The 115,343-nt window shown below is 42.0% G+C and carries 88 protein-coding genes, 1 tRNA gene, 1 other RNA gene, 2 pseudogenes and 1 riboswitch (1 of these 93 only partly in view); of the genes and pseudogenes, 33 read left to right on the forward strand and 59 right to left on the reverse strand.

Features of this window, described 5'->3' with window-relative positions; translation table 11 throughout:
- A partial coding sequence (locus D0T50_RS00245; RefSeq protein WP_163220786.1) for a porin family protein occupies positions 1-841 on the forward strand: 841 nt, incomplete at its 5' end.
- Here the strand turns inward: D0T50_RS00245 and D0T50_RS00250 are convergent.
- From D0T50_RS00250 to D0T50_RS00305, 12 genes are all read right to left on the reverse strand, one after another.
- Positions 838-1,545 (reverse strand): HesA/MoeB/ThiF family protein, encoded by a 708-nt coding sequence (locus tag D0T50_RS00250; protein WP_239058168.1) that lies wholly within the window; start codon positions 1,543-1,545, stop codon positions 838-840. The genes D0T50_RS00245 and D0T50_RS00250 overlap by 4 nt on opposite strands.
- A 4-nt stretch (positions 1,546-1,549) precedes the next feature.
- Complete coding sequence (gene thiH, locus D0T50_RS00255; RefSeq protein ID WP_163220788.1) at positions 1,550-2,665, reverse strand: 2-iminoacetate synthase ThiH; 1,116 nt, start codon at positions 2,663-2,665, stop codon at positions 1,550-1,552.
- 12 nt (positions 2,666-2,677) lie between these two features.
- Complete coding sequence (gene thiC / locus D0T50_RS00260; protein WP_163220796.1) at positions 2,678-4,333, reverse strand: phosphomethylpyrimidine synthase ThiC; 1,656 nt, start codon at positions 4,331-4,333, stop codon at positions 2,678-2,680.
- 9 nt (positions 4,334-4,342) lie between these two features.
- A complete protein-coding gene (locus D0T50_RS00265; RefSeq protein WP_163220798.1) occupies positions 4,343-5,113 on the reverse strand; it encodes a thiazole synthase in 771 nt (256 codons plus the stop codon).
- Positions 5,110-5,742, reverse strand: a complete 633-nt coding sequence (locus D0T50_RS00270) for a thiamine phosphate synthase (RefSeq protein WP_163220800.1) — start codon at positions 5,740-5,742, stop codon at positions 5,110-5,112. The genes D0T50_RS00265 and D0T50_RS00270 overlap by 4 nt, the downstream gene beginning before the upstream one ends.
- Positions 5,739-6,350, reverse strand: a complete 612-nt coding sequence (locus D0T50_RS00275; protein WP_163220802.1) for a thiamine phosphate synthase — start codon at positions 6,348-6,350, stop codon at positions 5,739-5,741. Before D0T50_RS00275 ends, D0T50_RS00270 begins: the two co-directional genes overlap by 4 nt.
- A gap of 1 nt (position 6,351) precedes the next feature.
- Positions 6,352-6,552, reverse strand: a complete 201-nt coding sequence (gene thiS / locus D0T50_RS00280; RefSeq protein WP_163220804.1) for a sulfur carrier protein ThiS — start codon at positions 6,550-6,552, stop codon at positions 6,352-6,354.
- Positions 6,549-7,367 (reverse strand): bifunctional hydroxymethylpyrimidine kinase/phosphomethylpyrimidine kinase, encoded by an 819-nt coding sequence (gene thiD / locus D0T50_RS00285; protein WP_163220806.1) that lies wholly within the window; start codon positions 7,365-7,367, stop codon positions 6,549-6,551. Before thiD ends, thiS begins: the two co-directional genes overlap by 4 nt.
- A gap of 67 nt (positions 7,368-7,434) precedes the next feature.
- Positions 7,435-7,526, reverse strand: a riboswitch (TPP riboswitch).
- A gap of 61 nt (positions 7,527-7,587) precedes the next feature.
- Complete coding sequence (locus D0T50_RS00290; RefSeq protein WP_163220808.1) at positions 7,588-8,919, reverse strand: ABC transporter substrate-binding protein; 1,332 nt, start codon at positions 8,917-8,919, stop codon at positions 7,588-7,590.
- On the reverse strand, positions 8,916-9,710 hold the full coding sequence (locus D0T50_RS00295) for an ABC transporter permease (protein ID WP_163220810.1): 795 nt from the start codon (positions 9,708-9,710) through the stop codon (positions 8,916-8,918). The genes D0T50_RS00290 and D0T50_RS00295 overlap by 4 nt, the downstream gene beginning before the upstream one ends.
- Positions 9,704-10,504, reverse strand: coding sequence for an ABC transporter permease (locus D0T50_RS00300; protein ID WP_370520838.1), 801 nt, complete (start codon positions 10,502-10,504; stop codon positions 9,704-9,706). The genes D0T50_RS00295 and D0T50_RS00300 overlap by 7 nt, the downstream gene beginning before the upstream one ends.
- Before the next feature lie 10 nt (positions 10,505-10,514).
- Entirely contained in the window at positions 10,515-11,906 is a 1,392-nt protein-coding gene (locus D0T50_RS00305; protein ID WP_163220812.1) for an ATP-binding cassette domain-containing protein, read from the reverse strand.
- Positions 11,907-12,061: 155 nt separating this feature from the next.
- On the opposite strand from D0T50_RS00305, the gene D0T50_RS00310 reads away from it, so the two are divergent.
- Positions 12,062-13,153: a TlpA disulfide reductase family protein gene (locus tag D0T50_RS00310; protein WP_163220814.1), complete on the forward strand. Its 1,092-nt coding sequence runs from the start codon at positions 12,062-12,064 to the stop codon at positions 13,151-13,153.
- Between the two features lie 8 nt (positions 13,154-13,161).
- On the opposite strand, the gene D0T50_RS00315 is transcribed toward D0T50_RS00310, so the two are convergent.
- From D0T50_RS00315 to D0T50_RS00335, 5 genes are all read right to left on the reverse strand, one after another.
- The gene (locus tag D0T50_RS00315; RefSeq protein ID WP_163220816.1) at positions 13,162-13,377 is read right to left on the reverse strand and encodes a (4Fe-4S)-binding protein; all 216 of its coding nucleotides are present in this window, start codon (positions 13,375-13,377) and stop codon (positions 13,162-13,164) included.
- A gap of 27 nt (positions 13,378-13,404) precedes the next feature.
- Positions 13,405-13,707: a GNAT family N-acetyltransferase gene (locus D0T50_RS00320; protein WP_163220818.1), complete on the reverse strand. Its 303-nt coding sequence runs from the start codon at positions 13,705-13,707 to the stop codon at positions 13,405-13,407.
- A 661-nt stretch (positions 13,708-14,368) separates the two neighbouring features.
- Positions 14,369-16,147 carry a cell wall metabolism sensor histidine kinase WalK gene (locus D0T50_RS00325; protein ID WP_163220820.1) on the reverse strand — a complete coding sequence of 593 codons (1,779 nt, stop codon included), beginning with the start codon at positions 16,145-16,147 and terminating at the stop codon, positions 14,369-14,371.
- A gap of 12 nt (positions 16,148-16,159) precedes the next feature.
- Positions 16,160-16,867: a response regulator transcription factor gene (locus D0T50_RS00330; protein ID WP_163220822.1), complete on the reverse strand. Its 708-nt coding sequence runs from the start codon at positions 16,865-16,867 to the stop codon at positions 16,160-16,162.
- Positions 16,868-16,899: 32 nt separating this feature from the next.
- On the reverse strand, positions 16,900-18,135 hold the full coding sequence (locus tag D0T50_RS00335) for a fucose isomerase (RefSeq protein ID WP_163220824.1): 1,236 nt from the start codon (positions 18,133-18,135) through the stop codon (positions 16,900-16,902).
- Between the two features lie 138 nt (positions 18,136-18,273).
- On the opposite strand from D0T50_RS00335, the gene D0T50_RS00340 reads away from it, so the two are divergent.
- Positions 18,274-19,473: a pyridoxal phosphate-dependent aminotransferase gene (locus D0T50_RS00340; protein ID WP_163220826.1), complete on the forward strand. Its 1,200-nt coding sequence runs from the start codon at positions 18,274-18,276 to the stop codon at positions 19,471-19,473.
- A gap of 39 nt (positions 19,474-19,512) precedes the next feature.
- Positions 19,513-20,730, forward strand: a complete 1,218-nt coding sequence (locus tag D0T50_RS00345; RefSeq protein ID WP_163221292.1) for an FtsX-like permease family protein — start codon at positions 19,513-19,515, stop codon at positions 20,728-20,730.
- Here the strand turns inward: D0T50_RS00345 and D0T50_RS00350 are convergent.
- The 6 genes from D0T50_RS00350 to D0T50_RS00375 all read right to left on the reverse strand — a co-directional run bounded on the left by D0T50_RS00350 (position 20,714) and on the right by D0T50_RS00375 (position 28,142).
- Positions 20,714-21,901, reverse strand: a complete 1,188-nt coding sequence (locus tag D0T50_RS00350; protein ID WP_163220828.1) for a glycosyltransferase — start codon at positions 21,899-21,901, stop codon at positions 20,714-20,716. The two genes, D0T50_RS00345 and D0T50_RS00350, sit on opposite strands and share 17 nt — an antisense overlap.
- A gap of 44 nt (positions 21,902-21,945) precedes the next feature.
- Complete coding sequence (locus tag D0T50_RS00355; protein WP_163220830.1) at positions 21,946-22,956, reverse strand: AI-2E family transporter; 1,011 nt, start codon at positions 22,954-22,956, stop codon at positions 21,946-21,948.
- A gap of 74 nt (positions 22,957-23,030) precedes the next feature.
- A complete protein-coding gene (locus tag D0T50_RS00360) occupies positions 23,031-24,515 on the reverse strand; it encodes a DUF3943 domain-containing protein (protein ID WP_163220832.1) in 1,485 nt (494 codons plus the stop codon).
- Positions 24,516-24,813: 298 nt separating this feature from the next.
- A complete protein-coding gene (locus D0T50_RS00365) occupies positions 24,814-25,884 on the reverse strand; it encodes a GDP-L-fucose synthase (protein WP_163221293.1) in 1,071 nt (356 codons plus the stop codon).
- The gene (gmd, locus tag D0T50_RS00370) at positions 25,881-26,951 is read right to left on the reverse strand and encodes a GDP-mannose 4,6-dehydratase (RefSeq protein WP_163220834.1); all 1,071 of its coding nucleotides are present in this window, start codon (positions 26,949-26,951) and stop codon (positions 25,881-25,883) included. The genes D0T50_RS00365 and gmd overlap by 4 nt, the downstream gene beginning before the upstream one ends.
- 27 nt (positions 26,952-26,978) lie before the next feature.
- Positions 26,979-28,142: a dicarboxylate/amino acid:cation symporter gene (locus D0T50_RS00375; RefSeq protein ID WP_163220836.1), complete on the reverse strand. Its 1,164-nt coding sequence runs from the start codon at positions 28,140-28,142 to the stop codon at positions 26,979-26,981.
- A gap of 124 nt (positions 28,143-28,266) precedes the next feature.
- Between D0T50_RS00375 and gnd the strand changes: the two genes are divergently transcribed.
- From gnd to D0T50_RS00400, 5 genes are all read left to right on the forward strand, one after another.
- Positions 28,267-29,742: a decarboxylating NADP(+)-dependent phosphogluconate dehydrogenase gene (gene gnd, locus D0T50_RS00380; RefSeq protein WP_163220838.1), complete on the forward strand. Its 1,476-nt coding sequence runs from the start codon at positions 28,267-28,269 to the stop codon at positions 29,740-29,742.
- 5 nt (positions 29,743-29,747) lie between these two features.
- On the forward strand, positions 29,748-31,256 hold the full coding sequence (gene zwf / locus D0T50_RS00385) for a glucose-6-phosphate dehydrogenase (protein ID WP_163220840.1): 1,509 nt from the start codon (positions 29,748-29,750) through the stop codon (positions 31,254-31,256).
- Positions 31,253-31,951 (forward strand): 6-phosphogluconolactonase, encoded by a 699-nt coding sequence (gene pgl, locus D0T50_RS00390; protein WP_163220842.1) that lies wholly within the window; start codon positions 31,253-31,255, stop codon positions 31,949-31,951. Before zwf ends, pgl begins: the two co-directional genes overlap by 4 nt.
- A gap of 72 nt (positions 31,952-32,023) precedes the next feature.
- Positions 32,024-33,181, forward strand: a complete 1,158-nt coding sequence (locus tag D0T50_RS00395; RefSeq protein ID WP_163220844.1) for a peroxiredoxin — start codon at positions 32,024-32,026, stop codon at positions 33,179-33,181.
- 20 nt (positions 33,182-33,201) lie between these two features.
- The gene (locus tag D0T50_RS00400) at positions 33,202-33,897 is read left to right on the forward strand and encodes a peroxiredoxin (protein WP_163220846.1); all 696 of its coding nucleotides are present in this window, start codon (positions 33,202-33,204) and stop codon (positions 33,895-33,897) included.
- A gap of 1,033 nt (positions 33,898-34,930) precedes the next feature.
- Here the strand turns inward: D0T50_RS00400 and D0T50_RS00405 are convergent.
- Both D0T50_RS00405 and D0T50_RS00410 read right to left on the reverse strand, forming a co-directional pair.
- A complete protein-coding gene (locus D0T50_RS00405) occupies positions 34,931-35,305 on the reverse strand; it encodes a hypothetical protein (RefSeq protein WP_163220848.1) in 375 nt (124 codons plus the stop codon).
- A 17-nt stretch (positions 35,306-35,322) separates the two neighbouring features.
- Entirely contained in the window at positions 35,323-35,526 is a 204-nt protein-coding gene (locus D0T50_RS00410; RefSeq protein ID WP_163220850.1) for a hypothetical protein, read from the reverse strand.
- Positions 35,527-35,897: 371 nt separating this feature from the next.
- Here D0T50_RS00410 and D0T50_RS00415 point away from each other — a divergent pair, with 371 nt between their 5' ends.
- A complete protein-coding gene (locus tag D0T50_RS00415; protein ID WP_203558151.1) occupies positions 35,898-36,893 on the forward strand; it encodes a BF3164 family lipoprotein in 996 nt (331 codons plus the stop codon).
- A gap of 455 nt (positions 36,894-37,348) precedes the next feature.
- On the opposite strand, the gene D0T50_RS00420 is transcribed toward D0T50_RS00415, so the two are convergent.
- From D0T50_RS00420 to D0T50_RS00470, 11 genes are all read right to left on the reverse strand, one after another.
- Positions 37,349-39,559 (reverse strand): DUF3857 domain-containing protein, encoded by a 2,211-nt coding sequence (locus D0T50_RS00420; RefSeq protein WP_163220854.1) that lies wholly within the window; start codon positions 39,557-39,559, stop codon positions 37,349-37,351.
- Positions 39,560-39,565: 6 nt separating this feature from the next.
- Complete coding sequence (locus D0T50_RS00425; protein ID WP_163220856.1) at positions 39,566-41,338, reverse strand: transglutaminase domain-containing protein; 1,773 nt, start codon at positions 41,336-41,338, stop codon at positions 39,566-39,568.
- A 386-nt stretch (positions 41,339-41,724) separates the two neighbouring features.
- The gene (locus tag D0T50_RS00430; protein ID WP_163220857.1) at positions 41,725-43,734 is read right to left on the reverse strand and encodes a transketolase; all 2,010 of its coding nucleotides are present in this window, start codon (positions 43,732-43,734) and stop codon (positions 41,725-41,727) included.
- A 45-nt stretch (positions 43,735-43,779) separates the two neighbouring features.
- Positions 43,780-45,321: an alpha-N-arabinofuranosidase gene (locus D0T50_RS00435; RefSeq protein ID WP_163220859.1), complete on the reverse strand. Its 1,542-nt coding sequence runs from the start codon at positions 45,319-45,321 to the stop codon at positions 43,780-43,782.
- A 38-nt stretch (positions 45,322-45,359) separates the two neighbouring features.
- Positions 45,360-47,723, reverse strand: coding sequence for a glycoside hydrolase family 127 protein (locus D0T50_RS00440; RefSeq protein WP_163220861.1), 2,364 nt, complete (start codon positions 47,721-47,723; stop codon positions 45,360-45,362).
- A 138-nt stretch (positions 47,724-47,861) separates the two neighbouring features.
- On the reverse strand, positions 47,862-49,466 hold the full coding sequence (locus D0T50_RS00445) for a xylulokinase (protein ID WP_163221294.1): 1,605 nt from the start codon (positions 49,464-49,466) through the stop codon (positions 47,862-47,864).
- Between the two features lie 5 nt (positions 49,467-49,471).
- A complete protein-coding gene (gene araA / locus D0T50_RS00450) occupies positions 49,472-50,971 on the reverse strand; it encodes an L-arabinose isomerase (protein ID WP_163220863.1) in 1,500 nt (499 codons plus the stop codon).
- Positions 50,972-51,221: 250 nt separating this feature from the next.
- On the reverse strand, positions 51,222-51,908 hold the full coding sequence (locus D0T50_RS00455; protein WP_163220865.1) for an L-ribulose-5-phosphate 4-epimerase: 687 nt from the start codon (positions 51,906-51,908) through the stop codon (positions 51,222-51,224).
- A gap of 9 nt (positions 51,909-51,917) precedes the next feature.
- Positions 51,918-52,652 (reverse strand): NUDIX domain-containing protein, encoded by a 735-nt coding sequence (locus D0T50_RS00460; protein ID WP_370520839.1) that lies wholly within the window; start codon positions 52,650-52,652, stop codon positions 51,918-51,920.
- 91 nt (positions 52,653-52,743) lie between these two features.
- Positions 52,744-54,432 carry a sodium:solute symporter gene (locus tag D0T50_RS00465; protein WP_163220869.1) on the reverse strand — a complete coding sequence of 563 codons (1,689 nt, stop codon included), beginning with the start codon at positions 54,430-54,432 and terminating at the stop codon, positions 52,744-52,746.
- 31 nt (positions 54,433-54,463) lie between these two features.
- On the reverse strand, positions 54,464-55,606 hold the full coding sequence (locus D0T50_RS00470; protein WP_163220871.1) for an aldose epimerase family protein: 1,143 nt from the start codon (positions 55,604-55,606) through the stop codon (positions 54,464-54,466).
- 295 nt (positions 55,607-55,901) lie between these two features.
- Between D0T50_RS00470 and rlmB the strand changes: the two genes are divergently transcribed.
- Together rlmB and D0T50_RS00480 are read left to right on the forward strand one after the other, a co-directional pair.
- Positions 55,902-56,642 carry a 23S rRNA (guanosine(2251)-2'-O)-methyltransferase RlmB gene (gene rlmB / locus D0T50_RS00475; protein WP_163220873.1) on the forward strand — a complete coding sequence of 247 codons (741 nt, stop codon included), beginning with the start codon at positions 55,902-55,904 and terminating at the stop codon, positions 56,640-56,642.
- A 10-nt stretch (positions 56,643-56,652) separates the two neighbouring features.
- Positions 56,653-58,350: a trypsin-like peptidase domain-containing protein gene (locus tag D0T50_RS00480; protein WP_163220875.1), complete on the forward strand. Its 1,698-nt coding sequence runs from the start codon at positions 56,653-56,655 to the stop codon at positions 58,348-58,350.
- Between the two features lie 88 nt (positions 58,351-58,438).
- Here the strand turns inward: D0T50_RS00480 and D0T50_RS00485 are convergent, their stop codons facing one another.
- Positions 58,439-59,653, reverse strand: a complete 1,215-nt coding sequence (locus D0T50_RS00485; protein WP_203558152.1) for a serpin family protein — start codon at positions 59,651-59,653, stop codon at positions 58,439-58,441.
- Positions 59,654-59,940: 287 nt separating this feature from the next.
- On the opposite strand from D0T50_RS00485, the gene D0T50_RS13855 reads away from it, so the two are divergent.
- Both D0T50_RS13855 and D0T50_RS00490 read left to right on the forward strand, forming a co-directional pair.
- Complete coding sequence (locus D0T50_RS13855) at positions 59,941-60,072, forward strand: hypothetical protein (RefSeq protein ID WP_255489921.1); 132 nt, start codon at positions 59,941-59,943, stop codon at positions 60,070-60,072.
- A 336-nt stretch (positions 60,073-60,408) separates the two neighbouring features.
- Positions 60,409-60,783 (forward strand): RidA family protein, encoded by a 375-nt coding sequence (locus tag D0T50_RS00490; protein WP_163220877.1) that lies wholly within the window; start codon positions 60,409-60,411, stop codon positions 60,781-60,783.
- Here the strand turns inward: D0T50_RS00490 and D0T50_RS00495 are convergent.
- Positions 60,751-62,052, reverse strand: coding sequence for a folylpolyglutamate synthase/dihydrofolate synthase family protein (locus tag D0T50_RS00495; protein WP_163220879.1), 1,302 nt, complete (start codon positions 62,050-62,052; stop codon positions 60,751-60,753). The two genes, D0T50_RS00490 and D0T50_RS00495, sit on opposite strands and share 33 nt — an antisense overlap.
- Positions 62,053-62,184: 132 nt before the next feature.
- Between D0T50_RS00495 and D0T50_RS00500 the strand changes: the two genes are divergently transcribed.
- The 3 genes from D0T50_RS00500 to D0T50_RS00510 all read left to right on the forward strand — a co-directional run bounded on the left by D0T50_RS00500 (position 62,185) and on the right by D0T50_RS00510 (position 68,541).
- Entirely contained in the window at positions 62,185-63,510 is a 1,326-nt protein-coding gene (locus D0T50_RS00500) for a PhoH family protein (protein ID WP_163220881.1), read from the forward strand.
- 88 nt (positions 63,511-63,598) lie between these two features.
- Positions 63,599-65,761 (forward strand): hypothetical protein, encoded by a 2,163-nt coding sequence (locus D0T50_RS00505; RefSeq protein WP_163220883.1) that lies wholly within the window; start codon positions 63,599-63,601, stop codon positions 65,759-65,761.
- On the forward strand, positions 65,758-68,541 hold the full coding sequence (locus D0T50_RS00510; protein ID WP_163220885.1) for a sensor histidine kinase: 2,784 nt from the start codon (positions 65,758-65,760) through the stop codon (positions 68,539-68,541). Before D0T50_RS00505 ends, D0T50_RS00510 begins: the two co-directional genes overlap by 4 nt.
- A 20-nt stretch (positions 68,542-68,561) precedes the next feature.
- Here D0T50_RS00510 and D0T50_RS00515 read toward each other — a convergent pair whose 3' ends face one another.
- Genes D0T50_RS00515 through D0T50_RS00525 form a run of 3 tightly spaced genes read right to left on the reverse strand, consistent with a single transcriptional unit; the run spans position 68,562 to position 70,696 of the window.
- Positions 68,562-69,539, reverse strand: a complete 978-nt coding sequence (locus D0T50_RS00515) for a dihydroorotate dehydrogenase-like protein (RefSeq protein WP_163220887.1) — start codon at positions 69,537-69,539, stop codon at positions 68,562-68,564.
- 24 nt (positions 69,540-69,563) lie between these two features.
- Positions 69,564-70,232 (reverse strand): YggS family pyridoxal phosphate-dependent enzyme, encoded by a 669-nt coding sequence (locus D0T50_RS00520; protein ID WP_163220889.1) that lies wholly within the window; start codon positions 70,230-70,232, stop codon positions 69,564-69,566.
- A gap of 14 nt (positions 70,233-70,246) precedes the next feature.
- A complete protein-coding gene (locus D0T50_RS00525) occupies positions 70,247-70,696 on the reverse strand; it encodes a DUF4494 domain-containing protein (RefSeq protein ID WP_163221296.1) in 450 nt (149 codons plus the stop codon).
- A 122-nt stretch (positions 70,697-70,818) separates the two neighbouring features.
- Between D0T50_RS00525 and tpx the strand changes: the two genes are divergently transcribed.
- Positions 70,819-71,319, forward strand: a complete 501-nt coding sequence (gene tpx / locus D0T50_RS00530; RefSeq protein WP_163220891.1) for a thiol peroxidase — start codon at positions 70,819-70,821, stop codon at positions 71,317-71,319.
- 83 nt (positions 71,320-71,402) lie between these two features.
- Here the strand turns inward: tpx and D0T50_RS00535 are convergent, their stop codons facing one another.
- Genes D0T50_RS00535 through D0T50_RS00545 form a run of 3 tightly spaced genes read right to left on the reverse strand, consistent with a single transcriptional unit; the run spans position 71,403 to position 75,216 of the window.
- Positions 71,403-72,050, reverse strand: coding sequence for a DedA family protein (locus D0T50_RS00535; RefSeq protein ID WP_163220893.1), 648 nt, complete (start codon positions 72,048-72,050; stop codon positions 71,403-71,405).
- A 16-nt stretch (positions 72,051-72,066) separates the two neighbouring features.
- Positions 72,067-73,491: a lipopolysaccharide assembly protein LapB gene (locus D0T50_RS00540; protein WP_163220895.1), complete on the reverse strand. Its 1,425-nt coding sequence runs from the start codon at positions 73,489-73,491 to the stop codon at positions 72,067-72,069.
- 9 nt (positions 73,492-73,500) lie between these two features.
- A complete protein-coding gene (locus D0T50_RS00545; protein WP_163220897.1) occupies positions 73,501-75,216 on the reverse strand; it encodes a glutamine--tRNA ligase/YqeY domain fusion protein in 1,716 nt (571 codons plus the stop codon).
- 191 nt (positions 75,217-75,407) lie between these two features.
- Between D0T50_RS00545 and phoU the strand changes: the two genes are divergently transcribed.
- The 3 genes from phoU (at position 75,408) to D0T50_RS00560 (ending at position 77,591) form a co-directional block, all read left to right on the forward strand.
- Entirely contained in the window at positions 75,408-76,094 is a 687-nt protein-coding gene (gene phoU / locus D0T50_RS00550) for a phosphate signaling complex protein PhoU (RefSeq protein WP_163220900.1), read from the forward strand.
- A 337-nt stretch (positions 76,095-76,431) separates the two neighbouring features.
- Positions 76,432-77,037 (forward strand): riboflavin synthase, encoded by a 606-nt coding sequence (locus D0T50_RS00555; RefSeq protein ID WP_163220902.1) that lies wholly within the window; start codon positions 76,432-76,434, stop codon positions 77,035-77,037.
- A gap of 2 nt (positions 77,038-77,039) precedes the next feature.
- Positions 77,040-77,591, forward strand: coding sequence for a nitroreductase family protein (locus D0T50_RS00560; RefSeq protein ID WP_163220904.1), 552 nt, complete (start codon positions 77,040-77,042; stop codon positions 77,589-77,591).
- Between the two features lie 617 nt (positions 77,592-78,208).
- Here D0T50_RS00560 and D0T50_RS00565 read toward each other — a convergent pair.
- Together D0T50_RS00565 and rnpB are read right to left on the reverse strand one after the other, a co-directional pair.
- Positions 78,209-79,528 (reverse strand): YihY/virulence factor BrkB family protein, encoded by a 1,320-nt coding sequence (locus D0T50_RS00565; protein WP_163221297.1) that lies wholly within the window; start codon positions 79,526-79,528, stop codon positions 78,209-78,211.
- Positions 79,529-79,567: 39 nt separating this feature from the next.
- Positions 79,568-79,931, reverse strand: an RNA gene (gene rnpB, locus D0T50_RS00570) — RNase P RNA component class A.
- A gap of 120 nt (positions 79,932-80,051) precedes the next feature.
- On the opposite strand from rnpB, the gene bamE reads away from it, so the two are divergent.
- The 10 genes and pseudogenes from bamE to rplT all read left to right on the forward strand — a co-directional run bounded on the left by bamE (position 80,052) and on the right by rplT (position 89,557).
- Positions 80,052-80,390: an outer membrane protein assembly factor BamE gene (gene bamE, locus D0T50_RS00575; RefSeq protein ID WP_163220906.1), complete on the forward strand. Its 339-nt coding sequence runs from the start codon at positions 80,052-80,054 to the stop codon at positions 80,388-80,390.
- A gap of 83 nt (positions 80,391-80,473) precedes the next feature.
- Positions 80,474-80,696 (forward strand): annotated as a pseudogene (locus D0T50_RS13910) (ferrous iron transport protein A); the annotation flags it as partial.
- A gap of 80 nt (positions 80,697-80,776) precedes the next feature.
- A pseudogene (feoB, locus tag D0T50_RS00580) lies at positions 80,777-82,966 on the forward strand (ferrous iron transport protein B); the annotation flags it as partial.
- Positions 82,963-83,184 carry a hypothetical protein gene (locus tag D0T50_RS00585; protein ID WP_163220910.1) on the forward strand — a complete coding sequence of 74 codons (222 nt, stop codon included), beginning with the start codon at positions 82,963-82,965 and terminating at the stop codon, positions 83,182-83,184. The pseudogene feoB and the gene D0T50_RS00585, both read left to right, overlap by 4 nt.
- A 49-nt stretch (positions 83,185-83,233) precedes the next feature.
- Positions 83,234-83,304 (forward strand) — tRNA-Cys (locus tag D0T50_RS00590).
- Positions 83,305-84,100: 796 nt separating this feature from the next.
- Positions 84,101-86,158 (forward strand): tetratricopeptide repeat protein, encoded by a 2,058-nt coding sequence (locus D0T50_RS00595; RefSeq protein WP_163220912.1) that lies wholly within the window; start codon positions 84,101-84,103, stop codon positions 86,156-86,158.
- Between the two features lie 76 nt (positions 86,159-86,234).
- Complete coding sequence (thrS, locus tag D0T50_RS00600) at positions 86,235-88,175, forward strand: threonine--tRNA ligase (RefSeq protein WP_163220914.1); 1,941 nt, start codon at positions 86,235-86,237, stop codon at positions 88,173-88,175.
- An 88-nt stretch (positions 88,176-88,263) separates the two neighbouring features.
- Entirely contained in the window at positions 88,264-88,839 is a 576-nt protein-coding gene (gene infC, locus D0T50_RS00605; RefSeq protein WP_163220916.1) for a translation initiation factor IF-3, read from the forward strand.
- Between the two features lie 73 nt (positions 88,840-88,912).
- Positions 88,913-89,110 (forward strand): 50S ribosomal protein L35, encoded by a 198-nt coding sequence (gene rpmI / locus D0T50_RS00610; protein ID WP_163220918.1) that lies wholly within the window; start codon positions 88,913-88,915, stop codon positions 89,108-89,110.
- A gap of 96 nt (positions 89,111-89,206) precedes the next feature.
- Positions 89,207-89,557: a 50S ribosomal protein L20 gene (rplT, locus tag D0T50_RS00615; RefSeq protein WP_163220920.1), complete on the forward strand. Its 351-nt coding sequence runs from the start codon at positions 89,207-89,209 to the stop codon at positions 89,555-89,557.
- Positions 89,558-89,985: 428 nt separating this feature from the next.
- Here the strand turns inward: rplT and D0T50_RS00620 are convergent, their stop codons facing one another.
- Positions 89,986-90,441: a cupin domain-containing protein gene (locus D0T50_RS00620; RefSeq protein ID WP_370520843.1), complete on the reverse strand. Its 456-nt coding sequence runs from the start codon at positions 90,439-90,441 to the stop codon at positions 89,986-89,988.
- A gap of 269 nt (positions 90,442-90,710) precedes the next feature.
- Here D0T50_RS00620 and D0T50_RS00625 point away from each other — a divergent pair, with 269 nt between their 5' ends.
- Complete coding sequence (locus D0T50_RS00625; protein WP_163220922.1) at positions 90,711-92,297, forward strand: pectate lyase; 1,587 nt, start codon at positions 90,711-90,713, stop codon at positions 92,295-92,297.
- A 121-nt stretch (positions 92,298-92,418) separates the two neighbouring features.
- Here D0T50_RS00625 and D0T50_RS00630 read toward each other — a convergent pair whose 3' ends face one another.
- The 5 genes from D0T50_RS00630 to rhaB form a co-directional block, all read right to left on the reverse strand.
- Complete coding sequence (locus tag D0T50_RS00630) at positions 92,419-95,496, reverse strand: LamG-like jellyroll fold domain-containing protein (protein ID WP_163221299.1); 3,078 nt, start codon at positions 95,494-95,496, stop codon at positions 92,419-92,421.
- 489 nt (positions 95,497-95,985) lie between these two features.
- Positions 95,986-96,795: a rhamnulose-1-phosphate aldolase gene (gene rhaD / locus D0T50_RS00635; protein WP_163220924.1), complete on the reverse strand. Its 810-nt coding sequence runs from the start codon at positions 96,793-96,795 to the stop codon at positions 95,986-95,988.
- Between the two features lie 16 nt (positions 96,796-96,811).
- The gene (locus D0T50_RS00640) at positions 96,812-98,146 is read right to left on the reverse strand and encodes an MFS transporter (protein ID WP_163220926.1); all 1,335 of its coding nucleotides are present in this window, start codon (positions 98,144-98,146) and stop codon (positions 96,812-96,814) included.
- A 4-nt stretch (positions 98,147-98,150) separates the two neighbouring features.
- Positions 98,151-99,410 (reverse strand): L-rhamnose isomerase, encoded by a 1,260-nt coding sequence (locus tag D0T50_RS00645; protein ID WP_163220928.1) that lies wholly within the window; start codon positions 99,408-99,410, stop codon positions 98,151-98,153.
- Positions 99,411-99,427: 17 nt separating this feature from the next.
- Positions 99,428-100,906 carry a rhamnulokinase gene (rhaB, locus tag D0T50_RS00650; RefSeq protein WP_163220930.1) on the reverse strand — a complete coding sequence of 493 codons (1,479 nt, stop codon included), beginning with the start codon at positions 100,904-100,906 and terminating at the stop codon, positions 99,428-99,430.
- Positions 100,907-101,082: 176 nt separating this feature from the next.
- Between rhaB and D0T50_RS00655 the strand changes: the two genes are divergently transcribed.
- A complete protein-coding gene (locus D0T50_RS00655; RefSeq protein WP_163220932.1) occupies positions 101,083-101,979 on the forward strand; it encodes an AraC family transcriptional regulator in 897 nt (298 codons plus the stop codon).
- Here D0T50_RS00655 and D0T50_RS00660 read toward each other — a convergent pair.
- From D0T50_RS00660 to D0T50_RS00690, 7 genes are all read right to left on the reverse strand, one after another.
- Positions 101,976-104,330 (reverse strand): glycosyl hydrolase 115 family protein, encoded by a 2,355-nt coding sequence (locus tag D0T50_RS00660; protein WP_163220934.1) that lies wholly within the window; start codon positions 104,328-104,330, stop codon positions 101,976-101,978. The genes D0T50_RS00655 and D0T50_RS00660 overlap by 4 nt on opposite strands.
- Before the next feature lie 51 nt (positions 104,331-104,381).
- Complete coding sequence (locus D0T50_RS00665; RefSeq protein ID WP_163220936.1) at positions 104,382-106,796, reverse strand: sugar-binding domain-containing protein; 2,415 nt, start codon at positions 106,794-106,796, stop codon at positions 104,382-104,384.
- 804 nt (positions 106,797-107,600) lie between these two features.
- Positions 107,601-109,253 (reverse strand): polysaccharide deacetylase family protein, encoded by a 1,653-nt coding sequence (locus D0T50_RS00670; protein WP_163220938.1) that lies wholly within the window; start codon positions 109,251-109,253, stop codon positions 107,601-107,603.
- A gap of 4 nt (positions 109,254-109,257) precedes the next feature.
- Positions 109,258-111,039, reverse strand: coding sequence for an alpha-L-rhamnosidase C-terminal domain-containing protein (locus tag D0T50_RS00675; protein WP_163220942.1), 1,782 nt, complete (start codon positions 111,037-111,039; stop codon positions 109,258-109,260).
- Positions 111,040-111,078: 39 nt separating this feature from the next.
- A complete protein-coding gene (locus tag D0T50_RS00680; protein ID WP_163220945.1) occupies positions 111,079-112,659 on the reverse strand; it encodes a glycoside hydrolase family 31 protein in 1,581 nt (526 codons plus the stop codon).
- Entirely contained in the window at positions 112,652-114,103 is a 1,452-nt protein-coding gene (locus D0T50_RS00685; protein ID WP_163220948.1) for a glycoside hydrolase family 28 protein, read from the reverse strand. Before D0T50_RS00685 ends, D0T50_RS00680 begins: the two co-directional genes overlap by 8 nt.
- Positions 114,104-114,118: 15 nt before the next feature.
- Positions 114,119-115,343: the 3' portion of a rhamnogalacturonan acetylesterase gene (locus D0T50_RS00690; protein ID WP_163220951.1), read on the reverse strand. Its footprint extends 50 nt past the window's final position; only the last 1,225 of its 1,275 coding nucleotides appear in the window; its start codon lies beyond the right edge, outside the window; its stop codon occupies positions 114,119-114,121.

The raw sequence follows: 115,343 nt of genomic DNA on the forward strand, positions 1-115,343 counted from the left end.
AGAAGCTGATGGACGCTTAGTCGAAGTCTCTAAAGAAGATAAAATAGTTACCCTAAAAAACGGGAAAAGTGGCGTTCAGCGCGATACACGCTATGTTGGTTTACTTACTTATTTGTTTCGTGATAGTGAAGAAGTAAAGAAGAAAGTAAAAGGTATAGGGTTTAGTCAGGAAGAATTTGTAGAAATAACCAAGGAATACCATAGCGATGTGTGTAAAACAGGTGAAGATTGCATTATTTTTGAAACAAAGAAAGACAAGAAGTATTATCACTTCACCTTTACATTACTGGTAGGAATAAAGAAACATAGATCAAAGATAAATGGATTGAAGGAAGAATGGAATATTAAATATCTTGATTCTGCTTCGCCATCTATTGGCTTAGATGTAGGGATGCTTATTCCTCGTTTCTCTCGCGATTTTAGTTTTCATATTGGCTTAGAGGGTAGCTTGTTTCGAGGCGAGCATTATAGATCTAACGCGGAGTTTGGTTATTTGAAATTTAAGCAGCAGGCGTTTATACTCGATAACTATATTGGAGTACGCTATTCTCCCCTTCATAAACGGATACAGCCATTTATTGAGGGAGGATATACGCATAGCTTTTTGATAAACAGTAGCTTGAAAAAATGCCACGAAGAGTTTTTTGGTTCCAATATTAAAGAAGTATCGGAGAACTTGAATGCCAAACTAACCTCCTTTAGTGCAGGCTTCTATATCGGTGGTGGGGTAGCGTATAAGTTAGGGAAACACACAATCATGGCGAGAGCTATTTACCGTAAGAAAGAGTGGGTGTCGAGCAAGCTGAATACCCTGGAGGCTACGCTAGGTTTCACCTTCTAACAAGTTGGCTTGACCCGCATCACCCTGAACTCCATAGTTCGCCCATCTACAAGTAGTAGCTTATTAATTAGTAAATCATCCATACCTACAAGGTATTTGATTGTTTCTGTTGCTTGAATACTTCCTATAATTCCAGCCACAGCTCCAAGTATTCCTATTTCTGCGGCAATGGGGAGTTCTCCGTCTGCGGGTTGTGTGGGGAAAACCGATCGCAAGCAGGAATTACCGGGAATATGTGTCATAACCTCGCCATGCATGGCAACGACTGCACCGTGCGAATAGGGCTTTGAGAGTTTCACGCAGGTGTCGTTTATGAGGTATTTGGTGGCGAAGTTGTCGCTGCAATCCACAACAAAATCGTATTTACTGATAAAAGATTCCGCGTTATCTTCCGTAAATAGTTGGTGATGGGCTACGATATGACAATCATCGTTAATAGTTTTTAGCTTTTCGGCAGCAGTATGGGCTTTGCTTTTATCAAGGTCGGTACTCCCGTAGAGGACTTGGCGTTGTAGGTTGGTAACATTTACCGTGTCGTTGTCGATGATACCAATAGTACCTACGCCTGCAGCGACAAGGTATAGTAGTACAGGAGACCCTAAACCTCCTGCACCTATTACCAATACTTTACTTGCTTTTAACCTTGCTTGTCCCGTTTCGCCAATTCCGTCAATGAGAATGTTGCGGTTGTATCTTTCCATCATTATATTATTGCAAACTTAAATCCCAGTCTTTCCATACTACCTCGTAACCTTGTTTTTTGATGGCTTCGAGTACAGTGTCGGGGTCGCGGTCATCATTTATCACAAACTGCTCCAACTCATCTTTATAAACAGCATAGCCTCCCGGGTCTGTTTTGGAACCTGCGCTAAGTGAGGTGATGCCAAGCGTGGTCATACTATCGCGCAGGCGGTTCTCTTCACGGGTAGACATTGCTATTTCCAAATCATGATCGAAGATACGAAAGGCAAATATCAACTGTACATATTCTCTGTCGCTCATGATGACGTTTGGCTGAAAACCTTCACCAACATGTGGACGCATACGGGGGAAAGAAACCGAATACTTGGTTTGCCAATAGGTTCTTTGCAGATAGCGCAGGTGACTGGCCATAAAGATGGTATCTGTACGCCAATCTTCCAACCCAATGAGCACACCCAATCCAACTTTGTGTACACCTGCTTTACCCATGCGTTCGTAAGCATCGATACGCCAATCAAACTTAGATTTCATGCCTTTGGGGTGATAAATTTTGTAACGCTCTTTGTTGTAAGTTTCTTGGTAACAGTACACGGCATTCATACCTGCATCGGTTAGCTGTTTGTATTCACTCTCTTTCAGAGGTTGTACCTCGATAGATATAGACTGAAAGTGTGGCTTAACTAAATTAATCGCATTTTCAATATAGTCTGCACCTGCATCGCGTGGATTCTCTCCCGTAACGAGTAAGATGTGCTGAAAATTACCCAGCTTCTTAATAGCCTCTACTTCTTGCATTATTTGCTCGTCGGTGAGGATAATGCGCTTAATGTCGTTGGAGTGATTAAAACCACAGTACACGCAATGATTTATACACGAATTAGTGAGGTAGAGCGGTATGTAAAACTGAATTGTCTTGCCAAATCTTTGTTGGGTATACTTTCTACTGAGTATCGCCATTTGTTCAAGATAGGGTTGTGCCGCAGGAGAGATTAATGCCATAAAGTCTTCTATCGAACACTTTGGCTTACTTAGTGCTATCTCTACATCTTTGGCGGTCTTGTTGTAGATGGCGTGTTTGATGTCATCCCAATTATAGTTGTCTATTAACTCTTTGAATTCCATTTGCATCTTTTTTTATTGTTCACAATCATGCATTTCTTTAGTCAGTTTCATAGCACAGAAATTAGGTCCGCACATGGTGCAGTGTCCACTTTCATCATCCAATCTTCCCGACTTATAGTACTCCAATGCTCGTTCAGGATCGAGCGATAAGTTGAATTGATCTTTCCATCTGAAATCGAAACGAGCTTTGCTCAATGCATTATCCCTCACTTGCGCACCGGGATGTCCTTTAGCCAGGTCGGCAGCATGGGCGGCAATTTTGTAAGAAACCACACCTACACGCACATCTTCTTTGTCGGGCAGGGCAAGGTGTTCCTTAGGAGTAACATAACAGATCATAGCTGTACCGTAACGTGCTATTTGTGCGGCACCTATTGCAGAAGTAATGTGATCATACCCCGGAGCTATATCAGTAGTAAGTGGCCCTAAGGTGTAGAATGGCGCACCTGCACAATGTTTAATCTGTTCGTCCATATTGGCTTTAATTTTGTGCATGGGCACATGGCCGGGACCTTCAATCAGTACTTGTACATGGTGTTTCCATGCTATTTGTGTTAGTTCACCTAATACGGAAAGTTCGGCAAATTGTCCGGCATCGTTCGCGTCGGCGATACAGCCGGGACGCAGGCCATCGCCTAGAGAAACGGCAACATCGTACTGTTTTAGTATTTCGCAAATCTCTTCAAAGTGAGTGTAGAAAAGGTTTTCTTGCTGGTGCTGTGTCATCCAGTTGGCAATGATAGATCCGCCACGAGAAACAATGCCTGTGACGCGCTCCTTCAACAAAGGTAAATGACTTTTCAGTAAGCCGGCGTGTATGGTAAAATAATCAACACCTTGTTCACATTGCTCGATAAGCGTATCGCGATAAATCTCCCAGTTAAGGTCGGCTATTTTTCCATTTATCTTTTCCAAGGTTTGATACAATGGCACAGTACCTACGGGGACGGGGGTGTTGCGCACAATCCACTCGCGTGTTTCGTGAATATTCTCTCCTGTAGAAAGATCCATAAGTGTATCTCCTCCCCATTTGCAACTCCAAATTGCTTTTTCTACCTCTTCGTCAATGCCCGACATCAGGGAAGAATTACCAATATTAGTATTAATCTTAACCAAGAAGTTTGTTCCGATAATCATTGGCTCTGCTTCTGGGTGATTAACATTAGCGGGAATCATGGCTCTACCAGCAGCAATTTCGCTACGCACAAACTCTGGAGTAATATGGGTTGGAATACCTAATTCTTCATTTTGCATATTTTCGCGAATAGCCACATACTCCATTTCGGGTGTGATAATACCTTGTTGAGCATAATACATCTGCGTAATGGGAGTACCTGCCTTTGCTCTGCGTGGTAGGTTTACTTGCGGAAAACGAATACTATCCAACGACCTGTTTGCTAAACGTTCATTACAGTATATGGAAGAAAAAGCATCAAGTTGTTCGGTATCTTGACGGCTCTCAATCCATTCCTTGCGAATACGAGGAAGTCCTTTGGATATGTCAATTGTGGCTTGCTCGTCCGAGTAAGGTCCACTGGTATCGTAGAGAAGCACTTGTTCGCCAGTAACTAAAGTTACTGCACGCATAGCTACGGCTATATTATGGAGTTTTCCTTGTTTATATACCTTTCGTGAAGAAGGGTAGGTAATTCGTTGCTCTTTTTTCATATTCTTGTTTTAATCGTTAAGGAAAGATGTTAGCGGACTACTTGCTTCTGCTACATCAATACGCTCTGCCAAACCGGCTTCGTACGCCATGCGTCCCGATTCAACTGCCATTTGAAATGCTTTTGCCATAACAACCGGATCTTTGGCAATTGCAATCGCAGTATTTACCAAAACAGCGTCAGCTCCCAGCTCCATAGCCTCAGCAGCATGCGAGGGTGCACCGATACCGGCGTCTACTACTACCGGTACGTTACTTTGTTCTATGATGATTTCAAGGAAATCGCGTGTACGCAATCCTTTGTTTGTTCCTATAGGAGCGCCGAGTGGCATAACCGTAGCCGCACCTGCCGATTCCAATAGTTTGCAAAGCACCGGGTCGGCCTGAATATAAGGAAGTACTATAAAGCCAAGCTTCGCCAATTCTTCAGTTGCCTTGAGCGTTTCGATAGGATCAGGTAGGAGGTAACGTGGGTCTGGGTGTATTTCCAGTTTCAACCAATTGGTCTCAAAAGCTTCACGCGCCAGTTTGGCAGCAAAAACAGCTTCTTTAGCATTGCGTACACCCGAAGTATTAGGGAGCAACTGTATGCCTGGCTTCTTGATATGTACCAACATATCATCGTCTTTGTTCTCGAGGTCGAGTCGCTTCATGGCAACTGTTACCATTTCGGATTGCGAAACTGTGATAGCTTCTTCCATAGCGGTGTTGGAACTGAACTTGCCTGTTCCGAGGAAAAGACGCGAGTTGAACTCTTTTCCGGCAATTATTAACTTTTTCATCGTTTATATGTATCTATGAGTTTTATTAATTTCTTTGTTTCACTTACCGGGTCGGTTGCGGTAAGTATGCTCGAAGAGATGGCGATTGTAGAAACCCCTGTTTCCATAATAGCTGGTATATCTGCTTCGGTAATACCGCCAATGGCTATAATTGGCAGATTAATACCTGCTTCGCGACACGAGTGGATAATTGAGGCATAACCTGCTACGCCCAGCACCGGACTAAGGTTCTTCTTTGTTGTCGTAAAGCGGAAAGGTCCTAAACCTACATAATTTACACCTTGCTTGTACAGGTGTATGATGTCTTCAAAGGTATTGGTAGTTCCACCTATTATATAGTTGTCTCCTAGTAACTCGCGTGCCTGGCTTGGCGGCATATCGTTCTTCCCGAGATGAACACCGGTTGCATTGAGTTTCTTGCAGACTTCAGCATGGTCGTCAATATAAAGTTTGGCGTTGTAAGTGTCGCATAGCTGTTTGGCTTGCTTTCCTACAAATAGAAGTTCTTCGATACTTGCATCTTTCATGCGTAGTTGTACCTCTTTGCAACCTCCCTTTAATGCAAGTTCAATGGACTGCAGGTAACTGTATCTCTCTGTTTGGTGTGCTATAAAAAGTAATCCGTTCATAGGTCTTCTGTTATTTCTTTAATATGTGTAAATCTGGCAATGAGCGCATCGAGATTCTTATTTACTCGGTAATCTTTCCAAATAGTACCGATAGTGGCAATGCCCCCGAATCCATAGCTTGCCACTTCTCTGATATTGCTTGTTGCTATACCTCCCAAAGCTATGGTCGATGAATTGATAATACCTCTATTATGTGCGTTAGTAAGCTCTTCTTTCGTGAAGTTACTCGCATAACCCTCCTTTGAAATACTATTGTATATCGGACTAAGGAATACATAATTATACTTCTTGGCCTCTTTTTGACACTCTTTTAGCGAGTGGAAAGAGCAACTTACACTGATTGGTGTTTCCGAAATAGGCACCTCTTTGTTCCTACTGTTGAGGTGTACTCCTTTTAGATGGTATTTGTCGATAAGTTTGAAGCAATCGTGCAATACTATTCGTGGATGAAAAGCCGGGTCGATACGTTCTAACCATTCGGACAATTGCTTACTGTTTGCTCCCGGTTTACGCAGGTGCAAAGTAGCCAATCCATTGTTGAAGAGTGCATTAACTGCAATAGGTTCTTCCTCAAATATTTTATCTTCGGTGATAACGATAAATTGCATCTTATCCTCCCGAAACAGCATGAATAAGTATCAGGCTCATACCTTCTGTTAGAACAAATCCTTCCCATTCTTTTTTAGGAATAATTTCTTGATCGATAGCTACGGCAAGGCCTTTTTGCACGATGTTTAGACTTGCCATAAACGAAGCGAGTGTTGTTCCCTTTTCTATATTATGTACTTTATCGTTTACTTGTATAATCATTTGGTTGGTTTTAAGGGTTGGGGTGAAAAGAAATGGTTGAGCGGCCCGTTGCCGTTGAATTCTACTTCGGCACCGCAACGAATGGCTTCGGTAATGTATCTCTTAGCCAGTTGGATGGCATTAATAAGATCTTCTCCTTTTGCTAAATAAGCAGCGATAGCCGATCCTAAAGAGCATCCTGTACCATGAGTGTTGGGGGTGTTTATAAAGGTGGAGGCAAAGTGATGTGTCTCTCCCGAAGCGCAATAAAGCGTATCGATAGATTCATTGTTTCCCTTCAGATGTCCGCCTTTGATAAGCACAGCACTGCATCCTTGAGCTATGAGCATGGCACCAGCCTCATCCTTATCTGCTTCGGAATGGATGGTTAGTCCGGTAAGTGTTTCCGCTTCGGGAATGTTTGGAGTAAGCAGTGTGAGCTTATTATACAAATGTTCGTGATAAGCCTTGCGTAGGTCGGCTTTAGTGAGATTGGCACCTGTAGTAGCAACCATTACCGGGTCAATAACAATGTTCTTAACTCCGTAATGAGCAATGATATTGCCTACCAATTCGATAATCTCGGGGGTTACTAACATACCGGTTTTAATGGCATCAACGGTAAAATCATCAAGTACCGTCTCTAATTGCGCACGAATAATATGGGTAGATAAGGCCTCTACTTCTCGTACTTCCCGAGTGTTTTGTGCTGTAATGGCAGTGATAACCGACATGCCGAATGTGCCAAGTGCAGAAAATGCTTTTAAGTCGGCTTGTATGCCGGCTCCACCGCCGCTATCCGAGCCTGCGATTGTTAATGTTGTGGGATACCTCATAGCTATTCTTTATTATTAAATAAATGAATACAGCTAATCAAGGGGAGTTCTTTGGGGGGTGAGAAAAAGATGCTTCTCTTATCATCCCTACGTCGGCATTACCCGCGTCAGGTTATAAGGGTATAATCTCAGCCTTAAAAGGCACCCCTTGATTGTTGTTCTGTGCAAAGGTAAGAAAATTTATATTCAGCGGAACAGAAAAGTGTGTTAAGAACTAATATTATTTTCTTTTCATTCTTCTTTGATCTCCGTAGTGATATCTACGCGACCGCTTGTAGTGCTTGTAACGCTTGCGAATTACCCACCAAGTACTAGCAAAGAAGACAACAAAAATAACAATAGTTATTCCCAATCCTAAACTGTCTTCTTTTACACGCGCCCATATTTCAAGCATCTCTTCTGTTTGGTCGCCAAAGTCGCGCGTCAAAGCACAACGATTTACTACAGCTTTATCGGGGTATTGCACATTGTTTACCTGCACACTACCTGCATCTTCGCCAAAGAAGTAACGTAAATCAGAATAATACTCCAGTGTAGTGTCTATTTTTGCTGCCAGGATTTCGGGCGTGGCAATAGCACTTACGTATCCAATGGCTTCCATGTTGCGCAATGCTATATCCGGGCGGCATATAAAGTTAATGAAGTAGCTTGCTGCTTTGGGGTTTTTGGCATACTTGGGTATTACCCAACCGTCGAACCAAATATTGCCACCTTCAATCGGTACTACATAATCCAAGTCTACACCAATGGCGGCTGCTTCTTCAATTGCCCATACAGCATCGCCGCTCCATGTCATGTTGATGCAAACACGACCTTTGGCCATTTGCTCTTTCCCAAAGTCCGATTCCCAGCCGGCAATGTTTGGTCTCAGGTCTTTGAGAAGCTTCTCGGCCAAACGCATAGCTTTGGGCGAAAAATCGTTCATCAGCTCTTCTACCGTAACTTTTCCTTCTTCAATATTACGTTTGTTTGCATATATAATGGCGGTGCCATAGGCTTCGCGGTAGCTATCTTTCATGAGTATCTTTCCGGCATATTTGGGGTCCCATAAACAATCCCAGGTAATTGCTTCTTCTCTGGGTACGAGGGCTGTGTTGTAGAGAATTCCTGTTGTACCCCACATATAGCATACAGCGTAGTTAGAAGCAGAATGTTCGCCTCCTATAAACAAGTCAAGTTGTTCGCGCGTGTAAGGAGCTACGTTCCCAAGATAGTTCTTGGTGTTTTCAAACACAGTGTCAATAGGTAGCAACATCTCTTTCTTTAGCATACGCTCTATGATATAGTCTGATGGACAAACAAGATCGAAGTCTTCGTTTCCCTTTTCTATTCTAGTGTACATTACTTCGTTGATGTCGAAGGTTTGATAGATGATGCGTATATCTTCTCCGGTACAGGCTTTATAGTATTCCACGAACTCATCCAGTACGCTGCTGTCTATGTAGTCTGCCCAATTGTATATCTTCAGCACATTCTCTCGTTTCTCTAAATTGTAACACCCGGTGAGCAGGCAGAGGGAGAGTAGGAGGTATATTAAGTTCCTTTTCTTCATCTGTCCACGCTTTTTTTCTTGATTCGTTTGTTGAAGGCAAGAAGTAAGACCAGTATCACCAATAGCATAATAGTGGTAAGTGGGCGAAGCTCGGGGGGTAGTCCTCCCTTGCGTGCATCTATATATATATAGGTGGAAAGTGTTTCCAATCCTTCGTTACCGATGGTGAATATTGTTACTATAAAGTCATTAATGGAGATCATAACAGCCAAGATAAATCCGGTTATCATACCCGAACGGATTTCGGGAAAGATAACTTTACGCAATGCTTCCCAAGGTGTTGCACCCAAATCGAGTGCTGCTTCGTAGATGTTTGGATTCATCTGCCTTAGCTTGGGCAGCACACATAGTACAACAAAAGGCGTACAGAGTGTGATGTGCGCTAATACCACAGTGGTATATCCTTGCGAAACGCCGAGAAATAGGAATAAGAAAAACAATGAAACACCTGTAATGAGGTCTACATTCAAAATGGGAATATTGTTTATGAGTGTGATAATTCTCTTTTGGCGATGCCTCATATTGTAAATTCCCACTGCCGCCATACTGCCAAGAAGTGTAGCCACTATTGCCGAGATTAATGCAATGCTTAGTGTGTTTAATAGTGCCTTAGTCAAAGAGTGGTATGAACTTGGGGTGAAGAGTGATGAATATAGTTTGGTTGAGAAGCCTGTCCAGCTTCCCAGTACCTTTGCTTCAGTAAAGGAGAAGATAACGATAATTACTACCGGTGCATAAAGCAACAGCAACAGTATCCACAGGTAGGCTTTTGCTATGTGCTTCTTTACCATGCCGTGCCTCCTTCCAGTGTATTACCTTTTTCATCCACATTGAAGAGCGAGGTAACAATGATGAGCAACAACATGATTAATGAAAGTGCTGCTCCGTAGTTCCACATACTGTTACTAATGCTTTCCTGAATGGTAGTACCGAACAATTTAATGCTGTTTAGCGTCAACAGTTCGGCAATGGCAAAAGTAGAGACGACGGGCATAAAGACCATCATAATGCCACCCATTAAGCCGGGCGTGGAGAAAGGGAGTGTTATTTTGAAAAAGATTTGTACCGGGGTAGCTCCTAAATCTTGTGCAGCTTCAATGTAACTCCTATCTATCTTAGCAAGGCTATTGTAAATAGGATAGATCATAAACGGAATGAAGTTGTAGACCATGCCGAAGATCAATGCTTCTTCGCCCAAAGGGATGTGCAAAAAGTCGAACAAGGCAACCGAGGCAAGTGTGCGTATCAAAATGTTTACCCCCATAGGTAATAGAAAGAGCAGCACTATGGTGTGAGACTTGTTGTATTTTTTGTTGCTGAGTATCCATGCAGCAGGATAGCCCAATAGAATGCAGAAAAAGGTAGTGATAATGGCTACTCCCAGAGAATAAATAAAGGTATCGTTTGTTTCGGAGTTGATGGAAAAGTTTATAAAGTTACTCAACGATATCGTTCCGTTTTCATCGATAAAGGCGTATCCGGCAATAAGAAGTAACGGGATAATTACAAAGATTGCCGAAAAAATAATATAGGGCAGAGCAAAACTCTTGCGCGACGAGAAATATAACGTAAACTTTCTTTTCACTTCTCTTCCTTTATTTAGCCACCTCTTTTGGAAGTACCTTAATGTTTTCGGGAATGAAGGTAATACCAACACGGTCGCCATCACTCCATATATCGTTTGTATCTACATAGATGTCTTCGCCACAGTTGGAGAAAACAGTGAGATGATAATGGTTCCCTTTATAGGAAATAGATGCTATTTCGCCTTTCAAAAGAGCCTCTTCCCGGTAGTCTTGAAGAATGACTTTGTCGAAATCTACGCTAATGAGTACATCTTCTCCCGGAGCAAAGTCGCTTATCGGCGTACACTCAAACTTACATCCGAGGAACTCTACATGTGTCAAATCTATCTGTTTACCTTCGAAGATATTGCTTATTCGTTCTTTTTGCATCGTATGGATATGCCTTGGATTGATAGTTAATCCCACCTTGCTGTCTACATCAAAGTGCTGATGGGTTTGAACCAGTAACTCAAAGCCATTGCATACCACTATTATTTCGTAGTGCATACCCTTAAACACACAAGCATGTACTTCGCCAAACAGTTGAGTCTCGTCGCTGCTCTGGGAAATAGCGATTTCTTCAGGACGGATAACTACGTCAACCAAGGTGTTGTTTTCAATACCTTCGCTCATACATTCAAACTCGGCATCGCAGAAACGAATACGTCCGTCGGTTATTATTTCTCCGTTTAGAATATTGCTTTCTCCTATAAAGTCGGCAACAAAGGAATTAATGGGCTTTTGGTATATCTCTTTTGGGGGGCCTACTTGTTGTACGTATCCCTCTTTCATCACTACGATGGTGTCGCTAAGAGAGAGGGCTTCTTCCTGATCGCTGGTCGCATAGATAAAAGTAATACCCAGATTCTTTTGAAGTTCTTTGAGCTCTACTTGCATCTCCTTTCGCATCTTTACGTCTAGAGCAGCCAACGGTTCGTCAAGCAGTAATACTTCGGGCTCATTGATAATGGCTCTTGCTATAGCAATGCGCTGCTGTTGTACAATCGAGAGTGTGTCTATGTCACGATCTTCGTAGCCTGTCATTCCTACCATCCTGAGTGTTGTGCGCATTTTTCTTTCGATTTCTTGCTTAGACATTTTTTTAAGTTTTAGTCCAAAAGCAACGTTTTCGTATACATTGAGGAATGGAAACAGCGCGTATTGTTGAAATATTGTATTAACAGGTCGTAGATAGGGTGGTGTTTTAGTTACATCTTTATTGTTTATCCTGATTCTTCCGGATGATACTGCAAGGAATCCTCCAATGGTTCTCAGTAATGTACTTTTCCCACAACCCGACGGGCCAAGAATAGTTACAAATTCGCCTTTCTTGATGTCAAGCGTAATGTTTTCGAACGCAACTTTGTTTTCAAAGTACTTCGAAACATTTTTTACTTCGACGATGTTATCTGCTTTAAACATAATTAAGGCGTTTTGAAATGGCAAAGATAAAATTAAGTTCGCAAAAAGAACTATAAATGCGACTAAAAAGCAACAATAGTAAAGGTTTTTAGAAAATGAAAATGAAAAATAATTTATCTTTGTCTACTTGTAATAATGTAAAAAGTAAATGACTTATGAAGAAATGGTTGAGTTTGTTGGCGGGGATGGCTTTAGTAATAACCTCTTGTCAGGAAAAAACGTATAAAATAACAGGAACGGTTGAGGGCGGACTTTTTGGTGAAAAGGTCTATTTAATGGAACGCACTGAAGATGGTTTCCTCTCCTTGGACAGTACCGTAATTGATACACAAGAAGCATTTACTTTTGAAGGAGTGCAAGACTCGGCGGTAATGCTTTTCCTTACTTATACCGATGGTGAGCAAGATCCGTTCTTTGCCGATTTTGTGTTGGAAAATGGAAAGATAAAAGCAAGGCTAAGTCACGATGAAAAACGAACTTCAGTAACCGGAACTCCTTTGAATAATAGTTTTCAGACATTCAAACAGAAACGTCAGGAATATAGCCAGCAGTTAATGGAAATCTTTGCCGCCATGAGAGCATCGCAAGATAAAGAGAAAGAAAAGAAAGAAATGGAAGCGTTGGAAGAAATGATGACTGCCGAACTCTACACTACCATCCAGAGCAACACTCACAACGTATTGGGTGCTTATCTGCTAGGTTTCTTTAGAAATTATCTGGACTATGCACAAATAAAAGCAGCCTTAATCAATATCCCGGCTACATACAAAACCGACCCCATACTAGTAAAACTTCAACAGCGTGTTGATGCTGCCGATGTTACCGCTACGGGCAATAAGTTTGTTGACTTTGAAATGTTCAACGAACAAGGAGATGTTGTTTGCCTGTCGGATTTTGTAGGTAAGAGTAACTATGTACTTGTAGACTTTTGGGCATCGTGGTGCAATCCTTGTCTTCGCGAAATGCCCAAACTTGTAGAACTCTATGCCACCTATAAAAACAAAGGACTCCAAGTGGTTGGAGTCTCTTTGGATAATGATAAACAAGCGTGGCTCGCATGCATAAAGAAAATGTCTATGGCATGGGTGCAGATGAGCGACCTGAAGGGTTGGAGCTCCGAAGGAGCCGAACTCTATGGTATTCGCAGTATTCCCCATATGCTGATTATTGATCAGGAAGGAACAATCATTGCCCGCGACCTAACCGGAGAAAATCTGGCGAATAAACTGAAAGAGTTGTTCGACTAAGAAACTCTTTATTTGTTCTCGCGATAGCTCAATGCGCCCGTCGGGCATTTGTCTATTTGTGCTTTCAACTCTGCTGTTGTGGCGTTTTCAATCTTAACCCATGGTCTTTCCTTCACTCTGTATACCTTGGGAAGCATCCTTACGCACACACCAACATGAGTGCATTTGCTTGGTCTCCACACAATGGTAATTTCTCCGTTTGTGTATTCGGATGTTGTTTTCATTTGCTCTAAAGTTTTAATTGTTGTTTTCTATTTTATTGTTACATTCCTAGATACAATGCGTTTCCAGTCGGGGTTCTTTTTGATGTAACCCGCCACGAACGGACACAGCGGGATAACCTCCAGCTTTCTCTTTTCGATGTTTTTTAAGGCTGCTTCCACCAATTCTTTCCCAATACCCTTACCTCCCAATGCCGTAGGAACTTCGGTGTGGGTAAGGTAGATATCTCCTTTACTGTTAATGATGTACTCAATCTTGGCGATGTGTCTGTCAATATGAAACTCATATTGCTTTGCATCTTCATTGTTGATTAATTCATATTGCTGGTTCATACTTATTTGGTTTTTGGTTTGTTAGGTTAGTAAGTATAACATAGCGGGCGTGGAAAATGTTTTCTTTATAAGTATTTTTTGTTGTTTGGTACTTTTTGTTATCGCTCTGTTTGTGTCAATAAGATAGCAAACTGGGGTAGTGCAAGAGGTAATACGGGTGTTTTGCTTTCTTTTGCGATTATTCCAACTGTTCCGGTTGCGTATTTGAAGAAGAGGTAACCCCTCTCACAAGCCTTCTGGATACGATTGTTTGGAAAGAAATTTGCTTATGGACGAACGCTTGTTTGCCATAAGCTCACGACCCATCTTCCATAAGCATACGGAGCGTTTGCTTATGGCAAACAGTTGTTAATCCATAAGAAGATAAAAATAAATGGACTGGGTTTTAATACGAATTAGAGTGAGTTTTATATCGGTTTTCAGTGAGTTCTTAACAAGAATGCACTGAGAAAAAGAGGCGTTATAAGCCTTGTAGGGCATGTTTTGGGGAAATAGAGTGTTTGGGATGGCGTTTGTTTCACTTTCTTCTAAACTCCATTTCCTGCGATTTATTTGAAGCAGGGGGTAGTTTCCCTTAAAAAATCGCAAAGAAACAGGGTTTAGCAAAAAGATAGTTGGGGCTATCTTTCGGGTTGGCTGGTTGGTGGATTTTTTCTTTTTTCTATTTCTCTTTTGCCAGAGTAAAAATGAACTCCAGCCCTCCGTTCTTATATTTCTTTACAGATATCTGCCCGCCATGAATAAGAATGGCATTCTTGACAATGGCCAATCCTAGTCCTGTTCCGCCCATCTTTCGTGAGCGTCCTTTATCGATGCGGTAGAAACGTTCGAACAGTCGCTGCATATGTCCTGTTCCTACACCCATGCCGGTGTCGGCAAAGCTGATGTAATAGTGTGTTTCGTCTTCGCGAAAACAGGTAACAATGATTGAAATCTCTTGCCCGCCATAAGCAATAGCGTTGTCGGTAAGGTTGCGGAATATAGAGTACATCAACGCTTGATTGCCCATTATCTCGACCTCGTTGTTGAGCTGATTGATGGCTGTTATCTGTTTTTTCTCTAACTCTAACGCAGACTCTTCGAATATTTTGCCGACCAGTTCGGCGATGTTAATCGGTTCTTTCTCGAACATATCTGCTGCGTCACTCATACGGTTGAGCATCGAAATGTCCCGTAGCAAACGCGATAGGCGATTGCTCTGTTCGTAACACTTCTGCAAGAATTGTTGCATCTTCTCCTTCGGCATATCCTCCGTACTTACTATTGTTTCCAAATATGCCTGAATACTGCTGACGGGCGTTTTTAGCTCGTGGGCTATGTTTTGTGTAATCTGTCGTTTGAGTTCTATCTGCTCTTCCTCTCGTGTTACGTCATTAATGCTGACTTCAAAGCTTCTGTTTTGGAAAATAGTGCAGAACACCGTGAATATGCGTCCATTCTTATGGATGTTGTAGTTAATCTGTTTTCCATCTTTGCCGATTGGTTTCTTCTGCGAGGAGTCAATGAAATCGGTAACTGTTTGGAACTCTACTACGCTAAAAATACCTTCGGAGTTCTCTAAATTAGCATCGGATATCAGGTTGATGTATTGCATGAAGAGGTTGTTGGCAATCACCTCTTTCTTCTCTTTAGTAAAAGCGCCCAATCCTTCGTGTAGAGATTGCAGATGCTTAATGAGCTTATCTCGTTCTACAAAAAGTGTGTTTTTTACCTCCAGCAGTCGCTTGTACATTTCAATTACCTGCCGGGCTATCTCGCTTAATTCGTCATTGGCGGGGAGATCTGATTCAACAATATCGTCGAGTGGTTCATTGCGTTCAATGCGCGACACGAAGGTTTGCAACGCTGTTACCGATTCTCCAAGCCTTCGTGTGTATTGATAAAACACGGTGATGAGTATAATAATAATAATGAGTGTGACCCAAATTTGTGTTTCATCAATATCTAAAGACTCTTTAAGTTGAGGCGTGTAGGCAAGTGCGGAGCGAATGATAATGTCTTTGTAAGAGGTGGCAGAATAGAAATAGGCATATTCGCTATGCTTTGACTGGCGCTTCACGGTATAACCGTTCCTGCCTTTTATGGCGTCTTGCACTTCTTTGTGGCGCGCTTGATTCTCGAACACTGTCGAATCGTCCTGCAAACAGTCGTAAATAACATTGCCCTGAAAGTCCATAATGGTAACACGCAAGTAGTCAAAACTTGCTTCGCTTACATAGCGTGGCAGGTTTTCCATGTTGAAATCGGGCGAACGCATTTCAAGCCTTACCCCATTGTTGAAGTCTTGTAAGCGTGCACTAATCAGTTCTTCCTGATAGACTATTTCGCGGTAATACTGTGAGGTTACGAAATACGCGCAAAAGAGCAAAAAGAATAAAGCAACCGAGAAGAAAAGCCTTCGGCCATAGGAGAAGAACTGTTTGCTGGGCTTGGGTTGCATACGCTTGTTGTGTTAGCTATGGGCTGTTTGGTTGGTCTCAAAGCAATAACCGTAACCCAAGCGGGTAACAATACATTTGCCGTATTTATCTATTTTCTTACGTAGGCGGGTAATGTTTACGTCGATTGTGCGGTCGAGTACATATACTTCATCACTCCAAACAGACGAGAGTATCTCTTCGCGCGATAATACTCTTTCTTTGTTTTGCAGCAACAATACCAGTATCTCAAATTCTTTTTTGGTAAGCGCAATTGCTTTACCGTCAATGCTCACTCGCTTCTTCTCCGTATCAATAACCAGCGTTTTGTAAACAAGCTCGGTCGATACTACGTCTGCTTTTTTAGGAGTTGAGGTGCGACGAAGAACTGCTTTTATGCGTGCTATAACCTCGCGTAAGGAGAAAGGTTTGGAAATATAATCGTCTGCTCCCAGATTGAAACCGGTAATCGTATCGTTTTCGGTGTCTTTGGCGGTAATAAAGACAATGGGTATCTCTGCTGTTTTCTTCTCCTTCTTCAGCATTCTTGCCATACTGAAACCGGAAATTTCACCCATCATCACATCCAGCAAAATTAGTTTGTAGGTGGTTAAGTCGAGCTTTAATGCTTCTTCGGCCGAGTTTGCCGTATCTACAAAGAAACCTTCAATCTCCAGATTGTATTTAAGGATTTCACATAAATCCTCTTCATCATCTACTATTAGTATGCGGTAGTCATTCATACGTGGAGTGTTTTTTAGTGTTATTACTGTTGCTATTCTATTCGTTTACATCCGTTGATGTGCATAAACTCCTTTATAACTTCGGTATGCTCTCCACGGATTATGATGTGATGATTGCCCAGTGGATTTCTAAAGAAGTAATCCGTAGGACGATCGAGCTTCACGCGTATTTGTGTGCGACACATATTAGCATCGTCGGTATTCTCAATAATAGTGCCGGCAGAGAGGTAATACTCATCCAATGCTTCGCCTCCACAACGTATTACAGTAACTCTTCCGGCAGGGAGTATACCTTGTATGGCAATGCTACTCAATGATTCGAAATGATTGCGGATGATGTAGCTTTCTGTTTGCTTAATGCCTACCGTGCAATGCGCAAAGATTACTTCATTCTTTTCTCTATCTATCGATGACGGATTTGCCATGAATGTCGATTTCCCGGTAAGTGCTTTCATGGAGAGCATGGTAAAGATGGATTGCGCGTCGCCTTCGCAACCAGCCATGATGTCTTCGTCAGTAAGCAAGGAGAGTGCCAAACAGCCGGTGGGGGCGATGTGTTTAAGCATGTCAAAACAGCTCAAGGTGAGCGCATCCAGCTTATTTTCTTCGCACAACAACTTTAACGCGCGGTAAAGGCGCATGGCTTTAAGTAAATCTTCGGGTGTACCTTCTCTGCAAGCAATGGCTCTACCTGCAAACTCCGCGCTTAGTTCGCCTACCTCTTCGTCGTCTATACTGTTGTACTTCGCATATACTTTCTCCAGTGGGATGTCGATGTAGTCAATACCCCAACGGCGCTTTGCCAGAAAATAGTCCACATTACTCGAAATAAGCCATGATGAGGGCGAACCAAACACACCGATGCGACTACCAACCAGTTTCTTTGTTCCTTGTATAGCATCGTAGAGTATCTTCAAGCGGGCAATGATAGCTGATGGTTCGCCATGCAATATCTCACTTTTTATACCACGTCCACGAAGCCACGAAGATATTTCGAGTGAGGCGGCCAGAGAGTTCTGTAAACCGTCTGCCAGCATAATCACTGGTCGTGGAAGCTGTTCAAAGTCTTGTATAACCATTCGCTCCACACCACCGCTGGCAATGAAAAGAATGTTGAATTCATCCGGCGATATATTACGTTGTTCGGTATGCGGAATGATATTTACTTGGAAATGCTGATTGAGTTGGGTTAGGATATTGTCATGAACGTCTTCAAGAGCTGTAGCCTTGTTCATGGATGAGATGAATGTGATAAGGTTGATTGTCATTATGCTCCTAATTATATGTTGTATTAAACAAAAGTATTCTTTTTCTTTTTAATTGCTTGCTTCTTCGGATGAAAAGTTTGTTAAGTTGTGTCCAATATACTAACTTTGCGACCCATCAATATGTATTAAATCAACTTTATGCCTACTATATCGATTCGCGGGAATGAAATGCCTGCATCTCCTATTCGCAAACTGGCTCCTTTGGCGGATGCTGCCAAACAAAGAGGTACACATGTTTTTCATCTGAATATCGGTCAGCCCGATTTGCCCACACCGCAAGTTGCTATTGATGCTATACGCAGTATAGATCGTAGTGTGTTGGAATATAGTCCCAGTGCCGGTTACAAAAGCTATCGCGAAAAGCTAACCGGATATTATGCTAAATACAACATCAACCTCCATGCCGATGATATTATTATTACTACCGGTGGCTCGGAAGCGGTGCTGTTCGCATTCCTCTCTTGTCTTAACCCGGGTGATGAGATAATAGTTCCCGAACCAGCTTATGCCAATTACATGGCATTTGCAATTTCGGCAGGAGCAAAGATACGAACCATTACTACTACTATAGAAGAGGGTTTTTCGTTGCCCAAGGTAGAAAAGTTTGAAGAACTTATAAACGAACGTACCAAAGGCATACTTATTTGCAATCCAAACAACCCAACAGGTTATCTTTATTCGCGTCGCGAAATGAATCAGATACGCGACTTGGTGAAGAAGTACGATCTCTTCCTCTTTTCGGACGAAGTGTATAGGGAATTTATATATACAGGCTCTCCTTATATATCTGCTTGTCATCTGGAGGGAATCGAGGAGAATGTTGTGCTGATAGATTCTGTATCTAAACGTTACTCGGAGTGCGGTATCCGTATCGGGATGTTGATTACTAAGAATAAAGAAGTGCGTAATGCTGTGATGAAGTTCTGTCAGGCACGATTAAGTCCGCCCCTCATAGGACAAATTGCTGCTGAAGCTTCGCTCGATGCTTCTCAAGACTACATGCTCGAAATGTATGATGAATATGTAGAACGTCGCAAATGTTTAATCGACGGATTGAATCGTATCCCGGGTGTTTACTCACCAATTCCTATGGGAGCGTTTTATACGGTTGCTAAATTGCCGGTAGACAATGCGGATGCTTTCTGTGCTTGGTGCTTGTCCGACTTTGAATACGAAGGTCAAACCGTATTTATGGCACCGGCTTCGGGCTTTTATACTACACCGGGATTAGGTCACAACGAAGTGCGTATAGCCTACGTTCTGAAAAAAGAAGATCTTGCCCGTGCGCTTTTTGTACTGGAAAAAGCTTTGGAGGCTTATCCGGGAAGAACTTGCTAAGCCGTTATTGCCGTGCTCGAATTATTCATAGCCAAACGCATGTACCGTGCTAACGACGGAGAGAAGGAAGTCTCTCGTCCGGCAACGCTGATTGCAACAGCAGGTATTGCTATAGGACTGGCTGTGATGATTATTGCGGTAGCGGTAGTTATTGGATTCAAGAAAGAAGTAAAAGATAAGATTGTAGGCTTTGGGTCGGATATTCAAATAGCTAACCTTGATGCGGTGCGCTCCTACGAAACGCTTCCTGTTGCGGTAGACGAAGACTTTATGACTACATTGCTTGCCAAACCGGAAATAACACATGTACAGCGTTACTCTACCAAACCCGGCATTATCAAAACAGACGACGCCTTCCAAGGTATGGTACTGAAGGGGTTGGGAGCAGAGTTCGATCCTTCTTTTTTTACCAAACATCTGCAGGAAGGGGTATTACCAGCCTTTAGTGATACGGTTGCCTCTAATCAGGTGCTAATATCGCGTTCGTTTGCTACCAAACTGAAACTGAAACTCGATGATCGCATCTATACCTACTATTTTCAGGACAACAATGTTCGTGCTCGCCGATTAACTGTTTGTGGCATTTACGAAACAAACTTTTCGGAATATGATAACCTTTTTCTGCTGTCGGATATATATACTGTAAACCGTCTTAATGGTTGGAAAGGAGATCAGGTAAGTGGTCTGGAACTACGCGTTGCCAACTATAATCAATTAGAGGACATCACTTATGCACTGGGCGACGAGCTTAGCGGTAGGAGCGATGAGTTCGGCGAACTTTATTTCGTGCGAAATATTGAACAACTGAATCCTAATATCTTCGGTTGGCTGGCTGTACTCGATTTCAATATTTGGATTATACTCATACTGATGATAGGGGTTGCTGGCTTTACGATGATTTCAGGCTTACTCATTATTATAATAGAGCGTACAAATATGATTGGCACGCTGAAAGCTTTGGGAGCTAACAACTATACCATTCGCAAAATTTTCTTGTGGTTTGCTGTATTCTTAATAGGGAAGGGGATGTTGATAGGCAATGCTATCGGGTTGTTGTTCTATGTGGTGCAATCTCAGTTTGGTTTGTTTAAACTCGATCCTGCTAACTATTACATGGATACCGTCCCTGTTTATCTGAATGTATGGGTATTCCTTTTGTTGAATATCGGAACATTGCTTGTCTCTGTATTGATGTTGCTTGCTCCCTCTTACCTGATAACCCGTATCAATCCGGCTGCTTCTATGCGATATGAGTAGAGTTCTTTCTTAAGAATTCGTTCTTACGGAATGTGCGATACATCCGAAGAAGTAAGGCTTGTATTGGTTGATAAAAATCAGCGTACAGCAAATAAAAGTAATATCGGTTTTTATCTCCCAGCACTTTTGCCGTTTTGTTTATAACGAGCGCTTGCACTACAAAGCGAAGTAACCAGATAGCCGAAACGATTCCTACTGCAATCCAGTTCTGTGCAATGATACTTATGGTTAGTGTAGCTATTGCAAATAAGTGAAGCAATAAGCGCGAAGTCGTTTCAAATCCCAGTACGTATCGTTGGTTTCCTTTGTAATACTCAGATGTGGCGGCGTAGCTAAGTTTTTCTTCGCGCCATTCGCGGTAATACTCTAATGGCTTGATGCGTATCACTGACTCGGGTGATGTCTCTACACGGGTATTATTGCTATTTGCTATTTGATTGATAAACAGGTCGTCGTCTCCTCGTTGTAAGTTGAGGTGTGCCGAGTATCCTTTTTCTTTGAAGAACAACTCTTTACGATATGCCATGTTGCGACCTATACCCATATAAGGCTTCTTAGCTAAAGCAAGTCCAAGGTAACGCATGGAGGTAAAGAGGTTATCGAAAGCAGTACGTTTTTTTAGCCAACCTTTGCCATAATCATAACCACTGTATCCAAGTACAATCTCTGTTTCGGGCGTGAAGTTACGTGCCATAGTACGCAACCAATCTTTGCTTGCAGGGTGGCAGTTGGGCTCTGTAAATACCAACCAATCGTATTTACTAGCCTTTACGCCAAGTGTTAGAGCAAGCTTTTTATGGCTAATGTATCGGGAACTATCCGGTGTAAAGCTATGGTAAAGATGTGGATATTGTTCTTCCATATGGAAAAGGTATTCGTAGCTTTCATCTTTTGCCCCATTGCTGATTACAATCACTTCATAAAGCGGATAATCCTGTTCCAGGATGGAAGGAAGAAAAGCTTGCAAATTAGATAATTCGTTCTTTGCGCAAATAATAACGGATAGAGGTGGGTACTCTTCAGTGAAGGCAATTTTGTTGCTTTTTATAGCTTTTCCTCTCCGCATTATGCGGTTATAAAGTGTAAAGTAAAAAACTATCTGTATGATAAAGAAAAGACCGGTAACGACTAATAAATATATTTCGATCGGTAGGGAAACTAAAATATCCATAGTGTATTGTACTGTTTGGATGCCAAAGATACGAATTATATCATTCAAGAACTTGTATTAAGATATTCTTTCTTAAAAATATTTACGCAAAGTAGAAACATGGAAAGCAGTAACGGACCAAAGATAACCCCCATAAAACCAAATAACGGCAGCCCGATAAAAACACCGAAAATTGTGATAAGGGGATGGATATTCGCCATTTGTTTCTGCATAACGAAACGTATTAAATTATCAACCTGGGTAATGACAAGCATACCATAGGCTGCCAACCCAATGGCGTTGCCCCATTCTTGCTGAATAAGCAGGTATACAGCCAGTGGTATCCAGATGATCGCTGTTCCTACCAAAGGGATAATAGTTGCCACACAGGTTATCAGTCCAAAGAGAAACGCATTGGGAACATCGAAAATGTAGTACCCCAATAACGCGATACATCCTTGTATCACAGCTAGCAATGGTATACCTATGGCATTGGACTTCACGATAATGTTTGTTTCGCTCAGCACTGTTTTCTTGTTTTCGTCAGAGAAGGGGAGTAGCTCGTATATGTATTTCTCCATCGGTTCGCGCCCAACAAGCATAAAATAAAGAATGAACAGCATCACCATTACATTAAGGAAGAAACTACTCACACTATTGAGCAGGTATTGTCCTATTTCGGGCATTACTTTAACAAGCTCGGATAGGTTGTCGGGCTTCAATATATTGTAACCTGTTTTTGCTTTAATGGTGGTAGCGAAGCTTTCTATGGGTTGTATTAATATATTGACGTCGAAATGAAAGGTACTTAATTTGTTGATTAGTATGGTTAAGATAAAAACTGCCGGTAACAAGAAAAACAAAACCACCTCCACAATAAGCAGACAAGCAGCCAATGCTTTTTTAAGTTTCTTCTCTTCGGTTAGTTTTTTCATTTGTCCACGTAGCAGTACGTAGAATGTCATGGCACCAAGTATACCACTAATGAACGGTGTAGCCTTGATAAATATAGCTATGCCTACAATGAGGATAATAACAATTAAGAAGTATTTACGATACTGTTCGACGAAGTTCATGGGTATATGCTGTTTGGCTGTTAATTATGCTTGTATAATCAACAATCGAAGTAAGAAAAAGTTTATTCAATCAATTAGAACACCCAACTCAGCATCAGTTTACCTTCGGAAGTTCTGGAATAAACATCCTCAAAGTATTTATAGTTTGTATCGCGAATGTAGTTGGAAAAAGAAGTGGTGAGGTATAACTTATTCTTTAGTTTAATGTGCAAAGAAATGTTGGTTGCGTGTAGAATAGCTTTCGATACGTCTCCTTGCGCATTCAGATTCTTGGCATCTACATGCTCCCAGTCTATATCTTTAGGATAACCTTTCCATGTGTACATACGATACATTTCGTAGTTGGCGGTAAGTGCCAGGATGTCTTTTTTATAGATAACGTTCACTCCATTCTTGGTAGCGAAGCCGCTTGCCAGGTTATAGTTTCGTTCTTCTACGCGATAATGGTCACTCAATGAAGCACCAATAATCACTCCATTGATGTGATTGAAGGCATCAAGTTCCCAATTTTTGCTTAACTGTAGCTTATAGATTGCCCCGATTCCTACCGAAGCAGGTGTACAGAACTTATAAGGTATTTGTGCCGAAACACTGGAAATGGTATCCGAGTCATAGTAATCGAAGTGCTGAAACATACCAAGGTTGAGGCTACGCTTCTCGGTTTCGACAAGTTCCACACCAAGCAACCGACCCGTAACGTTGAGCTGTCCTAGTATAGGTTGTGAAGAGTGTATGTTCAGACTTGCCCGCACCGAGAAATAATCATAAGGTTGTTTCTTTTCCGCATCAAAACGATCGCCATACTCAATATCTATCTCGGTGGCAATACCGGTTCCTTTGTCGAATATTTCGTCTTTCAATTCCAAAGCACGCACACCGAGCGAAAGCATAACAGTAACATCGGGCACACCAAACTGCTTACCTGTAGTTTGTCTTTTCTTCCATGCATCTCCGGTAAGGATGCGTGTTAGTCCGCGTGTGGGTGAAATAATAAAGGATGCCAATTCTCTGCCGAAGCGCGCCTTTCCTGTTTTGGTGTCATTCAGTATTGCATCACTTACGCGGTAAAACATCTCGCCCAAAGCCATGCCGCCAATAGGTGTGGCAATTATATCATTGGTAGACGGACGCTCATTTTCCATAAACATTTCCCATACAAAACTTCCCCCCAACGAATAGAGCCCCGATTGCCAGAAGTTATACCCGTTTGAACGTGCCGCATTGTAATACAAGCTACCATGATAGGGATGTAGAAACATATTTGTTCCCATCTGGTCATTGTCGAATACAAAACCTTTTTTGAAGTTATGTTTGATGGTTTTCATATTGATGTAGGCGTAATCTGCCTCAAGGCAGTACCTGTCGAATGCCCATACTCCAAGGTTTAGCCCCAAATTAAGAGCTGTTGCACGGAGTGGGTGCTTCTTTTTGTAATAAGCCAAATCAATAGAATCGGGAGCAAGAGGTGGAAGCACAGAATGATGAAATGCTATTTGCGCTTGCGAAAACGTAGCGCAAATAACGAATAAAAAAAATATGAGACGTAGTTCTTTCTTCATAAGCTGTACTGGGTATCTTGCTTTGTTGTGTGTTGTACAAAGAACAAAGAAAATAAAAAAAAGTTTTAGAACCTACTGGTTCACTCTTTATACATCCTCCAAGTATAGTTTGACGAAATAGGTCTTCACATTCACAGAACGCTGTAACCTGATGAAGGTGAACAAGTTACTTGTGAAGACCCCCTCTTTTATCTTTCACAGGGATTTCACAAAAAAAACTCAGTGTTTTTTGATGAGAAAAACACTGAGAAATTGATCAAAAATCAGTCAGAAGTGAATCAAAAATCAGTCGATTTTTTTACTCTTGCAAGTACCATTCAAACAACCGCGCAACTCCTTCTTCTACCTCTACTTTGTGGTGCCATCCCAACCCGTGTAGTTTGCTTGGGTCGGTGAGTTTACGCATGGTACCGTCGGGCTTATCGCTGTTGAATTTAATTTCGCCCGCATACCCCACAGTTTTGGCAATAAGTGAAGAGAGCTCTTTAATGGTAATCTCTTTACCGGTGCCGATGTTGATGTGGCAGTTGCGCACTTCTTTATCTGTTCCTTTAAGGTCGTCAAAGTTTACATGCTCCATAATAAAGGTACAAGCGTCTGCCATTTCTTCACTCCAAAGAAACTCCCGAAGCGGTTTGCCTGTCCCCCAAAGCTCTACGGTGCTACCCGAAATACCATACTTAAGTAAGATGTTTGCAATGCACTTCTCTTCTGCTGTTCCGTCTACTCCTTCTACCGGACGTTTGTTGAGGTCGTTCCTCACGGCTTCCCAGTCATTATTCTTCAGGCAATGCGCTAAATAGACCTTGCGAATCATAGCAGGCAACACATGACTGCGCTCCAAATGAAAATTATCGTTAGGCCCGTAGAGGTTTGTTGGCATCACAGCAATGTAGTTTGTGCCATATTGCAGGTTGAAGCTCTCGCACATCTTTAATCCGGCTATCTTAGCAATAGCATACGGTTCGTTGGTGTACTCCAACGGGGCGGTCAGTAGCTCTGATTCGGCTATTGGTTGGTGTGCGTCGCGCGGATAGATGCAAGTACTACCCAAGAAGAGCAACTTCTTTACATTGTGCCTGAAACTTTCGCCAATTACATTCTGCTGTATTTGCAGATTATTGTAGATGAAGTCTGCGCGGTAGGTGTTATTTGCCATGATACCACCTACATGGGCGGCAGCAAGAAACACGTATTCGGGTTGTTCGGCATCGAAGAAAGCCTTGACTGCTGCACCGTCCAGCAAATCCAACTCTTTGTGTGTCTTCCCAATCAGATTGAGATAGCCTTTGGCTTTCAGATTTTTCCAGATAGCGGAGCCTACCAGCCCTCTGTGCCCCGCTACGAATATCTTCGCATCTTTATTCATTTTCTTCCTGCGATTAGCTTTTTTACCTTCTTGATGTCGTGCTGAACCATGATTTGAACTAATTCGTCGAAGCTTGTTTGCATAGGGTTCCATCCCAGCAAGGTTTTTGCTTTGGTGGGGTCGCCTAGTAGTTGTTCTACTTCGGCTGGACGGAAGTATTTGGGATCTACTTCTACCAGTACCTTTCTGGTGGCAGTGTCAATTCCTTTTTCGTTGATGCCCTCACCTTCCCAGCGTATATTGATTCCTGCTTCGGCAAAAGCTTTGGTACAGAACTCACGCACGGTATGGTATTCTCCGGTGGCAATGACAAAGTCTTCGGGAGTTTCGTGTTGTAACATAAGCCACATGCACTGTACGTAGTCTTTGGCATACCCCCAGTCGCGCAAGGCATCCAAGTTACCAAGATACAGTTTATCCTGATCTCCCAAACTAATGCGTGCCACGGCAAGAGTTATCTTGCGGGTAACGAATGTTTCGCCACGTCGCTCGCTTTCGTGGTTGAAGAGGATGCCATTTACTGCAAACATACCGTAGCTTTCGCGGTAGTTTTTGGTAATCCAGAAACCATATTGTTTGGCTACACCATACGGGGAACGTGGGTAGAATGGGGTTGTTTCACTTTGTGGAACTTCTTGTACCTTGCCGTAAAGCTCAGAGGTAGACGCTTGGTATATTCTCACTTTTTTTTCCATCCCCAAAATACGCACGGCTTCGAGCATACGCAAAGTTCCTACCGCATCTACGTCGGCAGTATATTCGGGAACATCAAAACTTACCTTCACATGACTTTGGGCGGCAAGGTTGTATATCTCATCGGGTTGTACTTCCTGAATAATGCGGATAAGCGAGCTACTGTCTGTAAGGTCTCCGTAATGCAAATTGATGGTACGTTTCTGTTTCATGTCGCGTACCCACTCGTCAAAGTACATGTGTTCTATTCTTCCGGTATTAAACGAGGAAGAGCGGCGAAGAATGCCGTGCACATTGTATCCTTTTTGCAATAATAATTCGGCAAGGAACGATCCGTCCTGACCTGTGATTCCTGAGATAAGAGCTGTTTTCATTCTTTATTTCTTTAGTTAGATTTTTTATTATTGTTTACTATTAGTTAGTTTATCTACAACAAGTGCAATGGAGCCGTCGCCCGTAACATTACAGGCCGTTCCGAAACTATCCATTGCAATATATAATGCAATCATCAGCGCTTGTGCCGATTCATCAAAACCAAGTACCGATTGCAGTACACCAAGTGCTGCCATGATAGCTCCGCCGGGAACACCCGGAGCGGCAACCATCGTAATACCTAGTAAGAAAATAAATCCCGCGAACATCGGGAAATCATACGGCATGCCTTGCATAATCATTAGTGCCAAGGCGCAGGCTACTATCTTTAGTGTGCTACCAGACAAGTGTATCGTAGCGCACAACGGAACAACAAACCCTGCGATGCGAGGTGAAACTCCGGCTTTAATAGCTTGTTCCAGTGTAACCGGTATGGTAGCTGCCGATGATTGTGTGCCGAGTGCCGTAAAGTATGCAGGCAACATCGTAGCCAATAATTTAAACGGATTTCGTTTTACCACCACTCCTGCTATACTGTACTGAAAAATAAGCAGAAAGATGTGCAGCGCAAATATCACCGCGATAATTTGCAGAAAGACCATGAGGATGGAATAAACCTTTCCCGAGTACGTCATCTCCAAAAAGATACCGAATATATATAAAGGTAATATGGGGATGATGGCTTTTTTTATAACTAAGGTTATTATTTCCTGAAAATCCGTAGCTGCATTCTTCAGTGTGTCATTCTTTAAACCTGCTAACCCTAAGCCCAGCATAAAAGAGAGTACCAGTGCTGTCATCACATTCATTAACGGTGGTATGCTGATGCTAAAATAGGGGAGTACAGCGGGTTGTTCGTCTACAAGTTGTAAAGAGGGGTCGGGTGTAATCATGGAAGGGAATAGTGCGGCGCCAGTAAAGTAGGAGAGAAACCCCGAAAAGAGCGTGGCTCCGTAGGCAATTGCCACAGTTATCAGAAGCATTTTGCCTGCCTGATGCCCTATGTCGGCAATAGCAACTGTTACCAATCCAAGAATAATAAGCGGAATAGAAAAACCTAAGAACTCACTAAAGAGCGCATTGAATGTGGTGAACAACCGGATAAGTGTGGAGGGGAAGAAGTTTCCTAACACGATGCCAAGTATAATTGCTATGATAATGCGGGGTAATAAACCCAAATGTAGCTGCCTCATAGTGGAGTTGTTATAGATTTTCAACTGCAAAAGTAGTAATTTATATTTTGAACAAACACAAACTCCTATTGTTATTCTATAAACAATTAGTAACTAACAACTCTAAAGAATAGGAGAACCTGACGTGAAGAATAATGCAAAAACACAGATTGGTGTGATTGGATTGGCGGTAATGGGCGAAAATCTTTCGCTGAACTTAGCCAATAATGGGTGGAATGTTTCTGTTTACAACCGTACAGTGCCCGGCATAGAAGAAGGTGTTGTAGAACGCTTTATCAATGGAAGAGGGCAAGGAAAGCCTATTCAGGGACATACAGAGATAATTGATTTCGTACACTCCATAGCTACACCCCGTAAGATATTAATGATGGTTAGGGCGGGTAGTCCCGTCGATGAACTGTTGGATCAGCTATTTCCATTATTGGAACCGGGTGATATATTAATTGACGGTGGTAATTCCAACTATGAAGACACCAATCGTCGTGTGGCATTGACCGAATCTAAAGGTTTCTTATATATAGGAGCCGGTGTTTCGGGTGGCGAAGAGGGAGCATTGCATGGTGCTTCCATCATGCCAGGTGGTTCGAAAGCCGCATGGGGAGAAGTTAAACCTATCCTGCAAAGCATTGCCGCTAAAGCCGAAGATGGTACGCCGTGTTGCGACTGGATTGGTCCGGCAGGATCAGGGCATTTCGTGAAAATGATTCACAATGGCATTGAGTATGGCGATATGCAAATCATAGCTGAGGCATACTGGACTTTGAAAAACTTGCTCAACATCAGCAATGATGAACTTTCTGATGTTTTTGCTCATTGGAATGAAGGAAAGTTACGTAGTTACCTGATACGAATCACAAGCGATATTCTTCAACACAAAGATCGTAAGGGTGGCTATTTGATAGACAACATTCTGGATGTAGCCGGACAAAAAGGTACCGGCAAATGGGCGGTGTATAATGCAATGGAATTGGGGATGCCCTTAGGCTTGATTGCGACTGCCGTTTTCGAACGCAACTTGTCAGGTAACAAAGAGTTGCGCGGAAAGATGGCGAAACTCTATCAAAGAAAGTCAGACCGCTCTGTCTACAATCGTAAAAACCTACTTGGAAATGTGCACGACGCACTGTATGCTTCCAAAATAATATCTTACGCACAAGGCTTTGCTGTCTTGGCTAAAGCTTCCAAAACATTTGGTTGGGATTTGGACCTGGCTTCCATTGCCCGTATGTGGCGTGCGGGATGTATTATTCGTAGTGCTTTCCTCGATGATATTGCAACGGCTTACGAAGCCGGACACAAACCTGAGCATTTGTTGCTCTCCGCTCATTTTTACAAAGAAATTACATCTGCAGTTCCGGGCTGGGAGCAGTTGGTTGCTATTGCCGTAAAAGAAAAACTTCCTGTTCCGGCATTCTCCTCAGCATTGAATTACTTCTATTCTTTGCGATCGGCAGATTTATCGGCTAATCTGATACAGGCACAGCGCGATTATTTCGGAGCACATCGTTTTGAACGAAAGGATAGAGAACGTGGTAAGTTCTTCCATGAAGACTGGACAGGTTTGGGTGGAAGTGCAGAGTCAAGTGTGTATAACGTATAAAGCTTATGAAAACAAAAGAACAACCTTTCATTATGGTCATATTTGGTGCGTCGGGCGATTTGACCAAGCGTAAGCTAATGCCTGCGTTATATTCTCTATATAAACGGCATAGGCTGACGGAGAACTTTACCATACTTGGTGTGGCACGAACAGCCTATGGCGACGTTCAGTTTCGTTCCTATATTCACAATCAACTGAACAAGTTCCTTGATCCGAAAGAATATCAAGCCGAAGAGGTGGGAGAGTTCTGTAAGCATCTTTATTATGTAGCAATGGATCCTTCCGAAGCGGATGATTACCTGTTACTAGCCAATCGGTTGCAAGAGCTAAGTGGCTCTGCCCAACCGAACAATATATTGTACTACCTCTCTACACCGCCCTCTCTCTATGGTGTTGTGCCGGTGCACCTTAAAGCATATAAGCTGAACAGTAGGGGGAGTCGAATTATCGTAGAGAAACCTTTTGGCTATGATTTGGAGTCGGCATTGAAACTGAATAATATCTACGCCTCGGTATTTGACGAAAAGCAAGTGTATCGTATTGACCACTTCTTAGGAAAGGAGACGGCACAAAACATTCTGGCATTTCGCTTTGCAAACGGCATCTTCGAACCGTTGTGGAATAGGAACTACATCGATTATGTGGAGATTACCGCTACCGAAAATATCGGTATAGAACAACGTGGGGGTTACTACGATGAGTCGGGGGCATTGCGCGATATGGTGCAGAACCACCTGATACAATTGTTAGCGCTAACCGCCATGGAGCCACCGGTAAACTTCAATGCAACTGAGTTTCGCAATGAAGTAATCAAGGTGTACAATTCGTTGGTGCCGCTTACCGAAACCGATTTCAAAGAACATGTCATTCGCGGACAATACACTGCTTCTGATGCCAAGAAAGGGTATCGCGAGGAACAGAATGTAAAACCCGATTCGCGTACAGATACATATATTGCCATGAGGTTGAATATCGGTAATTGGCGTTGGGCGGGCGTACCTTTTTATATTCGTACCGGCAAGCAACTTCCTACCAAGGTTACCGAGATTGTGGTGCACTTTAAGGAGACACCACACCACATGTTTCATCAGGTAGGCGAAGGAAGCGCGCAAAATAACACGCTTATTCTACGTATTCAACCCAACGAAGGTGTGCAACTGCGCGTGGCAATGAAGGTACCCGGTTCGGGCTTTGAAATAAAGCAAACAGCTATGGATTTTACGTACGATAAACTGGGTGGACTACCACCGGGCGACGCTTATGCACGGCTTATTGAAGACTGCATAGCTTCGGATCCTACGCTTTTTACACGCAACGATGCCATAGAAGCTTCGTGGAGATTCTTCGACCCGCTTATTAGCTACTGGAAACAACATCCTGACGCACCGCTTTATGGTTATCCTGCCGGTACATGGGGACCAAAAGAAAGTGAAGCCATGATGAATGAGCATGGTGCTACGTGGACTAACCCTTGCAAAAATTTAACCGATTCTGATCAATATTGCGAACTATGAAGTTAAACGTATTCTCCTCTGCTCCCGAAACGGCCTGTGCATTGATTCGCTATATCATTGCTATATTGAATGCCGAACCGAAGAAAATATTCAGTATCGCCTTTAGTGGCGGCACTACGCCTTCGGTTATGTACGATATCTGGGCGAACGAATACAGGGATGTCACCCCATGGGAACGTATCAGGTTCTTTTGGGTAGACGAACGCTGTGTTCGCCCTAACCATTCTGATAGCAATTTTGGCGTGATGAACTCATTGCTATTGAGCCAGGTACCTGTAATAAACGAACAGATTTATCGCATTCATGGTGAAGCCGACCCTCTGGGAGAAGCTAAACGTTACAGTAAGTTAGTGGGGAAACTTCTTCCTAAGACGAACAATCTTCCAACCTTCGACCTTGTATTGCTGGGGGTGGGCGAGGATGGACATACCTCTTCAATCTTTCCGGGGCAGGAGGCTTTGCTGGTTTCCCCTCATACATACGTAGTAAGTCGTAACCCTTACGATGGACAAAAGCGGGTAGCACTGACGGGGCAACCAATTATCAATGCGAAGCGTACTGTTTTCTTGGTCACCGGCGAGAAAAAGGTTAGTGCTGTAAAGGATATTTGTAATCCTGAAGGAAAATCACCGGCAGCGTATATTGCGCGAAATGCACAGAACGTGGAACTGTTTATGGACTTTCTTCATCAATAAATATTGTAAAGTATATATATATTGATATTTTATATTTAAGTTTGTGATTGAAATACTCAAACAAACTCAAATATGAAGAAACTTTTTCCTCTCTTGCTTGCTCTCATCAGCCTGAGTGCCTGTCAAAACCAATCCTCTCTAATACTTACCGGAACTGTAGACGGATTACTCCCCGGCGATACTTTATTCCTTGCAGAGTTCGAACTTCCTTTATGGAACGAATTATCGGTAGATACATTCTTTGTGACGCAAGCCAATGAGCTTCGAGTGGAGAAACCAATCTCGCATACTACTTTCTTTATCTTGAATCATGCACCCAAAGATGCTCCTCGCATGGATTTTCCGATACGTGGAGTTACTTTTCTGGCTTTACCCGGAGATGAAGTTGTATTCAATGGATCTGTCGAAACCTTTGTGGCAATGCAAAAGAAAGGTGGCTTTTATGATTATCCGCCCGTTGCACGTTTGGATGCTATGGAGTTCGAGCAAGACTTGAAAACTATCGGAATATGGAATAAAATAACTGAGGCAAAAGCAGCTAAAGATAGTGACAGCATTGCTAAATATAGCGAAATGTACAGCAATCGCCATCGACCGAAAGCAATTCGCAACTTAAGAGATTCCATCCGCAATGAGGAACACAACAATGAATATGCCGCTTTTCTTTATCTGCAATCTCTTCATGGTGTTACGGGTTCGCAACTCGAAGAGCGCTTCGCCAAATTTACACCCGAAGTGCAAATGTCTTATATCGGACAGCAACTGAACAGTATGCTTACCGTCTTGAAGAACATCGAACCGGGTAATACTCCTTCTGATTTTGAAGTAACCGACCGTAACGCTACTCCACTGAAATTATCCGACTATCGTGGCAAGTACACCCTCATTTACCATTGGGGTTTGTGTCCGGGTACTATTTGGGTGCATCCCCGACTGTTGAAACTTTACGAAGAGTATCACGAAAAAGGCTTCGAGGTAATCGGTTTTACACCCTACAATTTCTTTGAAACCCATCCGGATTTAGAAAAGGAAGAGAGTATAACACCTCTTTTTAACCAACCTTGGCGTACTGTCTTTACCGATACACCCGGCAATGAATTTATCACCGATAGTTATTACTTCTCTGGCGTTCCTATCATGATGCTGATCTCTCCGGAAGGGGTAACATTGGAGCGTGGCTACTCCGAGGTGTATAGTAAGTTGAAAAAGATATTGAAAGAGAATTTATAATAAATCAGAATACCATAAATATGAAATCAAAAGCAATTACCTTATTGGTTGTTATCTCGATCTTTTTTGGGTGTAATAATAACAAGCGAGAGTCTAAAGAGAGTAGAGTTAGAAAACACATTGCGTCTATTGAGGCTAACCTCGACAGTCTTTCGAGTGCTGAAACACTTGCGGTTATGTGTACTACATTTGGAAAAGAAAAAACCACCGAGTTATTTAATAAATTGGCTCCTGAAGTCAGAAATTCAGATAACGGTAAGATCGTTGAACAGTATCTACTATTGAACAAAGACTTAAAGGTAGGCGACAAATTTGTAGACTTTGAAATGCTGGATTCAAATGGACAGCCAAGAAAACTCTCTGAGTTTGAAGGAAAAATAATACTGCTCGAATTTTGGGCTTCTTGGTGTGGACCTTGTCTAAAGGAAATGCCTCACCTTAAAAAAACTTATGATAATTATCACAAACATGGATTTGAGGTCTTCGCTGTATCACTTGATGTTGATAAAGAAAATTGGCTAAAAGCTATAGAGGAGAAGCGTCTAAATTGGACTCATGTAACCGAATTAAAAAGTATTGCTAATACAGCAGGATTTATATATGGTGTGTCTAGCATTCCGAATAACTTTCTAATTGATGAAGAGGGAATAATCAGAGCCAGGGGGGTAAGAGGAGATAAGCTGGATAAGGCATTGAAAAAGATGATAAAGAAATAGTGCTTGGCTTTTTTCGAGAATAATTCAACACTTAGAAATTGTTCATAACCAGTTGTTTTATTTATAGAAGTGTATTTTGATATTCAAAAAAGAACATCAAAATACACTAAATAAGAATTAGTATCTTAAATCTTCAAATGGAATCTGAAAGAAGTCTTGGCAAAAGAACACGGTCTTAGAACCTGTTTGAGATTCTGAGACCTCAGAGTGACTAAGATCATAAATTACTCCTTTGTACTTTTTACAAATCTCATATAACTCGTGATCTGTTAGGAGAGATTTTTTTCCAGCTCTAACATAGAAACTAACATAGCTAATTACTCCTGTTTCATCATGGGTAACTTCGATGTAGGTTTTGTCTTCTCTTTCCAATTCTATCATTCTTTCTTTAGAGAAAACGGGTCAGTCTGAAAACTTGGTTGTACACCTGGTGGCAGGTAAGGTAAGATGCCCATCGGGCATTCATAACAATAGAAAATATACATCAGTCATTTTGTACTACTCCGTCAGGAGTTGCATAGATATGCTTAACTGCCCCATTATTTCCGCTAAAGTTCTACATTACCTCGACAGAGTACTACATTACGTCGCTAAAGTACTACATTATGAGCCTCCTGTTTTCAGCCTTTCCTACGCTTTATGGAACAGGAAAGTTGAGTTGTTTGCAACCAGGTTTTCGGACTGACCCGAGAAAACTCCACTGTCAATTAATTCCTGAAATGGTTTAACTCTTGCATCGTCGTGCCAAGGTAGTATATAGCCACTAGGGTGGCTAAGAATTGCTTGACCTTTACTTAAAACATGATTAACTTCCCCTTTAGGCAGTATAATTGTACCCCTCCCTCTGTTTTTTTATATTCAAAACGAAGGTCTGTCTGTTGTCCCCACAAATTTATCGCAGTGAGTAAAATTGTAATTAATAATAATTTTGTTTTCATTCTTAACTATTTAGTTAAATAATTCAACCTAGCTTTTGGCTTAAATGTATTTTTATTCTTTCCTATCTTATCCCGATTAAAAACCGTATAATTGGCTACCATTTAATTGTTTCAAGACTTGTAGAATGATAAATCCATCTTTTATTCTTTTTCCTGAATTTAGCTGTTACAATTACGGTCGGTTTATTGTTAATAGAAAAATGTCTGGCAGATAATATTGCTTTTTTCTTTTTTATTTGAAGTTCTGTAATTTCGAGAATAAACAAAACAGAAGAGCTTACGTTGCTCTTATCTATAAGTTGTATCTCATCACTATTTAACTCATTCGTAAAGTTATTGCTTATCAACTGCTTTATATGCAGTTCCTCTATAAAGCCTTGCACAATCATTGTTGTGTCGTTTGAGATACTCTGCGAAAAAGCACATGTATTCAACAAAATAAAACATATTGTTAATATATATAATTTCATGGTCTATTTTCTTATAATTATGTTTTTCCATTAGCAGAGAATTCAACAACTCCTCCATATAGCTCAAATTCAGTTCTCTCTGAATTTGACACATTCAATATTGCGCCCTGTTTCTCAGAGATAATACTTGCTAACTTATCAGCACTGTGTTTTGCGATACCACTCTTTATAGCCTCAGGCGCTTCTTGTTTTATTTTCTTTGCAAAGGAAATGATTCTCATTATTGCTCACAATAGCGTGAACAGATAGTGTAAGAAATAGGCCAAATACTGTAATACTTTTGATTATCTCCCATTCTTACTGGTTGGAAATTGAATATATGCGAATAGAATTTGTTAATTGAGTAAAGAGTACGTATTAAAATTGGCATTTAGATTAAAGGTTATTTTTCTATTTCTGAAATTGTTACGGAACAGGCTCTTAGGTGCTGTAGATACAATACGAATCTTTACTTGTTCCGTTATCAAAATTCAGTAGGAAAAGATGATAAAGAAATAGTACTTGTCAAAGTTGAGATCTTAATATGTAAATTAGGTCGTTTTGTAGGTAATTGCTATTTTTGTACTAAATGAAAAAATACATCTACTATATCATGCCCTTTCTTCTCCTTTATTCATGTAAGGAAGAAAGGGCAGTTGAAAGAATAAATCAAAATCCGGTTATTCTTTCCGAAGGGTTATTTACTTCATTGCCGGGTGAGATTGTAGTTCTGGAAGATTATTTAGTATGGTTAGATCATACTTCTTTAGAGGGATTTGTTCATATTGTTGAGCGAAAGACCGGAAAGGAAGTTAAGTCATTTGGTAAAATAGGCGAGGGACCAGATGAGTTTATAACTCCTCGAATTACCAAGTGCTTAACTAATTCTTTCATCCTTTCCGACTTGAATTATGCTAAACAATTTCTAATAATCATTGGTTCTGATAATTTTAGCGAAGACATATCGCCATCGTTTAGAGATTACGAAATAAAGCCGGAGAACAATTTTATATATTTGGCTCCAAACACTTATGTAAGTATTACTCCCGAAGCTTCAGTACCTTTCAACCTGTTGTCCGAGTCGCATAAATCTGGTTTTGGTAAGTTCCCTGTTACGAACGAAAAGATAACAAATGGCATAAATGTGTTTCAGGGGATAGTGCAATATAATCCTAACAATAATTATTTGCTCTATTCTATTGGGGCAATGTCTTATGTGGCTTTATATGAAAATAAGAATAACCAATTTAATCTAAAATGGGAGAAAACATTATCTGAGGTAAGTTGGGATATTAAAGAGGAGGGCAAACTGGTAATAAATGAAACGCCCAAGTATGCTCCTACAGCAATTGCTCTGACAAAAAACTACATCATCTCAATCGAAAGAGATAAAGAAAGAACTGCCGCATCAACCCCTCGTAAGTATAATGGTAGAGATTTTAGCCGGGTACCAACAACTCTTTTTGTGTATGACTACAACCTGAGTCTCATAAAGATTATAGATACTGGGTTACCTATAATCCGTATATCCTCAGACGGTAAGAGCGATGAACTGTTCTTTATCTGTTTAGACACAGAGTTTGCTATTGGCAAGCTTAGTGTACAATAAATACATCTTCACCGATATTTTTCACGTATTGTTATAAATTTCTCACCATGTTGAGAACAAATACTCGACTTGGCGAGAAACTATTCTCAACTTGGTGAGTATTTATTCTCATTATGCTGATTTGCTTTGAGAAAAATTAAGTGACTTATACTGAAATTGGTTGTCAGTTTTTTCTGCTTGTTACTAGAAACGTTGTCAAAATATCTCTTTCTATTCTAAAATAGAGATTCAGAATCAACGGGGTAGCGATCCATCCAGGAAAGTAAGAGCTTGCTACAACTCAAACCCCATTTGTGGACGGTAAAACGTAAAGACATACCACTGGAGTAGTGGTCACGTAAAACTTCTAACTTAAAAGGCTCACTGTAGGAACGATGTACTGATTTTTGCATAAATAATTAAATGTTATGCAGAAAAAAACGTGTAAACCTAATCCCGTATAAGACAAAATGAGCTTATTCCGTATACGTTAACATAATAGACTGCGAGTAAAAGTCATTTGTTGCATCTATCATATTCAAAAGAATACTCCAATCATCCTTTGGAATAAAGTTCTTCTTGTATGCTTTGGTGGTTGTAATTTTTAGTTTGTTTTCTTCGATGGTGACCGATGAAGTAAATGTGCCGTACTCATTATCAATCTCTTTATTCAGGTTCTCAACGCTTTCGACTGTATAATGTGCGGGGATTTCAATGGATATTTCATGTTCTATAAGTATGGCTGTCAGGTAAGCATCCCACTCTCTTACCCGTTCTTTTTCCGTAGGTATCCATTGGGAACCAATCAATTTGCCTGCATCAAGTATCAGGTTGTTTCCGGCTTTTTTTACTAAGCCGTCGATAGTATATTCCATTTCAAGCTCGAAGTTGGGCTCTTCTATAGTTGTGCCGATACTTTTTACCGAATATGATATCAGTTTTCCCGAATTGGTAGAATGATAACTCTTAAACTCTGCCTCTACAAGCTCCTCCTGCTCTTTTCTTTGATCTTCGAAATAAGTCTTATATTGGTCTATATACTTTCGGGAACTCTTATCATTTTCAGTGTCTTGCCAGAAATCGGTTTCAATTAGCAACCTCTTTCTCATTGCTTTGTCCCAATCTTCAAAAAGGGCAAGTGGTTCCAGGTAGTCGTCTTTCATTTCGCCCGAACTAACGACTGTCCGGCTGATTTTCAACTCCAATGGGTCTTGTTCGGCAAAAACAATCTCAGATTTCACCGTGCGTTTATTATCGTTAGAGGAAGAAACCGGTATTTCTATTTCACTGGTAACTCCTTTTATTCCCTCAGGAGAACTTGGCGCATATTTAGTTACTGATATAGCTGAGGCAATTTCTCCTTCGTAGACAGGAGGAATCTCTCCAGCATATTTATATCCATTGGGGAAGAAAAAAAGTTGATTGCCATGGTTGGCTGCTGCAAATATAACTAAGTCATCGGCTCTTACCACCTCGTTTTTTCTTGCTCCGTACCTGTTGGTTACAAAGCATATTCTACACTCAATGCCGTTTTCTTTCAACGTTTCTTCTAAAGCCAAAAAGAACTTTTGATACGGATAGTTAGAGTTATTGGGCCAATAAAAGCGAAGAGCATCATAGATATAAAGGGCAAGCTCGTCGGTCGAAGGATTCGTGTTTTTCAGTTTATAGTTTTCTATCGCGCTGTTTACTTTCTTATAGATGTCGCGCATCCATAACATATTGTTGGCCCAGCCGGCGAAGCCGCTTTTTTTGTCTTTCAGTATCTCTTCGTAATCCACATCTTTATAAACACCACTTTTTCTGGCGTTTCTTGATTTATAAACCAATTTAGATGAGTTGTTGAGAATCATCAAGCGTATTATAGGTAAACTTCTGTATGCGAGTAGCCAACGCGTCTCGGTGATATCATCAACCTTTTTCAGGTTATTTTGTGAGGCCCTGAGAATAGTATTCCCGTCTTCGTCTATCGATTGCTCAAAATCAGGAGCTCCATTGATTGACCTGTATTCGACCGTTAGTTTCTTTCCCAATACGCAATCAATAGAATACGATAACACAGGGTAGCTGGAGAAGAACGTAAATGTTTGAGGAGGAATGTTTAATGTTTCCAGCTCCATCTCTTCCGAATAGAAGTAATCGAGGATATCTCCTGTTTCCAAACCTTTTATGGCTATCTTTTTGAATGCTTCTTTGTCTTTCTTACCTTCCGTAATGGCTACGGCATCTTCATCGACGTTGACCTCCAGAATAGTCCCGTCGGGTTTAATGATGCGGGCTCCTACTACTGTTTTAAACTTATTTGAACGAAAATAACCCATTGATTTGGCTTCTTCTTTGAAAGACAATTCAGAATATTCGTTTAATGCTTTCTTATCATTTAGCTTTATCATTATACGGTCAATATTCGTATAGTATAACTCCCGGTTGACATCTCCAGCCAGTAATATATTCATCCTGAATCTATTTTTGCTTGTAGCCTCTATTTGTTGGTGGTGGGCTAAGATAACAGCCGATTCATTTGTATATTCTTCGGGAACCGTGTAGCTTTTGAATGCATCGATATCCCAGTTCCATACAGCATCTCTTACTGTTTTTGCATGTTCTTTATAGTCATTTGCATACAGGTTGCAGCTTAATAAGGATATTAATACTATTACCGATAGTCCAATTACCTCTCTTTTCATGATATATTATTTTTTGTTGTTACTCTTTTCTAGTACTATTAATTCACCATAAGCTTTTCTTAATGCGTCTATGTCTGAATTCCATTGCTCAAAATCACTTTTCTCTAAAATTGAATTAAAAACAAACATTTCTTTGTGGTAAATGATAGTATCTTTTTCCTTCTTGTAGGAGATGCTGAATGAATATTTTTCCCTACTGACCGTCTTGTTTTCAGGAAGTTGATTAACATCGTACCCCTCTGGAATCAATAATTGTGATACTACTACCACATAATCCTTGTGCGGGAGTTTCAGTGCTGTTTTCCTGTTTTTAATATCGACTTTGGCATTCTGGTAATCTTTGGTATCATCTAAGTTTATGAAGATTTGATTGCCAAAAATATTTATATTTGATTTCCTCTTGATTTCGTATTTTATATTTATCTCCGGCAGGAACGACTCTAATCCGTTCGTTTCAATATTGAAGATGGAGTCTTGCATTTCTCCGTTCTTCAGGATTTGTTCTGTTTTTTGCTTCTTTTCTGTTTCGGTCATACTGTTCATCCAGTACGAAAGGCTGTGTTTTGCCTCTCCCTCGAAACTCCTGTTTGCCTTGCCGGTCAATTTATTATCTGTGATTGAATATTGCACAAACAGACTATCCCTGTTATAATGTGCGCTGAATTGAGGTATTTGAGAGATTATGTAGTTTTCTCCGTCTTCAATTAAAGCCTTTTGTCCTTGCAACTGTTCCGGAATTTCTCCAAAGCTTAGAGATTTTACCGTTGGATCAAAGTAGTACAGACTATCGTCTTTGCATAATGCACAAATCATGTGGTTTGCAAAAGGACTTGGGTTCGCTATGTCCAGGTCTCTTTCAACATCTGCTGTTGCAACCCATACCAGTCGCACATCGAAACCTTTCGCAATCAATAATGACTTCAGAAGATTAGACATGCCCTTGCAGTCTCCGTATTTTTGGGTAATCACATCCTGCGCATTGTCTGGTTTGAATGCGGAAATTCCATCTTCAAAAGCAATATAGCGAATATTTCGCTGTACCCATTGGCACAATACGTTGATTTTTTCTTCATCCGACTTACAATTTGCCGTTAGCTCCGATGCCTTCTCTTTAATTAAATGCAGATTGTTGTCCATGAGCGATAAAGGCTCTTTGCTCCATTCATAAAGGTCGTCTATCGTTTTGAAGTATCTTGTATTTCCGGCTTTACCCAAAGACTCTCTGGGTATTATTATGATGTAAGGTTGCGAATGCATATAATGAGGGGAGTGTTCTTCTATGATGGCTGCTGGTTGATTTGTTATATGAATAGTTGTTATTGTAGCCTTCTGGACATCATCTTTTATTGAGTTTATCGTTATGTTCTCTGATAGATTCTGATTCAGGATATCTACATTCATCCAATCTGGTATAACAATCTTTATCGTTCTGGATTCTGTGTGGTGAGCTTCGGCAAGTGGTATGAAGGTAAACCTTCGGATATCTTTGTAGAGTTTATTAAATGTAACAATGGCTTCCGAATCTTTTTGAATGAAAGGTATATCAAAATAGCAGGCTTTACCGTCGCTAAAAAAGATATTTTCCCGCTTATACATGCCGTATTGGGGGTGTACTCTTTTTATTCCTTTTATTTTTACGTTCTTTATTTCACTGTAGTTGTCGTAGTATTCAAAAAAAGAGACTGTAGCAGGCTTTATACATTTATAGTTCACTAGATGCTCACTACTGATTTGTACTTCTCCTTTTTTATTCAATTCATACGCAAATGTCTCTTCCATATTGGATATAACCACCTTTTTATCCGGCTCTTGGGCAAAGGATGGAATAATCAAACTACCTGATAAGACATATATGAGTAAAGTAGTTATGAACCTGATCATATTTGTTGTTTGAAAAACAGTGTTATGCAAAGGTAATATTTCTTTGTAATAATCATATATATACAGTTTCTATTTCTGCCTATGGCTGAGTGGTTGCGCGCCTATGGCTGACGGTGTGTGTGCCTATGGCTGACGGGGCATGTGCCTATGGACGACGGAGCATGTACTTATGGCTGACGGAGCATGTGCCTATGGCTGACGGAACTCTTTGTGCCACAAGAACGAAAAAAGGGTGTACAATTTTTAGTTTTGTACACCCTCTTCCTATTAATTGAATATAGTTCTTAGAACATTTCCTTTACCTGTTTATATACATTCTCGGCAGTGAAACCAAGCTTTTGGTCGAGCACTTTGTAAGGTGCCGAGAAACCAAACGATTCCAAACCAAACACTTTACCGTTGCATCCTACCAAGCCTTCGAGGTTAACAGGCAAACCGGCTGTTAGACCGAATACTTTAGCACCGCAAGGAATGATTGATTGTTGATATTCTTTGCTTTGGCTGCGGAACAAACCTTCGGATGGTGCAGAAACGATGCGAATCTTCAAACCATCTTTGCGAAGCAACTCGGCACCAGCTACCAATGTAGCAACTTCCGATCCCGAGGCTACTAAGATAACATCCGGGTTTTCTTCCGAACCGGCTACAATGTAAGCACCTTTGGCAGCTTGCGTGTAGTCAGTACCTTCGGGCAACTTCGTAATGTCTTGACGAGAGAATATCAATCCGGTAGGAGTAGCAGTGTTCTCCATAGCCAGTTTCCATGCAGCTGTTGTTTCGTCAGCATCGGCAGGGCGAAGCACTAACATAGAGTTCTTTCCTTTGTGGTTCTTGAGTTTCTCCATCAGGCGGATTTGTGCTTCTTGCTCTACAGGCTCGTGAGTAGGACCGTCTTCGCCTACGCGGAATGCATCGTGCGTCCAGATAAACTTAACAGGTTGTTCCATCAAGGCAGCCATACGCACAGCAGGTTTCATATAGTCAGAGAATACAAAGAAGGTTCCACAAGCGGCAATTACCCCACCGTGAAGCGACATACCGATACAGATACACGCCATGGTAAGTTCGGATACGCCTGCCTGGAAGAAGGCTCCGCTGAAATCATCTTTCGTAAAAGCATGTGTTTTCTTTAAGAAACCGTCGGTCTTGTCGGAGTTCGACAAGTCGGCAGATGCTACAATCATATTTTCTACCTGTTCTGCCAAAGCACCAAGTACTGTTGCCGAAGCATTGCGGGTAGCTGCACCCGGCTTTTGTTGGATAGCATCCCAGTTTACTTTTGGAGCTTTACCAGCGAAGAATGATTCGAGCTTAGCAGCCAATTCTGGATTAGCTTTTGCCCAAGCGGCTTTCTCTGCATATTTGTCGGCTACGATTTCTTCCAGTCGGGCAGCACGTTCGGCGTACATTTCTGCAACTTCGGGGAATATAACGAATGGGTTTTCGGCATCACCTCCCAATTGTTTTATAGAGTTTTTGTAGGCATCGCCTCCCAGTGGAGCACCGTGGGTAGCACAGTTGCGTTCGTAACTCGAACCATCAGCTTTAAGAGCTCCTTTTCCCATAATGGTTTTACCGATGATAAGGGTAGGACGACCGGTTACGCCTTTGGCTTCGTTCAAAGCATCGCGGATGGACTGCGCGTCGTTACCATCGATAACAATGATGTGCCATCCCCAAGCGCGGTACTTCATTTCTACATCTTCGTTGGTTACTTCTTGTGTAGTTGTAGAAAGTTGGATGTCGTTAGAGTCATAGAACATAACCAGATTATCCAGACCGAGTGTACCGGCAATACGTCCTGATCCTTGCGAAATCTCTTCCTGAACACCACCATCGGAGATATAAGCGTAGATAGTTTGGTTCATTACTTGGCCGAAACGCGCTTGCAAGAACTTCGCTGCGATAGCAGCTCCCACGGCAAAAGTATGTCCTTGTCCAAGCGGGCCGGAAGTGTTTTCTACGCCACGCATAATATCTACTTCGGGGTGTCCCGGCGTAGGGCTTTCCCATTGACGGAACTGTGAGAGCTCATTCATGGTGTATTTGCCGGTTAAGGCAAGTACCGAATAAAGCATGGGCGACATATGACCCGGGTCGAGGAAGAAGCGGTCGCGTCCTTCCCATTTTGGGTTTTTAGGATCGTATATTAAGAATTCAGAGAAGAGTACGTTTACAAAGTCAGCTCCCCCCATTGCTCCTCCGGGATGTCCCGAGTTTGCTTTTTCAACCATTGAAGCGGCAAGGATTCGGATATTATCCGCCGCGCGGTTCATCAATTTAATGTCGTTCATTTCAAAAATGTTTTTAATGATTCTGCAAAGATAGCAGATTGTAACTTATTTTACCTCTATTGTAACAATTGATTTAGCGGGAAGTTTCACTGTTAATACATCCTTGCTTAGTTTAACTCCTTTGAAGTCTTGCACTTTCACTACATTTGGTTGCTCAAAAGTGTTGTGGTCGGTGATGTTTTTGGATGTTATTATTTGTCCGCTTGCCTCTTTTACTTTTGCACCCGCTAGGTTGATGGTAACTTCGTGCGTGTTATCGAGGTCAATGTTTGACAACGAAATGTGTATCTTTCCATCTTTATCTTTTGACGCGGTTGCGCTTATCATAGGCACGACGCGATCTCCACGAACAATCATCTTCTCGCTTTTTAACTCTATCGGCAAGTGCATAGCGTCTTGATGTACTTTATACATGTTGAATACATGATAAGTAGGTGTTAATACCATGCCTTTATCGTTTGTTAATATCATGGATTGCAATACGTTTACAATTTGTGCTATGTTTGCCATGGTTAAGCGGTCGGTGTACTTGTGGAAGATATCGAACGATAGAGAGGCGACAAAAGCGTCGCGTAAGCTATTCTGTTGATACAAGTGTCCGCGGATAGTACCCGGTTCTTCGTCCCACCATGTTCCCCACTCATCGAGTAATAGGTTTACACGTTTGGCAGGGTCGTATTTATCCATAATGGCGATGTGTTTTTTCAATACATCTTCTACTTCGCGACATTTACCCATAGTCCAGTAGTAGTCCTCGTCTGTGAAGTTGATAGCAGATCCTTTGCTACCTGTCCATCCGCTTACTGTGTAATAGTGCAGGGAGAGTCCATGCATTTGTCTGCCCACGCGTTCCATCAAAGTTTCTGTCCATTTGTAGTCATAATCGCTTGCTCCACTTGCCACTTTGTAGAGGTGATTGCCATCATAATTGCGACAGTAAGTAGCGTAACGGCGATATAGATCCGAGTAATATTCGGGACGCATATTTCCACCACATCCCCAACTTTCGTTGCCTACACCAAGGTATTTTACATTCCATGCTTTGTCTCTGCCGTTCTTACGACGAAGGTTTGCCATGGGTGAGTCGCCTTCGGATGTCATATATTCCACCCACTTGGCTAACTCTTCTACTGTTCCGCTTCCTACATTGGCACTGATATAGGGTTCGCACTCCAATAATTCGCACAGGTTCAGGAATTCGTGTGTACCAAAGCTATTGTCTTCGATGGTTCCTCCCCAGTTGGTGTTAACCATCTTAGGACGATTTTCTTTGGGCCCGATACCATCCATCCAGTGATACTCATCGGCAAAACAACCTCCCGGCCAGCGCAGGACAGGAATTTTCAAGTCTTTCAAGGCATTGAGTACATCAGTGCGATATCCGTTTGTATTGGGAATAGGAGAGTTTTCGCCTACCCACAATCCACCGTAGATACAACTACCAAGGTGTTCGGCAAATTGTCCATAAATCTCTTTCGGAATGATTTGCTTGCCTTCGTTGATGTCGATTTTAATCGTGGCGCTCTTTTGTGCGGAAAGTGACAAGGATGCCAATGCCATTGCGCCGATTACTAAATTCTTTTTCATGATTGTTTAATTTATAAGTATTTAAAGGGAATAAAATTTCATTCTAATAACCTGATTTCATATACCCGGAAAGTTTGTCCGGTTTCTCCCGGAGTGAATTTAATGGTTTCTGTTCCGGCTTTGAGCTTTTCTGGAAGTTGGTATATCCATGTAATGAAGTTCTCATCCAAATTGGCTACGATAGGCGAGGAGTGGATTTCTTTATCTCCGATATAAATCCTGGTTTCGGGTTTATTATCTCCTTTGTGCAACACAAGCATGAGATGAGAAGCTTCTTCGTTTACTTTTAATTCATAGCTAAACCATCCTTTGGCTGAACGGAAATGACGGTTTTCGCGGGTGCCGGTACGTGAGTCTTCATACTTGATAAAGTGGTCGGACTCGGGTTGTTGCTCGCCCGGATAGATTAAATCTATGGTGCGTTGAAACAATTCTGCTTTTTGCTGCTCTTTGCGGGTTACTTCTTCTTTCAATTGTTGCAGAGCGTTTGAAGTAACCTGACGAAAGTAAACAGCATAACGTGAGTTGTGCAGACGGAAGAATGGGATGAACTTTAACGATTGATATTTAGCCGGATGTGTTTCTCCAATATAGTCGAAACAAATCTCGTTACCATTTGCTCTTTTGAAATAGGAGAGTAGTTGGCTCGTTTCTCCTATCAGCACAGGTGCGTCTTGTAATGGAATCTGATGTCCATGTGCAACGTGCCCGCCGCGACTATCGTCGGCATATAGTCCCTTCATCTCTTCTGTACCCATCTTGGCACCTAAAACAATAGGACCATACATGAACGAATAATAGCTACTTTTATCTGGTAGTTGCTCTGTTTTTAACTCCATGGGAAGCGTAAGGACAATTTTATCTCCCTTTTTCCATTTTCGTTCGAGGGTAATATAATTATCAGATGTTTTGTTTACTGGTTGGGGGTGTCCGTTTACTGTTACGGCAAGTTTTCCTTTCTCCACCCAACCAGGGTAACGGATTTTAAGTGCAAAAATTTTTTTCTTACTTTCCTCAATCAGTATACGTACTTGTTCTTCATCAGGGAAGCGGGTTTGTTGAACCAGCGTTACTCCTTTATCTTTCCACTCCAAACGGGAGGGAATGAAGAGATTAACATACAAGTCATTACCTGCATGTGCGTAAATGATTTCTCCGTATTTGCTGTGGTTTTCCAATCCAGAACCTACACAACACCACATGCTGGTTTCGGGTTGCGAATATACACGATAATGCCCCGGACGCATAGGTGTGAAATATACAAATCCTCCTTTGTCCGGCTCTTGTGAAGATAGGATATGATTGTAAAGAGCGCGTTCATAGAAATCCATATAACGGGTATCGGATGTACTCTGGAAGAACATATTACTTAAACGAAGCATGTTGTATGTGTTGCAGGTTTCGGGGCCTTCGATGTCAGTGACCATTGCTTCAAAGTTATCTGCCGGATGGAAGTGTTCGCGTACACTGTTTCCGCCGATACTAATGGAACGATTGCTGGTTACAGTTTCCCAGAAGAACTGCGAAGCATCATTCCATGCCTGATTATTTTCAAGGTCGGCTATTCGTTTGTAGCCAATAACTTTAGGAATTTGCGTATTGGCATGTAGTCCGGTAAGTTTATCTTCCTTTATTAATAACGGGTTAAGAATTGCCATGTGCGAAAAACGTTTGGCAAGCTCCAGATATTTCTTATCGCCGGTGATGGCATACACATCTGCAAATGTTTCGTTTAATCCGCCATGTTCACTGCGAAGCATATCCTGCATTTGTTCGTCACTCAACCCGGAGATGATGTCAAGCATCCAATCGGTTAGTTTGATAAGCATGTGGCGAGCGGTAGTATTGCCAGCAAAAAGATATGCATCGCGTAAGCCAGCATAAGTCTTGTGTATATTATAGAGAGGTACCCATTTGCCATTGAGGTCGAATCCTCCAGCACGGATATTCCCTGCTTTAATTTCGTTCCACATCGGAATACTTCCAGGAGTCCCACCAATAAATCCTGTTCCTACAGCATCCTGACAACGTTTAAGTTCGTTGATCATGTAACAAAGCCTCTCCCCAAGAGGCTCTTGGAGAGGGTTGGGAAGGCTCGCATACATCATAGCTAATGCTGAAATGTAATGTCCGCCAATGTGCCCGTCTAATCCGCTGTTTTCCCAGTTGGTGTAAGACGGTGCTTTGGGGGTAAGGCCGGCTTCCCGCAAATAAGGAGCAAGCAACCTGTCCGGATTCATGGCGAGAATATAGTTTAAATCAGTTTGCTGGGCTTGTAGGAAAGGGCTATTAAGTAGTTCTACATCCGATAGGGGGAATGCTTGTACTTGCTTTAGGGTTTGAGCCTCCCCTGTAAAGAGAAAGCAGAAAAGGAATAGACAAGTAATGATGATTGTTCTCATATTGTATTAGGGCTTTTAGAACATAGTTGAAAATAATCTCCGGACTGAAGTGAATTAGGCTTTCAGCCCGGAGATATATAGTTTCTGTAATTCAAAGATTGACGTGAGTCAAACTTCGTTGCAGCATGTTGTTACTTACTAGTTACCTTTAAATTTAACAGCTGCTTCTTCGATAGGCAATGCTGCCTTGTAGTTTTCGATGTACGTGTTAAAACCTTCTACATCTTCAGCTGTAGGTGCTATCTCAGTACCTGCATCTCCGGCAAACACCTGCTCGTCCAGGAAAGCATCAAGAGGCTGGTTCTTTTCATTGTTTACTAAGTAAGAGCCTAATAGAGCGATACCCCAAGCACCTCCCTCGCCAGCAGTTTCCATCACAGAAATAGGTGAGTTGAGAGCAGCTGCAAGTACACGTTGTCCTACGTTCTTGGTCTTGAATAATCCACCGTGTCCGGTAATACGGTCTACCGTTACCTTTTCATCATTGAAGAGGATGTCGTTTCCAATCTTTAGCACACCAATAGAGGCATTGAGATGTGCCCGCATAAAATTGGCGAGATTGAACTTGTCACCTGCCGAGCGCACAAACAATGGACGTCCCTCGGAGAATCCTGTTATCGGTTCGCCCGATATGTAGTTGTACGATAGTACTCCACCACAATCAGCATCTCCCGTAAGCGCGTGGTTGTAGAGCTTTTCGTATACCACGTTCATATCTACCGGTATGCCCAGCAACTCCTGATACTCTTTGAAGAGGCCAATCCATGCGTTGAGGTCGGATGTGCAGTTGTTGCAGTGTACCATTGCCACAGGACTGCCGTCGGGTGTGGTTACCATGTCGATAGCTTCGTAGGGCTTAGACAAATCTTTCTCCAATACAATCATAGAGAATGATGAGGTACCTGCCGATACGTTCCCTGTGCGTTGCTTCACAGCATTGGTAGCTACCATGCCTGTGCCGGCATCACCTTCGGGTGGACAGAGAGGCACTCCGGGCTTCAGTAGCCCCGATGTGTCTATTTTCTTGGCTCCTTCTGCAGTGAGGGTTCCGGCATCCTGTCCGGCAGAGAGTACTTGTGGCAGAATGTCGAGCAGCTTCCAACCGAATCGTTTACCACCTTCGGTTAGCCCATCGAATTTTTCAACCATCGAACTGTAGTAGTCTTTTGTGGCAGGATCTATAGGTAGCATACCCGATGCATCACCTACGCCTAATACTTTCTGACCTGTGAGTTGCCAGTGTATGTATCCTGCAAGTGTTGTCAGATATGCAATATCCTTCACATGTTCCTCCTCATTCAATATGGCTTGGTAGAGGTGCGAAATGCTCCAACGCAGCGGTATGTTGTACACAAACAGTTCCGATAGCTCGGCTGCTGCTTGTCCTGTGTTGGTGTTTCTCCATGTGCGGAAGGGTACAAGAATTTCTTCTTTTTCATTGAACGCCATGTAGCCATGCATCATGGCGCTTACACCAATAGCTGCTAATGCCTCTATCTCTACGTCGTATGCCTTTCTTACGTTGCGGCGCAGGTCGGTATAGCAATCCTGTAGTCCGTACCAAATAGCGTCCATACTATATGTCCAAAGCCCGTCCACCAACTGATTTTCCCATGTGTGGCTTCCTTGGGCGATGGGCTTGTTTTCTTGGTCAATTAAAACAGCCTTTATCCGGGTAGAGCCGAACTCTATACCCAGAATGGCTTTGCCTGTTTCAATGGTTGATTTTGCATCCCATTTCATAAGCATCAGATTCCTTTATTCAACATATAAAAAACTTCATTCATGCGAAGCTCCTTCTTAAATTCAGATATGGTGGTATTTTCATCAATTACTACCATTTCAATTCCTGCAATCTCGGCATAATCTTCCATGTATTCTACTGTAAGGTCGTACGAGAAGCTGGTGTGATGTGTTCCACCTGCCAGAATCCATGCACCTGCACCTACTTCGAGGTTAGGACGTGGAATCCATAATGCAGAAGCAACAGGTAGCTTTGGAAGTGCTTTACTCTTAATACAATCTACCTTATTTACAATCATACGGAAGCGGTTACCCATGTCAACTATTGTAGCTGCGATACCTTCACCTTCTTTGGACGTAAATACCAGGCGAGCAGTTTCACTGTCGATACCGATGCTTAGACGGTGTACTTCCAGTTTAGGCTTCTCGGCAGCAATCAGTGGACAAATCTCAAGCATGTGTGCCTGAAGAATAGCACTCTTCTCTCCATCGAAATGCAACGTATAATCTTCCAAGAAGGAACAACCTTTCGGCATACCCTGTCCCATGAACCACATTGTGCGATACAGAGCTGCTGTTTTCCAGTCGCCTTCGCCACCGAATCCATAACCTTCTGCCATCAAACGTTGGCTGGCAAGTCCCGGGATTTGATCCATCAATCCCAAGTCGTTAAAGTTACTAGTGAACCCTTTAGCTCCCGTATCTTTCAATATCCGGCGAATAGCGATTTCTGCTTTAGCCGAATTCCATACCTTTGTGTATGCTTCGGTTCCTTCTTTTTCAAGTTCAGGAGAATGGTCATACATGGCAAAGTATTCTTTTACCATTGCTTTTACGTCCTCGTCCGAAACAGCTTTGTAGTATTCCATCAGGTCGTTTACCGGACAGTAATCTACGTGGTAGCCCAATTTAATCTCGGCTTCCACTTTGTCGCCGTCTGTTACGGCTACATTATTCATCTGATCGCCAAAGCGAATGATAAGCATATCCTGAGCATCTGCCCAAGCTGCCGATACACGCATCCAAACAGCCAGTTTATCTTGTGTGGCAGCATCTTGCCAGTAGCCAACTACTACCTTGCGAGGTTTACGTAGACGGGCAGTGATGTGTCCGAATTCACGGTCGCCATGAGCCGATTGGTTCAGGTTCATGAAGTCCATATTCATAGTATCCCAAGGAATCTCCTTGTTGAATTGTGTGTGGAAGTGACACAAAGGTTTGTTTAAAGCCTGTAAGCCATGAATCCACATTTTTGCAGGCGAGAACGTATGCATCCATGTGATGACACCGATACATTTCTCGTCATTATTGGCTGCTTTCATTACAGCAGTTACTTCTTTGGAAGAGTTTGCTGTTCCTTTATATACTACTTTTATAGGAAGACGACCAGAGTCGTTCAAACCTTTTACCATTTCATTAGAGTGTGCGTCGACTGCGATTACTGCGTCGCCTCCGTACAAGAGCTGCGCTCCTGTTACAAACCATACTTCATAATTTTCAAACATAATATTCTTTTTTATTAGGTTATTGTTACTTGTACTTTTTCTTTTGTCTTGATACAAAAGAAAAAGATACCAAAAAGAAAAGATCAAGACTGAATTTACTTCGCTACTCGCACCCTGCGTTTCGCTAAAAGACCTTAAACTCGCGCTGTGCGCTCAAACAGAAGGTCTTTTTTAACGCTTCACTGTGGTTGCTCGTTTAACGCTTCGTAAATTAGGTCGTTGGGCTCCGCATGGAACTTGGTGCGGTACCTTACCGCTGACCATAATACGCATTAGGGCCGTGTTTACGGCTAAAATGCTTCTCTATTAACAGCGGATTCATGGTCAGGTTAGGGTTGGCCGCATAAGCGATGCTTGCCATTTTGGCCACCTGCTCCATGACTACAGCATTATGAACCGCGTCGTGTGCGTCTTTCCCCCAAGAGAATGGACCATGATTTTTAACCAATACGCCCGGGGTATGAACCGGATTCAGCCCTTCGAATCTCTTTACGATTACATTGCCGGTTTCCAGTTCGTATGCTCCTTCCACTTCTTCTTTCGTCATTTCTGCGGTGCAGGGAATGGCATCATGGAAATAATCGGCATGTGTAGTTCCTATATTCGGAATGTCAAGACCAGCCTGTGCCCATGCAGTAGCATAGGTAGAGTGGGTGTGTACTACACCGCCAATTTCGGGGAAAGCTTTATAAAGTACCAGATGGGTAGCTGTATCCGACGATGGCTTCAATTTACCTTCCACCACATTGCCATCTAAATCTACTACAACCATGTCTTCCACTTTCATATCGTCGTAAGATACTCCACTGGGTTTAATGACGACCAAACCACTGGTACGGTCTATAGCAGATACATTTCCCCAAGTAAATATCACTAAGCCATGTTTTACCAATTCCAGATTGGCATGGAATACTTTTTCTTTTAATACTTCCAGCATAATTTTATATTATAATTTAAACTTAGGGTCTTTCTGGTAAGCTTTGCTGTTGAATTGATACAATGCGGCTCCACGTTTTGACCCTTGCTTATCTATTTGATCGGTTTTTTCGATATAATCCATTTCTGCTACACGCTTTCGGAAATTGCGCTTGTCGAGTTCTTCACCATAAATGGCTTCATACAGACTTTGCAACTGTGAGAGCGTAAACATATTGGACAACAGGTTAAAACCAATTGGCTTTGTTGACGCTTTCTGCTGCATTTTCTTTCTCGCCTTCTCAACCATCTCTTCGTGATCAAAGATAAGCGGAGGCAGTTCCTTTATGTTTACCCAAAAGGCGTTGTGCTTCTCTACCAATTCATGATCGTACTCGTTGATGTTCATCAGCGCATAGTAAGCTATGGATATAACACGTTCATTCGGTTCGCGATCAATAGCACTAAAAGCGCCCACCTGTTCCATGTAGACTTTTTCTAATCCGGTTAATTCGAGCAGTACGCGTTTTGCAGCATCATCTGTGCTTTCGCTTTCCTGCGTGAATCCCCCCATCAGTGACCAACCTCCTTTGCACGGTTCAAAATTACGTTTTAGTAATAACAGATATAGCTCTCCTTCTTTGAAGCCGAAGATGATGCAGTCTACTGCTACATAGAACTTAGGGTTATGGCTGTAATAACTCAGCCTCTCCCCAGTCCTCTCCAAAGGAGAGGAGGTAGGGAGTGCTTTGTCTTTAGATTTCATTTCCATTTATTGCTCTTAGCATATTAAGAATGATGTTATTTATCTGCATAGCTTCCTCCCTCTCCTTTGGAATGGGTCGGGGAGAGGCTCTTTACCAGAAGTAAATATAGAATGCTACGGTTATTCCTAAGATGATACAAGTGTGTATTACATCCCATTTATTCCAACTGGCACGTGTTTCCGCTTTTTGTTCAGGTGTGGCGGTTCCAAATACAAGTCCTTGTATTTTATTTGCCGATGGGGCTTCTGTAGCAAGACTGACAAGAATAACAACAATGATACAGAACAGAAACATCCAACCGCAGAAGAATAACCAGTTGAGGTCGTAGAACAGGTATTTGAATGTTGAATCGGCGGCCTCTATATTGCTATAATATACTTTAGCTCCGAGACGCGTTAACCCAATAATCATACCCGATAATAGTCCCCACATACCTCCTTTGGCAGAAGTTCGTTTCCAGCAAATACCTAATAAGAATGCTGCCGCAATACCCGGTGCCAATACCGATTGTACATCTTGCAGATATGTGTAAAGAACATCTCCCACACTACGCATAATGGGGATCCAAAGGATACCAAGTACTACGATTACTACTGTAGCTGCCTGACCGATGGTTACCAATTTCTTTTCAGAAGTGTTGGGCTTGAAGCGCTTGTAGAAGTCGATTGTAAACAACATAGCCGATGAGTTAAACAACGAAGCCAGTGAACTCATCAATGCTGCAAGAATACCGCACACCACTAAACCCTTAACACCTGCCGGGAGTAATTTCGCTACCAGCGTTGGGAAAGCAGCATCTGCATTTGCTGTTACGCCATCTGCCAACATTGGTAGAAATCCGCCACTCTCTAAGCCTTTTTGGTGTAATGCGAATGCAATCATACCGGGAATAAGGAATAGGAATACCGGTAAAAGTTTCAGGTAAGCACCGAAGATGGTACCACGGCGTGCTTCTGTTTGATTCTTTCCTGAAAGTACACGCTGGACAATATATTGGTCGGTACACCAATACCAGAAACCGATAATTGCCGAACCGATGAGTGCACCCAACCATGGGAAGTTAGCATCACTATTGTTGCGAATCAGGTTGTTCATTGTATCACCGTATTCATTAACCGAAACACCGCCGCAAATGCGAATCATCTCATCCCATCCGCCAAGCTCTTTCAATCCAAGCACAAGAATGATTAATGAACCTAATAACAATATAGGAGTCTGTAATACTGATGTGTATAGTACTGATTTCATACCACCAAAAATGGTATAAAGAGCTGTGATTAATACCAGACCAATGGCGGCAATCCAGAAGAAGTCTATTCCCCAGAGAGTATCTATCCCGAATACTTGTTGGAATACCAACCCTCCGGCATATACTGTAACTGCTACTTTTGTAAGCACATAGCTTACCAATGAAATAACAGAGAGAATGGTTCTTGACTGTGGATTGTAACGTCTTTCAAGAAACTCGGGCATTGTGTAAACCATGCTTCGTGTATAGAAAGGAACGAATACCCAACCTAGAATAAGAATCATCCATCCTTGAATTTCCCAGTGCGCCATAGCCATACCGCTTGACGCACCGGCTCCGGCAAGACCAATTAAGTGCTCCGAGCCAATGTTTGATGCAAAGATAGATGCACCAATGGCTATCCATGTGGCATCTCTTCCGCCAAGGAAATAATCTGCCGAGTCATTTTGCTTTTGTTTAACTACCCAAACGATAATTCCGATAAGAGCCATACAGAAGACTCCAATAACTACCCAATCTAATGGTTGCATACGTAATGTGTTTTAAATGTTATTATTTATATTATGGTTTTTCTGCAGTGAACTTGTAAATGCAATGGCTTTTATAAGTTTCTCCCGGCTTAAGCAATACCGAAGGCCATTGAGGCTTGTTGGGACTGTCGGGATAGTGTTGTGTTTCTAAGCAAATACCGGTACGTTTCTTGTACATGATACCTTTTTTCCCTTTTGCGGTTCCATCGAGGAAGTTACCTGTATACACCTGTATACCCGGTTCATCGGTATATACCTCTACACTGATGCCCGATGCGGGTGAAGTAACTCTAGCTGCAAGTTTGGTGATGTCGCCAGCTGTGTTCAATACCCAATTGTGGTCGTATCCGTTGCCATTCTTTAATTGCTCGAAGTCAAACTTGTCAATGTCTTCACCAATCATTTTGAGCTTGCTGAAGTCCATTGGAGTATCGGCTACAGGTAGTATCTCGCCTGTTGTCATATAGGTTGCATCAACCGGAGTATAGCTGTCGGCGTTGATGTAAAGTATATCGCTCGTGATTTCTTTAGTCGCGTCTCCCGAGAGGTTAAAGTAAGAGTGATTGGTCATGTTGATAACCGTAGTTTGGTCGGTAGTTGCTTCGTATTGAATGTCAATGGCATTATCTTCGGTTAGCGTATACGTAACAGTTGCAGTTACGTTGCCGGGAAAATTCATATCATTATCGGGCGATTGCATAATCATGGCAATCTGCGTGTCACTAATTGGTTTGGCTGTATACACTTTGTATTGCCATCCCTCAGGACCACCGTGCAGGCAATGTCCGAAGTTGTTTGGCAGTAGTTGAATATCTTTGCTGTCGATAGTCATCTTTGCGTCTTTGATGCGATTGGCGTAACGTCCGATAGCGGCTCCGAAGTCGCTTGGTACATTTTGATAACTGTTGATGTTGTCAAATCCCAGTACCACATCTTTCATTTCTCCATGCATATCGGGTACCATGATTGACACAATTCTTCCACCGAAGTTGGTTATGCACACCTCCATGCCATTCTCATTTTTGAGTGTGTAGAGTGCCACTGGTTCTTTTTTGATTTCTGTTTGAAAATTCTTGGGGTCTAATCCCGATTGAGTTAACTCAGAAGCCGGTTTCGTGTTGCACGAGCTTACCACAAGGGCAATAATGCCGGCGAGTACTACTTCTCTTTTCATGTCTGTTGGTATTAATTATAGAATAAAAGGATTAACGGTGTGTATTTGAGTGTAAAAGTAACACTTAAAGAAAAAAGCATGCAATAAAACTATATGTTATACAGCATATTTGTAACTAAAAGAAGCTAAAACCTCTTCATTACAAATAAATTAGAATCCATAGGCAAAACTATAAGCATTCAGCGTGCATAACATAAATAGTTGGAACCAGAAGTATAAGCATTGTGTGGGCTCTATATTTTAATAATAATTAATAAGGTAGTTGTTGTAGCAAATTAAGTAATATATTTGCGCTATGAACGAAAATAGCGACATGATATTTGGCGTGCGCGCCGTTATCGAAGCCATACAGGCAGGGAAGGAAATAGATAAAATACTGGTGAAAAAAGATATTCAGAGCGACTTGTCTAAAGAACTCTTTGAAGCCTTAAAGGGAACATTAATCCCAGTGCAGCGTGTTCCACTCGAAAAGTTGAACCGTATAACCCGCAAAAACCATCAAGGAGTAGTAGCTTTTATCTCTACTGTAACCTATCAAAAGGTAGAAGACCTGGTACCTTTCTTTTTTGAAGAAGGAAAGAATCCCTTATTTGTTATGTTGGATGGATTGACCGACGTACGTAACTTTGGTGCCATTGCCCGTACGTGCGAGTGTGCCGGAGTAGACGCTGTTATTATCCCAGCCAAAGGAAGTGTCACAGTAAACGCTGATGCAATTAAAACTTCGGCAGGTGCGCTTCACACACTACCCGTGTGCAAAGAAAGAGGATTGGCAGAGTGCTTGAAGTATCTTAAGAATAGTGGCTTCAAAATCATCGCTGCCACAGAGAAGGGAGACTACGAATACACCAAAGGAGACTATACCGGACCTGTTTGTCTCATAATGGGAGCCGAAGACCGTGGTGTGTCTTACGAAAATCTTGCTTTATGCGACGAATGGGTAAAGATACCTATCATGGGAACTATCGAGTCGCTCAACGTGTCTGTAGCTGCCGGAATTATTATCTACGAGGCACTTAAACAACGAACTAATTAAAAACAAATACATGAAAAAGAACACTTTATTGGTATTGTGCTGTTTCCTGTTTACACAAATGGCAATGGCGCAAGCTCCTAAATGGCTGGAAAAATCCAAACGCGCGGTATTCTCAATCGTAACATATGATGAAGGCGGAAACATACTCAACAATGGGAATGGTTTCTTTGTAGCCGACAATGGCACTGCCGTATCGGATTATACTATATTCAAAGGAGCAGCGCGTGCTGTGGTTATTGACTCGGATGGAAAACAACTCAATGTAGATGCCATACTAGGTGCAAATAGCTTGTACGACGTGGTGAAGTTTCGTGTGAATACCGAAGGAAAGAAAGTTGCCGCCTTAACAGAGACAGCCGTACCCGCGACAGGCGAAGAGGTTTACTTGATGGCTTACTCTACCAAGAAAGAACAAAATTTCGCAAAAGGAACCATAGAAGCAGTTACCGACATTAGCGACGCTGATAAGTACTATACGCTTGCGATGAAATTGGAAGAGAAAAGTGTGAGTTGCCCTCTAATGACAGCCGATGGCAAACTCTTTGGTGTTTCACAAAAAGCCGACGGAAACCTTGCCGAAACCAAATGTTACGCTGTGGGTACTTCATATGCTACTGCGTTAGAAATAGTGGCGCTTTCTGCCAACGACCCCGTATTAAACAGTATAGGTATACGCAAAGGACTTCCTGTTAATGAAGAACAAGCTTTAGTCTTCCTTATCATGGCTTCTTCACACTATAATGGCGAAAAATACGAAGCACTGCTCAATGATTTTGTTATGCAATTCCCTAATAGTGCCGATGGTTATATACGTCGTGCCGAATATTACCTCTACAACGATACTGTTGCCGGCATTGACAAAGCAAATGCCGATTTCGCGCAAGCACTTGCTGTTTCAACAGCTAAAGAGGAGGTGCATTATACCACAGCAAAGACTATCTACTCGTACATTATCAATCATGGAGCAGATGAGAGTAAGAATTGGACTGCCGACAGAGCCTTTGATGAAATAGAAAAGGCTATTGCGATCAATCCGCTTCCGGTATATCTTAGTTTGCAGGGCGATATTGCTTATATGAAACAAGATTATCAATCTGCATACAACAGCTATATACAGGTTACAAAGACCGAATTTGCATCACAGGCACTGTTTTTTAGTGCGGCTAAGTCTAAAGAACAACTTGGTGCGGAACCGCAAGAAGTGCTTGCTTTACTCGATAGTTGTGTGGCTCGTTGTCCAAAACCACTTATGTATGCCGATGCTCCTTACGTATTGGAACGCGCGCGCTTGTATATGGAAACCGAACAGTATCGCAAGGCAATGCTCGACTACGATGCATACTATGCAGCAGCAAACGGCAGTGTGAATGACTACTTCTTTTACCTCAGGGAGCAAGCCTCACTAGGTGCAAGACAATATCAACGCGCTTTGGATGATATCGCTAAGTGTATTGAGATGAACCCTAATGAACCTTTGTATCACTTGGAGCTTGGGTTAATTAATCTTCGTGTTGCCCGTTACGAACAATCTATCGAAGCTTTGAATAATGGTATAAAGCTGGATGGCAGTAACCCCGACTTTTATCGTCTTCGCGGTATCGCACAGGTGCAATTAAAGCAGAAAAACGAAGCGTGCGCCAGTTTTGCCAAAGCAAAGGAGCTTGGCAGCGAAGAGGTAGACGAATTAATTGAGAAGAACTGTAAGTAAGATATAAATAGCCTGAATGTGTTTCGCCCCTTACAACCAACCGGTGGTAAGGGGCGAACTATATATAATAAGGAGTAAAGGGATTCTATTAAATGGAGTTCATTCTGCCCATGAATAATATAGCTCCTGTGCTTTTCTCTTTGATGGCATAAATAAACGGACGCGTTACGTAGAATGTTCCCGACCGACCAGGACCTACGGCGGTTGCCTCAAATCCAACAGATGTAACCGCTGCTGCCTCTGTTCCTTCTTCGTTTACTTCTATGAATGTGTTTTGCTTAACCATGCTGATGAAGAGGTGTATGTCTGTCATTTTGCTAAAGTCTGCTATATGCGAATTGAACGCAGCGTTCATTCCCAAATTTTGCAAATCGCCATTTAGTACTCTGTCGTATTCCAATTTGAATTTAGGGAGCTTAATTCTCGTCATACTGCAGTATTGGCTTAAACCTTCCATCCATTCGTCCCATCTTTCGGGAGTAATTTGTTCGGCAAGTGCATCAAGATTATTGTCTTTAAGAAGAATCACCATGCTAAAGGCGCTGTTGCCATAGGGTAGCTCGGCTATCTCTATATCTTCGTCGGAGATGTGAGGGATGGTTGCTTCCTGATTCATCATATCTACTTTTATGGTAGAACCGTTTGCGGTGGTAAAGTCTTCTTTGGCTGTGTCCGACTTAGTAAATTTATATTTCCATGTTCCTTTGAAGTACAATGCATTGATAATGAACATCATTTGATCAGGGTTTATTGTTTCTATGATTTCTGGGATGCATTTGTTGGTTTTGTCCGAGCACCATTGATTGATAATATCTACCGATTTGTCCGAGTTGAAATCAAGATCGCGCACTTCAGCGTCATACTTTTCTTTGTTTGTCTGAACGAAAAGAGGGTTGACTGCTAATCCCTGACGATACCAAATGGAATTGGCAATGCCTAGTTTTGTAGTATTATCCACCGCCAGCAAACCACTGATAAGTTTACGGTAGTAAGCGTTCATTTCATCGAGAGAGTAGTCGGTAAAGCCCAGAGTAGACTTCATCTCTTCGAGCGTTTCGTTTGCTGCACCATTAGTGCTCATGCTTAGTGCGAGTGAGGCGCTAAGGGGCGAAATCATAAATTGATCTTTTACTTCGTTGTTATACACCTCTTTGAAGAACTTGAGAGCAAAGGCGTTGTTCTTTGCCGTCATTTCCTGTTCGCTACGGGTTAACGGAATATCCAAGCGGTCTTGGGGAGAATTACTCTCTCCTTCGCAAGCGCAAAGTGCAAAAAGAGTAAAGGCTAACAATAAATTTCTCATGATGTTGTGTTTAAAAATGTATTATAACATGTAAATGCAACGTTTTCTCTGATACTGCACAAGTAAGCAAAATAGATAAATAAAAGTTGTAGTTGGCTAATGTGTATAAAGAATATTTATCGTTTTGAATGGTTTGAACATCGCTGGAATTTGTCATTTTGTAGGTAAAACTACTCTAAACCTCTTTGAAATGCCATTGCTTGCTAACTTTCTGCTTTTTGGAGAAATAGAATATAGTTATTGGTTGAAAAACGAATATGCCCTACAAGCCTTCTGGAAGGGATTTTATGAAGAGAAATTTGCTTATGGACGAACGACTGTTTGCCATAGGCTCACGACCTATCTTCCATAAGCATTCAGACCGTTTGCTTATGGCAAACGGTCGTTCATCCATAAGCAAAGAAATAAAAACAGACTGAGTTTAAGTGTGGAACTGACTGAGTTCTTTCCATGTTCTGACTGTGTTTTTACCCAAGACTCAGTCAGAAAAACAGGCGATACAAGCTTTGTGGGGCATATTCTGAATAATACGAGTGTTTTTCACACTATTTTAGGCGTTTTTCCTAAAGCCTATTTCCTGCGATTTTTTCTGTCCACGCGTTGGTTTCATTCATTTTTTCGCAATCTTGGAGGCTTTGACAAATTGATAGTTTGGAGCTTTCTTTTGATGAGTGTAACTGTTGGTAATTACTCAAATAATTCCTATCTTCGAACCGGATTTTTCAGTAATACTAACTCTTTAATGAAAGAAAAATATGAAAAAAGTAATTAATAGTCCGAAGGCACCAGGTGCAATAGGTCCATATAGTCAAGCTATTGAAGCCAATGGACTTGTGTTTGTATCAGGACAGCTTCCTATCAATGCTGTTACAGGCGAGATGCCCGAAAGCATTGAAGAGCAAACCCGCCAGTCGTTGGAAAACATGCGCTTTATTCTTGAGTCTGCCGGACTAACTATGGCAAATGTAGTAAAGACAGTTGTGCTGCTTCAAGATATGTCGCTCTTCGCGGCAATGAATAAGGTATATGCCGAATTCTTTGAAGGCGATTACCCGGCAAGATGCGCTTTTGCGGTAAAGCAACTCCCTAAAGACGCTTTAGTGGAGATTGAGTGCGTGGCGGCTCGCTAACAAATCGGCTACAATAAAACTACTGCCTCCTACGAAGATAAAGTCTTCAGGGAGGCTTTTTTCTTGTGCTGCTCTTGTAGCTGTGGCTACATCCGCATACGTTTCTCCCTTTAGTCCGTGTGTAGAAGCCAATGCTTGTAGTTGTTGGGCAGGCATGGCGCGCTTAACAGAGGCTTGCGTAAAATAATATGTCGCGTTCTGTGGCAAAAGAGATAATACACCCTCCACGTCCTTATCATCGACCATACCTATAACAATATGCAGTTGCCGGTATGTTTGTTCCGCAAGCTGCTGTACAATGTACTTTATACCACCGGTGTTGTGCCCGGTGTCGCATAGTAGAGTAGGGCACTCTTGTAGCTTTTGCCAACGACCCATAAGTCCGGTTAGCCGACTCACATTTTCAAATCCACAACGGATGTTTTCCTCACTAATTCTATAGCCTATATATATAAGGTGTGAAATGCACGAAAGTAACGTGTTGGTATTCTTCTGCTGATAGAGTCCGCCAAGTTCTCCGCGCAATTCCTTATAACAATCAGTTTCGTAGATAAATCCTCCTTCTTTACATGGTGTAGCACGCAATAGCTTGTGTTCTTCTTCGGCAAAGAAGAGGGGGGCGTTTACTTGGTTGGCTTTTTCTGTAAAGACTGGCTTAGTCTCTTCATTGGTTTCGCCTATCACCACGGGGATACCTGCTTTTATGATACCTGCCTTCTCTTTGGCAATAGCGGCAAGTGAACTGCCCAGTTGTGCGGTATGATCCAGACTGATGTTGGTAATAATACAAAGATCGGGAGTAATGACATTGGTGCAGTCTATTCGTCCGCCTAGCCCAACTTCAATCAAAGCAACATCCACCTTGGCATCGGCAAAATACTTAAATGCCAAAGCTGTGGTTAGCTCAAAGAACGAAGGGTGTAGCGGTTCGAAGAAGGCACGGTGTGTTTCAACAAAGTCAATAATATACTGTTGTGAAATGCACTCGCCGTTTACACGAATACGTTCCCTGAAGTCCACCAAGTGTGGAGATGTGTACAATCCCACACGGTATCCTGCGCTTTGCAGGATAGCAGCCAACGTATGCGAGCAACTCCCTTTACCATTTGTACCACCTACATGGATGGTTTTATATTTCTTGTGTGGTTGTCCGAAGTAATTATCGAGTGTATATGTATTTTCCATACCCGGCTTATAGGCTTTGCTACCTATTTGCTGGAACATAGGCATGCTGTTGTACAGGTATTCAAGCGTCTGCAGATAATCCATCTTTTCAAATATTTAACGAACAAATAACCTTTTGTTTGGTTATAATTAGTATATTGCAACAAGTCGTTTGCGACCCATAGATAGGGAAAGCAAATCAGGCTACAAATATCAACATTTTGAATCTAACTTATCATGGGAACAAAGAAAAACTTCGTGTTAGATACCAATGTAATACTTCACGACTACAATTGTATTAAAAATTTCGAGGAAAATGACATTTACCTGCCTATTGTAGTGCTCGAAGAACTGGACAGGTTCAAGAAAGGCAATGAACAAATCAACTACAACGCCCGTGAATTTGTACGCGAACTCGATTTAATAACAGATGATAACCTCTTTACCAAAGGCGCTAAGCTTGGCGAGGGTTTGGGACGATTGTTTGTTATGACCGGTGGTGTAAACTCCGAGAAGGTTACTGCCTCTTTTCCCGAACGCATTGCCGACAATCAAATTCTTGCCGTAGCCGACCATTTGCAAACAAAATACCCGCGTACCAAGTGTATCTTGATAACCAAAGATATAAACTTGCGTATGAAAGCGCGTTCAATAGGTATTGTTTGCGAAGACTATATCAATGATAAAGTTGTTAATGTAGATGTTTTTGCCAAGTCCAATGAGGTGTTCGAAGATGTTGATCCGGGTTTGATTGACCGCATCTATTCATCGAAAGAAGGTCTTGACATCAGTGAACTTGATTTCAAACAGTTGCTTCGTCCCAACGAATGTTTTATTCTGAAGAGCGACCGAAACAGTGTCTTGGCTCGTTATAACCCTTTTACACATACTGTTCATAAGGTAAACAAGAGCAAGAATTACGGTATTGAACCTCGCAATGCCGAGCAAACTTTTGCTTTCGAAGTACTCAATGATCCTAATATAAAGCTCGTAGCTATAACCGGAAAAGCGGGGACGGGTAAGACCTTGTTGGCACTTGCCGCTGCGCTTGGTAATATACAAAACTACAAACAGATACTTCTGGCAAGACCTATTGTGGCGCTTTCTAATAAAGACATAGGTTTCCTCCCTGGCGATGCCACCGAGAAAGTAGCTCCCTATATGCAACCTCTCTTTGATAATCTCAACGTTATCAAGCATAACTTCTCTTCTAACTCCAGCGAGGTGAAGAAGCTGGAGGAAATGCAGAAGAGCGATCAACTTGTAATTGAAGCATTGGCGTTTATCCGCGGACGCAGCCTGAGCGAAACTTACTGCATCATTGATGAAGCGCAAAATCTTACTCCTCACGAAATAAAGACAATTATCACCCGTGCCGGTGAAGGGACAAAGATGGTTTTTACTGGTGATATTCAACAAATAGACCAACCTTATTTAGATAGTGAATCCAACGGATTGGTCTATATGATTGATCGTATGAAAGACCAAAATCTCTTCGCCCATATCAACCTATTGAAGGGAGAACGCAGTACTTTGAGTGAATTGGCAAGCAATTTAATGTAAAAAAGTACTCTTTGAGGCATTTTTTCTACTGCAAAACTATGGATTGTTAAAATAATCCATATTTTTGCAGTAGATACAACACATGTAAGTGGGTTATATAGTTAAGTTTAAGTTAGTAGGTTTATTTTTCTTCTTGGTATTCATCGCTACGCAAAGTAGATCGCAAGAGGTACATGCGAACAAGAGTAATTATATATTTATTCTTAGTTCGTATAGTTATAACTATGATTGGGCAACGGATGTTGCTAAAGGAATTCAGGAAAAACTCGAAGATGAAACCTTAAATACCATAGTAGACATAGCTTACGCTGGCGTAGAAAGTAATCAATCCTTTCTTGCAGGACGCTATAGTATGCAAGCTGCCTTCTCCAATATACGACTCTCTGAAACACCTATTATTCCTGATGTTCTAGTCTTGATAGGCGAAGAAAGCTGGATGTATTATCGTATCATGAACTTTAGTGGAAGGTGGGCGAAGATACCTGTTGTGATGATTGGCGCACATTCTCCTATTATGGAAGACTATTCGCAATTCTTCTCTACATCATCTATAAGTGCTCATGCCATGCTTCCTATCGAGAAATCAGGAGGTAAGATGCATCTGTCAGGATTACTCGAGAATGGGAATGAACAGGCTGCATTGCAACTGATGCAACGGTTACTACCTCATTTGGAAGAAATACTCTACTTGTCTGTAGAAAACTATCAGGATGTTTATTCTAAAGAAATTATTGAAAAGATCTTGCTGGAAGGCGACTCGAAAATTAAGATTCGTACGCTTAATATCGCTAAGATGTCTCCCGACTCAATTAAGCATGACTTGTTGGCTTTGCCTCGAACAACAGCCGTGCTTGTGAACACGGCACTACCGCCAGAAAAGAGTGCTGTGCCGATATTTACTCTTCGCGACAATCACATAAATGGTAAATATGTTGTTGGTGGAAGTTTTCCCTCTATACAAAGTTATGTATATCAGGGCTCTGAAGCCATTAAGAGAGTACTTGTCAATAATCCGACCGAGAATGCTGGTTTTGCTTTAACAAAAGGAACAACCTCTTTCTTGAATAAAGAAGCAGTTAACCATTTTGGCCTGAATAGGGAAGCAAAGAAAATACCGGATGTGTTCTGGGTGAATGTTCCTCCGCCATTCTATATAAAACACATGCGTGTTATTTTTATCATAGTGTTGCTCACCGTGGTGTTTGCAATTGCTACAATTCTGATATTTAAGCAAATTAAGCATCATAGATATTTGAAGAGTTCTTCGAATCGGTTTAAGGAACTTTACGAGGAGTTTCATCATGTGCACGAAAATATGCCTACGGGGCTTATTCAAATGGATACATCAGGAAATATGTTGGGGCACAATCCGGCAGCGCTGCGTTTCCTTAGCTTGGCGTATGATGTTGACAAGAAAACGTTCAACTTGTTTGATACGGAAATAATAAATCTACAAACAAAGAAAGCTGTAAATAGGCAAAAGGCTGTCAGTACCACTGTTCAACTTGATGGAAATTACTATCGGTTGATACCTCGCTATGTGTGGGATGAGGAGAACGGTGGCGATGGTATAATGCTGATTGTTATTGATAATACACAAATTCATATAGAGCGTAAAGCGAAGGAAAGAATTTATTCGATATTTAACTTCGCAATGGATGCATCTTCTTTAGGAGTTGCCGAATATGACTTGGTGACTCAAACTGGTTTTGCTACTAATGCCTGGTATGATAACCTTTGTCTGGAGAGAGGAAGTGAAATAAAGGATGTATATCGGCATATTGTAGAAAAAGACCGCAGGAAGATAGAGAAATTCCTATCCAAAGTAGGATTGGAAAACAAGACTTTCTATGAAGTTGTGCGTATAGAGAAAGACGGTGAGATACATTGGGTGGATTTCATAGTACAACTGATGGAGTATGCTCCTGAACAGAATAAGATAGTTGTAGCGCAGTTAGTACTGAATATAGATGCACAAAAGCAACGCGAAGAAGAGCTTACCAAAGCATTGATAACAGCACAAGAATCCGATAAAATGAAGAATGCCTTTGTGGCAAACATGAAGGATGACATTACTCAATCTTTAACTCAGATTGTAGATAGTGCTAGGAAAATAACAGAGACAAAAGATTTGCAGGAACGTGTTGAATTATTAGCTTACATTGAATCCAATAATGATACAATGTTGAAATATGTTCGAGAAATTCTTCAAATGTCTCAACCCGAGCATTCAAAAGATAAAGAATTATGAAGCGGCAGTTTACCTATATACTTCTAACTTATTTATTGCTTATTCCACGTTTGGGTTGGGCAGATAACGAGGCACCGCAGATACTTATCATAAATTCGTATAATACGGAACAAATCTGGGTGAATAATCTTGTTGCCGGAATAAACGAAGAACTAATGCTTCGGTATCCCAATGCAAAAGTGTTCAGTAAGAACCTGAATATAGACAGCACGACAAAGATTGCACAGACGCTCCATTCGTTACGATCGGCATTGTGGGCATTGGTAGAAAAACAGGAAGAAGAAAATGTCACAGGGAGAATGCTTACCTCTATATTTTCTTCGGGAGTGTATCCTGATTTGATCGTGCTTGTTGGCGACCCGGGCTTCCTCTTTTATCAGTATTATGATTATCAAATGAGGGACTGGCTGAAAGTGCCGATTGTGGTGACAGGGATTAATGACTTTATTTCGGATTTTGACTGGATGCCGGGTGTTAAGGTGGATTATGATTCTATGATTCCAATAGAGAAGCGCCATACAAGTGTAAAATTCTTAAGAGATGCATTTGTGAAGATGATTGACCCGTCGCTAAAGCGTACGCGTTACGTTGAAGAAGAAAGTGGAGAACGTATATCGGGCTATCAAGTGGAATATGATTTCCGACTAACAGGTGTAAAGACTAGCATACCTGTACAAGAGAATTTGCAGATGATTCAAGAATTACTTCCTGACTTGGAAGAGATAATTTGGGTAGATGAAGACTCTTATGACTCGGGATATGCTCATCATTTGGTAAAAGAAAAGATGAAAGAAGTAATGCCTCAAGTGAAATTTTCGACCGTTGTGCATACACGTCTTAATTCAGACTCTATCTTTAATGAAATGCTTAGAGCCGATAAAGGTAAGGCATATCTTACCTTTTCGTGGACAATCAATGGGGTGTATAGTCGTTTCTCGAAGAGTTATATAAAAACAACCTTCGCAAAAGAATCAAAAGTGCCTTTGTTTTCGCTTACTGAACCAGCTTTTATAGGTGAGTATAGAATAGGAGGGGTGTACAGACCAACAAAAGAATGGGTTGAGAAAACAATGTCGCAAATAGAAAAAGTTTTATCGGGTAAACCGGCAAATGATATCCCTTTTGAAACGGTAACTGGCACCGTAACCCGATTAGACCAGGTGTTATTGAATAGATACAAACTGTCGGGTGTGGCGCATGAGCGACTCACTGCGGTAGATTATGAAAATATTCCTCCCACATTTTTTGAGAAATACGAAAAGCAAATTTTAATTTCGCTGGTGGTTGCTACTTTCTTCTTAGGGCTTTTTGGGTATATGTATAATCAATTTAAGCAAAGTAAGATAATAAGAAAAGAGCGCGACAGGAATAAGAAACTCTTTGATAAGTTACGTTTAGTATATCGACAAACATCGGTGGACTTTGCTTTATATGATGAAGCGGGTGACTGTTTGGTACGTGTGCAAAACGGTAAGAAGGTAAAAGATTTTAAGAAAGCAGGAAATGATCCTTTTTTGATAAATATCTTTAAGAATAAATATCTCACAAATGCACAGAAAGAACAAATACGCAACAAGAAATCTGTAAATATAGAACTGGAGGATATACCTTGCATGCTGGTTGTAAAACCATTCAAAGAACCCGACTACCGGAATGCCTGCTATATGATTTTAACAGTTAGCCTCAAAGAACTAATGCAAGAACGCGTAGAACGCGAACAGTTTGAAAAACTGTTTGATTTTGCTTCGGATACGTCTAAAATTGGTATTGCTTTTTATAATTTAGCTACAGGTGAGAAAACGGTAACGAATTCTTGGATAGAGAACTTGAATGAACCTCCAATGATTGATGGCTTGCCCCAGTATACCAATGTTGTTTCTCGCGATAGAAAAGTTCTATTGGATTATCGTGCCAAAGTGCAAAGTGGCGAAACTACTGAACCTTTATCAATGGACATGCAAGTGCATAGCGCAAATGGTAATTTATTGTGGATGCGCCAACATATTTATCTGAGTAAGGAGGAAGAAAATTTGTTGATAGAATTGAACCTTAACATTGATGAACTGAAGAGGGGAGAAGAAGAGTTGCGTATAGCTAAGGAAAAAGCAGAGCAATCAAATAGAGATACACAGGAATTCTTAAACAGTATCAATCACGAAATACGTACTCCACTTAATTCTATTGTAGGTTATTCTACCATTTTGTCTATGGTAGATAGTGATGAAGAGTTGGAACAGTTTGCACCTATTATTTTGAAAAATAACGAACTACTTACTATTCTTATCAATGACATCATAGAACTATCGCGTATAGACTCGGGCGAAATAACCTTCAAGCACGATCCTGTTCCTGTGGCTGAATTGTTTAAGGAAATGAAAAATGAAGATTACCTCGAACTTTATGATAAGAATCTCTCTGTTATTATAGAAATAGCCGAAGAAAATCCGGTAGCCAGTACCGACGAGGCTTATCTCAAAAGAGTTCTTTCCTCTCTCTTCTCTAATGCGGTGAAGTTTACAGACGAAGGTACTGTTGCATTGGGTTATGAAAAAAGAGGAAACTTTGCTTACTTTTATGTAAGAGATACCGGTTGTGGTATTAGTGAAGAGAACTTGCAAACAGTGTTTAAACGATTCTATAAAGAGAACTCCTATTCGCAAGGAACAGGTCTGGGACTGCCGCTATGCAAAACCATTGTTAATCATCTTGGTGGAGAAATCGGGGTGGAATCAGAAAAAGGAAAAGGCAGCCTGTTTTGGTTTACGCTGCCTTTGTTCTAGTTATCTAAGAGCTTTAATAGCTACTCTTTTGTTCCATAGTACTTCAAGAACTGTGTACGTTCAAATGTATTAGTTCCCTTCACATCTTTTACGTTCAGTTTACCTTTGAACTGGCTGATGCGTTCATACCCTTTGTCGTTCATCCATGTACTCATAAAGGTAAGCATAGGCTTGATACTTTCCGCTCCGTTTTGATAGATACTGGTACATATCTCTACAGCAGATGCTCCGGCCAATAAAGCTTTTACTACATCCTTTGGAGTATGCACACCACCTGATGCGGCATAGTCTATTTGGGGTATTTGGGCTGAAGCAATACCAATCCAACGTAGAGAGTTACCTAAATCGGAATTGTGGCTAAATACCGGACCTGCTGTTTGTGCCACTTTATCAATGTCTATATCGGGTTGGTATAAACGATTGAAAAGTACTACCGCAGCTGCTCCATTAGCGTATAGTTGATTGATGAGTGCAATGGGGTTGGTCAAATTATTACCCAGCTTCATTATGATAGGGATATTGATTTGCTTCTTGAGGTGGCTCAGAATTTGAATGTGTTTCATTTCGAAAGCACCCCATTCGTATTGCACTTCGGTTTGCAGTGAGAGGATGTTTATTTCCAATGCATCAGCACCGGCTTGTTCTATCTCTTTTGCAAACTTTATCCATTCACTATCTGTATAACAGTTGATGCTGGCAATTATTGGAATTTTGCAAATTGCTTTACTCTCTTTAATGAGATATAGGTAATCGGATAGCTTGTGTTGACGAAGTGCAGCCATCAGATAGTCTCCACCTTCGGGATAATAGATGGAGTCGTGCATTTGGTTTGCTTCGAGAGTTATTTGCTCTTCAAAGAGGGACTTCAGTACGATAGCACCTGCACCGGATTCTTCCAGCCTTTTGTTCTTCTGGGCACTGTTGGTAAGTCCCGAGCTACTGATGATAACAGGGTTCTTTAACTTTAGTCCGGCAAAAGTTGTTTTTAAATCAGACATAGTAACATGTTTTTTAGCGTGAAATTAGTATTCTCTCGCTCCAAAAATTTTGCTACCGATGCGTACCATTGTACTTTTTTCGTGAATTGCCAGTTTGTAATCGTCGGACATTCCCATAGATAGTTCACAAAAAGTAGGCTCGGTGGCAAACCAAGAGCTCTTAACCTCTGTGAAGAAGTTACTTAATGAACGAAATTCATGGGTGATTTGTTCATGAGAATCCGTGTAAGTTGCCATTCCCATCAAACCGCAGAGGCGAATATGTGTCAACTCTTTCCATTCGCCGCATTGAAGCATTTCTTTGCATTCGTCGAAGCTGAATCCGGATTTTGTCTCTTCTTGTGCTATATGTAACTGCAGCAGGCAATTTACTGTTCTGCCAACTTTGGCTGCTTGTTTGTTAACTTCACTAAGTAAATGAAAGGAATCTATTCCGTGAATAAGACTAACGTAAGGAATAATATATTTAATCTTATTGGTTTGTAATGTACCAATGAAGTGCCATTCGATATCTTTGGGGAGTGATTCGTGTTTAGCCCTTAGCTCTTGTGCACGACTTTCTCCGAATACGCGGTGTCCTGCTCGATAGGCTTCTTCAATAGCTTTGTTGGGGTGGAATTTGGAAACAGCTACCAACCGTACACCGGTTGGTAGCTCTTGTAGTACATTTTGTAGATTATTTGTGATGCTCATAGAAGCAACTTTTCTTATTCTTCACTTTCTCCGTAGGGATAAATATCCATGATTGGAGTTTCGGAAACAGCAGCTATTTGATAGTCTGCCATAGTACCTTTCATCCCTTCATCCAATTTCTTTACTGCATCTCTGAGGTCGGCAGCTTGCACAAGGATGTGTGTTGCCGTTTTTTTCTCGGCGGCGCTCTTCTCGTCTATTGTAATAAATACGACCTTGCATTTAAACCAGCGATCGGCAGCATCTTCGTCCGAAGGAAACAATTCACTGTAGTTAGCGCGTTTTATATCCGAAACGGTAAATTCGCCCGAAATATATGGAGTCATCTCTTCAATGAAACGTTTTTCGGCTTCAGTAAAACTAAGTGCGTCTACTAAATAAGGCTCGGTTACTTTCTTTGCTATTCCGTTCTCCATCATTTTCTCATATCGAATCTTGCATTCGAACCATGTGTGCATTGCCATATTTCTTTCTTTTATAAGTTTTATAATTCTTTTTTCGGGGTGTAAAGGTAATAAAAACTTTTTCATGTGGTGAACTCTTTTTTGTTTCGCTTTGTTGTATAGTATATATAAATGAAAAAAGAATGAATATGACAAATTTCAAAGGTAATCCGGTATCCTTAGCTGGTGATTTCGTAAAGGTAGGTCAACAGGCACCGGAGTTCGAATTAGTAAAGGGAGATCTTTCTACTTTATCATTGAGTAGCTTAAAAGGTGAAAATATAGTATTAAATATATTCCCAAGTTTGGATACAGCAGTATGTGCCACTTCGGTTCGTAAATTTAATGTGAAAGCAGCCAATCTGAAGGATACAAAAGTATTGGCCATTTCTAAAGATTTACCTTTCGCTCAAGGACGTTTTTGTACTACCGAAGGTATTGATCGTGTGATTCCACTATCTGCTTTTCGTTCGGATGCATTCGATAAGGCATATGGACTTTTGATGACTAATGGGCCGTTGCAAGGATTGTTGGCGCGTGCAGTAGTTGTAATAGATAAAACAGGAAAGATTGTTTATACCGAACTTGTATCGGAAGTAACCAATGAACCCGATTATGATAAAGCTTTAGCAACTATTAAATAAGACACAACTTTACCTTAATATGTAACGAAGCATGCGAATGTTGTATAACTACAGCATCGCACGCTTTGTTTTTGTATTTCGTTTTATGCCGCTTTAGGCTTTCTTGTACCTTTATAAATAAGAAATGCGAGCACAAACACAACACAGGCTATAATGACATAACCTATTTCATGACTGTATTCTGTTACACGGGCAATCAGTTGCTCTTCGGTTTCTATGCCCGGAACAGAGGCTAAGTGGTAGCCTATAGCAGCCAAGATGGTATTCCATATTCCGGCACCTATAGTTGTGTATAGAAGAAAAGTGCCCAATTTCATACGAGCCAGCCCCGCCGGAATAGATATTAATTGCCTTACGGCCGGAATTAATCTACCTACAAAAGTAGAGATAGCCCCATGCTTTTCGAAATAAGATTCGGCACGTTTTACTTTCTCTTCGTCAATAAGACACATGTGTCCAAAGCGGCTGTTAGCAAATTTATAAACAATAGGGCGACCAAGAAACATTGCCAGATAATAGTTGATTAGTGCGCCCAAGTCTGCACCCAGTGTCGCAAATAGAACCACTAAATAAACATTCATCTCATCATTCGATGCTGCTTTCCAAGCAGCAGGTGGAACAACAACTTCGGACGGAAAAGGGATGAATGAACTCTCAATCGTCATTAAAAGTGTAATTGTCCAATAATTAAGATGGTCTAAGCACCACTGAATAAATGCAACGGATTCCATTAATTGATATTTGTTTTTAAGATTGTTCTTCTTCTAACCGGTCGAGCTCGTTCCTTATATCCTCAATAAACTCGTTAAAGTCTTCTTCAGGAACGGTTTCTTTTACATGCAAAGTGTTTTCAAACATTTTGAAGAGCAAATCGCGATAGGGTAGCAATTTCTTGAAATCTCTTGTCTTTAAGTAAAGAGTCATCAAACTCCTGTCTATCTCGAGATAATTGGAGTCTAACTCTTTTACTTTAGTAAGAGCTAATTCGGCTAATTCGTACGCGCCATATTTTAAACATGCATTCCCCACGTAATACCAAGTAGCTGCATCTGGTTCTATCTTTACTGCTTCCGAGAAGTGAGCGGTTGCTTCTTCGAGGTTTCCTTCTTCTAAAAAGAGCTCTCCAATGAGTAAATATGAATCTGTGATGTAGGGATAATTACGTTTAACTATCTCACAGTAATTGCGCGCTTCTTCTATGCGTCCTAGGTTATGTAAGCAACGTGCTAAATGCATTGTTACATCAGGAAGCATCAAAGAATCTTCGGGTGCTATAGCTAAAACTGCTTTCAAATGGAAGATGGCATCTTCCCAACGACCTAAACCATCATAAGCAAAGCCAATAAACATGTTGCCAAAGTCAGCTCCTAATGCACCATGAGTTATGGCAAACTTGTATGATTCAATGGCTGATTCATAGTTTTCCAGTTGGAAGAATATATGCCCTCTGATGCAGTGAGCTTCTCCGTTTTCTTCTTTGGCAACAAGAGCAAAATCGGTTGCTTCAAGGCTTTTCTCGTAATCGCCCTGGTTGAAATAGATCTTTCCTAATGCCGTCCAATAATTAGTAGAGTAAGGATATTGATCAAGTAGAGAGTTGTAAATGGCAATTGCTTCGTCAAACTTATCCAATGCATTGTAACACTCGGCAAAGGCTGTTTGTACACTTTTTGCTTTTTGCTTTTCGGGTTCTAACTTGTTTAACCATAGCAATGCTTCTTCAAAAAAGCCTAAGTCGATACTTAAGAATGCAATATCTCTTTTGGTCTCATCGTCATAATCATTGTCTCTGAGTTTCTTAATCGCTTCTTCAGCTTCTTCTTCTTTTCCTTCTTTGACTAATAACTCTACGTGTAGCAAATAAACATCAATGGAACTGTTAATGCCCATTTGGTTTATTCGCACCCGTGCTGGTTCTATCTCATCAGTGTCGAGGAAGAATTCGGCTTCTGCTAACTGCAACTCGTAATTATCTGGATGGATAGACATTCCTTGCTTTATGGCTTCATGAGCTTCTTTGTATTTTTCTTCTCTTATATAATACTCGGCAACGTCTTCGTATTGGTCGGGGTCAAGATAGATGTTCTTGCCGATACTCTTCATTGCTTCATACCGTTCAATTATTTCTTTTAGCTCATCATTCTGCTCAAAAGAAGAATTGTCTTTTCTCATTATAGTTTCTTATTTGTTTAGTTTACCCCATGTGTCCTTCAAGCCTACTGTACGGTTGAAGATTAACTTATCCGGGGTGCTGTCTTGGTCTATGTTAAAATATCCAATACGCTGAAATTGTAGATAATCAGCGGGTTTCAATTCGCTGAGGTATTTCTCTACATAGCAGTTTGTTACTGTTTTGAGCGAATCGGGGTTAAGCAACTCGCGGAAATCTTTCTCTTGTTCGGCCGCAGGGTTCTCTACATTAAAAAGGCGATCGTATAAACGAACTTCGGCAGGTAAGCTGTGTGCACAACTTACCCAATGCAAGGTTCCTTTTACTTTGCGTCCGCTATCAGGCATACCGCTCTTTGTGTTAGGATCGTACTCGCAGTGAACCTCAATTATGTTTCCGTTTTCATCTTTCTTACAACCGGTGCACTTCACGATATATGCACTCTTTAGTCGCACCTCTTGACCCGGAGTCATGCGGAAGTATTTCTTTGGCGCATCTTCCATAAAGTCATCGCGCTCCATCCACAACTCACGGCTAAATTCAATGATATGTGTACCCGAGTTCTCGTCTTCGGGGTTGTTTATCGCTTCTAATGCTTCAACCTTACCTTCGGGGTAGTTGGTTATGATTAATTTAACGGGATTCAATACAGCCGAAACACGTGTAGCGCGCTTGTTCAGATCTTCGCGAACAGCTGCTTCGAGCATTGATACGTCATTGAGAGCTTCGTACTTGGTGTAACCAATCATATTGATGAAGTTGCGAATAGCTTCGGGCGAGTAACCACGACGGCGATATCCGCAGATGGTTGGCATACGTGGGTCGTCCCAGCCGTTTACCAAACCTTCTTTTACCAGTGTGAGCAATTTGCGCTTGCTCATGACAGTGTATGTTAGGTTCAGACGGTTGAATTCCATCTGGCGAGGACGGTATCCTGCTTCGCCTGCCAATTCGGGTGTTTCAATCAACTCGTCGATAAAGTAATCGTATAGCGGACGGTGTACCTCAAACTCCAAGGTGCAAAGTGAATGCGTTACTCCTTCAAAGTAATCGCTTTGTCCGTGAGCAAAGTCATACATCGGATATACCTTCCATGCATCGTGTGTGCGATGGTGGTGATGATGAATAATACGATAGATAATAGGGTCGCGGAAGTGCATGTTTGAGTGCCCCATATCTATCTTGGCACGAAGCACCATTGCTCCTTCTTGTACATTGCCATCTGTCATCTCTTGAAACAGACGAAGATTCTCTTCTATCGGGCGATTGCGGAAAGGACTATCCGTACCTGCTTGCGTGGGAGTTCCTTTTTGTTTGGCAATTTCTTCAGCAGTTTGTTCGTCTACATATGCTTTGCCTTGTTTAATCAGGGCAACGGCAAAGTCCCACAATTGTTGAAAGTAGTCTGAGGCATAGTAGATGTTGTTCCACTTAAAACCCAACCATTCAATATCTTGTTTGATAGAGTCTACATACTCCACATCTTCCTTCACCGGATTAGTATCGTCGAAACGAAGGTTGCATACACCGCCATATTGCTTAGCAATTCCAAAGTCCATGCAGATGGCTTTGGCATGACCAATATGAAGGTAGCCATTAGGCTCGGGTGGAAAACGAGTCTGCACTTTGCTGTTGTTCTTACCTTCTTTCAGGTCGTTCTCTACAGCTGCTTCAATAAAATTCAAGGTTTTCTTTTCTACGCTCTCTTCGTTTGTATTATTAATCATATGAGTAAGGATTTTCATTTTGTTGCAAAACTACATAAAATTAGTGAATTAATAGGCTAGAGCGTTTAAAATACTATACTCTCTTACTGTTGTTTAATGGAATTGTAACAACATTGACAATAGATGTTTTTACATTTGCAAATAATAGCTGTGAGTGTTAATCAGAGTATATACATATTATAATAAGGTGTATGGTGAAGTTTATTGAATCTGAGCTTGTCTTGCTAAGTAAAGAGATAGAAGAGATGTGGATGCTTGTCTATAACCAGCTCGATAGAGCAGGGGAGGCTGTGCTTACATTTGATAAAGAGTTGGCGAACCAAGTACTTGTGCGCGAGAAACGTGTTAACGCATTTGAATTGAAGATTGATAGTGATATTGAAGATATCATTGCACTTTACAACCCTGTAGGTGTTGACTTGCGTTTTGTGCTTGCCATGCTCAAAATCAATACCAACCTAGAACGCTTGGGCGACTTTGCCGAAGGTATTGCCCGTTTTGTGTTGAGTGTGCAAGAACCAATAATTGATAGTAAATTGATAAAACGCTTGCGACTGGAAGAAATGCAGGTAGAGGTGCTTTCTATGCTGGAAGATACTAAACGTGCACTGAATGATGAAAGCATGGAGCTTGCTACTTCTGTTTTTGCCAAAGACAACATTCTTGATGAAATCAACGCGGAGGTAACCAAAGTAATGGCTGATTATCTGCGCGAACATCCCGAAAATATGCTCCTTTGTTTGAATCTGGTTAGCGTTTTTCGCAAGCTGGAACGTGCAGGGGATCACATAACGAATATAGCGGAAGAGATTGTATTCTATATGGATGCAAAGGTGCTAAAGCACAGTGGGAAGACCAATGAGGGCTATTCCATGTGATAATAAACATAAAGAAAACACAAAAATATGTTATATGGCATGTTTTTTTATTTGTGTAGTCTATGAAAAAGGCTCATCTTTGCAACGTTATCCTGAAAACAATCTTTTTACCTTAAAAAAAAACTAATACCTATTGAAAACTGAAAAGCGGAACTTTGTGAAAAGTCCCGCTTTTTGATTTTAAAGACTTTTCCTGTTCTTTTATTAGTATAACACTTACCAGTAATCTTTTGTTTACGTTGTTTTTTGATTTTTTATTCTCTAAAATTTCATTCATCAATTTGCTTCTCCTTATATTTGTTCTTCCTTATTAAATCAACTAAAAACAAAATACACTATGTTCTCAGGAATTGTAGAAGAATACGCAACCGTAGTGGCGTTAGTTAAAGAGCAAGAGAATGTTCATTTAACACTGACATGCTCCTTTGTGGGCGAATTGAAAATAGACCAAAGCATCTCGCATAATGGCGTTTGTCTTACGGTAGTACAACTGACAGACGATACCTATACGGTAACAGCAATGAAGGAAACCCTCGAGCGTTCGAATATCGGGCTATTAAAAGTGGGTGACAAAGTGAATGTAGAGCGCAGCATGATGATGAACGGAAGGTTGGACGGACATATTGTTCAGGGACATGTTGACCAGACAGCTACCTGCATTCAGGTTGATGATGCCGACGGCAGTTGGTATTATACCTTCAAATATGCCTTTGACAAAGAAATGGCAAAACGCGGATACATCACTGTAGACAAAGGATCGGTAACAGTAAATGGAGTAAGCCTCACGGTTTGTAATCCTACCAATGATACTTTTCAGGTAGCCATTATTCCTTATACTTATGAGCATACCAACTTCCATACTTTTGAAATAGGCAGTGTTGTAAATATCGAATTCGATATTATTGGTAAGTACATCAGCCGAATGATAGAGATACAAAACTAACAATGAACAAATACAACTCCTTTCTAGAGCTGGTAGCCGCTCGCCAAAGCGACCGCGCCTACGATAAAACCCGTGCGATAGAGCCCGAAAAGTTGGAACGTATTCTGGAAGCAGGTCGTCTGGCACCATCTGCTTGTAACGCGCAACCGTGGAAGTTTATCGTTATTACCGACACAGAACTTGCTGTAAAAGTAGGTAAGGCAACTGCCGGGCTGGGCATGAATAAGTTTGCTAAAGATGCTCCTGTGCACATTCTTGTTGTAGAAGAGTCGGCAAATATCTCATCTAAGTTGGGCGGGAAGTTTAAAAACAAACACTTCCCACTGATTGACTTGGGTATTGCTGCTGCGCAAATATGTTTGGCAGCCGAGAACGAAGGGCTGGGTTCTTGTATGCTTGGCTGGTTCGATGAGAAAGAAATAAAGAAACTTACCGGCATTCCCGAATCAAAGCGACTGATACTGGACATAACCATTGGCTATACAGTAAAGGATAAACGAAAGAAAATACGGAAATCCAAGGAAAAGGTTATTTCATACAACCGCTACGAATAAGATTTAAGCCGCTTGGCTTATAGTTATATTCCAATAAAATCAACATCCGTCCTGATTGCGACAGATGTTGATTTGTCTTTTTGTCAAAGCCTCCGTAAACGCGGTTAATTTTGAAAAACTGGCGGGTAGACAGGAAAAATCGAAGGAAATAGGCTTTAGGAAAAACGCCTCAAATAGTGTGAAAAACACTCGCGTTATTCAAAATGTACCCCATAAGGCTTGTATCGCTTGTTTTTCAGACTGAGTTTTGGGTAAAAACACAGTCGGAACATGGAAAGAACTCAGTCAGTTCCACATTTAAACTCAGTCTGTTTTTATTTCTTTGCTTATGGATGAACGACCGTTTGCCATAAGCAAACGCTCTGTATGCTTATGGAAGATGGGTCGCGAGCTTATGGCAAACAACCGCTCGTCCATAAGCAAATTACTCTGAAAACAATCGGCTTCAGAGAGGCTGTAAGGCACTTTCTTTCTTTTGTCTATTATTGTTTTTTGAAAGTTGAAAAAGCAAGAAGAAAGGTAAAGCGCTGTGTTAACAGCAAAATGGAGTGGTTTTGCTGTTAATATGATACAAAAGAGCTGGTGTATAACTTTGTGGGATGGTAATTATATTTGAACTATAAATCCTTCAGGAGTATGTTGCTTGCCTTGCGATAGTAATCCTCCTTCAAGTTTAGCATAGCTTCCCATTCGCCCTTAAACTCTGGGTTGTATTCTATTCTGAACTCTTCCGAGCCATGCGACTCTATTCGATTCATAAGTGTAGCAATATCCAATTTGTCGGTATCCATAGAGGGCTGGTAAGTAATTTCATCACTCTTGGCATCGGTCATTACTTCATGAATGAGGTTAATCTCTAACAACAAGAACAGTGTTTGCTGTACCAGGTTGATGGGTATCTTATGTTGTTCGGATAGTTCGTTGGCAGAGTAGGGCGTTTTATTGGCAGCAAAACGTTTAGTAATAAGCGACATTATGAGTATACAGATAAAGTCTTTGTAGCGTCTGCTGATGTTTCGGATATCTTTATCGAAGCTATATGAGTGAATGTTTTGACTGGCATAAGCCAACTCCACGCCAAAGAGACAGATTGTCCACGACATCTGTAACCACAGCAACAATAGCGGAATAGCTGCGAATCCACCATATATTGCATTGTAGCGCGTTACCCAAATCTGTCCGCTGATGTAGAGGAACTGAAATATTTGAAACACCGTACCCGCAATGACTCCCGCAAGGAAGGCGTGTTTGAACTTCACCTTTGTGTTGGGCATAAAGATATAAAGCGCGGTAAACATAAACCAAACGAGCACGTAGGGTATTGACTTAACTAGGAATTTGATAAACGGGGCAAGCATAACGTACTCTTCTACTTGCTTAAGAATGGTTCCTGTGATAATAGAAACCCCCGAAGAAAGTACCAATAGAATAGGGATAAAGAGCAGCATGGAGAAGTAATCTGTAATTTTCCTATGCATGGAGCGCTCTTTCTTGATATTCCAAATATGGTTGAAGGTAGATTCTATATTACTAATAAGGTTGAGTACCGTCCAAAATAACAATGCGAGCCCAATACCAATAAAGATGCCACTTTTGGTTTGCGAAAGGTAGGAATCTACAAAGGAGAGCAATGTCTCTGTTGTTTCGTTCACGCCGCCAAAGAAGCTGACAAGATGACTTTCGACCAAGTTAGAAAAGCCAAATCCTCTTGTGATGGCAAATAAAATAGCCAATATAGGCACAATAGCCAACAGCGTGTTGTAGGTAAGCGCGGAGGCTTTAGAGGAAACTTTGTCGTTTACAAAACGGTTGGCGGTAAGGTAAATTACTTTAATGACATTGTACAATGAAAAGCGCTTACTGGTAACATCATGCTTGGTTACTCGCCAAATGTCTTCAGTGAGGAATTCCCACAGAAAGGTGATATGCTTTTTCAGTTTGTTCATCTCGCTAAAGATTATGTTGTGTATATTCAAAAAAACAGCCAACCTATAAGCCGGGTTCTGTTCCTTAGAAAAGACTAAGGCGCTTGTCATTTATCTAAGAGATGTGTCGCCACATAACTTTAGCGGTCTACCCTCCGACGTGGAGCGAGCAGCTCTCTTAATGCCGGTATACATGACCTTGCAACTCCTAAGGCGTACAGCTCGACGTGTTACCACGCGACTGGTGGTCTCTTACTCCACCTTCTCACCCTTACCTCATGCAAAACACGAGGCGGTTATTTTCTTCTACGCTACTCTACCCTCGCGGACAGCTTTCTGTTAGGAAGTAGGATGCTCTGTGTTGCCCGGACTTTCCTCTTGCTCCAAAGGGGCAAGCGACAAGCCGGCTGACTGTTTATGCCCGCAAAGATACGGGTTTATAGGGTAAATCCTATAATTAAATAGGGATTTCCATAAGGGTGGAGGCTTTTACTTCACTACATTTGCTCATCAATAAATCAAAAATAACTGAGAAATGAAAAATGTAATACCCTTATTGGCTCTTGCTATTGTGTTGTTGTCGCTTACAAGTTGTGCTTCTGTTATGAAGGAGTTTGGCATGGGCGGTTTAACAAAAAGCAATATAATGAAGTTGGAGAAGAACATGAGTATGGAGCAAGTGAAGAAACTGTTAGGAAACCCAACATACCGTTCGATGAACGAAGATGTGGAAATGTGGCAGTACCGCGAATCAAGTATTTATTCTAACGGCTCTTCTAATTTGGATGTTTTCTTTGAAAATGGGCGTGTTGTTTCGTTTGAATCATATTTCATGCCAATCTATACGCCGCCGACTGTGCATAGAGAAGAGTAACAATTCTCTCCTTATTTGAAAACAATCTAAATAATTTGTTTGCGACAAACAAAAAAATTATCTTTGTCGCAAAATAAAACAATATGCGTTTATCCGATCTTAAAACCGGCGAAAAGGGGGTTATTGTAAAGGTATTGGGGCATGGCGGTTTTCGAAAGAGAATCGTAGAGATGGGCTTCATTAAGGGCAAGACTGTTGAGGTGCTGCTCAACGCTCCCCTCAAAGACCCCATAAAATACAAGATTATGGGATATGAGATTTCATTGCGCCGACAAGAAGCGGAGATGATTGAGATTGTGAGCGAACGTGGAACCTCCTCTCTTACAAAAGAAGGAGAGGGGCAAAATGGCTTACAAGGAATCAATGAGAATGTTCGATATAGTGACGAGGAGTTAAAGCGCATGGCGTTGGGCAAGCGAAAAACCATTAATGTGGCGCTTGTAGGAAATCCCAATAGTGGAAAGACTTCGTTTTTTAATCTGGCTTCGGGTGCGCACGAACATGTAGGTAACTATAGTGGTGTAACAGTAGATGCCAAGGAGGGGTACTTTGACTTTCAGGGATACCATTTTAGAATAATGGACCTGCCGGGTACTTACTCTCTCTCTGCCTATACGCCCGAAGAGATGTATGTGCGTAAATACATTATCGAAGAAACCCCCGATATTATTATTAATATCATTGATAGCTCAAATCTGGAACGCAATCTTTATCTTACTACCCAACTCATCGATATGAATGTGCGCATGGTAGCTGCACTCAATATGTATGATGAATTGGAAAAGAGTGGGAATACGCTCGATTATCGTTTACTAAGCCAACTCTTCGGCATCCCTATGGTACCTACTGTAACTCGAAAGGGGTATGGTATAGAGCATCTTTTTCATGTCTTAATCAATCTTTATGAGGGTGCCGACTTTCTTGATAAGGATGGAAATATCAATCCCGAGGTAGCTAAGGAGCTGCAAGACTGGCACAAAGTTCATGTAAACGAAGCCGACCACAATGATCACATGGAAGATTTTGCGCGTACGGATAAACCTCGAAGTTTGGTTTCTCGGCATATCCATATTAATCACGGGAGTGATGTGGAGCGGGCAATTAGCTCTGTTAAGAATGAGATAGGAAAAAATGAGACTATCCGCCATAAGTATTCTACCCGCTTCTTGGCAATAAAATTGCTGGAGAACGATAAAGATGCAGAACAAATCATATCATCACTCTCGAATAGCAAAGAGATACTTGCTGTTCGAAATAAGGAAGCTGCATCAATTCAACAGCTGACAGGAGAAGATTCTGAGTCGGCAATAATGGATGCAAAATATGCTTTTATCAGTGGTGCGCTGAAAGAAACCTTCACAGATAATCATCAGGAACAACGGCAAACCACTCGTGTGCTCGATATGATATTGACACATCGCGTTTGGGGATTTCCGTTCTTTTTTCTCTTCATGTATCTCATGTTCGAAGGAACATTTACCCTTGGGGAGTATCCTATGTTGGCTATCGAATGGGGAGTAGAAGCACTTGGCGTATGGATTAGTTCTGTCCTTGCCGACGGTCCGTTGAAAGATTTGCTGGTCGATGGAATTATTGGTGGAGTAGGAGGTGTGATTGTTTTCCTTCCAAACATTCTGATACTTTATTTCTTTATTTCCGTAATGGAAGATTCGGGCTATATGGCGCGCGCAGCTTTCATAATGGATAAGATTATGCATAAAATGGGATTGCACGGTAAATCGTTTATTCCTCTTATAATGGGCTTTGGCTGTAATGTACCGGCGATAATGGCTTCGCGTACAATAGAGAGTCGGAAAAGCAGGTTGGTGACGATGCTTGTCAATCCATTGATGTCATGTAGCGCACGTTTGCCTATTTATTTATTGCTTGTAGGCGCTTTCTTTCCACAGAATGCCAGTTTAATACTGTTGTTGATTTATTCCATAGGTATATTTCTTGCGGTTGTTATGGCGCGGATATTTAGCAAGTTTCTCGTAAAAGGAGAGGATCTACCGTTTGTAATGGAACTGCCACCTTATCGCTTTCCTACCTCCAAATCTATCCTTCGGCATACATGGGAGAAAGGAGTACAGTACTTAAAGAAAATGGGAGGAATCATTATGATTGCATCAATTGTTATTTGGTTCTTGGGCTATTATCCTCAAAATGATGCTTATGAAACAGTAGCCGAACAACAAGAAAATTCCTATATTGGTCAGGTGGGTAAAGCTATTGAGCCGGTTATAGAACCGTTGGGCTTCGACTGGAAGTTGGGTGTTGGATTGCTTACCGGGGTTGGTGCAAAAGAGTTAGTAGTCAGCACACTTGGTGTGCTCTATGCCAACGATTCAGAATCAGATGCGGTAAGTCTTGCCAATCGTATTCCGATCACTCCCTTTGTGGCATTTTGCTATATGCTTTTCTCGCTGATATACTTTCCGTGCATTGCTGTGCTTGCTGCAATTAAGTCAGAAACGGGTACTTGGAAGTGGGCACTGTTCACAGCAGGTTACACTACATTGTTGGCTTGGGTTGTAACATTTGCTGTTTATCAAATAGGCATGCTTTTCTTATGAGTTGGCAAGGTGTAATAACTCTTCTTATTGTTGTGCTCTGTTTTGCAGAAATCATCCGTCGCATCATTCGTTTTTTCCATCCTACCCAAGAAGAAAAGGAAAATCCTTGTCTTACTTGTTCCACAGGTTGTGACCTTAAGGAACTATTAGAAAAGAAACGAAATGCTTGCAAAGAGGAGGAAAAAGCGAACAAAGAGAAGAAAAAGTGTTCTAGTTAGTTGTTGTTTTGGAAAAATATCCTACCTTTGCAACCGCAAACTAAAACAAGGTTCCTTGGCCGAGTGGCTAGGCACCGGTCTGCAAAACCGTCTACGGCGGTTCGAATCCGCCAGGAACCTCTACGAAAAGCTCTGAAACTTCTTATTTTTAGTCGTTTCAGAGCTTTTTTAGTTTTCTATTTATTTTAAATGCAATTCTAAAACCGATATTCAGGATCAATTCAAAATCTTTGTTGGTGCTCCCGTCCTTACGCAAAAAGTTTAGCCAACCTAAAAATGCTTTTACCTTCGCTTTGAATGACTCTGCTGCTGCATTGGTTGATCTGTTTTCAAAGTAATTAACGGATCGTTAAATAGTATAGGCGTGTGCTCCCAATACTTGACGCGTCAAGTATAAAGACTACACGCTTCAAGTATAAAGAGTTGACGCGTCAAGTATTTGGGGCTGAAATACCCCTCTCAGAAGCGCCTTGGCGCAAGGTCATTTTTTGGGAAAATAAGCAGAGATTTAAAGGGAAGACAGGTACCAACAAAGATTTCTACTTGAGCCTCTAAAACCTATATTTAACGAAGAGCAACAAAAGAAAGGAGTGCATTGCAATCACCTTAATGTTTTTTCGTGTCTAAGCCATAAGCAAACAGTTCGCGAGCCATAAGCAAAAATAAATTCGATTTCAATGGCTTATATACACTTCAAATTCGCTTTTACTAAATAGGTCTTCACCTTCACATATTACTGTAATTAAATGAAAGTGAGTTGGTTACGTGTGAAGACCCCCTGTTTTATCCTTCACAGGGTCTTCACAACTATTTTCTTGTGTCAAAAAAAACAATAAAAAGTAAGTAGCTTTTTCAGTAACTCTATGAAAACAATTACATTTGCTTTCTTAAATGTAATAGATAAAAGAAAGTTTGCATGCTTAAAAAAATACTTTTATCCCTTTCGCTTTTCCCGATATTGCTTTCGGCACAAATAAACACGGAACGTGTAATGATTATTGCCCGTAATGCATTGTACTTCGAAGATTATGTACTTTCCATTCAATACTTCAATCAAGTCATTAATGCGAAACCTTATCTTTATGAGCCCTATTTCTATCGGGCATTGGCGAAAATATACTTGGATGACTATCAAGGAGCCGAAGCAGATTGTAATGAAGCCCTCCAACGCAATCCTTTTGTGGTAGGTTCATATCAAATTCGCGGATTGGCACGTATCCGTCAGAATAAGTTCGATGAGGCTATTGACGATTACCGTAAAGCACTTTATTATGCCCCGGAGAATACAACTTTGTGGCATAATCTTACACTCTGCCATATTCATAAAGAGGATTATGAGGCTGCCGAAGACGATCTCAAATCTCTCCTCAAAGTTGCTCCGCGCTATACTCGTGCCTACATGATGCGGGGTGAAGTAGCTCTGAAGCAGCAAGATACTATCCGTGCATTGGCCGATTTAGATAAAGCAGTGGAACTCGATCGTTATGAACCCGATACATGGGCTTCGCGCGGTATGTTGAAACTACAAATGGGTAAGTATGCCGATGCTGAGGCAGATATGAGTTATGCCATTCACCTAAACACAAAGAATACTGCCAACTACATCAATCGTGCTTTGGCTCGCTTCCACCAGAATAATCTGCGGGGAGCTATGTCCGATTATGATATTGCACTGGATATTGAACCCAATAATTTTATAGGACACTACAATCGTGGGCTTCTTCGTGCGCAAGTGGGTGATGATAATCGTGCCATCGAAGATTTTGATTTTGTTATTGCAATGGAGCCTGATAATATGATGGCTATTTTTAATCGTGGGTTGCTGCGTGCTCAAACCGGTGATTATCGAGGTGCAACACAAGACTACACTACTGTTATTAATGAATATCCCAACTTCCTGACTGGCTATCACTATCGCGCCGAAGCACGCAAGAAGCTTGGTGATAGGCGTGGAGCTGAGGAAGATGAGTTTAAGTTGTTACAGGCACAACTCGACCGAATGAATGGAAAGGTCGATGCCAATTCAAATACAGCTACGAATGACCTTGCCGACAATGAAAAAAGTACTGACGAAGAGGAGGGGGGAGAAAAAACGCGCAAGAAATCGGATAGGAATATGCGCAATTATAATAAAATTGTTATAGCCGACAGTGAAGATGATACTAAACGTTATGCTAACGACTATCGGGGTAGGGTGCAGGATAGAAACGTGAATATAACTCTCGAGCCGCTCTTTACCTTTACTTATTATGAGAAGGATGCTGTTGTGCGACGTACTGTACACTTCTTTAAATATATAGAAGCTCTTAATGCCAACGGTGCTTTCCCGCGTCGTTTGCTTATAACTAACATGGATTCTCCGCTGACGCAGGCGCAAGTGGATTTCCATTTTAAGATGATTGATGCACACACTGCCGATATTGTAAGCAATCCGAACGATCCCGAAAAACGCTTCGCGCGTGGTATGGATTTCTATCTGACACAAGATTTTGACAGTGCACTCGAGGATTTTACACAAGCAACTTTGGCAGATGAGCATTTCTTCCCGGCTTACTTCATGCGTTCTTTGGTGCGCAATAAGCAATTGGAATATAAACGCGCCGAAGCTGCTGCTAATGCAACCGTTGTTCCGGCTATGTCTGGACAACCGAAAGTGGATGTGTCATCAATCGATTATACCACTGTTCGTCAGGATTTGGATAAGGTTATCGAACTGGCACCCGATTTTGTGTACGCATATTACAATCGGGCTAATCTTTTAGCTATGCTTAAAGATTACCGTGCAGCTATCATGGACTATACAAAAGCAATTGAACTGAGCGACGATTTTGCTGAAGCCTACTTCAATCGCGGACTTACACACGTCTTCCTCGGTAATAATAAGCAGGGAATTGCCGACTTGAGTAAGGCTGGTGAGTTAGGACTATACGATGCTTACAGCGTAATAAAGCGTTTTACAGACATGTCTGAATAATTAATTGACAAAGCAAACGCAATAATCAGAATAAATAGCTAATTTTGCACTCTTAAATTACCGAAGTATTACAATTATGATAAAGATTACTTTCCCCGACGGCTCTGTTCGTGAATATAACAAAGGAGTAACCGGGTTGGAAATAGCAGAGAGTATCAGTTCGCGCCTGGCGCAAGACGTATTGGCTTGTGGCGTAAACGGAGAAACACAAGATTTGAACCTCCCGATCAATGTAGATGCTGAGTTGAAACTCTATAAGTGGGATGATGAAGAAGGCAAACACGCTTTCTGGCATACTAGCGCACACTTGCTGGCTGAAGCTTTGCAAGAGCTCTATCCAGGCATTCAGTTTGGTATTGGACCTGCCATTGAAAATGGTTTCTACTATGATGTCGATCCGGGCGAAGCTGTTATCAAAGAGGCAGACCTTCCTGCTATCGAAGCGAAAATGGCAGAACTGGTTGCCAAAAAAGAACTTTTGCAAAGAGAAAACATATCAAAAACGGATGCGCTGAAACTTTTTGGCGACCGTGGCGAAACTTATAAAACCGAACTTATCTCGGAATTGGCAGACGGAACCATCACCACCTATACACAAGGCTCATTTACAGACCTTTGCCGTGGACCACACTTGCTTACTACTGCTCCAATTAAAGCAATAAAGCTAATGTCGGTAGCCGGTGCTTATTGGCGTGGGCAAGAAGACCGTAAAATGCTTACTCGTATCTATGGTGTGTCTTTTCCGAAAAAGAAAATGCTCGATGAGTATCTTGTTATGGTAGAAGAGGCTAAGAAACGTGACCATCGTAAAATCGGCAAGGAGATGGAACTGTTCATGTTCTCCGAAGCTGTAGGAAAAGGTTTGCCAATGTGGTTGCCCAAAGGTACCGCACTGCGTTTGCGATTGGAAGACTTTCTGAAGAGAATTCAAAAACGCTTTGGATACGAACAGGTGATGACGCCGCATATCGGTAGTAAGCAATTATACGTAACTTCGGGACACTACGCTAAATATGGCAAGGATTCATTCCAACCCATTCATACTCCAGAAGAAGGAGAAGAGTACCTACTTAAACCCATGAACTGTCCGCACCATTGCGAAATATTCAAATGGCAACCACGTTCATATCGCGAATTGCCTTTGCGCTTGGCCGAGTTCGGAACAGTATATCGTTATGAACAAAGCGGTGAACTACACGGGTTGACACGTGTGCGCGGTTTTACTCAAGATGATGCGCACATTTTCTGTCGCCCCGACCAAGTGAAAAATGAGTTCCTCAACGTGATGGACATTATTTTTATCATCTTTAAGGCTTTGGATTTCGAGAACTTCGAAGCACAAATTTCACTTCGTGATCAAGTAAATCGCGACAAATACATTGGTAGCGAGGAAAATTGGGAAAAAGCAGAACAATCTATCATAGAAGCATGCGAGGAAAAAGGCTTAAAAGCGAAGATTGAGTATGGTGAAGCAGCTTTTTATGGTCCTAAATTAGACTTTATGGTACGCGATGCGTTGGGACGTAAATGGCAGTTGGGAACCATTCAGGTAGATTATAGCTTGCCCGACCGTTTTCAATTAGAATATACAGGTGCCGACAATCAAAAACATCGCCCGGTAATGATTCATCGCGCTCCATTTGGATCAATGGAACGTTTCGTAGCAGTGCTGATAGAACACACGGCAGGCAAGTTCCCACTGTGGCTTGCTCCAGATCAAGTTTCTATCCTGCCTATTAGTGAGAAATTCAATGATTATGCAGTAGAACTTAAAAAATACTTTGAAACGATTGATGTTCGTGCTATTGTTGATGATCGTAACGAAAAGATAGGTCGCAAGATACGTGATAATGAAATGAAGCGAATACCGTACATGCTAATCGTAGGTGAGAAAGAAGCCGAAAATGGTGAAGTAGCTGTGCGTAAACAAGGAGCTGGTGACCAAGGAACAATGAAATATCAAGAATTTGGTAAAATTCTGAACGAAGAAGTGCAGAATATGATAAATAAGTGGTAAATTTGCGCCCGACTCTATGAAAAGTGTTAAATAGATACGTAGAATAATATAATAATAAACTAAAATAACAGGACGTAATCATTATTGAATGAAGAATGATAAAATGAAAAGCCAGTATCGAATCAATGAACAGATTCGTGCTAAAGAAGTTCGTATTGTAAGCGACGAGGGCGAACCTCAAGTATGTTCAATTGCTCAAGCTTTGAAAATGGCTGATGAGCGTGAACTGGATCTCGTAGAGATTTCGCCGAATGCGCAACCGCCTGTTTGCCGTATTATTGATTATTCTAAGTTTCTTTATCAACTAAAAAAGCGTCAGAAGGAACAAAAGGCGAAGCAAGTTAAGGTAAACGTTAAGGAAATACGTTTTGGTCCACAAACGGATGATCACGACTATAACTTTAAGTTGAAGCACGCCAAAGGATTTTTGGAAGATGGTGATAAAGTGAAGGCGTATGTTTTCTTCAAAGGACGTTCTATTCTTTTCAAAGAACAAGGTGAAGTGTTATTGTTACGGTTTGCCAATGATCTTGAAGATATTGCAAAGGTGGATCAATTGCCACAACTGGAAGGTAAGCGTATGATTATTTTTCTTTCTCCAAAGAAAAAAGAAGTACCCAAAAAACAAGATGCTCCGAAATCGTCAAAACCAGAGCAGAAATAATAAAAGAATAAAAGTGTGTAACGCCGCTTGGTATAGTGCGTTACCATATTATTAATAATTAAATATAAACAAGATGCCAAAGATGAAAACTAACTCCGGTTCTAAAAAAAGGTTTACCCTTACCGGAACAGGTAAAATCAAAAGAAAGCACGCTTTTCACAGTCATATTTTGACTAAGAAATCAAAGAAGAGAAAAAGAAACTTGTGTTACTCTACATTAGTACACCCTGCTGATGAAAACCAAGTAAGAGAACTCTTAGCGATGAAATAAGCGTAAACAAAAGAATTAAAGTTATTAACCGAATGCTTTAGCCTCAAGTTCGTTGCACCAAAGTAACGACGCTAACATTCAAAAAGAAGTAAAACTATGCCAAGATCAGTAAATCATGTTGCTTCAAGAGCAAGACGAAAGAAAATTTTGAAACTCACCAGAGGATACTTTGGTGCAAGAAAAAATGTTTGGACCGTAGCTAAGAATACCTGGGAAAAAGGGTTGACTTATGCATATCGTGATCGTAAAAACAAGAAAAGAAGTTTCCGTGCTCTTTGGATACAACGTATCAATGCTGCTGCTCGCCTAGAAGGTATGTCATACTCTAAGTTAATGGGTGGTTTGCACAAAGCTGGTATCGAAATCAACCGTAAAGTATTGGCTGATTTAGCCATGAACCATCCGGAAGCATTCAAAGCAATCGTGGAAAAAGCGAAAGCAGCATAAAATTTCGATAAGAAATCATTGAAAATGCCAGATACAGTTTGCAGTATCTGGCATTTTTGCTTTTAGGAGCATTTGATAACTCTTTTTTCATACCTAAATTGAAACAAATATTGCTTTTCCCTTGTTTAGCTAATAAGAACTGATTATATTTGTTATAGAAAAATTAGCCGCATTGATTTGATCGGGAAACTCATCAAGTAACTTTTGAAACCGAGACAAGCTTTCGTTTCCCAATGGCGGGCCACATCCTTCGGGATAACTTTTTAGTCGGTGGATTACAAAGGGGGCGGGCACTCAAATCATGTCATTCGGAGTTTCATCACATCATTGATGCGGCTTTTTATAAAAGGGAGGGACTGATTCGCTAGCGAGTCAGTCCCTCTTTCTAATTATATTTCTGTGTAGAATAAGTGTTTTCCTTGTGCGGCTTATTCCTTTAGAAAGTCGGCACGCATGGGGCTGAAGGTGTCAATAAGTATGCCGGCTTCCAGACATACGCATCCGTGAGGTACATCGGGAGTTTTAAACAGGCAGTCACCTTCCGACACCACCTTAGTTACTCCATTCACGGTAAATTCGAATTTGCCTTTAGCTACATACGTGCACTGGCTTTGGTAGTGTTGATGAGGAGCACCTACAGCACCCTTCTCGAACACCACTTTGACCATCATCAGCTGGCCATCGTAGCCCAATATCTGACGTTTTACACCGCCACCCAGTTCTTCCCAGGGGGTCTCTTCTCCAAAAATAAATGGTTCACTTCCTGTTCTCTTCATGTCTTGTTTGCAATTAGGATTGTTTTCTTTTTTTTCTTGCGCCTGCACGCCCGTTAGGGTCAATAAGCAGAAGCAGCCTAAAATAGTCATAAATTTACAAATGTTCATTGTATCTGTTTTTTTTAATTATGGATTAATAACAGTACCAAAGATAAAGATAAAATGCAGTAGTAAAAACATCCTCAATGGATGAATAACAAATTTTCCATAAATAATAACAATTTGTACCATAAAAGGAGTGCCTTGCAGCCTGCATAAGTCAAAAAAAAACTTTTATTTTGTGGTATAACCAAGTAGATACTATTATGAAGAGAAAACACTTCTTGCTAATTTCGCAGTTTATTTGTGAAACATTCTCACAGAGAGAAATCAGAGATATGAGAAAGAGAATTATATGTACTTTGTGGTTGTCCTGCCTCCTGATACTGGGCGTCTATGGACAAAGCAAAAGGGAGCAACAGGTGTTGCAAACCATGAAGACAGCCACTCAATATATGATGGATGTGGTCAGTTATAAAGGCGGATTTGTGTGGAGCTATCTACCCGACATGTCGCGAACCTGGGGCGAGATGGAAGCTAAGCGCACCATGGCGTGGATTCAACCTCCGGGTACTCCGGCAGTGGGGCATCTGATGATGGATGCGTATCACGCCACGCACGATGAATACTATTACCAGTGTGCCGAGCGGATAGCTAATGCCTTGATTTGGGGACAGTTGCCTTGTGGTGGATGGAATTACATGTTCGACTTTGCGGGCGAGAACTCTATCAAACAGTGGTATGCCACCATTGGCAAGCAAGCTTGGAGACTGGAGGAGTTTCAGCACTATTATGGCAATGCCACCTTCGATGATGAGGGGACAATGCAGGCGGCTAAGCTCTTGCTTAGACTGTATGTGGAGAAGTATGACCCGGCTTACCGTGCTCCGCTAGAGAAGGTTATCCGCTTTGTGCTCGATAGTCAGTATCCTATAGGGGGCTGGCCACAACGTTATCCGCTGAAGCACGATCACCCGTTTCAAGGGAACTCGGATTATAGCTCTTTTATTACGCTGAATGACGATGTTATCCCCGAGAATATCGATTTTTTGGTGCAGTGTTATCAGGCATTGGGCATGCAGGATTTGAAGGGACCTATTATGCGTGCGTTGAATTGTGTATTGGCACTGCAACAGGGAGAACCTTATGCCGGTTGGGCGGATCAGTATTTTGTGGATGATTTGCAACCGGCACATGCGCGTTCGTATGAGCCACGCAGCATTAACACCGGCACCACGGCTCACATGATAAGGAAGCTGATGGATTATTATAGGTTGACGGGCGATACTAAGTTCCTATCGGGTATTCCGGCTGCCATTCGCTTCTTGGAGTCTGTGGAGTTGCCTGCCTCTGAAGCTAAGAAGTGGAGGCATCCGGCACGCGAAGATGCTATTTTGGTTCCGCGCTTTATTCACCCGGAGAGTGGGAAACCGCTGTATGTGCATCGTAAAGGTTCGAATGTGGTGAATGGAACGTATTATATCGACCAGAACATAGAGAACACCATTGTACACTATAGTTCGGCAACTTATCTATCTATCAAGGCATTGAAAGAGGCATATCAGGAGATATTGGCATTACCTAAGGAAGAGGTCACCAAGAATTCGCCCTTTGCACAGGATACATGTATTCCGTTGCAACCGTTCTATTATCAGCCTCACGGCAGAGGGAATGCTTCGGTAGAGGAACTGGTGAAATCATTGTCTAAGGAAGGATATTGGCTCTCGCCCATCAGACAGACTTCGAATGTTTATAAGCCTGCACCGGCTATGTCGCCCAGCGACGATACACGGTATATGGAGACGATGGTGGGGGATGAGTATGATACCTCGCCTTATCAATCGAAAGAGAAAGTGATGGGGATATCCACCAGAACCTTTATTGAGAATATGTCTATCCTTATTGGAGCGTTGCCGAAGGAGTAGAACTCTATCTGCTTTAAGGCTTTAAAATGTTAGGCGCGGATTATGCAGGGTTGATTAAAAACACCCGCATAATCCGCGCCTTAAAACACCCTCTTTTATTCGATGGTGTTTTTAGTTTTAATTACTTCTTCATAACTTTCTTCACTACTCTTTCGCCCGAAGCAGATTCTACTACGATAGTATAGAAACCTGTAGGCAAGTAGCTTAAACCGCTAACAGTAAGGCTTTCGTTTCCTTCGATGTTATAAGAGGTTTGGTACTCTACTTGTCCGGCTATAGAATAAAGCGAAACGGTCATTTTTTCGTTTTTCTCTACCGAGAAGGCTACAGTAAACTGGTCTTCAATGCTGGTTGGGAAAATCTTTGCAAATGATTTTTTCTCAGTTTTGCTGATACCGGTAGGCTTATTCTCGTTGTAACGCTCTAATATTACATCGGGATGCATAACTCCTTTGTAAACAATAAGTTCGTCGATACTACCAATGAATGGTGTGTTGAAGTTTACGTTACAGTTACCGATAACGATGTCTTCAACATGAGCAATGTTTCCGGTTCCGTCTGTTGTTTCGCCAATCAATTCTCCGTTTGCATAAAGCTTAATCATCTTTTCACTTCTGTTGCGCACAGCAACTAAGTGTGTCCACTCACCGTTGAAGTATTTATCGTTGGCTCCTGCAACGTCAATGTTTGTTTTTTTAACGTCATCATCGATACCAAATGTGAGTTTGTCATTCTTCAATTGCAATCCTACCCATTTACCAGTAGCTCCTGTAGCTGCATTTGCTCCATGACTTCCTGTATGATACAAGTAGGCTTCGGCTGTTGATGTAGACTTGAACCAAAGTTCAATAGAGAAATCGTCGTCACCCATTGACATTGCGTCGTAATGAGCTTGTACCATTCTTCTATCAGTTGGAGTAGCAGGAAGGCTGATTGCGTTACCTTTTACACCTGCAGCCCATTCTGGGGTGAAGTTTACTGCTGTTGCTGAACCGCTGATGGTGTTAGCAGCAGTTGTTCCGCTTGTTTCGTCAAACAGCCATTCCGCAACTTTTACTAATACAGAAGGTTCTTTTACAGTAATTGTTCCGCTCAATACTACTTCGTTAGGACCACCTACAGTTTTAATTGTAAATGGATATACGCCGGCTGTGGTAGGAACTCCTTCGATGGTTACGGTTTTTGCTTCATTATCAATCGTTTTTGTTACCCCTGCTGGCAGGTCGCTTACTTCTACAGTATCTGCATTTCTCCATTTGTAAGTAATGGTGGTAATGCTCTTGTCAACTTCGGTGGTTTGCGTAAGGTTTCCGCTGCCACTAGCTTTGCTCATCGACGTCATGGCTTCGCCAAGATCTTCGAGGTAATAACCCAAATGAGGAGGTTGATTGTAAGCCACGTTTTGCCATGCAATAGCCATGCGGTAGTGGTGATCGTGCATCAATGTAGGTACGCGATATACAGTTGGGATCGTAGTTGAGAAGATCATGATATGTGATCCGGTTGATCTGTCCCAGTAGATAACCTCTTCACGCCAGTCTCCTAAAATGTCTCCACTAAGACATGGAGTAGATTTGGTGGTGTTGCATGAATTAGCGTTGCCTTCAGTGAAGCTGCGTAGAGTTGTTAGCCCCTTTCCTGGTCCGTTATATTTGGTTACTGTGGGGGTATTTCCGTTACCACCGTCGAGCAGCTCATCGAGTAGGTCGCCATCCCAATAAATACGGAAATTAACAGATGGGCGTCCGCTTGTAGCAATAACTTCGCCTTTGCAATTATAGATGTTTCCGTTTTGACTTGACCATGATTCATAACCACGATGTTCAGAAGAAATGTTTGCTGATAATCCGCGGCCATTGTCTTTAGTCCAAGGCTCGCTGAAGAGTACCTCGCCAGTACCTGCCATACGCATAGTATAGGCATAAGGTGAGTTTTTGTCTTCGTGTGGCATAAACATTTCAAGTCCGTCGATATCCGGGTCTAAGTCACCTAAGTGAGTAGCATCTCCATGACCAAAACCTGTGCGATAAAGCACTTTCCCATCATGATCGATAACGCACGAACCATAAGCAATTTCGTCAAAGCCGTCTCCATCTACATCACCTACTGAGAGGCTGTGTGCACCTTCACCGTAAGCACCTTGTTTTGCTGTGGTAGAGGTATTGTGAATCCAACGACGTGTTAAAGTTGTTCCGTCAAAATCATAAGCTACCAAGAATGCCGCAGTATAATATCCACGACACATTACTAAACTTGGTTTTTTGCCGTCCAAGTAAGCAATACAAGCCAGAAAACGGTCGCTGCGATTGCCGTAGAAGTCACCCCAGCTAACGATGTTACGTGCGGGTTCGTAAGCAACAGTAGTAATTTCCGCACCGGTATTACCATTAAATACAGTAAGGTATTCGGGCCCGTTTTGAATTACCCCTTGTCTTTCGTTACCAGTTGTGTTGTTGTTGATGTTACGGTAGTCGGCTTCTGGGTCATCGCTTCCCATGATAACATTCTTTCCTAATCCATCTTTTGTTCCCGGTGCTGTTTTGCAAGCAACTTCGGCTTTGCCGTCTCCGTCAAGGTCATATACCATAAACTGAGTATAGTGTGCTCCTGCGCGGATGTTCTTACCAAGGTCAATACGCCATTTGAAGGTTCCATCTAGCTTGTAGCAATCGAGGTACACATTTCCGGTATATCCGGCTTCAGAGTTGTCGTGTGAGTTGGAAGGATCCCACTTTACAATAAGTTCGTACTCGCCATCGCCATCTACATCACCTACGCTCATGTCGTTGGGACTGTAGGTACAGGTGGTATTATTAGGCATGGTCAACTCGGCAGGTCTTCTCAGTTCCAATCTTTTGTAGTCATTTTCCCATACGGTAGTTGTTTTGGTGTATTCAATTTCGTTCTCTCCAACGACTGCTTTCACGGTGTACACCGATGATGTTGTTCCGTCTGCATCTGTGTAGTTTGTAGCTTCGTTAGCTGGGGTGCTGTGAATCTTTGCACCGTCGCGATAAATGTTGAATGTTGTTTCCTTTGCGTCGGTTCCCAGAAGTCTCCAACTAATAAAAACACCATTTGTTACTTTCATAGCCAATACGCCTCTGTCCAATACTTCTTGCTGAGGTGCTTGTGCTTTTGCCTGAAAGGCGGGTAGGAGTAGCATAATGAGCACCCCTAAAATGCTCCACTTTTTCATTAAAATCATAGTATTTTGTTAATTAATAAATTACACTCAGTACAAATGTAGAGAATATGGCGATTTGGACGGGGTATTAATCGGTCGCATTCTTCCATTAATTGTGCGGCAGGAGCGTTGTGAGCTGGAAATTTGTTCATCTTAAGTCGATAATAATACAATGCTTATGATGTTGTGGTTTCATCCTATGGATGAAGGTGTGTGAGCCTATGGATGAAAGTGCGTGAGCCTATGGGTAAAGGTGTGTGAGGCTATGTTTTAGTGTGTGTTTCGCAGTTATTTTCTCAGTGATTTCTACTTCATTTCTCAGTGATTTTTGATCTATTTCTCACTGTATTATGATGAAGAAAGCAGTGAGAAAATTATAGGTTGTTTGTGCGTTACTCAAAACGAACTGAGGGGCCTCAGAACGACACTACGCAGTGTGCTGAGACCCCTCATTAAGTTTCGGGATGGCCGTAATTTGCAGAATAACTGCAAATCAAACCATTACTTCGGCAAATTGAATGCTACGCGCATTTCATCCATTTGTTCGTCGCTCATACCATCGGGTTCGAATCCCATGTTGCGGGCGGCAATGTAGATAAGGCACGACTTGTTCAATACGTCTATCTGGTCGAATGCAGCCATAACGTCGCAATCTACTGCAAATACACCATGCTTTTCCCACATAACTACGTCGTACTCTTCCAATTCTTTGATGGTAGCATCTGCCAATTCTACCGAACTAGGCAGTTTGTATGGTATAATACCCAAGCCACGTGGACAGAACGCCTTTGTTTCAGGAATCATACTCCACAGCAAACGAGACGCTACATCCTTTTTCAAGAACTTATCGGTATGTGTAATAGCAACCAATTCGATGGGATGCGTATGTACCGAAGCTTTGTAAGGTGATCCTTTTGCAATGAGGTAATTGTGTACACTCAAATGTGAAGGAAGTTCTGAAGTAGGGGCTACTGGCTTGTCGGCAATAATTACATAGCTGGCGCAATCGTCCAAAATACGAATGACCGAGCCATTGTCCATAGGCCAACGAGCTAAGTCACGCATACGCATATTGGTTCCTTTACAGTAAAAATAGCAACCTTTGAGGTGTGGCAATGTTGTTCCGATAGCTTTTACTTCACTGATAGGTGCCATAGCCCTAATGTCGTCATCTACATGTTCGGTAATATTAACAGTGATGTTACCGCCATTACGCTCCGCCCATCCTTTTTGCCAGAGATATCCAGCTACTTCGGCTACTTTATTTATCTCAGCAGCTAATGCAGGGCGGTTGTCTAAAATTGATTTCATTGTAATTTGTTATTAATTAAAAGTCTTTTCCGTATCTTTCTTCAGTGATTTGGTTCAATGATTTACCTTGTGTCTTAGGTGTCCAGATAGTTCCCACCACTGTGGCAACCAATAGCCAACCAATCATGATATAACCTGATGTTTCAAAACCACTATGTTCGTAGATGCCAGTGAATACCAAGCTCCAGATAGCTGCTGCACCTCTTACGATGAAGAACATCACACCTTGAGCAGCCGCACGATATTTGGCAGGGAAGAGTTCCGATGCCCAAAGAGCATAGAATGCTTGTACTCCAACTCCGGCATGGATACCCCATAAAATGGTGAATGTCCAGAGAACTGATAAATTGTTGATTCCAACAAATACAAGGATTCCCCAAGCAATCAATCCAATAGCGGATCCGATAAAGTATAATAAACGTTGGTTTACTCTATCAACCAGCATCGCAAAACCAAAGTAGGTAACTACTACAATGATTAACCATTGTACGGCTGGCAACATATTGGCTTGTGCGTTAGTTAGTCCGCCTGCTGTTTCGAAGATGTGTGGTTGGAACATACCCATCACTCCTGCAACGAAGTTCCAGGTAACATATATCGTAACCAAGAATATCAGAGTGCGAACGTTTACTTTGTTTGTAAAGAGGGCACCAAAAGAAGAAAATACACTCGGTTGTTTTACAGCGGCTTTTCTTGCTTCCTCCCAGTCTACGGATTCGTTGAGCTTACGTTGAAGATTCCAAGCAATGAAGGCTACAACGAACAGTGTACCGAATACAATGCGGTTACCGAATACAGCCAGCGCGGCAGGGTCTGAGTCTCCATGGAAGAAGATAGCTAGTTGACGTACAGAATCGCCCAACAAACCTTCGGGTGCAAGGAGCATTCCCAATATCAGGATAATTGCAGGTCCTACTCCCCAAGCGAATTGAGAGATACCAATGTTCCGACCACGGTTATTGATTTCAGAGTTCTCGGAGATGTATGTCCAAGAGGCAGGCACGCCTGCTCCAACTGAGATACCTGTTATCAGAAAACCAGTCATTAGCGCAGCAAAACTGGTAGAAAACATGATGATGCCTACTCCCAACATATAGATAAGCATGTTGTACGTGTAGATAGTCTTACGACCGTATCTGTCTGCCAGGAATCCTCCAATGATAGCTCCAAGAGCAGCTCCAAAACAGTTAGCGCTAATAGCGTTCAACCAACCGAGGTGAGTCTCGGTAAGGCTAAGATAATTCTGCCAAAGAGTTAATCCACTTGCTCCGGCCACAATAGAACCCGCGTCCAGATAGTTGGTCAGCGAGACAGCAATAGTGCTTTTTAGACTTCCTTTTTTTGCTTCCATTGTTTTAATTTCTTTTGCTTGTTACATCTTTCTCGTATTGTTGAATCTCCGTAATGTAGTCTTCGCCTACAGCAATGTTGTTTTGCAAGCAGAAGTAATCCCAAACAGCGTTCCAAGGAAGCGATTTGGCTTCTTCAAGTAAAGCAAGACGTTCGAAATATTGTCCGTTTGCTTCGTAAGCTTTCAAAGTAGCAGTTGGTTCAAGCAATGCTTGCAAGAACGCTTTTTGTGTAGCGCGGATACCGATTACGTATGCACCGATACGGTTGATAGAAGCATCGAAGTAGTCCAAACCAATATGCACACGGTCGAGTGCATTGGCACGAACGATTTCTTTTGCCAATTCGGTAGTGTCGTCATTCAAGATTGTTACGTGGTCAGAGTCCCAACGGATAGGACGGCTCACGTGCAACATGATTTCGGGAATGAACAACAGCATTGAAGAAATCTTATCAGCTACACTCTCGGTCAGGTGGAAGTGACCGGTATCAAGTGTTACAATCTTGTTATTCTTAGCACCGTAGCCTAGATAGAAATCGTGTGAACCTACCGTGTAGCTTTCCAAAGCGATACCGAATAATTTAGATTCCATACAATCTTTCATATTGTCGTACTTCGTAGCGAAGATCTCATCAAGTGATTTCTCAAGAATTTCGCGATACATCAAACGATTCACTGTTAGGTCTTTCATTCCGTCATGAACCCACAAGTTCATAATACATGGGTCGTTTTGGAACTTACCCATAGCCTCAGATACGGCACGACAACGTTTTGTGTGTTCAATCCAGAAGTTACGAATACCTTTATCGGGGTTGGCTAATGTTAAATCACCACTCTTAGGGTGACCAAACGAAGTAGAGTTGAAATCTAATTTCAAGCCTGTTTCTTTAGCCCATTGCATCCAGCTTGCGAAGTGTTCGGGTTCTACTTGATCGCGGTCTACGGCTTTGCCACCGAAGTCACCGTAGATTTCGTGTAGGTTTAAGCGGTGGTCTCCGGCAATAAGAGTCAATACTTTTTCAATGTCTTTGCGTAGTTCGTCAATGTTACGAGCTTTACCCGGGTAGTTACCTGTAGCTTGAATACCGCCACCACCAAGATTGTCGAGTTTCTCGAAACCGGTTACGTCATCAGCTTGCCAACAGTGGATAGAGATGGAAACTTTTTTTAGTTTCTCTAGCGCTTCATCAACGTTTACGCCAAGTGCTTGATAACGTTCTTTGGCTACTTCATACGATTTTTCTACTAATGCATTCTTTTTCATGGTCTTGTTCTTATAAATTATTTGTTAATAATGTTTTTGAATTGAGTATAGGCATCTGCCCATATGTTGCTATCTTTTGGTTCGAACACTTCAGGCGATACGCTGTTGCGAATAACGTCCCTTACTTCTTGTAGTGATTTTACTAACCCTAAACCCATTGCTTGAATCATGATGTTACCAATAGCTGTAGCTTCCGATGGACCAGCTACTACCGGGATGCCAATTGCGTTAGCGGTCATTTGGTTGAGTAGCTTGTTTTGAGAGCCACCACCAATTACATGAAGTTTCTTGATAGGGAAAGGTGCAACTTCTTGCAGGCTGTCGAGTACATGTTTGTATTTCAGTGCCAAACTGTCGAAGATACAGCGAATAACCTGTGCGTCTTCTTCCGGGACAGGTTGACCTGTCTTCTCGCAATAGGCAGCAATAGCTTTAAGCATACTTGGCGGATTGGCAAAGGAAGCATCATCCGGCTCTATCAATGAACGGAATGGCTTGGCACCGTCCGACATGGCAACAATCTCAGGATAAGTATAACTCTTGCCTGCTTTTTCCCATTCTTTACGACACTGCTCTAATAGCCACATGCCGGTTATGTTTTTCAGGAAGCGGATAGTTCCGTCTACTCCACCTTCGTTGGTGAAGTTGAGGTCGAAGGTTTTATCGTTAATGATTGGTTCTTTGGTTTCAATACCCATCAGCGACCAAGTGCCCGAACTAAGGTAAGCAAAGTTTTCATCTTCGGCCGGAACTGCTACTACTGCCGAAGCGGTGTCGTGTCCTGCTACTGCAATAACCGGAGTGGGCTTAATACCGCATTCGGTTGCTACGCTGCTCTGTACATTGCCAATAGTTTTGCCCGGCATAACAATTTCGGGGAAGAGTGCGGGAGAAAGGTTCATTACCTCCAAAAGCTTCGGTTCCATTTGTTTGTTATAAGCATTTACGATTTGCGAAGTAGACGCAATGGTGTATTCACAATATTGTTTGCCGGTTAGTAAATAGGACAATGCATCGGGTACAAACAGGATGTTTTTCGCAGCTTTTAAAGCTGAAGAGTTTTCTTTCTTAGCAGCGAAGAGTTGAAATAAACTGTTGAAGTTCATAAACTGAATTCCGGTAATATCATACACCTCTTTGCGCGAGAGCTGTTCAAAATAGGCTTCTTGTGCTCCTTCGGTGTAAGGATCGCGATAGGACCGGGGAAGTCCCAGCAATGATCCGTCTTCGGCTACATACACAAAGTCTACGCCCCATGTGTCGATGCCTATTGAATCAATCTCAATTCCTTTGGCGGCAATTGTCTTCAAGCCGTCTTTCAATGCTTCGAAAAGCGCATAAATGTTCCAGTAATATTTCCCTTGAACCTGAATGATGGTATTTGGAAAGCGGGTTAGCTCTTGAAGTTCCAGTTTGCCGTTTTCGAGTACGCCAAGTATGGAGCGACCGCTTGTAGCACCCAAGTCGAGTGCGAACAATAAGTTTCGTTGTTTCATGGTATATACGTATAAGTGTGTTTATCTGCAAATTTAGAGGGAGTGTGATTATTCTTACTGCTATATTTGACTTGTGTACTTTGAATTTTGTCATACTTCGTAGTTGCTTTTTACTCTGTAATTACTATATTTGGAGGTCGTTTAGAGTTTAAAACTTTACTTTTTGCTTTTGAAAAATGAAATCTTCCGTACATATAAAATATCTCATTGTAAATGAAACTGATGCGCTTTGGGGACTCATCGTAAATTCGGTGGGTTATCAACGTGTGGAACCTGGAGATGTTTATCCGCCACAGAATCATCCTACGCGTTATCTATTCAATGTGAAAAAGGGACGCGTACTCAATGAATATCAACTACTCTACATTACTCGCGGAAAAGGTACACTTATTTTCAGCGACCGCAAACGGATAGAGGTAAAGGAAGGGAATATGTTTCTACTCTTTCCCGGTGAATGGCACAGCTACAAACCCGACCCCGAAGTAGGGTGGGATGAGTACTGGATTGGCTTCACCGGTATAAATATTGATGAACGGGTACGACACGGTTTCTTTTCTAAGCAGCGTCCTGTATTCAATATAGGCATGAATGATGAATTGGTAAAGCAATACAAACATGCTATTCAAACAGCCCGCGACCAAATGGCGGGCTATCAGCAGGTGCTTGCAGGTATCGTCAATTATTTGTTGGGCAATGCTTATTCCATTGATAAATGTGCCTCTTTCGAGAACCGTGAATTAAGTAACCGTATCAATAAAGCGAAGGTTATTATCCGCGAATCTTTTCAACAAAGCATCACTCCCGAGCAAATAGCAGGCGAGGTAAATATGAGCTATTCGTGGTTTCGTCGTTTGTTTAAAGAATACACAGGCTTCTCTCCTGCACAATACATTATCGAATTGCGCATTCAGAAGAGCAAAGAGTTACTTACCAACACTGCATTGACAAACAAAGAAATTGCTTTTGAAGCAGGGTTTGATAATGCGGATTATTTCTGCACCGTGTTTAAGAAAAAGACGGGGCAAACCCCGAATGGATATCGGGGAATGATGCAGTGGGGAGGGGAGAGTTAATCCCTGACCACTTTTACTTGGTCAATAATCACCCCTTCATCCAGTGCGGTAATGGTAATCGTTACTTTCTTTCCTGCGCTAATGTTATGCTTGGTGCTGCGAATAGCTTGATTTCTCAATGTATTCATCTTCCACTCTTCGCTACGCCCTACGGTTTGATACTCAACTATTTGTTCGGGTTCATTGTTTACCGTGATAGCATATCTTAGCTTATCTCCCTCAACAGGATGATTGGGTACTAAGGCAACTTCAACTTCAAGATTACCTGTTTGCGCGGAGGTGAATGTATAGGTTGTCTTTGCCCCCTTTGTCAGTGTAATAGCACTCCGGGTATATCCTAAGCCGTGTGTCACAGGCTTTTCTCCTTCAAACTTAGTATATTGATTTCCATTAAAGAGTGCCAATGGTTTTGTTTCCTCTACCAATGGTGTTTCCGCTACGGTGTGAGGTACACGGTCGAACACAGGAAGTAAACGTGGCTTGTAATCCATTATATGATTCCATTTACCGTTGTTCAAACTATTGTACTTTTCCGTAAGAGTTACAATTTGGTCGTAGGCGGCATCACTTTGTTGCCACTCTGCTAAGCCGTGTCGGGCTAATTGTCCGTAGAGATGCTTCTTGTTCATCTCGGCAGCACCGCGAACAGGATACTCAATAAGTTGGAACCACGCTTCCTGAAGCTCTTGCGGAATACCTGCCGACATAGCGATTACTTTATCAGACATGGCATTATACTCGCTTAAACGTTGCTCAATGTATTCTTTGCTCCACGGCAAGTCACAAACAACTTTGAACGCAGGGTCTTTTTCTTCCGTGCGGGTGTTGCCCATGTACTCGGGTTTGCGAATATAAGCTAAGCGGTAGTATTCGTTCATTATAGGTAGTAGCTCTTTGGCTCTATTTGCGCCAAACTCCCGGGTTAGCCATGTAAGCAGGTGCTTGTCCAATCCTTTGGTGTTGTTTTCAATGGCGTTGATATTCCATGCCATGTCCATAAACAGCTCGATAAGATATTCCGCAGGTTTAATGTCGCCCACATTGAGAATCCACATATCTTTGGCTCCTTTATCGTATGCCATCTTCATTTGCGTGTACACTTGTGCCGGATGGTTTGTTGCCAACCACAAATAATCGTGCGGACGACCCCAGTAAGACGCGTGATAGTAAATACCGTTGCCTCCTTTGCGAGCTCGTTCGGTAGCATCGGGGAAGTGGCGAATGTAACCATAGTTATCGTCGCACCATAACAGAGCCACGTCTTCGGGAACTTCTAATCCCATTTTATATACATCGAGTACCTCTTTGTAGGGAATGAATACTTGCGAGACTTTTTCCACATTAGGGTTTATGTACTTGGCAATCATATCACGTTGGTCTTTGAGGATATTTATCAAAGCATCTTTTTGCTCTTGCAAAGTGTTGGCACCAAGCATTTTGCTATCGTGTACGCCACGAATGCCAAGGGTGTAAATATTATCCGAATTTACTAACTCAATAACGCGTTCTTCCCAGAATTTAAGAACATTTTCGCGGTTATTCACATAGTCGTAGGTTCCTTCGCCTGCTATTTTCCATTCGGCGTTGGTGTTGCGTACCATAGGCTCGCAGTGCGATGTACCCACAAATATACCGTATTTATCGGCCATTTCTTTATTGCCGGGAGTAAGATAGAACGCTACCGAACACGCGTGCATGGCAGGCCAATAAGTATTAGAACGTAAACGGAGCAATAGTTCAAATATGCGCGCGTGTGTTTGTGCGCCAATCAACCCTTTTGTGTCCGAAGGGTCGTTCGTGAGATAACTCCACGGCATCAATCCCCAGTCCTCATCATTAATAAAAATACCTCGACGCGCTACGGACGGGTATTGCAACATTCTAAAACCGTCTTTGATTGTAAACGATTCTTTTTTAGCAATAGGAGCATCTGCCCACCATTCCCACGGAGATACACCCCACATGCGCGAAAGCTCCAACATACCGTAGGCTGTGCCACGTTTATCGTTTCCAATTATGATGATTTTATCCTTCTGGCTTAAGATAAGGAACCCTTCTTCATGTTGTTTTAGCTCCTGAATATCTTTGTCGGATACCAGTTGTTCGGCTTTACTGTTAAGTCCGAGAGTACCTATGTAGATTTTTCCTTCATCATTACCGGTTGTTAATTGTGCGCTGAAAACACTCTTGTAATCCCGTTGAAGAATTTCGAGCGCGGTCTGCACCACTTGTTCTTCGTTAGGATTGATAACAACGGTTAGCTCTTGACCCGCTTGAAAGGTGGGGGTCGAACAAGAATAGAAGGGGAGAAGGATACCCAAAAAGAGGGCAGAGAGAAGTGATTTTTTCATGATATTGGTGTTTTTATTATTTATTCTGTATTGTATGGACTGTTTGAATCATTAATGTGTACTAAGCGTTACCTTTGTTTCTTTCATCCCTTCTGCTGCTGCTCTAACCTCAATTGTTCCTGTTTCTTTTCCAGCGCGAATAATCGCCATGGCTCTTCCTTTGAACAGCATAGGTCTTGATGAACCAAAACTTTCCATATCGGTAGGAGAGGCATTGCCCGATGCGATAATCGTTCCGTTACCATTGCACTCTATTTCTATCTTGCGGTCGGTATTCAGTAATACATTTCCTTGTTCATCTATTAGTTCGATGAGTACGTAAGAGAGGTCTTGCCCATCAGCTTTTAGCTGGCTCTTGTCGGGCGTGAGACGTAAGGCTGCTGGTTTACCCTGTGTTTGGAGTACAGTCGAAGCTCCCTCGATATTATTATTCACTTCTACTGCTCTTAAAATACCCGGTTGATAGGGCACGCGGAATGAAGCGGTGTAGAGTGTGTCGATAGTTTGTTCGCCAACTAATGTGTTGTTAAGGTAGAGTCTTACTCCTGCAGCGCGTGTATATACATTTACCTTTAGTGTGTCATTCTCAAATTCGGGGAATGTCCATGAGAGTGACTCTTCGCGCCATCCCCAGAAACTAACTTTCTTTATCTTTCCGGCGGGGACAGGAGTTTCTACTGCCATACTGATTGCTCGTTCGCGCCACAAAACATCTCGATAATAGGATTGTGGTTTCTTGATACCGATTAAATCAATATCTCCACACCAACCGTTGAACCATGGCCACTCCATGAACTGATGTACATTTTCTTGCGGGTCAACTTCAAAGGAATTGCCCAAGCCGGATTCGCCAAGATAGTCCATAGCTGTCCAGATGAAGTCGCCGATAACGTAAGGAAGTCGTTCTACTTTATCCCAATTTCCAGCGGCTTCGGTAGCTACGCTTTCGCTGCTGTACATAATGCGTTCAGGAAATCGAACGTGTTTCTCTTCAAAGAACCGCCACATGTAGTTGTAACCTGCTATGTCGAGATGATAGAACGCGTTATCCAGCGGAATCATTGCTGTACGGTCTTTGTTCCAATATTTGTTGACTCCCGCGGTTATGGGGCGGGTATTGTCGAATTGCAGAATTTCGTTTTTGAGATAGAGTGCTGTTGCCTTTCCTCTTTCGGAAATTCGTTCGCGAATCTCGTTTCCAATACTCCACATAATAACCGATGGTCGATTGCGGTCTCTTAATACTAAGTTCTGAAGATCTTTAGCACTCCATTCGTCAAAGTATAGATGATAGTCGGCATCGTTTTTCTTGCTACGCCATTGGTCGAACGCTTCGTCTATAACCAACATTCCTAAGCGGTCGCACGCGTTCATGAAACTCTCCGACATAGGGTTGTGTGAACCTCTCACGGCATTGTAGCCATTTTGTTTCAGTAGTTGTATTTTGCGTTCTTCGGCACGGTCGAAGGAAGCGGAACCCAATAGCCCGTTGTCATGATGTACGCATCCGCCTTTCAGTAACGTTGGTACACCATTGAGTTCAAAACCTTTTTCTACTGAGTATTGAATGGTTCGAATTCCAAAAGGTAATACGTACTCATCTTCTTTTATATTGTTGTTCCATAAGCTGATTTTTACTTCGTAAAGATGAGGTGCGTCGGTATTCCACAACAACGGTTTCTGTACTTGTATCTCAAAAGGTACAATCACTTTGCTTCCTTTGGCTACACTGGTTTGTGAGCTACTTTGCGCGACTATCTCTCCTTTGGGCGAAATGAAAGTTACGTTTACCGTGTAGTCTTTCTCTTTTTTGTCACTATTGACCACTGTAGTAGATAATGAGATATCCGCCTGTTGGTTTTGTACACTTGCTGTATGGATAAATGTTCCCCAATCTTCAAGATAGGAAGATGCTGTACGAATGAGCCATACGTGACGATAAATACCCGAGCCTGTGTACCAACGAGAGTTTTTACCTTCGTTGAGTACGCGTACAGCTATCGTGTTTTCTTTTCCCGCGCGATTACAATAAGGAGTAATGTCTACTCGAAAAGTGGTATAACCATATACGTTACGATATACTTTCTGTCCGTTTACCCATATCTCGGACTGATTGTAGATGCCTTCAAAATAAAGTTCATGACGTTTGTTCGCGTCTTCTTTGGGGATAACGAATGACTTGCGGTACCAGCCTTCGCCACCTACGGTGTTTCCGGTGGCAAATCCGCCTGCGCTCTCTTTGCTGAAAGGACCTACCACCTTCCCGGGTTCCTGATTGGGTAGATGTTCTATACCCCAATCGTGTGGAAGATCAATGATTCGCCATGAAGCATCGTTAAAGGTAGGTTGCTCAGCTTGTTGGATTCCAAGTTGGAAGCGCCAATCATTGTCGAATAACACTTTCCGTTGTGAGAAGGCTTGTGATGTAAACAGGACTACAAGTAGTAGGGTTGTAACTATACGCATGATTTTTATTTTTTCTGCTAATTTAGAGGTTTCTATAGTTTCGGATGCTATAAAGTTGTACACAAAACATAGACAATTGTGGTTTTCTACACAATGAGTGCAAATATTACACTTAATCAGTTTGTTCTTGAAAAATAATAATATGCGTTGTCTTGTAACTGAAGATGTCGTAACCGATTGTTGCTTATTGGTTGATTTGATGATTATTTTTATCGTTTTCGTTTCTTTTGAATGGATGCGTTTCTGTCAATAAGATAGCAGGAAGCAGTAGCATGAGCTATAAAACGCCTGCTTTGCTTTCTTTTGTCGTTTTGGGTCTTTGAGATTAATCTTATGCAAACAGAGCAAATGTGCCCTACAAGGCTTCTGGGAGGGATAGCTTTGAACAAAAAGTGCTTATGGTTCAAGCCTCTTCTGCTTATGGCTCAAGCTCCTTCTGCTTATGGTTCACGACTCATTTGCCATAGGCTTGAGAGGCAAATGCTACTGGCTTAGCGGGAAAAGTGGACTTTGCTTTGAATAAAAGCAGACTTTGCTTTGTGTGTGTTTGAACTGCGTTTCGATTAAAAAAGCAGTTCAAAAAAACATGCTTCACAAAGCCTATAAGGGCGTTTCCTGCAAAAGCAGAGTCTTGAACTGTCTGTTTGGGCGGGTTTCTTTAACTCGTTTTCCTTCGATTTTTTTGAGGCAAAGGGTAGTTTCCCTTAAATTATCGCAAGCAAATGGCGTTTAGCAAAATGATAGTTAAAACAAAAAGCCAACGCTGGTAGGTGTTGGCTTTTTTGAAGTATTTAATATCAAACCTTATCTGATATACTGACTCAATTCAATTCCCAACTCCTTAATACCCTCAGCTACAAGCAGTGCTACTTGTTTTGCGCCTTTCTCCATCATGTGTGTGTCGTCTTGTATTCCATCGGGCTTAAATGGATCTATACCGGCTTCCAACCAACGGTAGTAAGGCTTTGACGCTTCGTCGCCCAGCATGGTAATGAAATCGCGGGTCTTTTGATTGGCATCAATCATCGGCACATTCATTTCTTTGGCTACTCTGCGGGTAATGATGGGATATCCTTTCAGACGGTCGTCTACCAAGTGCCCGTTTTGGAACGTGCGCATAACTACCGATGTAAGTAAGATGGGATTGCCACCTCTCGCCTTAGTGTCGTTAATCATTTTAATAAGATTCTTTTCGTAATCCTCATAAGAAGCATGACGCTCGGGGCGGGTAGAAGCGTCGTTGTGCCCAAACTGAATAAAGACATAGTCGCCCGGAGTTACTTCCGACAATAGCTTATCCCATCTTCCTTCGGAGATAAAGGTCTTTGTACTGCGTCCGCCAATGGCATGATTGCGTATTTGTATGCCTTCTGCTAAGTATAGCGATAGCATTTGTGCCCAGCCGCGAATGAAGCCGTGCTTTTCTTGTTCGTAATGTTGCGCGGTAGAGTCTCCGGCAATGAGGATAGCCGGTCTTTTTGTTTCGGGACCTGCGGTTACAGAGATAACAATTGCTCCGCCATGCGGGTCGAAATCGAACATTGCTTTCTCTGCCGTGAGGTGCACAGGTAGATTCTTTTTCCCTTGCTTAACGGCTATTTGCTGGATGTTACTACGGTCTATAACCAATGTGAGGGGCTCATAGTACAATTTCTTATCCAGTGTAAGCGTGGGGGTTACAGTGATGCTTTTTTTGTTTTTAGTGATACTTAACTGTACTTCCTCCCGCTCCTTAGTATAGGCGGCAACTTCGGCGAAGGTACCTACCCATACCTTATCTTCCATGCTTTTTACTTTCTCCAAGTGTTCCCAAAAGCGCTGTGGATTTCCAAAAGCATCGTATCCATAAGTGATGCCATGTGTCATTCCTACGCCCCATTCTTTATTTTCGATGAGTTTATCTACCCATTTCTCAAGATCTTCGGGTGTCGATTTGCTACCGATGGAGCGTTGCACAGTTCGCGAACCTACACGGTTTTTGGTAACATAAGCTACTCCTTCGGGTGTTTTGGCGTTGTTGGGATAGCAGAAAGAACGTGCCCATATTCCGATGTGCTTAATGATAGCGCTGTCGTTTTTATCCACATCCTCTTTAATCTCTTCGAACGAGAATCGCTTGAAGTTCCGGTGTAACCAACCATGATTGGATATCTCGTGCCCATTCATCGCCATTTCTTTGAGGTTTGCCCATGTTACACGAGTGGTGTCGGTAATGGCGTTATCACTTTCGTTAACTCTACCTCCATTAATATAGAACGTTCCTTTGAAACCCAATCGGTCGAAGAATGGTGCAACGAGTGTGTACTGTTCCTTCAAACCATCGTCGAAGGTATAACTGATGGCACAAGCACGGTCGCCTTGATAGGTCGCAACGCGAACAGGAAAGTCGGTTATGGTTTGCGTTTGCACAGTAATAGCAAGCAAGCTTAGGCAGAGTGCAATGATAGTTGTTTTCATAGGTTTATTGAGTTACTATTTTAACACCGCGTGGTGCATCTATTTTAGATATGATTTTTCCGTTCTTTTGCTTCGTATGTTTTATTTTTACTACACCGTGTGGAGTAGGGAAGGTTCCCTCTACCCATTCGAGGTCTCCCAGATTGGGCTCTATCTTTAGTACTTTGCAACCGGGTTCTACTATTTTCACTCCCAATACATGTTCGCTAAGCCACGCTGTGGGTCCCGAAGCCCATCCATGACAGAAACTGTGCCGGAAGCCCGGATAGCAGTACGCACCAAAGTCACCATGAATATCTTTTTTGCCCGCAGGGGTTAATTCATCGAGACGCGCAGCGTTTTCCAACCATTCCAAATTGAAATCTTCCCAGAAGGTGGTAGCTCCCATATCGAGCATACCGCCCCAATATTGGCGTATCACGCGCAAAGCCTCGTCGTATTGTCCTGCCAAAGCCTGCGCTTGCAGCATATAGTAGCCATAGAATGTAGAGAACCCGGCTGCTCCTCCTACAGAGACCACCTCATTGCAAGCCTTTTCGGGTGCAATAATATTGGCTATAGCCATAAGTGAAGCTGCTTGTTTAAGGTTGTTGTGGTCTTTAACGAACTTGTTCATGCGGTCAACACACTGCTGTGCTTTTTGAACATAGGCAGTTTCATTCAGTATTCCGCATAACTTAGCTGCGTCTTTCATAGCCCACACAATGAGCGCGCGGTATCCCGATTCTACACCTTCCTTGTTAGGGCTCGAAGGCCAATCCAGGAAACGGTTGGGAGAGAGTTCTTCTTTACCGTTTTCATCTATCTTGCTTTCGATGAGGTCAACAAGTCCAAGTATGTACTCTTTGTGCTTGTTGAGGAAGTTGCGGTCGCCTGTATGCATAAACCAATCGTAGTGAATAATGAGATACCACAAGGAGTAAGCACTCATGCCGTTCATCCATTGTGGTAGCGGATATAGTTCGCAAGCCAGGTCGAGTGTTTGCGGAATAATCTCGTTATTACCGAATACGGTTGCGATAGTTGCTACTTCGGGATGCATATCGCCCAGCCATATTGCGCGGTCGCGTTTGATGCCATCCCAAAGATACTCTTGCATATTAAGATGAACGGTATATGCTCCTGTAAGCCATATTTTGTTTAACCGCTCGTCATTGCTCTTGAACGAACCCAGATAAGGTATTTCGCGATATCTCAAGATAGCCGATGCCTCCTTAATGCGTATCGTTGTATTCTTTTGCAAAAGGTCTATGCGCACGAAACGAAAGCCGGTGTTGCCAATCTCTAAGAGTCCATCGCGTGGTATTTCCATCGTAATATCGCGCATGGCGTGGTCATCGGTAGAGAATCCTACTTTCCATGCACTATTATTGGTTTGGCTGTTACACTCTCCAACCGACTCTCCAAAACGGATACGAACCAATGATGGCTCCCGGCGAGAAGAACTGCCCAGTACGAGTTGCAAGCCTCCATGAATTTCCTTACCGTAGTCGAGCAGGATAGAAGCTGTTTCGTTCTCGGTGCTTTTCATTTCGCACATGTTTTTTTTGCCAAACACGCTTTGGCTGTTGCCTTGTTTTAATAAAGCATCCTCGTACTTTACCAATTCGCTATTGCCATCGTATTTCCACACAATGCGTTGCGGAGTGATGTATACGCGCGTTAATTCATCCTTTCGTGTTTTCTCCGTATACTCTGAACCGAATACAGGTGGGAGTTGTGCTTTTATTGTTGTAATGGTTGCGGCTACAAACAATACAAGTAGTGAGATTCGTAGTGCGTTCATAAGTAATGGATTATATAGTTCTTTTTTATTCAATAATTATCATTTAACTTTTTCAAAATAAGGCAACCTATTCAATGGAACCTCAATCTCAATTGTTCTACCTCCTTTGTGCATTTTCCCCAAATCATCTCTCCAGCGCCCTTTCGGCAGTTTTACTGTTCGTTTGTTTTGATTGGTTACAACGGGGGCAATCATATAGTTGTTGCCCAGCATAAACTGGTCTTTACACGCTGCGAACCCTTCGTTAGGATAAGCATATTCCATGTGTTGCACTATCGGTTCTCCTGTTTGGGCAGACTCACGGGCACAATTAAGTATGTATGCTCCCATGCGTTTGTGTAAGTGAGCCATCTCTTTTACAATCTTCAGGTTTTCTTCATTGAGGATTCTCCATGGAGCTACCGAGAATTGCATCATTGGCATAAGAGCATGTACCTGTGCGGAGCGAACAATTAACTGCTGGTCGAACTTCGTAGGGTCAAGGTTCAAGAATGATTTGAACTGTCCGCCGCCAATCATATCGGGACATGTGTAGGCGTAGCCTGCTAATCCTGCTGCAATCATTTCGGGTATAAGTGAGCGCACAGCGTTCCATGAATAGTGCTTATCACCTAAACGTTGTACCAAAGCTTCTCCACCCATCTGCCAACAAGCACGATACTCATTTACCGGAAACTCCAGACCAATGCGTGCCCATGCTTCGGTGTGGTCTACGGATATGGCATCTTTCTTGTAACTTTCTAATGTCTTTGATGTGTAGAAACCATTATCACCAGCATCAAACTTAAATCCATCTACACCGTACTCGCGCTGCATGTTTTTCAATAGGGCAATAAAATGTGCAGAAGCTTCGGGGTTGGTGAAGTCATAACAAGCGCTATACCCATTCCACCATTTTAGTAAAGCGGTTCCACTCTTGCTGTCACGAATGAGGTATTTCTTGGCATTTAGCTCCCTGTATTCAGGACTATCTGCCGATACAAACGGACATATCCAAAGCATTACTTTGAAACCCATCCGATGCAATTCATCAATCATACCTTTCGGGTTGGGAAACTTTTCAGCTCTGAAGTCGAAGTTACCATAGTAACGTTGCCAGTTATCGTCAATCATCAATACTCCCGGAGGGAAGCCATTGTCGATGATGCCACGTGCATATGCTAAAATATCTTCTTGGTTCTGGTTGTACATCAACTCAATCCAAGTGTTGTATTGCGGCATGGTAAAGAATAGCGTATCGGGTAATACGCCACTTGGTTTGAAATGTGCGTTACAAGCCGCAAGGTAAGCATCGCGCAGCGTTGTACCTGCCGACTGAACGGCTATCTTTTCGTATGTTGAAGTAATGATCATATTGCCCTCCTTTACCGAGTAGCTGAAAGGGTAATCGCTCCACACATACCTGCCTTTGTTGGAGAGCAGGAGAGGAACTACTTGATTGTTGTTGTTTTGCGTTTCTAAATTATATACTTCCAATGGTTGTACGTAAGGCATTCGGGAACCGAGCGCGACGGCTCCTCCCCACCAATATTCATCGGGTTGTGTTTTTATTTCGGTAATATGTTGTGCAGCAAGTGTCTGGCACAAGAAAAAAGTTAGAATTAGGAAGAACTTATTCATAAATAATGTCTGCGGTTGTATTGGTGTTGTCTCTGAATAATATTTTGTCATTACTGTTGCTATGCAGCTTAATGTTCTTTAGCGCGAATTGGTCAGTAAAGACTACCTTACCCGACTTCTCGCAAGACACTGTGATGTCTTTTAACTCCATATTGATTAAACGCAAGGAGTCGTCGCGACCGGCAGCCGAAATAAACTCGCGTATATTCGTTGCTGTAACGTTGCTCATATATACATTGCGGAAATGAGGGAAACCTTTTTCCACTGGCTCGACGCGGGTAAGCATCACCTTCCAGTGATTAGGGATTTCTTTGCCTTCATATTCGGCAGGGAGTTCCGAATAACTGTATTTGGGGTTCCAATTAAGCTCGGCAACAAATACGTGACGTGCGTTGTCGGCTTCTACGTTAGTCATATAGATATTCTCTACGACACCACCGCGGGTCATTGCCGATTTTAGTCGCATAACAGCAGATGTACCGTAGGACTTGAGATTGTAGCCCAAGATGTTATAAATGCCTCCCGATGTTTCGCTGCCGCAAGTCATTAAGCCACCACCTTTACGGGCAATGCAGTTGCGGATAACAACATATTCCGTAGGACGGTTTACGCGTAAACCGTCGGCATCTCTACCGGCTTTCAGGCAAATGTTGTCGTCGTTGCAATCAATGTCACAATTCTCTATCAGGATATAAGAAGAAGAATCTACATCAATGCCATCGGTGCTGGGACCATGTCCGCCGATGTTGTTGTTTATCAGAAGTCCGTCGGCAGTACAGTGCGAAGAGTATAATAGTTGAATACCCCAGAATCCGGTGCGCATCAGGGTAAAGTCACGCAGGGTAACATCCTTGCTGTTTGATACCAAAATGCCACGTACTCGCTTGCAGTCGTAATCTACAATCCAGCGAAGACTACGTTGTTCGTAGTCTTTGCGCATCGTCCAGTACTTTTCCCAAAAGCCTTCTCCGCGGCAATCAATGGTTCCCTTACCCGATATGGCAGCGTTCTCTGCATCGAGTATGTTCAGTACTGCCGATGGCCATACCATTTCTATACCGGCAATACGTGTCATAGATTCGGGATAATGATTGATGTCGCGGCTTCCCAGTAGAGTAACCCCTTCGCCAATGTGTAAGTTTACACCACTCTTAATAAAGAGTGCGCCGGTATGATAATATCCCGGCTCGAAGGTAACCATACCTCCGCCATTTTCATGGCAAGCATCGATAGCTGCCTGAATAGCCTCTGTACTTAGTACGGTACTATCATTGACTGCACCATAATTTGTTACAGCGAACTGCTTGCTGCCCGGATATGTTTTGGCACCCACTTCCTTTACCCACGGAAGTTTGGTGTAATCTTGTTCGCCCTCTGCGGCACATCCGCAAAGAATGTACACGCTTAAAAGTAAGGAGGCGGAGAGGTTTACTAACTGTTTCATAACTATAATAAGGTATTAATTACCGTCGGGTTTCTCTATTTCATAGAACGGACTTAAATCCCACTGGAAGAGGCTTACTGCGTCTGGTTGGGCGGGATTGTAGGGTATGTATTCGGTCGCAATCTCTTTGGCTAAAGGCAAATTGATGGCTTTGATACCTTCAACCACACACTTAGCTACCTGAAAAGCTCCATAGGTATTGAAGTGGGTATTGTCGGCAAGTGCTGTTGTTTGTCCGGGGAAGGTATTGGCAGGGTAGTGCGCAAGTGCTTTTTTAGAGTCTTCCACACCCATTGCTTCAAAAAGCGTGCGTGTCATGGAGTGTAGGTCTATCAAGGCAATCTCTTCTTTGTTTGCCAACCACTTCATTGCTTCGGGGAAATTCTCGTGTGTATCTCTGATTTTACCGTTTTCATCGAAATTCCTTCTTTGTGTAGGAGTTACAAGTACGGGGGTTGCGCCGCGCAGACGCGCTTCGTCTACAAATGTTTTCAGACTGGTCATGTAGGAGTAGTAAGCACCTTTGCCGGGACCTTTTTGTTTCTGGTCGTTGTGTCCAAATTCAATAAAGATATAATCGCCCGCCTTCATTTGTGTCAACGCTTTTTTAAGTCTGCCCGCACCAATGAAAGTATTTGCCGATTCGCCCGACTCGGCGTAGTTGGCAACAGCTACTTTTTCATTAAAGAAAAAAGGTATCATCTGTCCCCAGCTTGCCCATGGCTCCCTGTCTTGGTCAACTACGGTAGAGTTTCCGCAGAGAAACACGGTAATGGCATCGTCTATCTTCTCAATACTGAGTGAGGTAATTTGTGGCGCGCTTCCGTTAAATTCTAACGTGAGTTTGTTGTCCCAGTTGAGTTTGGTCTTTTCGCGGGTTTTGATGCGTACGTGTTCTTTTTCTGATATTTGCGTATTACGCTTGTTTACAATAAAGGTACGTTCAACGATTTCTCCTTTTTTAGTTGCAAGCCGGTTGATGAAAAGTCTACGCGACTCTGCTCTAACAGTTGTAACACCTGCTTTCTTCTTAGACCCAATGCCAATGGTTACTTTGTAGTTTCCATCGGGAACGGATATAGAGAAAAAGAAAGGGGCGTTGCTTTTTCCGTCGGGTGCAGGTTGCAGGTCGTAGCCATAGCCTGTCTCGGGAGTGAAGAGTGATGTTGGGGCTATTTTGATACTGCCCTCTTTGGCTTTTCCTTCGGAAAAATCGAATTTGAAACTGGTTTGCTGTGCC

The organism is Bacteroides sp. 214 (assembly GCF_010501015.1).
In the GTDB taxonomy this organism is placed as follows: Bacteria; Bacteroidota; Bacteroidia; order Bacteroidales; family Bacteroidaceae; genus Bacteroides.

Coding starts and splice junctions, on each gene's coding strand:
- D0T50_RS00290 (WP_163220808.1), bottom strand. CDS start 8,919: ATGAAGAAAAGGAACTTAATATACCTCCTACTCTCCCTCTGCCTGCTC.
- D0T50_RS00680 (WP_163220945.1), bottom strand. CDS start 112,659: ATGAATAAGTTCTTCCTAATTCTAACTTTTTTCTTGTGCCAGACACTT.
- D0T50_RS00455 (WP_163220865.1), bottom strand. CDS start 51,908: ATGCTGGAAGTATTAAAAGAAAAAGTATTCCATGCCAATCTGGAATTG.
- D0T50_RS00375 (WP_163220836.1), bottom strand. CDS start 28,142: ATGAGGCAGCTACATTTGGGTTTATTACCCCGCATTATCATAGCAATT.
- D0T50_RS00460 (WP_370520839.1), bottom strand. CDS start 52,652: ATGAAATCTAAAGACAAAGCACTCCCTACCTCCTCTCCTTTGGAGAGG.
- D0T50_RS00425 (WP_163220856.1), bottom strand. CDS start 41,338: ATGGAAGAGACATTTGCGTATGAATTGAATAAAAAAGGAGAAGTACAA.
- thrS (WP_163220914.1), top strand. CDS start 86,235: ATGATAAAGATTACTTTCCCCGACGGCTCTGTTCGTGAATATAACAAA.
- infC (WP_163220916.1), top strand. CDS start 88,264: ATGAAGAATGATAAAATGAAAAGCCAGTATCGAATCAATGAACAGATT.
- D0T50_RS00630 (WP_163221299.1), bottom strand. CDS start 95,496: ATGAAAAAGTGGAGCATTTTAGGGGTGCTCATTATGCTACTCCTACCC.
- D0T50_RS00490 (WP_163220877.1), top strand. CDS start 60,409: ATGAAAAAAGTAATTAATAGTCCGAAGGCACCAGGTGCAATAGGTCCA.
- D0T50_RS00595 (WP_163220912.1), top strand. CDS start 84,101: ATGCTTAAAAAAATACTTTTATCCCTTTCGCTTTTCCCGATATTGCTT.
- thiC (WP_163220796.1), bottom strand. CDS start 4,333: ATGAAAAAAGAGCAACGAATTACCTACCCTTCTTCACGAAAGGTATAT.
- D0T50_RS00400 (WP_163220846.1), top strand. CDS start 33,202: ATGAAATCAAAAGCAATTACCTTATTGGTTGTTATCTCGATCTTTTTT.
- D0T50_RS00500 (WP_163220881.1), top strand. CDS start 62,185: ATGGGAACAAAGAAAAACTTCGTGTTAGATACCAATGTAATACTTCAC.
- D0T50_RS00545 (WP_163220897.1), bottom strand. CDS start 75,216: ATGATTAATAATACAAACGAAGAGAGCGTAGAAAAGAAAACCTTGAAT.
- D0T50_RS00345 (WP_163221292.1), top strand. CDS start 19,513: ATGTACCGTGCTAACGACGGAGAGAAGGAAGTCTCTCGTCCGGCAACG.
- D0T50_RS00320 (WP_163220818.1), bottom strand. CDS start 13,707: ATGAACCAGCAATATGAATTAATCAACAATGAAGATGCAAAGCAATAT.
- D0T50_RS00265 (WP_163220798.1), bottom strand. CDS start 5,113: ATGAAAAAGTTAATAATTGCCGGAAAAGAGTTCAACTCGCGTCTTTTC.
- D0T50_RS00435 (WP_163220859.1), bottom strand. CDS start 45,321: ATGAAAAAGAATTTAGTAATCGGCGCAATGGCATTGGCATCCTTGTCA.
- araA (WP_163220863.1), bottom strand. CDS start 50,971: ATGTTTGAAAATTATGAAGTATGGTTTGTAACAGGAGCGCAGCTCTTG.
- D0T50_RS00360 (WP_163220832.1), bottom strand. CDS start 24,515: ATGAAGAAAGAACTACGTCTCATATTTTTTTTATTCGTTATTTGCGCT.
- D0T50_RS00330 (WP_163220822.1), bottom strand. CDS start 16,867: ATGAATGACTACCGCATACTAATAGTAGATGATGAAGAGGATTTATGT.
- thiH (WP_163220788.1), bottom strand. CDS start 2,665: ATGGAATTCAAAGAGTTAATAGACAACTATAATTGGGATGACATCAAA.
- D0T50_RS00365 (WP_163221293.1), bottom strand. CDS start 25,884: ATGAATAAAGATGCGAAGATATTCGTAGCGGGGCACAGAGGGCTGGTA.
- D0T50_RS00670 (WP_163220938.1), bottom strand. CDS start 109,253: ATGAAAACAACTATCATTGCACTCTGCCTAAGCTTGCTTGCTATTACT.
- D0T50_RS00325 (WP_163220820.1), bottom strand. CDS start 16,147: ATGCAACCCAAGCCCAGCAAACAGTTCTTCTCCTATGGCCGAAGGCTT.
- D0T50_RS00620 (WP_370520843.1), bottom strand. CDS start 90,441: ATGAACATTTGTAAATTTATGACTATTTTAGGCTGCTTCTGCTTATTG.
- D0T50_RS00405 (WP_163220848.1), bottom strand. CDS start 35,305: ATGAAATTATATATATTAACAATATGTTTTATTTTGTTGAATACATGT.
- D0T50_RS00340 (WP_163220826.1), top strand. CDS start 18,274: ATGCCTACTATATCGATTCGCGGGAATGAAATGCCTGCATCTCCTATT.
- rlmB (WP_163220873.1), top strand. CDS start 55,902: ATGAACGAAAATAGCGACATGATATTTGGCGTGCGCGCCGTTATCGAA.
- D0T50_RS00625 (WP_163220922.1), top strand. CDS start 90,711: ATGAGAAAGAGAATTATATGTACTTTGTGGTTGTCCTGCCTCCTGATA.
- D0T50_RS00520 (WP_163220889.1), bottom strand. CDS start 70,232: ATGAGCATCACAAATAATCTACAAAATGTACTACAAGAGCTACCAACC.
- D0T50_RS00495 (WP_163220879.1), bottom strand. CDS start 62,052: ATGGATTATCTGCAGACGCTTGAATACCTGTACAACAGCATGCCTATG.
- D0T50_RS13855 (WP_255489921.1), top strand. CDS start 59,941: ATGAAGAGAAATTTGCTTATGGACGAACGACTGTTTGCCATAGGCTCA.
- D0T50_RS00270 (WP_163220800.1), bottom strand. CDS start 5,742: ATGAACGGATTACTTTTTATAGCACACCAAACAGAGAGATACAGTTAC.
- D0T50_RS00675 (WP_163220942.1), bottom strand. CDS start 111,039: ATGAACGCACTACGAATCTCACTACTTGTATTGTTTGTAGCCGCAACC.
- D0T50_RS00665 (WP_163220936.1), bottom strand. CDS start 106,796: ATGCGTATAGTTACAACCCTACTACTTGTAGTCCTGTTTACATCACAA.
- rplT (WP_163220920.1), top strand. CDS start 89,207: ATGCCAAGATCAGTAAATCATGTTGCTTCAAGAGCAAGACGAAAGAAA.
- D0T50_RS00415 (WP_203558151.1), top strand. CDS start 35,898: ATGCCCTTTCTTCTCCTTTATTCATGTAAGGAAGAAAGGGCAGTTGAA.
- D0T50_RS00535 (WP_163220893.1), bottom strand. CDS start 72,050: ATGGAATCCGTTGCATTTATTCAGTGGTGCTTAGACCATCTTAATTAT.
- rpmI (WP_163220918.1), top strand. CDS start 88,913: ATGCCAAAGATGAAAACTAACTCCGGTTCTAAAAAAAGGTTTACCCTT.
- D0T50_RS00470 (WP_163220871.1), bottom strand. CDS start 55,606: ATGAAAAGAGAAGTAGTACTCGCCGGCATTATTGCCCTTGTGGTAAGC.
- D0T50_RS00305 (WP_163220812.1), bottom strand. CDS start 11,906: ATGTTTAAAGCAGATAACATCGTCGAAGTAAAAAATGTTTCGAAGTAC.
- thiD (WP_163220806.1), bottom strand. CDS start 7,367: ATGAGGTATCCCACAACATTAACAATCGCAGGCTCGGATAGCGGCGGT.
- D0T50_RS00540 (WP_163220895.1), bottom strand. CDS start 73,491: ATGAGAAAAGACAATTCTTCTTTTGAGCAGAATGATGAGCTAAAAGAA.
- D0T50_RS00585 (WP_163220910.1), top strand. CDS start 82,963: ATGAGTTGGCAAGGTGTAATAACTCTTCTTATTGTTGTGCTCTGTTTT.
- D0T50_RS00250 (WP_239058168.1), bottom strand. CDS start 1,545: ATGATGGAAAGATACAACCGCAACATTCTCATTGACGGAATTGGCGAA.
- pgl (WP_163220842.1), top strand. CDS start 31,253: ATGAAGTTAAACGTATTCTCCTCTGCTCCCGAAACGGCCTGTGCATTG.
- D0T50_RS00685 (WP_163220948.1), bottom strand. CDS start 114,103: ATGAAACAGTTAGTAAACCTCTCCGCCTCCTTACTTTTAAGCGTGTAC.
- bamE (WP_163220906.1), top strand. CDS start 80,052: ATGAAAAATGTAATACCCTTATTGGCTCTTGCTATTGTGTTGTTGTCG.
- D0T50_RS00515 (WP_163220887.1), bottom strand. CDS start 69,539: ATGTCTGATTTAAAAACAACTTTTGCCGGACTAAAGTTAAAGAACCCT.
- D0T50_RS00480 (WP_163220875.1), top strand. CDS start 56,653: ATGAAAAAGAACACTTTATTGGTATTGTGCTGTTTCCTGTTTACACAA.
- rhaD (WP_163220924.1), bottom strand. CDS start 96,795: ATGAAATCAATTTTAGACAACCGCCCTGCATTAGCTGCTGAGATAAAT.
- D0T50_RS00315 (WP_163220816.1), bottom strand. CDS start 13,377: ATGAAAACAACATCCGAATACACAAACGGAGAAATTACCATTGTGTGG.
- D0T50_RS00335 (WP_163220824.1), bottom strand. CDS start 18,135: ATGACAATCAACCTTATCACATTCATCTCATCCATGAACAAGGCTACA.
- D0T50_RS00295 (WP_163220810.1), bottom strand. CDS start 9,710: ATGGTAAAGAAGCACATAGCAAAAGCCTACCTGTGGATACTGTTGCTG.
- D0T50_RS00445 (WP_163221294.1), bottom strand. CDS start 49,466: ATGAAATGGGATGCAAAATCAACCATTGAAACAGGCAAAGCCATTCTG.
- D0T50_RS00660 (WP_163220934.1), bottom strand. CDS start 104,330: ATGAAAAAATCACTTCTCTCTGCCCTCTTTTTGGGTATCCTTCTCCCC.
- zwf (WP_163220840.1), top strand. CDS start 29,748: ATGAAAACAAAAGAACAACCTTTCATTATGGTCATATTTGGTGCGTCG.
- D0T50_RS00525 (WP_163221296.1), bottom strand. CDS start 70,696: ATGGCAATGCACACATGGTTCGAATGCAAGATTCGATATGAGAAAATG.
- phoU (WP_163220900.1), top strand. CDS start 75,408: ATGGTGAAGTTTATTGAATCTGAGCTTGTCTTGCTAAGTAAAGAGATA.
- D0T50_RS00560 (WP_163220904.1), top strand. CDS start 77,040: ATGAACAAATACAACTCCTTTCTAGAGCTGGTAGCCGCTCGCCAAAGC.
- D0T50_RS00395 (WP_163220844.1), top strand. CDS start 32,024: ATGAAGAAACTTTTTCCTCTCTTGCTTGCTCTCATCAGCCTGAGTGCC.
- D0T50_RS00350 (WP_163220828.1), bottom strand. CDS start 21,901: ATGGATATTTTAGTTTCCCTACCGATCGAAATATATTTATTAGTCGTT.
- D0T50_RS00640 (WP_163220926.1), bottom strand. CDS start 98,146: ATGGAAGCAAAAAAAGGAAGTCTAAAAAGCACTATTGCTGTCTCGCTG.
- gmd (WP_163220834.1), bottom strand. CDS start 26,951: ATGAAAACAGCTCTTATCTCAGGAATCACAGGTCAGGACGGATCGTTC.
- thiS (WP_163220804.1), bottom strand. CDS start 6,552: ATGATTATACAAGTAAACGATAAAGTACATAATATAGAAAAGGGAACA.
- D0T50_RS00485 (WP_203558152.1), bottom strand. CDS start 59,653: ATGAGAAATTTATTGTTAGCCTTTACTCTTTTTGCACTTTGCGCTTGC.
- D0T50_RS00655 (WP_163220932.1), top strand. CDS start 101,083: ATGAAATCTTCCGTACATATAAAATATCTCATTGTAAATGAAACTGAT.
- tpx (WP_163220891.1), top strand. CDS start 70,819: ATGAATATGACAAATTTCAAAGGTAATCCGGTATCCTTAGCTGGTGAT.
- D0T50_RS00420 (WP_163220854.1), bottom strand. CDS start 39,559: ATGAAAAGAGAGGTAATTGGACTATCGGTAATAGTATTAATATCCTTA.
- D0T50_RS00465 (WP_163220869.1), bottom strand. CDS start 54,432: ATGCAACCATTAGATTGGGTAGTTATTGGAGTCTTCTGTATGGCTCTT.
- D0T50_RS00410 (WP_163220850.1), bottom strand. CDS start 35,526: ATGAGAATCATTTCCTTTGCAAAGAAAATAAAACAAGAAGCGCCTGAG.
- D0T50_RS00510 (WP_163220885.1), top strand. CDS start 65,758: ATGAAGCGGCAGTTTACCTATATACTTCTAACTTATTTATTGCTTATT.
- D0T50_RS00310 (WP_163220814.1), top strand. CDS start 12,062: ATGAAGAAATGGTTGAGTTTGTTGGCGGGGATGGCTTTAGTAATAACC.
- rhaB (WP_163220930.1), bottom strand. CDS start 100,906: ATGAAACAACGAAACTTATTGTTCGCACTCGACTTGGGTGCTACAAGC.
- D0T50_RS00645 (WP_163220928.1), bottom strand. CDS start 99,410: ATGAAAAAGAATGCATTAGTAGAAAAATCGTATGAAGTAGCCAAAGAA.
- D0T50_RS00555 (WP_163220902.1), top strand. CDS start 76,432: ATGTTCTCAGGAATTGTAGAAGAATACGCAACCGTAGTGGCGTTAGTT.
- D0T50_RS00355 (WP_163220830.1), bottom strand. CDS start 22,956: ATGAACTTCGTCGAACAGTATCGTAAATACTTCTTAATTGTTATTATC.
- D0T50_RS00430 (WP_163220857.1), bottom strand. CDS start 43,734: ATGAACGACATTAAATTGATGAACCGCGCGGCGGATAATATCCGAATC.
- D0T50_RS00275 (WP_163220802.1), bottom strand. CDS start 6,350: ATGCAATTTATCGTTATCACCGAAGATAAAATATTTGAGGAAGAACCT.
- D0T50_RS00440 (WP_163220861.1), bottom strand. CDS start 47,723: ATGAGAACAATCATCATTACTTGTCTATTCCTTTTCTGCTTTCTCTTT.